The sequence below is a fragment of the Paenibacillus sp. 276b genome (assembly GCF_900107875.1).
GTDB lineage: Bacteria > Bacillota > Bacilli > Paenibacillales > Paenibacillaceae > Paenibacillus > Paenibacillus marchantiae.
Genome location: NZ_FNRR01000011.1, coordinates 1 through 115,343, shown reverse-complemented (window position 1 = coordinate 115,343; position 115,343 = coordinate 1). Strand labels below are relative to the sequence as shown.

The window sequence follows — 115,343 nt, the reverse complement described above, 5'->3', positions numbered from 1 at the left end:
ATCGCCGTCAGCAACCAGGGCCAGCGTGTACCCTTTTTCATGAAGCTTCTGAATCGTAATATCCGCACCCGGAATCAGATCCGCACTCAGAACAATTCCCTCTTCGTCCCGAATCTCGGTCGATTCATCAACAATGGTATCGCCGCTGTCAAAAAAGATAATTAACTTTTTGTCGTCCATGTTCGTTATGACCGTCCTCTTCATTCAATTGGTGAAACGAATTGTCGGTTTCCACTTGACCATGTAATCCAACATTGATGTTCTAATAAAAGGTATAGCGCTTAATCTAATGTTACAATGGAGACGAATAAAAAATCAATCATTATTTCGTTGCACTTATGCAGATGCCAGATTTAAGCTTAATCATCTTGACCGAAAAAGTACTGAGGATCAATTTGCCGGTAGTTGGAGGGGCTGCTGCTGACCAAACTGCTTTGATTTCACTGTCATCTCTTTATCCAGCCTTGCTCTTAATCCACTCATCCACTCCGGCTCATTTGCCCATTGTTCTGCCCCAGATCGAAGCACACGTACATAACCGTACAGATTGGCAAAACGACGACATGCCGGAAACATCGACTCCATATCATAGGCGTCTCCTGCTTCCTTCCAGTACCCTTGCAAGAATATTCGCTTCTTCTGCTCCCATTCATCCGGCTGAATTTCATCCCGTAAACTATCCAGACTCTGCTCCACATCCATTGCGTACCAGTGGTACATGGCGTCATCGAAGTCAATGGCGTAACAGGAATGACTCTCCTCGTCATAGAAGACATTATCCAGTTCAAAATCATAATGAATTAACCCGAAGTTCTGCTGTGTAACGGGCCAATTTGCAAAATAATTCCGGAGAACTTCTACCTCATTGAGCGCCGCATTCTCGCCAGGGAACTCCCCCAGAACGTCCTTCATCCAATCCAGTACATCGGTATACGTCCAGCGTTTTGCCTGTGTGTGTGTATATTCACGAGATAAACGATGCAGCTTACCCAATGCCTCACCCAAGCTGTACACGATCTGGTCATTTATATCGATACTGCCCATCTGGTTACCAGGAACTCGTTTGAATACAGAGGCATAATACATTCCCCAAGGCGTATGAGCCACTACCAGCTCTTTTCCTGCATGGGAAGGTACTGCTTCCATGGCGCCATATTGATTTAGTTTAAGATAGGACAGGAACTCCAACTCCGCTGCAAGATTGGTTTGATTTTTCTCATCTACAGGGGCAAAACGAAGCAAGTAAACCTCTCCCTGATCCCTGAACGGATACACGGCATTGGAGGATATACGATAATACTGGAACATGTCCAGTGACTCCGGATCATAACTCCAGTTTTTCAAAATCATCTCGGCGAGATCGTTATTATGGAATAAATATTTAAGTTTTAACATGGGCATATCTCCTTAGTGGTCGTTTAATATAGAACGCTTTAAGCGTTCCGAATCCTATTTTTGCGCGCAAAAAGCCGCAGGCTATGCCTGCGGCTTTAAAAATTCTGGATACACGGGTTTACTTGCATAAGCAAATAAACCTCGTGCATACCAGGAAAAATGAGCAGTTATATCCCTATATGTCGGCAGACTTCAGATCGTCACATTAGCAGACTCCAAATGCTTCGCCATGTGTTCGTTGCTCTGCCGGATCTATTCAGTTCGTAATCACCTTAATTGTTGTAGTAACGCTTTGCATCATCTTAGCCCGTCGTTTCATGACGCTCACTCCTTCCGAAAATCAAGTTATTTCCATAATACTCCATCAAGTGATCTTAGGCAACGAATATCAAGACTGTGTAACAACCATTCGCTCTACGGTCTCGGTGTTCTCCTTATACCAAACCATAACGACATCTCCCTCCTTCAGGTCAGACACCTGAAGGGATGAATTAGCATTTTGGTTGTTGCCTGGGGCACCCATGCCTTCCGTGATATCCACATCCTCACTGATGTCCAACTTCAGTTCAATGCCCGTATCTTTCATTTCCATGCTTCCGCCTCTGGAGGCGCCTGGTTGTCTTTCATTTCCATTAGTCGAGCCTGTGGATGAGTTATCCTCCACCTCAAGCAACGAGATCGTGACGGTACTCCCTGTGGCAGAGATCACTTTGCCTGTAAGATCGGCATTCATCATCCCCCGCATATCGTCCTGACCGCCTGTTCTGCCATTCATCCCTTGCCCTCCGCCCCTTTGTGCTCCTCCATTCATGCCCGGGCCACCGCCATTCATCATTCCGCCACCGTTCATGCCTTGTGCAGAACCGGTATTCGTAATGTTCTGGGCAGTAATAACATCACAAGCAGAGAGCAAAACGGAGCAGGTCAGCAGCAAGAGCATAGCCGATATGAGATAACCATTTTTTCGCATACGGATCACCCTTTTCTCAGGGAAGGACGTTCCCAGCCAAGTTTTCTATGAAACATGAAATTATACGCATCTTTAAATCCCATGTACGACAATACAATCAGCAGCGGATATACGGGGTAGATATACCTCGATTTAATCTCCCACAGAATATAGAACCCGATAAATCCGAGAATAACTAGAATCAAAGAGACTTCGTCATACCGCTTTCCACGAATTGCACCGACCAAACGAATGAAAATAAAACAGTACATCATGAAATTCATCACATAAACGATCCAAAGCACCCCCGTCCGGTAGACGGAATCTCCCTTGAATAAGTCTGTTACCGCATTGGTATAACTGTAGGAGCCGGCAATTCCGCCACCTCTTCCTCCTCCCATACCCGAGGAGCTTTCGTTGCCGATGCCATATCGATCCATTTGGTAGGTCCCTTCGGTCCAGGTCCAAATGATCTTTTTGTAATACATCTGCGCCAAGTCACTTAAGCTAGCTTCCGACAACTTGCGTTCAATCTCCTGCTTGTACAGTTCTGTACTTTCAGCTTTATTATAGTTGGCTTCTCTTTGATAGATCTGGTAGCTCTCCATGTTGTCCCAGAAGCCGAATCGTTCCAGATTAATACCCATGTTCAACCACATATAGACCGGTGCCGAATTTTCCCCATCAGATTCACTTACAGCACCCGAAGATTTTAATACCGCATTCTGAGTCCACCCTGGGACGTTAAACAACGTAGCCAGCACGAAGACGGAGACAATCACTTTCTTGAATCCAATACTTCGCATATTTAGCAGGATGGTTAACATAGCAGCAATCAGCACAATTACGCCAATGCTTCGGAAGTAGTTGCCAATCGCGAGCAGAATGGCGGCAATGACGATTGTCCGCCAAGACTTTGCACGTATAAACCGAATCAAAAAGTATAAACAAGACGTCAGAAATGCCGTAGCAATAACATCGTTATAGATCAGGTTGTTCAGGAACAGGGATGGCAGATACGTGGCTGCAAAGATCAGAACCCCGTAATCACGTTCCGCGGACTTATGATTTAACTGTTTATAAATGAGATAAATCATTAATGTCGTTACCGTTGCAAACAAAATATTGAACAGCTTGATTACCAGATAATTATCCGGGAACAGGTACAGCAATGTCTTTAGATACAAGACGGTGGAAAAGTTGAACGGGAACATGTGCAGATATCCGCCTGATTCAAACGAAGAATAATCGTGATCGTATAGCATGTTCATCGCGAGTGAAAGCACAGTCTGTGAATCATCCGTAGGCACTCGTGGAAACACGAAGATAATGATGATTTGAATGGCCAGCGAACATAGCAGCACCACCGGAATGACAACCTTTGGGCTGTATTTGTTAAGCTTCAGGCAAAGGCGGTATAACCCCACACCCGATACCAGAAGCAAAGCAATCACCGGGATAAAAATACTCCACTGCTGCGTATCCAGAATCGGATTATCCCCATACAAGGTGTAGTTATACTGCGCCCGGACAAACAGGGACGAAACGATAAACACGCCGACAAAAACAAGCAGAATGAGATAAAGCGACTTATGGATCACCTTAGACATGCCAAAACTCCTTTTCCAGTACAGGATTCGGGAATAGTATAATGCCTTTACCTGAAAAAAGGCTGAATTCAGATTCGTGCTTAAGAATGCTCATTGAAGGATGATTTCAAGCACAAAAAAGGACCATTCCTTGGATAAGGTAACAGTCCCAATAGCTTCTTACAATATATGCTATAATCAACAAAGCAATAGAATAGGCTTAAAGGGTCGGTCGGCTACCTCGCCATGAAGGGAGGGATGCCCTGTGACAGTTTTTGAAGCAATCATGTTGATGCTTACCTTCGGTACGCTCATCGTTGCCATTCTGTCCGATAAACGCAAATAGACCGCCCCCATAGCAAAGGATCGCGGTCTATTTCATCGTGCCCTTATGTTACCGAAGCCCACCGCCCTTAAAAGCGGCTATTGCTCAGAGGAGTCGTGTTACCAGCACGGCTCTCTTTGCATTTTACGTCTAATCTGCTCTAATTATACCATACTCAAATCTTTGAAGTCACATATAAACCGTGTTAATCATCGTACATTCACTTATATTCATGCATATTTTTACGGTACCATTAGCTACTTCTTTCGCTTCTTTTCCTTAGCCTTTTCCACATTGGCCTGCACCCGAAATTCCACGATCCGGCGGATCAATTCTTCTGGCAATGGTTGATCTAATGGAAATTGAACCGATCCTTTGGCTCCTTTATACCGTGAGAGTTCTTCCTTAAACGCTTCGATCCCACTGGAACCCGGGTAAAATCCAATATGCTTGGAGTACGCTGCAAAATGAACCAAGTTCCCGTGCTCTGCATACGTTGGCATCTTGTAACTGATCTTCTCCACGGCATTGGGAGCGGAATCGCGAATAATCTGTCTTAATGATCGTAATTTGACCTGTACATCCGAAGGAAATTGCGCGATATATTCATCTACCAGCACATCAAAAGAGGTACTCTCTGACATCTTGAACTCCTTCCACCACGTCCATTCGTGGTACGCGTATTTTTACAACGTCATGGCTCGGCCATTTCGCATCAGATAATCCTCTTTGGCTTTGTAGTCAGGCATAACACTGCCCACACGGCGCCAGAACGAACGATCATGATTCATATGATGGATGTGGCATAACTCATGGATGATTACGTAATCAATCACCTCTAGTGGAGCCATCGCCAAACGGTAGTTAAACGTCAGCTTTTTATCCCAACTGCAGCTTCCCCACTTGGTCGCCGATTCTACGATATCCACAGACTTCGGCTTCACCTTCAACTCCTGCTGGTAACGGCCGATGCGCTCACCGATCATTCTTTTACACTCGGCAAAATAAAACTTCTTCAGATTCGTACGCAATTCCTCTTCCGAACATCCCTCTACGTCAATTAACTCATGCAGTGCATGTTCTTTGCCAAAGAGCAGAAACTTCCCTTTGCCTTCCTCTTCATATTCTTTCGCTTGAGGACCGTCCAACGCTTGTTGCATCAGAGCAGATTTTGTCAAAATTACTTCCCCATGTTGCGCAACAAGCTGCCGGATCATGTCTTCGCTGGTACCATTGGGAGCCTTGATTGTGACCATATAGGGTAAATCCATCGTAATGGAAGCTTTCTTCCGTTTCCCATATTCGATGTGACAGTTAATGATGTGATTGTTTATTTCAATAGATAGCATAACCTGCTCCACTTCTTTCGATATTTCAATTTCAAAATTCTAATTTATTCATTCAAATTGTAACCCATTCTGTGACTCTATGCATAATGTTCAGCGTTATTACATATTTTATATTGAATTTTTATTCATTAATATGTATTATTATAAAATTATAAGATAGGAGGATAGATATGATCCCTACATCGAATTCGGATTATAAAACCATTGAGGAACTATCACTCAACCATTGGCAGCCCTTATCCACCTTACTTTTTGACGGATGGGTACTGCGTTTTGCACAGGGATATACGAAGCGCGCCAACTCCATTCAACCCCTTCACTACTCTACCCAAGATGTGCATGAAAAGATCGAGCAATGCGAGCGAATCTACGCTTCCAATCAATTAAGTACCATATTCAAGATTACGCCGTTTATCCAGCCGGATCATCTCGACCAGCTTTTACATGAAAAGGGGTATGATGTTGTGGATCTGAGCCGGGTCCAGACTCGGAGCTTGGATACCATTAAGGAGCCTGAGCACTCTGCTGTAAAAATGGACGAACAGTTAACCGGAGAGTGGCTGGATCACTTTTGCAGACTAAATCAGGTAAATGATCTGCATCGGGGAACGATGGAACAAATGTTGACCAACATCCGTACGCGCACAGGTTTCATCTCGCTGTTCATCGACGGACAAGTCGTTGCTTGTGGATTCGGTGTGGTGGAACGAGGCTATATTGGACTGTATGACATTATTACGGACGCTAACTTTCGGAATCGGGGATTAGCCGAGCAGATGATCCTTCATCTATTGCACTGGGGAAAAGAGAATGGCGCTACCTCCAGTTACCTGCAAGTAGTTGCTAATAATGCTCCCGCAATAAAACTATATGCCAAACTTGGATTCTCGGAAATCTATACATACTGGTATAGGATTAAGAAAGCTTAGGCTTTTCTACAATCACTCTACCAGCATGAGCCGATGGCTTTTACAAACTTCTCAATTTATTGAGGTCTGTACCCAAACGCACACTCAATTTGCCGGACATCCCTTGTGCAGAAGACATGCTCACATAAAACCAACCCGTTGACCAAGCTTGGTCACTCCAATAAGTATGCTCTTTACCATCTGCTGGGACAGTATAAGACATTTTTGCGGTTCCATCAGTAGATCCTTGGTTGATCGTGAACGTAAACACTTTCGAACCTGTGTTTTTAAAGCTCACCTTCACATATTCAAATCCCACCGGGATATTAAACTGTTTCGTAGTCGCAGTACCTGCGAGCTCCTCGTTATTAATTACTGATAATGTCGTGGATGTAGTGACACCTGTTTCATTATTCATTGATGCTGTTGTTATTACTGTAGTAATGATCGCGGTGGCGGCTAGAACAGCCATTGCCATTTTTGTGATGTGTTTTATGATGTCACCTCCACCTGCTATATCTCTGTATTATACAGTTTAAGAAATCTCTCCTGTGAAAGAGCTGGTTATCAGCTCTGATTGCGCTCCAATTGTTTTTCGATCCCCAGCCTGTCGATCTGAATCCAGTATTCTGCAATTCTCTCATTCTCCACTCGATATACCGCACTCGCCATTTCAATCACGGGCAGGTTGGTCGGCGCATATCCATCCACTTCTCCAACATGAGTACCCACTTGTCTCCAGCGTACATATACTTTATCCCCCTGTGCAAGCAACTCCTGAATCTGCAGCGAAAAATCTCCGTACGCCTCGATCATTTCCCTCACATGATCCGCATAGACGGAGGGCGTTCTTGTGACTGTCACTTCCTCTTCCGAGATCACCTGGTGAGCCAGTACCTGCTCGGCCATCAGTGTATTGGCATAATCAAGATTGCGACCCGAGCGCACTTCTTCAAAAAAAGTTCTGACAATCTGTTCTGGCGTCATCCGATCCACTCCATTTTTCGTTTTATCATGCATTGTACCAGAAGTCTCGACAATTCTCACTCTCTCGCAAAGATCAATTTAACTTGCTCTTATACAGGATTCTCACTCTATTGTATATAGTCATAATATACCATTACATATCTTGACAATAAGTCTATATGACCATAGACTAGCAAAAGACATTAGGGAATTAATAGGAGGTTTTGCTGATAAGAGGTTCGAAAATGAGTTTTAACCAGAAATGATAATGTTCGATGTTTAGATTTTTTAGAAATTAGCTTTTGCAACAACTTAGAAAAACGAGAAAGTGGTGTACCATGAAACGTTTATTTTTGATTATGTTTACGCTCACCCTGTTATTGGCTGGATGCCAGAGCAATGACAAGGAGAGTAGCCCGTCCGAGAATAACCCCACAGAAATAGTAGAAGGCTCTAGCGTATTAAGTTTGAAGCAGAAGTACGGATCTGAATCGAATAAAGAGATTATGCCGATGTATAACGTAGCTCAAGATGAAGAATTTACGTTCAAGTTTAAAGCAGATTTAGGAAAAAGTAACTGGTCACTGAGTGATATGATTTCAGTACATACCGATATTAAAGCACTTAAGGCAAGTGAAGTAGCTTTGTTGTCAGATATTCATGACAATAGTATTTCTATTAAACCTCTTGGATGGGGCGTTTTAAGTTCCGATTCCATGATGAACAGGGGTCAAAGTTCTTGGGGTGGTGCCCCAATATATTACATTCGTCTGAATTATGATCCTGACGCAGAGAACCTGACACTGCTCGATCAACCAATCATTATTCCGTTTACGGTGAAATCAGAGTTACCTGTACCCAACCTAAGATACGAAATTGATAAAGACAGACGGTTCAAATTGGTCTGGGACAAGGTTCAGGGTGCAACTGAATATAAAATTTATAAACGTTCTGACCTAACCGACTTTGATACAAACAAACCTTTAACTGGCGAAGAGGATGCTTTCAGCAATAGTATACCTTTAGATATTGCGGTAACGACTGAGACTTCCTTTAATGATTTTATGAGCGACGGAAGAGGCGGGCTTGCGACTTATAATGAAATGATAACTACTCATCAAAACCATGGTATACGAGGAGAATATTACGTCACTGCAATGGGTGGAGGCAAAGAGTCCAATTTTAGCAAAGGTGTACCTACAGCTCAGCTTGCTTCCCAGTTACCGACATCTTTGAAAGAACAATTGTACATGGAAAAATTAAAGAATATAGATGTACTTCCCCAGAAAACGACAGTTGAGTACAATGACGGCTCTTTATCCCGTGAAACGATTGTTTATGATACCGCCAAAGTAGAGATTTCGGAGTTCAATGAAACAAATATTCCTTTTCACATTAAAGGAACAGCACTGAAAAGTTACGTACGAGTGGAGAATGTGACCCAAGAAGACCTGGATAGACTTGCCCAGCAAACGGTTGCTCAGTCTAGTAACGGACTAGTGGAACCGAAGAATGACACACCTTACGTCCCTGCACCTGATGTGCCAACGATCATCAACAATCATGATGCACCTGTGAATGAGCCGGCAACGGAAACAGAAGCAGACACAGAACCGACGGTGGAAGAAACTCCATCTACGGAGTCCACAACCAATACTGGAACGTCAGAAGATAAAACTGATTCTGCATCCAACGAGGCTTCCGATGATACTTCCGATAAGTCTTCCGATAAAGCTTCTGATGAAATTACGAGTGAATCACCTGATCCAGCTTCCGAAACTGAAGAAGACAACTTGGTTGATGAGCAGAAATCCAATACACAGCAGAATGTAGAACAAGGCAATCAGGAAACGGTTCCTGAGCCGGCTACAGGCGATGCCATGATCAATGCAGATTCTGCATTGGAAGAAGTTTTGGCTAAAAACATGGTTGCTGTCCAAGACAAGATCTCATTAAAAGCTTTTCCAGAGGCCCAAAATTTCACAACACTCTCGGATGTTGTCCTGAAAGTGATGTACCAGAATCCATTGATTCTGGGTGTGGAAGGTTTTGAATACAACTACGGTACACTTACCCTTTCGATCCATTACAATGAATCGGCAGATGTCATCCAGAAGAAGCAGAGCGAGATTATTGCCAAAGCAAACGAAGTTGTTGCTTCCATCATCAAGGATGGCATGAAGGATGATGAGAAACGGAAAGCCATCTACGATTATCTGAACGATAACGCGAAGTATGATGATGCAGCATTGGAAAATGCGGAACAGAACAACTTTAAAAATGTCGATGCACAGTTCAATGATTCGTTTACCACTTACGGTATCCTTGTCAAAGGCGTTGGCGTATGTGCCAGCTATGCTTCCGTCTACAAACTGCTCTCCGATCTGTCTGGACTGGAAAGCATCGTCGTAACGGGAGCATCTAGCGGTGTTCCTCATGCATGGAATAAGGTCAAGATCGGGAATGAATGGTTCCATGTAGATGCCACCAACAATCTGACCAATTCCGGTATTCCTTACTTCCTGTACAATGCAAATGATGAGACGGCTGCAAGTCAGAAAACGATAGCCGATAAGGATTACTGGCTTGATGCCGAACTCGCCCTGTTTAATGGTGAAAGTGATGCGAACGATTATTATGTACAGAACGATCTCGAAGTCGCTTCGATTAGTGAATACAAAACGAAGGCTGAGAGTGAACTGAAAAATGGAGAAAATCGGGTGATTCTCCGTTTTGCCTCACCTGTGGACTCTGATGAGCTGATGACAGCTGCCGGTGAAGCCCTCGCTGCGGTAGATGAAGCCCTGCTGAATACGGCTCAATTGGCCACGCTTGGCAGCTACGCCATTCTGGAGCCTAACCCGGATCAGAAGTAATTCAATAATTAAGAAAATTCCATAATAACAAAGAACTCCATTCACCTTCATCGGGAATGGAGTTCTTTGCTTCTCTTGCTTATGATCACTGACCTAAGATTCATAGGCCCATTTTATATCCAAAATTACGGACTAACTGTACCGCCATTGGCGTTCAGTGTCTCACCGCTCACATAGCTCGATTCCTGGCTTGCCAGGAACACAAACGCTGGTGCCATTTCAGCAGGCTGCCCTGCACGGCCAAGCGGAGTATTAGATCCAAAATCAGCAAGCTTCTCTACGGGCTGTCCACCGACCACCTGAAGCGGCGTCCATACCGGACCTGGTGCGACAACGTTCACACGGATGCCTTTACTGCCGACTTGCTGGGCCAGCGCTTTGCTGAAGGTGTTGATTGCAGCCTTTGTTGTCGCATAATCCAGCAGGATTGGTGACGGCTTATATGCCTGAATAGAAGACGTGTTAATGATGGAGCTGCCTGGTTTCATGTGTTTCACAGCTGCTTTACAGAGCCAGAACATTGAATAGACATTGGTTTTGAATGTCGCATCAAATTGTTCTGTAGTCAGATCGGCGATCTGCTCAACAAACTGCTGTTTACCTGCTACGTTGGCGAGGATATCGATCCCACCGAGCTCTTTTACAGCAGACTCAATGAGTTCTTCGCAGTATTTCTCATCCTTGAGGTCACCTGGAATCGCAACAGCCTTGCGGCCTGCTTCCTCGATCAGCTTGACCACTTCCTTCGCATCGGCTTCTTCCTCGGGAAGGTAAGCCAGAACGACATCCGCACCTTCACGAGCAAAAGCGATGGCGGCTGCCCGACCAATACCGCTGTCTGCTCCGGTTACAACAGCTTTACGTCCGGTCAGACGGCCGCTGCCTTTGTAGCTTTTTTCACCTGCATCAGGTACAGGAGTCATTTCACGTTGAAGCCCGGGCTCCTTCTGCTGCTGCTTCCAATCTGATGTTGCCTTCGGATATTGTGTCGTCGGATCTTGCATGGTGTGCTGGTCTTGATTAGCCATGTACAATTCCTCCTCGGATTAATTTACACTCTATAAATAGAACGAAATGATTCTACACTGGTCACTACGCGGTCAGAGCAACCTTCCGATCGCTGTTATCCCCAGATTTTTTCTATCCCTAATTAAGGAGAAATCCGGTGATAAAGGCGAACGTTTCACTTCTCCAGGCTTTCTCTGCCCTCTACGTTATTGTGTAGAAAATAAGTTCAATTTAAATAGACTGTGTAAATTTAAATTTATTTATTATGTTGTTTTCATAAAAGTTGCACTCTTTCCTTTGTAACCGAGATGGGTGGAATTTAAACTGGCTCTGGACATTTCCATGGCAAACCTTCCGACTTGGAATCTCCTGTAACTGGAGGTTGTATAATAGATCCTGAGGTGATTTTATTGAATCAAAGCAAAGATACATATTCGATCGGTGAAGCTGCCAAAATGATCGGCTCGACTGTCAAAACGATTCGTTATTACGATGAAATCGAGTTGCTCCGGCCCTCTTTTCATACGGAAGGTGGTCACCGTCTTTATACACCGCAAGACGTGTGGCGGCTGGAACTGATCACAACGCTACGCTATTTGAATTTTGGCATATCGGATATTCGCAAGCTGATGTCCGGTGAACTTAGCGTGTCACAGGCCCTGGATCTACAGATTGAAGCCTTGGAAACTCAGATCGGGACCATGAATTCCATGCTCTCCATTCTGCAACAAGCCAAACAGCAGGAAGTGGAAGATACGCTTCATTCCGGACAGTCTCTTACCTATGTTTCAAGCCTGGTGGATTCACTGACCGTCAATGCCCAAAAAAGAAAACAATTCATCTCCGCCAAAATGGAAGAATCTCACCTGCTGGACGAAATCCCGCACGAATGGAGAGTTTCGTTTCTGCATTTTTTCGATAAATACATGATGAAAGATACAAAGCTGTCTGCCCAGCAAACACTGGCATGGAAGGAAATCCAGGAAATCATCAACGATCCGGCCTACATCGCCGATCTGGCCCGCCTCGAACTTCCCTTCTTCACCATGGCGAATCATCCACAGATTGAAGCAGACGCCTGGGTAAAAAAAATGGAGACCCTCCGCATTCGTGCCACTGAAGCTCTAGACAAACGTTGGCCGTTAGATAGCCCTGCAGTGCAGAGCATGGTGTGGGATTTTGTGATGATGTACGCCAGTATTGAACATGCTGGAGATCCGGAAGCATTTTTTCGCAGACAAGCTCGATATATGCTCGACTCCGTAACAGAGCGCATCCTTCGTTTTAACAAGCTCTGCAAAATCGTGAATCCTGAATGGAGCCAGATCGTAGACGGCATTAATCTGTTGCAAGAAGGAATGCGACTGCGGTTAAAACAAATGGAAGAAGACTGAATTCCAGTCCTCTTCCATTTTTAGATTCAACCTTTTTTCAATGAATAGGATGTGTGTTCTCCCACTTCACTGTCCAACTGGAGCGGTTGCCCTTTCAGATAGTGGTTAAAGAAGTCGATTGTTGTATCATTTACAATTTGGTGTGCTTTCCTTGCATCTACACCCTGTGACCATTTCAGAATGGGAGATACCAGGTAGAGGTCCGAGAAGCTTAAATGTTTGGTATTACTCAGCTCCATCCAGTAGTTCCCTCCCGCGGTCACCGGTTCATAACGTGCATACACTTCTTCGTAATATTTCTCGGCTTCCGGACGAGTCGTACCCATAGCTGCAATCTCGTCGTCACTCATGACACTTGTACCTGCAACGGTTGTATCCGCGCTCATCATGAGAAACGGTTTGCCTACACCTTCAGCAGGAATACGCTTCTCTCCAAACAATACGCCATCCATGTTCATACCTGCTTTGACACGAGGATCATCCATCAGCATCTGTACGGTTGTTGTCCCGCCAAATGAATGTCCAAACATGCCGATGTTGTCCAGATCCAGATGACCGTTAAAACGCCCGTTTGCGTCATTGGCAGCCAGTTTCTCCACTTGATCCAGCACAAATTGCGCATCCTTCACCCATGTCTCGTTGAGCTTGTCCATATAACTGAACTGCAGTTGATCGAAGCCTTCCTTGCCCTCCGATTCAAATTGCGCCACACGCCCGTCCGGGAACACCGAGACTAGACTGCTATACGTATGATTAATACCCACAACAATATAACCTTGGCTGACCAATTGCTCCACCTGGAACGTATTTTGGTTTTCATAACCATGTAGGCCATGAGAGAAAAGAATGACCGGATACTTGGCTTCCGCATCAGACAATGATGCCTCCTGAATGGCATGGGTTTTGACTTCACTCAGGTTTGAAAATAGAAGCTTTGGCAGCGTCAGTACATCATTAAAGGCTGTTGCATACACTTTCGGATCATTCACGTAAGGAGCCGTTGTTCCCTTGGTGTCTTTAACCGTTGGATACCAGATCTGCACCATCAGTTCCCGTTTGTCTCCGGCAGTACTCGTCAGCAATTCCTCCCGGCTCTCATCCGTCCAATCGTAGGATACCGTACCGATTCCGTAAGGTCCTGTTGGTTTATCAAACGAAAATACCGGGAACAGGAGTGGCAGCCCGATTGTCACAGCAGCGTATACCAATACCAACAGCGATGTTCCGATGATTCGAACACGTCCGAATTTCCGCATAACGGTTGATTTTGACCTTTTAGCGATTAACACAATCAGTGGAACCAGTGTGAGCAAATACACCGGAATCATGGGCCAACGCAATCCCTCAAGCACCCCATGTACCAGCAATAATACAACCGATATGACCCATCCTCCCCACACCATTTTCCGAGGTTTGTTTCGGCCCCCAATCAACCACACCAGCATTACTACATTGAAAATAAGATAAATCCATTCCAGTGTTCTCATTATTCCTTGCCCCCTTCTCTACCACAACTGAAATTAAAATATATCGTGCAGCAGCTCTTCTATTTCCAATCATAAAACCTCCAGTTACAGGAGATTCAAGCATGAATTTTGAAAACAAAAAAATGCACTCCCTGTATGACACTGGATCTCCCGAAGGTTCTCCCATGTATTCAAGGAATGCACGTATGATATTACGATATTAACATCAACGATTTGATAATAAGAGGTTAGTGATCTTTGCCTTCATCTACCCGCTGTCTTTTCCCTATGCCAAATACAAAATATCCGATCACAACGATCGCCATAAATGTAGCCCCAACAATGAGGGGTAACCGCGTATCCGGGTTAAATGCCATACCGATAATAACGAGCGTCAGATATACGATGATGATATAGTTGCTGATTGGGAACCATTTGGATTTAAAATTGTGTTCAGCCATCTCATTGCCCCAACGCTTTCTGAATCGGAACTGGCTGAAGGCGAGTGCGAACCACGGAACCATCCCCGGAAGAACACTTGCGCTATAGATATACAGGAACAGTTTGGAGTCCGGCATCAGGTAGTTGAGTACCACACCCACCAGCAGCAAGGAAATCGTGATGATAATACTGTTGCGGGGAACCCCGCCTTTGGACAGCTTTCTGAAAAAGGCCGGTGCCTGTCCATTCTCCGCAAGCGTGTAAAGCATACGTCCTGCACTATAGATCCCACTGTTACATCCCGACATCGCGGCGGTAAGCACAACAAAGTTGATAATTCCCGCTGCAGCGACAATCCCGACTTTGGCAAACGTCAGTACAAACGGACTTCCCGTCTCTCCCACTTCATTCCAAGGGTACAATGTCACGATGACAAAGATGGCCCCAACGTAAAAAATGAGAATACGCCACACGATGTTTTTGATCGCTTTACGCAGCGTGATCTTCGGATTTTCCGCTTCACCTGCCGTAATCCCTACCATTTCAACGCCTTGATAAGCAGCTGTTACGATACACAGGGCAAAGAGGAAACCTTTGATGCCTCCAGGGAAAAATCCGCCATGGCTCACCAGATTCGATAGCCCAATGGGCTGCCCTCCGTTCCCCCAGCCGAAGAAGATCAGTCCGGTTCCGATCACGATCATGAAGACAATAGCCGTCACCTTGATCAGTGCAAACCAGAATTCGAATTCTCCATAGTACTTTACCGCTGCCAGATTCGCTGCCGCAATAATAAGCACGCCAGCCAAGGCAGGCAGCCATTGTGGAATATCCGGGAACCAGTAGCCTACATAAATCCCAATCGCGGTGACTTCTGCCATACCAACCGTGACCCAGAGGAACCAATAACTCCAGGCAGTCAGGAACCCGGCGAGTGGACTGATATACTTATGAGCAAATGTGGCAAATGAACCGGTGACAGGCTCTTGAATCAACATTTCCCCCATAATACGCATGACAAAAAAGATAATGATCCCGGCCAGCAAATAGGCCAGCAGCACTGAAGGACCTGCCCATTTGATCGTACTTGCCGATCCCATGAACAATCCGACCCCGATCGTACCTCCGAGTGCAATCAGCTCTACATGGCGGGGCTTTAGCCCTCTAGATAGTTGCTTTGATTCCAAACGATTCTCCCCTTTTCACATTCACATTAACGCAATGCAGAATTACTTCACCAAATTGTACGAGATGTACCACAGAAATACAACAAGGAATGTAAGGAAGCGGATTCAGTGCACAGTAACATAAATAGAGCTACCAACAAATTAATGTTAGGCAGCCCTCAGCTACTTTTTTTTATTTATCCTATAGGCAGATGAACCAGCACCGTCGTACCCTCACCCTCCTGGCTTTTCATTTCGACGGTTCCGTGATGGAGCATCACGATTTTCTTGACGATCGCAAGGCCCAGACCGTTACCACTGATGCTGCGGTTTCGCGACAGATCTGTTTTATAAAACCGATCAAACACATAATCGAGCTGCTCTGGCGCTATTCCAATGCCCGTATCCGTTATCGTGATGAGAATTTTGTTCTCTAACTGGTGCGTCCGTATATGAATATGCCCACCTGCTGGCGTAAACTTGATGCTGTTCCCCAGCAGATTCATCCAGACCTGATTAAGTTGATCCCGATCTGCTGTAACTTGAATCGGTTCTGCCAACTCCAGATGAACCTGAATATTTTTGGTGGACCACTGCGGCTCGCAGGTAACGATAATTTGCCGAATTTGCTCATCAAGATTATAGGTAGCCGCCTCGAACGGATGATGATCGGAGTCCAGAGATGCAAGCTCCAGCAGATTATCGCTAAGTCTGGATAGCCGTCCACTCTCCGTAATAATGATATCGAGGTAATAGTTACGATCAGCCTCGGCAACCAGGTTACTATTTTTCATCGCCATGGCAAATCCGGAAATAGAGGTCAGCGGGGTTTGAATCTCATGAGATACATTGGAAACAAAATCCTGTCTCATCTGTTCCAACTGTTTGAGCTCACTCGCCATCTCATTAAAACTGTGTGTCAAAGCTCCCATTTCGTCCACACGTTTCGTTTGGATTTCCACGTCAAAATCACCCTTCGCCAGCTGTTTGGTTGCACGAGTCAATACCTGAATCGGTTTCACCAAGTACCTTGCAGCAATAAAAATACATAGGCTTCCGATAAACAGTGCGAGTAATAATATCAGGAGGACCATCCGATTAATGATATTTTCGTTCTGCGGGGAATATTGCATAAACACGGCTTGCGGCTCCCCTTGGAATGGGAAAGGAAGACCGATAAAGGTCTGATCCACCTCAGCCGGAGAACGATAGACCTGACCCTGCAATACCATTTGAACCACCTCTGGTGCAATTTGAACGGTCTGCGTATTGTCCAGATCATAGTATGTTACGTTGCCGGAAACATCATATAGATGAATGGGATAGGTGGATATCTTCACCATACTTTTAATGAATGCCTCCCGGTCCTCCGGGTGTGTTTGTTCATAGAGACGTATCATTTCCTCACCTGTTGCAATCATGTCATTCTGACCGAGATGGTTTACTTCTTTTTTGAACAGAAAGAGCCCTATGAGGAAAGACGACAGCAGGCTGAAAATAATGACAACCAGAAATGTGATAATGATGCGAACGTATAAGGTCTTGATCATGTGATCACTAACCGGTAGCCCAGACTTCGGGCCGTTTCAATCTGAAAATGGTGGGCATCACCAGCGAATTTTTCCCTTAATCGCTTAATGTGAACGTCAACCGTTCGGTCATCCCCTTCATAGTCGCTCCCCCAGATTTTCGTAATTAGCTGTTCCCGGGTAAATATCTGCCCAGGCTGATTCGCCAGCATGAACAGCAATTCGAACTCCTTTAAAGGCAGATTAAGCGTCTCCTCCCCTCGAATCACTTGAAAACTGCGGCGATTCAGTGTAATGCCCCCCAATTGAATCGTTTGGGAAGAGACAATCAGATACCGTTTCAGCAATGCTTTCACTCTCATCACAAGCTCCAGTGGATCGAAGGGCTTCGTCAAATAATCATCTGTTCCAAGCTGGAATCCCTTCACTTTCTGAGCCGATTCCCCTTTTACCGTAACCATCAAGAGCGGCATATTCAGATCCATGCGCCGGATCTCCCGGCATAGTTCCCAACCATCCAATTTTGGCATCATAATATCGAGGATAACCAGATCAATTGGGGATTTCTCAACAATATCCAATGCTTCTGCACCGTCTTTAGCCACCACGATCTCAAATCCCTCATTCCGCAAAAACAAGGTAATCAGCTCACGAATGTGCACATCGTCGTCCACGACAAGGATTTGGGTCATATCAAATGCATGCCTCCAATATATTTCTTCTCCTCTTCCACCTGGGTGGAGGGTTCAACCAAAATGCCAGCCCAACAGATTCCAATGATAGAAAAATAAACATAAGGTTACTGCTGCTAGAGTTACGAACGTATAATACACACGCTTAGGTAACGTCCAATATTTGTTTTTCCATGCCAGAACGTTCATTGTTACGATTGCCACACTCCATCCCACAAGAATCAGAGGCATGAACAGATAAAGACGTAGAGATAGTGGAATATGACTGAGTCGATCGATCAGATCTATGTTCATCACCAGAAGTGTAGCTCCCAAGGTCACCAATGACCACACGGACGTAACTACCGACAGCAGGACTGCCCATTTCTGCGCCCTTGGCATCGCTTTGATTTTGCGTCTACGATAAACAGCTCCCGGTAGTACGGTAATGAACAGAACGGCCGAGATACCGAGCAACGGAAGCCAGAACTTCGATTGATTAATTAACGGGGTTGGTTCCAGTGGCATGGGGTTGAGTATATCCAGAAACAGATACGTGACCTTGCCCTCTGTATCCGTACGGAATCCCATCTGATGCTTGCCGCCGACTTCCTGGAATAGATTCACTCCAATCGGAGTGTATACTTGCTGATCTGCACCACTTCCAATCGACAACCGGTTATCCGAAACTTCAATATTGATCTGAGTCAGAAAACTGAAAAACTTATCGATCTTCGTGTGATTACGACGTGTAAATTGATAGGAACCTGCATATTTCTCCAGAGGCTCCCCCAGTTCAATAGAGGTTGCAGCAGGCTGATTCGTAATATGGGCAGGATAGTAACGATCAAAGAAGGCTTGCGCCAATCCTCCTGCTGCCGTTCCACCGTCCCCTCCACTATAGGAAACAAATATGCCGACTTGTTGGTCTGGTACAAGATAAAGCGCTGTATTAAATAGCTCGTCGGCACCTCCATGAGAGATCACACGCAGTCCATTCATGTTCAACTCATAAAAGCCCAAGTCCATGGCGGGTAAACGTTCGTCAAACTGGAATGCCGGGGAATGCATAAGCCTGGCGGTTTCCGGCTTGAGAATTTGCTTATCCTCATATTGTCCGTCCTGTAAATGGGCAATCATGAAATGAGCCATATCATTCGCCGAGACACTGCCTGATCCTGCAGGTCGGAAGCCACCTTCAAACGTAGGACGCTTGGTTACATACTCGCCATTGGCTCGGGCATATCCAAGTACGGCATAAGGCTTCAACGATGCCGGAACAGGCTCCTCCACCGTAGCATACTTCATGCTCAGCGGATCAAATATATTTTTCTGTATATAGTCATTATAAGCAATGCCACTAACTTCTTCGACGATAAGTCCGGCGAGTGAGGCACCATAGTTGGAATATGCCAGCATCGCGCCTGGAGGCATGACCCGTGCTGGCATATGGTTTGCCATTGTTTCTACAATGGAGACGGGGAGCTTCTCTGGATCAGTGGTAATCTGATATCCAACACCGCCTTCCTCAAAGCCTGCCGTATGGGTCATGAGATGACGTAACGTAATTGGTTCCGCATAGGTTGGTGGTATTTTCACCGTTTTCAGATAGGTGTTAACGTCAGTGTCCAGATCAAGCTTTCCCTCCTCAACCAGCTGCATCACTGCGGTCCATGTGAACAGCTTTGTGGTCGACGCAATCCGAAACAGGCTGGTCTCGGGATCAACGGGTTTATTTTCTTCGATGTTCGAATGTCCGTACCCTTTGGAGAGCAGAATCTTCCCATCCTTCACAATCGAAATGACGGCACCCGGAATCTGTAAAGAATCCATTTGAACATCCATAATCCCATCAATGAATGCTGCTAGCTGTTCTTTGTTATCCAGGTTAACAGCGACTCCCTTCTCTTGTGTACCAGAACTCAATCCGGAAGAGTAAGCCTCTGCTGATACGGGAGCTTTAATCCCTAACCAAGTTGCCCCTAGCGTAGCACCCAACAATACCAGTAACATCATTTTGCAAACCATTTTCCTTATCGACGATGACATAACAAACCTCCACCACTCCGTATATTTTGTGTTGATCACTGTTCCTCGGCTTTCTTTCGAGAGCATATCAAGAACGTATGAACGGAGCGTGAACCTTTTAGTCATTTTTTGCCAAATATAATTAGCTTTAGTAAGATAGGGGAAGGTTTAATATGAAAGGGAGAATTGGGATGCCTGACTTTTTACTAGTCTTATTTTTGTTTAATTTATCTTTATTTCTATTGCACGAAATGGACGCCATTAGACGATCTGAGTGGAAATTGTTTATCGTGCTGAAAGATATGGAAGATGAAAAAGCCTATAAATGCTTCACATTCGTTCACCTACCACTCTACACCGTCATACTCGCACTGCTTTTCAGCTCATATCAAACGATTACGTTCTGGGTGCTGGATATATTTTTCATCATTCATGCGGTACTGCACCTATTTTTCGAAAAACACCCTCGTAATGAATTTAAGAATTCATTTTCCAGATCATTCATTTACCCCATGGGGATTATTGGGGCCATCCATTTGTTAGCGTTATTATTGTAATTTCATTAGATCGTACATTGAGAAATAAGAAACCGTATGACCGCCTAAAGCGGTCATTTTTTGTATACTCTTTTCCGCTATTTACAACTGTATTTTATTGGTATATATTATAGCCGTCAGGAATGTTAACGCTAACATAAACTGAAAAAAGGAGGATGTCTCCATCCATTTTCGAAAAGGTTTTCGTTTTATTGAAATTACCCTTTAAAACATTTCATTTTGAAAGGATGAGGTATCGATGAAAAAACTTAGCAGCACCTTGTTTGTGTTTTTTATGGGCATATCCCTTATGTTTGGCCTGACCGCATCAGCTAATCCCGCCATCGTAAGTTATGGAGGCAGCTATTCCAATACGCTCACTGCTGGTCAAGGATACACCTACATTCTCCCGAATGCCAAAACCACCGGTACAAGCGTAAAAATTACGGCTTCCGCAGCCAATGCACTTCAACTGCACTACTACTGGAGCTACAATAATACGACAATCGATCTGGGGACAGCCATCGTAAACAACAACAATTACACCGGCGGTTCAGCCTACTACAATCCTGGCACTCTGGTCACTGTGGTAGAACGCGTACCCGCGTCCACGACGTTGTACCCTTCCGTATCCTACACGATTTCTTTTAATTAACAAGACAACAAACACAGGGTGTCTATTCTTATATGCATATTCAAATCCACGAATCCTTTCGTTGCAATTAAAATGCACCACTTAGAAGTACAAATTGGAGCCTGCCAAGGATTCCATAAACTTCTGTTGGGGTGCTTTTTTTCTGTGAACGGTGAGGCCCCATTTATAGTAAACTGGAGAAAAGGTCCAATCTCTCGGGAGGTCTGCTTATGCAAGAGCAACATGCTGCACGAGTCGAATTATTCGTTACCAACACTCAGATCATCAAGAAATCATTCAAATGGCAAAATGTGATGATGCACCGTCTGGCGGCCCTACTATATGCAGCGGAAAATAAACAAGCTGATGGCGAAGATATTCGTCAAAGTCATGAATTGATTAAGCAAAACACCAATCTCTTCTCGGCCTTCAGGGGAAATTCGGCGATCAGCATCGCCACCTTGCTCTCGCTTACGACAGATCAGGAAAAGAAACTGGAAGACACTCTCTTTATCTATGATCTGCTGAAAAAAGTGAAATTTCGTACGTCCGATTTTCTGGTTATTGCCGCCTATCAGATTGCAGCTCACGCGGCGCCTGACCAATTCGAGCTTAAGGTCGAACGAGCCAAAGCATTTTATGATCACATGAAAGCCCAACACCGCTTTCTTACCGGACAGGACGACTATATTTTCGCTGCCATGCTGGCCCTTTCCGATCTCGACGTAGAATCCGGTGTGACCCGTATGGAGCAGCTCTATGCAGAATTAAAACCTGAGTTCTCACCGGGCAATAGTGTGCAGGCATTAACGCAGGTGCTGGTCCTAGGCGATGATAATCCGGAGGCGGGGGCTCATGTGATAGCGTTAAATGAGGCATTCCGCAGACGGGGAATACGATTAGACAAAATGTACACCCTGCCGGCTCTGGGAATCCTCTCCTTACTGCCCGCTGACATAGATACGCTAGTAGAACAAGTTGAGGAAACGTATGAATGGTTACGCACACAAAAGGGCTTTGGTGCCTGGTCAATTGACAAACAGGAATTGCTGCTGCTCTCGTCCTCGCTGGTGGCTGTGCAATATGTGGAGGATCTTCGAAACGGCGTCCTGACCACGACGGTCTCCACTAGCATCACCAACATTATCATTGCCCAACAGGCCGCCATGGCCGCTGCTGCAACATCGGCTGCCGTCGTAGCTTCGACTTCATCGAACTAAGTAAAGGTCATGACATGAATCTTACAAAATAAAATAGGCCCTCTGGAACCATCCAGAAGGCCTTCTTCATTTGAATCCAATTGCTGTAAGCCATCACTACTCAACAATTCCCGTATCCCGGAACTCTTCCACGAAACTATTTAACCAATCCGAACCATAATCCAGCGCACCCATATCACTTTCGATAAAAGCAACATCAAGACCCATAACCCAGAATCGGCGAGCAATAATAAAAAGATCAACAGCCTGTTCATCTTCGGCAGAGAAGCTTCTTACCGAACGATATCCTGCCATCAGCGCACTCCATAACACTTCTTTTTGCTCACCAGACTGTCTCTTTCGAGCCTTCACCTGCGCCAGATCGTAGGCACGCCAGCCTTTAGCCGCCCACTCAAAGTCATAATGGATGAACTGATTCCCCTGTTGAAAAGCGTTATTGTTCCCATGCATATCGCCATGGCACAGCCCCTTGTCCAAACCTAGTTTGGATGCGACGCCGATTCTTTCTTTTAACTCTCTAGCAAACGTATGTAGAAATGATGCTGCTTCATTTTTTTCACCGATGTAGTTGATGATTCGTTCAAGAGGCTCGTCAATGAGAAACTTCGTATCCAACTCATATCGCGGCTGCTCCAATACCACTTGGTCCATCGCTTTATGCAGCTCAGCCGCAGACTGACCAAAAGTGTAACACGACTCTTCATCTTCAAGGTTGTTTTCGATACCCTCAATATACCGAAACATCACAGCAACCCGCTTGCCTTCCGCGGCCTCCAACACCGTATATCCAGTATGATCTTTCTTCTCGATGTGTTCTCCAATATCGGTATGTACAGATGAATCTAAAATGCCCTTTAATTGAGATAACAGGGAGAGTTCGTACTGAACATCAACCTCCGTAATTTCAGTACGGTAGACACGAAGAATAAACATACCAGTGGATGTAGTTACCCGGTAGGTATCATTTAACCCTCTCAGCCAAAATAAACATTCTTCCCACGATCCGATGTCATATTGATCACTCAATACAAACTCCAGATATTTAGGGTTGAGCACAGAACGTAAAGCAGTCGCTTGATTGAACATATGTATGCTCCTTCAGTTTGATATGATCATCACTATAGTTACAGATAAATGATCCCTTCATCTATCAACCTATAACATAGTATATTTTTAATTTATTTTCCAGAATATATATTTAATCGGGTGAATCCTTAGCTGAATTCATTTCGCCTCTTTTATGCGCACCAATCACTTTCCCAGCCTTGACCTTGAAGTATACTTCAGGCTTTATACTATAGATATCATACTTTATGGATGAGAGGCGGCGCACAGATGAGTGTGAATATATATAACAAAAAACGCTCTATCAAGAGCTATCTACTAGAAAAATACATCGGAACTTTAGATAGCAAGAAGAATTTATCCACGCGAGAAAACACCCTGAAGCACTTGGAACACTTGGGTGTAGAGAACACTAAGCCTTATGAGCTGGGTAAGGTTAAATTTATCTCTTCAGTAAACGAACGTTTCTTTGAAGACATGCAGGTATTTACTTTGAATGACCAGATGTCTGCTGATCAAAAAGTGATTTTATATATACATGGCGGCGCTCATACACACCAGCCTCTAACCTTTCATTGGAAGTTCATGGACCGCATCGCACAATCGTTGAATGCCAAAGTTATAGCACCCATCTATCCCAAAGTGCCTCATTTCAACTACCAGCATACATATCCAAGACTCTTGAACTTATACCGTGAAATCATTGAATCGATAAAGAGTCCTGCACAACTTACCATTATGGGAGATTCAGCGGGAGGAAATATTTCGCTTAGCTTTGCACATTACATCAAGACGAATCTTCTTCCTCAACCCAAAGATATCATTTTGTTATCTCCATGTGTGGATATGGTTCTGGACAACCCGGTCATATTCGACTATGAGACCCGAGATCCGATGCTGGCTGTGGAAGGCTATGATGTGATTCGGAGAATATGGGCGGCAGATAAAGATCTGGATGATCCACTGATTAGTCCAATCTATGGAGATTTCAAAAGACTCGGAAAGATTACCATTTTCATCGGAACTCATGAAGGTTTATTTCCCGACAACATGAAGCTCGACAAACTGCTTACCGACCAGGGCATTGACCATAATACCTTTGTATATCCCAAAATGAATCATGTCTTTGTGCTTTACCCTATTCCTGAAGCCAAGGATGCAGAGCACAAAATCATTAATATTATTAAGCATGCATCACATGAATTGCATATATGAGACTACTACTGAAAAAAAACCAGAAAAATCATATTCAGCACTTGTAAATTGTATTATTCCGGGTATAATACTCGGTATATAGAAAAGAGTAGCTGACTGGAGTGATAACGCCATGGATTCTTTGACACAAACTTGGGTTAACGATTATTTGGACCTATATAATTATGCCCGTACCATAGAAGACTCGGAATGGGCTGAGGATATTCTCAGGAAGCTTCAAGATCAGAAGGATGCGTTACTGGAGGAAGAACGAAAAGCGATACTGCTCCGTGAGCTGCTTACAAGCTACGACCGAATCAACAAACAACTGGTGGACATTTTCAGCAAGCTGAGAGTCGCTTCAGAAGGTTACCAGACTGAGTCTTTACAGGAGCAATGGTTCAAATTAAAGCTAATGCGAATTGATGTCTCTCGGAAGATTCTTCAACATAAATAAAATAAATAAGAAAAAAAGCCGGTCTGCAGTTCGTCTGCTTAACCCGCCTTGATTAAAGGCTTACTATTCTTTTGATGCGTACAGTCAACTGTTCCACACATATGTAAAGCCCGCCAGCTTTACATGAAATGAATGATCGATAATTACATGGATGCTTTCTTCATGTTGCTCATCATGCCCATCATTGTTGTCATCATTTCGTCGCATTCTTGCATACAGGACATCATTTTATTCATGTCCATGCCTTCCATCATGCTTTTGTCTTCCATGCATTCCATCATCATCTTCATGGATTTCATCTTGCACATCATTTCTTCCATACACATATTCATCATCATGTTCATACACATATTTTCCATTTCAACTTCCTCCTTTCAAATATAGTAAACTTCCTTTTTTTAGCATAAACGATTCCCCACTTAAAAGCAATCTTTTTCCTCTTGCCTTTTCTGTAAAATCGATGTATAATACGCATTTTACTTATCAATCCAGTCGGAAATAAAGGCTTTTGTGGAGAGATGTTCTCTCGCAAAGGCCTTTTTGTATGCCTACCTAAGTCTTAAATAACTGGATTATCTATCAAATTTATCCTTGTTCAGCAAATGTAGGTCCTTTACAATAACTTTAGAAATTCCCGTATATCGATTTCTTTATCAAACGATATCCATATATGGTATATGGCATAGCACTTCCTTAATTACGATATAAGCTCTTACTTGAGTTTATATAAAAAAAATGATACAGGAGGCTATCGAATGTTCAGATTCATTTTACCGTCTTCAAAGCTAGTATTGATTTGCTGTCTGCTGGTGCTTACAACGGTAAGCATGCTGTTCAACAGTCCAAAGGCGTTGTCACATGGTTACGTAGAAGGGCCGGCGAGCCGAGCTGCACTGTGTGCTTCGGGAGTCAATCAAGATTGCGGCAGTATCGTGTATGAACCCCAAAGCCTGGAAGCACCTAAAGGCTTCCCTACTGCAGGACCTACGGACGGCCATATTGCAAGCGCTAACGGCGTCTTCCCTAAGCTCGATGAGCAATCCGCCACACGTTGGTCGAAAGTGAATATGTCTAGTGGCAGTAATACGTTTACTTGGAAGCTGACAGCTAACCATTCAACGGCAAGCTGGAAATATTATATTACGAAAACGAACTGGAATCCGAATGCACCTCTATCCCGTGATTCGTTTGACCTGACACCGTTCTGTTCAGTTCCTTATAATGGCAGCCAACCACCATTTAGCTACACCAACTCATGCAACGTACCCGAACGCAGCGGTTATCATGTCATTCTAGCAGTCTGGGAGGTTGCGGATACTCCCAACGCCTTCTATAATGTCATCGACGTAAACTTCTCCGGGACGAACCCGGTTGATAATGTGGCACCAACACCTCCAACTGCACTTGTGGCAACTGCAACTGCTGCGACCAGTACATCCTTATCGTGGAAGGCTTCATCAGATAATGTAGGCGTAACGGGGTATAAAATTTACAACGGGACTACCTTAATCGGCAATGTGTCCGGCACAACTACAAGCTATACCGTAACAGGGCTGACAGCAAGCACAGCTTATACCTTTACTGTCAAAGCAGTCGACGCAGCAGGCAATGAATCTGCAGCCAGTAATAGTGTAAGCGTTACCACAACTGCACCTCCTGCAAACGACACTACTGCACCTACATCTCCAGGCGGGCTGCATGTGATGGGAGCACCAACCTCCTCCAGCATTCAGCTGATGTGGACGGCATCCACGGATAATGTAGGCGTGACAGGGTACAAAATTTATAACGGCTCTACTTTAGTTACAACGACATCCGGGACGGCAACGTCTTATACGGTAACCAATCTTGAAGCGAACACAACCTACAACTTCTCGGTTTATGCTGTTGATGCAGCAGGTAACCAATCTGCTGCCAGCACAGTCAGCGGTAAAACAGCCGCAGCTGCTACTGCACCTGCATGGGCAGCTAATACTCAATACACAGCGGGTACAATCGTGAGCTACAATAACTTGACGTACAAATGTCTCCTTACACACAAGTCTCAAGTGGATTGGATCCCTTCAGCAACACCAACCCTCTGGCAGCTGCAATAACGGGATTGACTGGAGGATTAGTTAAAAAAAATTCCATTTAGATTCTGATTACAACCATAGCCGGTCCATATTCAGGGGATCGGCTGTGTATTACACCATGCAAAATAAGACGCTTCAGGAATTAGTCCCGAACGTCTTATTGCTTGCTTTTTATGTTTCTATACTGATTTTATTAAGCCAATATGTGTGATCTTGGTGTCATAAGGATCTAATTCCACGGTTTGTTTTCCATACTCGGTATCGATCGTCGTCGTTTGAACCTGACCACTATTGTTAATGACGACCAACATTTTACTCTCCGGATAATAAGCACACTCTGTAAATAAGTTATCCGTAATGTACTTCGTTTCATGAGATTCACGGCCCGTAAAACGAATCAGATTCAGCAGCAACCTTGTGTTCTCCCAACTGAATTCGAATGAAGGCAGGTAGATTCCTTTCCCTTTACCAAAATCATGTGTAGACAATGTAATCATACCATCCGTTTCATCCACCACAGCAGCTGTTCCATCGGTAAGGTATATGTTATTCTTCGGCGCTATTTTTGCCCCTTCCGGCAACAAACCATGCTCATCGCGAGTCTCATATGTCCATTTTCCATGAACCACCCTGGCGCCAGTATCCTCATCCACCCCAAGAACATGTGCCATTCTGAAAAAGCTGTCGTACCCTTCTACCGCCGATGGCTGGTTGATGCCAATAAAAGTACCGCCCTCATACACCCATTGGGTCAGCAGGTCCACACATTGGTGGTCATTCCAATGTTCTCCGCCGCTCCAGGCTGAACCGGCAGAGCCGGCATTGATCACGACATCTATATGTTGCAGCACTCCCTGACGGATATCTTCAAAATCAATGAACTGCACTTCAACCGGTAAGCCTGACAAGGCTTCATTTACATGAATCAAGTCATGCATATACGTTTCATGGAAGTGGCCGGACAACGTCCACGATCTTAGTTTGCCCCAGCTATGCAGAACCGCTACCTTTGTCTTTATTTGATAGGGCTTCCCTTCATGATGCAGCTCTTTTATTTCCCTGAACTCGTCCGCAATCTTCTCGATATAATCGCAAAAGTCCGGGTAAGGCTCAACTAGATGCAGATATCCACCCAACCCAATCCGGTCAATCGGCTCTCTGAGCAAAGCTCGCCTGATATTGATCCAATACTTTTTGGCATCCAGCGTAGGGTCTCCACCCTCCTTAAAGGTCGGAAGCCCCCCTAATCCCACCGGAAACAAGTAGGGATGCAGACGAATCTCATGGGTATCCACGTTGACACCTGAACACATCCTCGCCTCATAACCGGAAAACACACATTTAATCATCCCATCGAATCCAAACTCCTGAAAGCGGTCATTATAAGGCTCCATGCCAACCCAGCTATCATCATAGAAGACATACGCCAGCTTGCCGTGGTTATGCACGATATCAATTAACTTCTTCCCAAATTCGATGACAAAATCATTGATAAACGCCATCCAGTCCAGCTTGCGCTGCTGCGCCGGAATATGACTCACGCGATATTTGCCGCCATTCACAAAATCCTCAGCCGAGAGTGAATACCCATATTTTTGAGCAAACAGATCCAACGCTCTCGAACTTACCGTGAAATCGTATGAACCCCAGTCCGAGAAGAGATAGCGATTACGCTCGTCGCTGCCCCAGATCCAGGCGAAATTATAAAACAATGAGGTGAAACGAACCACCGTTGTTTCCTGATGCTGCTGACACCAATCCTCCATCCATTCCAGCAGATATGTCTGCGTTTCCGAATAGATCGGATCAATTTGCATCAAGTGCTCCTTGTCCCAATGGTTTGTGGTGTGATTGTACATCGAGATCTCTTCCCAGATCCGATAGGCCATGAAGCTTACCGTGTATTTATGCCAAGGAACGATGCCGGTAATGACTACATGGCCGGATTCCCTCTCATAATTCCACTGTCCTCTTGGCACTTCCTCCCCGGTTGTCCGGTCAAAGACCTGCCAATACTTAAAGGCTTCTTTGGAATCATTCACCTTGAATTGTTCAGCAAAAAAATCCTCCATCAGATAGAACGATACATAATCTTGTACAGCTACCTTCGGATTCGTAATTAAAAAACATTGCTGGAGCTTATCTTGATTTTGGGATGCCCACTCGTTATGATCCCGGATGATGCAGATGGTCGAATAAATACCATACCCCGCGTTAATAATCTCATCGGATAATTGTGTGCCGTCACTGTCACGAATGACATCGGCCCCCCACCGTTCGGCAAGTTCCAAAGTCAGTGCCTCATAACCGGATTCGCCGGGTAGTGTAAAGGAGCCTTTGATTAGTTTGGACAACTTGGTTCCCTCCCTATTTCAACATGTCGGACAGGAAAGCGAGCGCCAGGCCCTGACCCCAGCCCTGAATCCAGTCTTTTGGAATATTCCGATATCCATCCCGATCCTTCATCACCGCCGTACCACCCGATACACCAAGCACACGTCCATCTTCACTAATGTTGTTCAGGATGCCTTCCAATGCCTTTTGAACGTATTTGGTATGGAGCGGATTACCATTATTGATCATGGCTGCTGCAATACCAGCGGAAGCCGACACCTCTTCATACGACTGCTCGTCATCCAGAACTGTCCGCCACAAGCCATTCTCCGTCTGCACGAGCTTCAGAGCTGCCAGTTGATCCCGCAGCGAACACTCCACGTCCATACACTGTGGATACAGATACCAGTCCTTCAACTGTGGTTTTACTTGCGACATGGTGTAAGCACCCCAAGCGTTTGCTCTTCCCCAATACAATCCAGACATATGGTCCTTGTTAACGTTATTGTAGCCGTGGTACCAGAAACCACTACTCGGATCTTGCAAGTATTTGATATGCCAGTAATATTGATTAAGGGCATCCTGGATCATATCCTGATCCTTTAATTTGCTTCCTACACGGAGCAGGAAAAATGCCGCCATAAACAAGGTATCCGCCCATGCCTGCTCGGGAAAATCATTGGAAATGGATACGGTATGCTGCAGCACGTTATCTCCGAATCTGAGCGCATGATTTTGTAGATAATCCACCTTGCTCATTACAATATCCCAATATTTTTGGTTCCCTGTTTCTTCATATAAAGTAATCAGCATATGGCCCATGGCACATGTATTTACGGTCCAGTCCGGCAAGCCCAGCTCGATGTATTCATCCGCCCATTGGACAAGCCTGTCCAAATACTCTTGATTCCCGGTCGTTTGGTAAGCTCTGGATACACCATAATATGCCACACCGCAAGGCCAATCCCACGTCAAATCCATCGCCAGTGTTTTTTTCGTAACGTTATCAATAACGTTTAAAATTTCTTCCCTGTCATATTTCACTTGAAGCATCGGTGATTCCCCTCTCGTAGCGCACATGCCCCCAAATGCGCTTGAGAGCTGTCCGTCCTTGGTTTGAAAACGCTTTACTTATTCCATTGTACGCAGTAAAATAGTGTCAATCTAAGCATATTCGCAACAAAACTGCGCAATTTCAATCATTTATGAATGGGAGTTATCGAATGTGCCCAGAAAAAAGCAGCCTATTATTGAATACCGCCACTATAGCTTGCCGATCCATTTTCCTATTCTGCTGTTAAGCGGTGAACGCTGGAAAATATCCGATATCAAAAGTGAACATCTTCATTTTCACAACCATCTGGAGATTGGTATTTGCCATTCAGATAGCGGCATTATGGAGATCAAAGGTGAATCTGTACCTTTTAAAGCCGGCGATGTAACCTTTATCCCCAGATATCTTCCTCATACAACGTATAGTTCACCCAATGAAGCCAGCTTATGGTCTTATCTCTTTTTCTCGCCCGAGGACCTCTTTCAACAATCGTTTAAAAAAAGTGCCTACAGTAACTTTGAGCCCAATTTGAGGGCAATTAAGGGATTGAACTGCATTTTAAATAGAGAGGAACATCCAAGGATCTATACCCTTGCGACATCTGTGGTAGAGGAATTAAAGCAGAAAAATCCTTTTTATCAGGAAAGTGCCTATGGCTTATTGTTATCCCTTTATATCGAACTCCTGCGAATCCATTCCCGGAATGAACCCTTGGCAGATCAAGAAACGCAGCATAATCTAAAAGGTGATCTTGTTATTTCTCCGGTTCTGGAGTATATCACCAAAAACTATATGTCGCCCATTACCATCGATTTTCTCGCTGATCTGTGCCACCTAAGCACCACCCATTTTCGCAGGAAATTTCATGACATTATGGGAACGGCACCTCTGGATTTCCTAAACAGCACACGGATTGAAGAAGCTTGCAAGCAATTAAAAAGCACGAACGCTTCCATTCTTTCAATCTCCGAACAAGTCGGTTTTCAGTCCATTTCCAGCTTCAACCGCTGCTTCTCCAGACTTATGGGGAAATCGCCGAAAGAATGGCGCAAAGACGCACAGTCCGAAGTGCAATCTGCGAAAGCCTCCATTTTGGAGTTTACGGGGTGGATGTAGGGAAGGGATATCTGCGATAGAGTTTATAGGCAAATAAAAGACGCTTCGGGAGCGAGTCTCGAGCGTCTTCTTTGAACTGAAATGTTTAGTTAATTACTATGCTAACTACAGTACCTCTGTCGTAAGCGTGAACCCTTCAATGACGACATCTTCGTCAACTTCAATCATGATACACCGTCTGCCTTGAAAATTCACTTGTTTCACATATCTCAAATCTTGTGGGCTAACCGAAATCGTAGCAACTTTGGTTTCAATCTTAATGGACTTGGACGTAAACTTCGGCATAACACTGGTCGCTTTCATTTCATAATTCTTGTTGTCGACGATGGTTTCAAATGCCCGTTCCACTTTCTCCGACGTCAGGTCCTCTATACCGCTTGCTGTCAGCACACGTTCCAGATCTTTATAATCGAGCTTCGGAGGTTCTTCTTCATGTGACTCTTCGTTAATTTCGATGACCCGGTTGATCTCCTCGTACACATGTGCAATTGTGGCTGAGTCGAGCTGTTCACCGGCCACTTCCTTCACGATATCTTCGAAGATCGCCCGTTCTTCCAGTGCTGTCACAGACCTTTCTCCATTCAATACATTTTCGACAAAATGCGGATCCGGGAAATTGGATTTACCTGTGCAATATAGAACACGATTTACATCGGAGTAGTTGTCCGTTACGCTCGGGTACAGGAAACCCTGCTCCGGTGTGCTTAATTTGACAACCGGATCTACAATGACATTGTATTTAAATTCTCTCTCCACGTAATCAAACAAGAGCGTTTTCCGCTGCTTCTCCGTGGAATTCACACTGCACAGAATGAATGGATGTGCGAACACTTCGTTTTTCTCGCTTTCTTCCGCTTCATCGTTCCGAGCCTTGGTTGGCAAGTAATACTGTCCACGAACAAACGTGATCACCATATCCCGTTCATACTTGGCATCCACCAACATTCTTTCCACCAATAGCAACATCAGGTCCTGCCATTCCTCCGGATCTCCTGTTACCAGTGCTTGGTGAAGCATCACCTGAGCCGGCTCCTCCGCTTGCTCCTGGAACTTCAGCTCAAACAATTTCTGATCCAGCTCACCCGTCAGCAATTTTTTGAAATTGCCCATGTACAGTTCCTGTTTCTCTCTATCCACCAGCTCAAACGGATGGCGTTCCCAATGATAGATCTCGTTCGTTTCTTTCGTAATATACACGTTGAGAATATCGTAAATATTCAGTAAATCATGATCCATCTTAAACTGTTTGCGTATATGCGCGACTTCTTTTTTATTCATGATTCGTTAGACAACTCCTCAAGTAAATTGGCCTTACAAGTATAAACGATATAAAAAACCTTCGCTAGAAGGACCTTTATCGTTATATGTCATCTACAAAATAAACAAGAAAGACGCATCAGGAATGATTCCCGTGCGTCTGTTTTTCGATTCACTGCTTATCTTTTCAATTAACTGCTGCTCGGCAACATATCTGCATTCAAAAGTGGTTCACGGCTGGGAGACACTTTGCTCCCTTCACGCAAAAACAGTAACCCCATGAACAAGGACACAACGCCAATAATAATTAGCAATGCCCCCAACTCCTGACTGTAGGCTGTAAGCGCTCCGTCCCGAAAAGCCATTCCACGAATCAGGCGGTTAAGCCAGTTCATTGGTAGTGCCCATGCGAAAATTTGAAACGGTTCTGGAAACGCCAGCGGCGTTAGTTGAATTCCCGTTGCCAGAAAGGAAGGATACAATACAAAGCTGGTTCGTAGGTTGACTTTGGATATGTCTTTGGCTGTGTATCCAATCAACATACCCAGAAGTGACAAGGCGAAGGCATAAATAACCAATGGGATGATAAAAAGATAAGGCTCCGCTTCAAAACGCATTCCCCCCACCTGCTTTAACAATCCATAGGATAGGAGCAGCGATAGGGAGCTCAACACAGCGTACGGCACACTCCTAACCCATAGCTGGAAAGGTGACCTTCCGTTTGTAAATAACTCCCCTTCCTGACGAAGCCGAGGTGCAATCGAGCCCGCTGCACTTGTTGTAATCATCAATACTACGATATTCACAAATCCTAGTACCATAAAACCGACATAACTGGAGGTTGGATTAAACAGCATCCTTTGCTGAAGCGAGATCGGCGACACGATTCCTTTAGCCGTTTCGGCATCCATCCCTTTCTGGATTAGACGTGTCATGGAAAGGGTCATATTTTCCGTCTGGATGATCTCCTGAATCGCGGTCCGGATTCCGGTTAGCCCCGAGGGCATTGTGTTATCCATCAAGATGCCGATATTCGTCGATTTCCCTTGTTGTTGACGTAATCCCAATTGATTGGGAAGCATAATGACCGCTACAGCCTGCTCATTGGCAAGCAATGTTTCCGGACTCATTCGGCTCGCATATACGCTTTTGACGCTCATATATTGCGAGGCATTTATTTTGGAGATCAACTGCCGTGAATATTCGCTATGATCCTCATCAATGACCACAACTGGCGATTTGCTAATTTGATTCTGCGAGAACATTAAACCAAAGAATAAGGCTGCAATAAGCGGGCCGATAAAAATCAATCGAACATACTTACTTCCCGATACGTACTTCCACTCGTCAATCAGTGATTTCATCAAGTTTCACCTCTGCTGTCATCCCGGGAAGCAAATCAGCATTCGAATCCATCGATATTCGGACCAGAAACATACTTAAATCGGCTTGCCCTTTTTCCCGTGACATGCGCAAGCTCGCAAATTGTGGGGCAGATGAGATGGAAGTAACAACTCCACTCACCTGTGTTGGCTGATCCAAATAGGGAAAATGAACATCAATGGCTTGATTCACTTCAAGCTTTTGAACTTCACTTTCCTGGATGTAGAGGTCCGTATAGTAATTTTTCTTTTGCAGAACCGCCAGCGGCACTCCTGCTTGTACTTGATCTCCCTGCTTTACAGCAACTCGGTCAACCAAACCATCATACGGTGCGAGTACATCCACATCTCTTTCCCCAGCTGACTTCACTTTGAATAGCACCTCTCCCTTCTTCACGGAGCCACCTGCAGACGCACCCGCCTCTACAATGGCCCCAGGACTATTCTGATAAAACAACGTCGTTTGCTCTGCCTCAAGCATGCCTTGTTTCCTGCTCTCGGCCTGACTTACAGCATCCTTCCCTTTAACAGCCAGAAGTGAACCTCCAACAATAAACACCATCGCAATTCCCATATACAGACCTGCTTTTATCTTCATTCTTTCATCTCTCCCATTCCCAATCCTCGTGTATATAAGTTGAACTAAAAATTATTTACACTGGAAACTCCGATGACAGAACAACCTTCCGATCGCTGTTATCCCCAGATTTTTTTGATTCCTTTTATAAATGGTAAATCCAGTGATAAAGGCGAACGCTCCGCTTCTTCAGGTTCTTTCTGTCCTCTCCGTTTCGTGTAAATGTTTAGTTCAATTTATATGGTTAAATTTGCTGCGTATTTTTAGTTCTCATTATCATTTTGGTGACCGCGTTCTCGGCAGCCTCCATAATCACTTCTCCCAAAGTGGGATGAGGGTGAATCGTCATGGCCAGATCTTCTACGGTTGCACCCATCTCAATTGCAAGTGTGAGCTCCGATATCAGTGTGGATGCCTCCACGCCAACGATTTGCGCACCAATGACAATTCCCGAGGTTGGTTCAGCTACAATTTTTACAAATCCTTCGGTTTCCCTTAATGCCAATGCTCTTCCGTTGATCCCAAAAAAAGATTTTCCGATAACCACCGGAATGGCCTGTGCTTTGGCTTGCGTCTCACTTACTCCAACACTGGATAGCTCCGGATCAGAAAAGACGACAAGCGGGATCACCTTATAATCCACTTTGGAGGTAAGACCCGCAATGGCCTCTGCTGCTACTTTTGCTTCATAGGAGGCCTTGTGAGCGAGTGCCGGACCAGCCGTAATATCTCCAATGGCATAAATGTGCGGAATAACCGTCCTGCACTGTTCATCCGTCTCAATCAGTCCCTTGTTCGTTACGGACACACCTATGCGTTCCAGTCCTAACTGGCCGTCTGTATTGGGTTTCCTGCCGATTGTGACCAATACATATTCCGCCGTGACTTGGTGCTGCTCTTGATTTTTCGAATAATGCAGTGTAATGGAATCAGCCTTCTGCTCCACCTTTTCAGCAATCGCTCCGGTTACGATGTGGATGCCATCCGCCTTCAATTGTTTGACTACAGGTGCTGCAAGTTCCGCCTCGAATCCGGGCAATACTTGTGCTCCTCCCTCCAGAATCGTCACCTTTGTTCCGAATTTGGCATACATCTGTCCAAGCTCCACACCAATATACCCTCCGCCGATCACAACCAGACTACTCGGAACCTCCTGCAGAGACAGTGCTTCTGTGGAAGACAAGATACGACCTCCAACTGGAAATGCTGGCAGTTCAATTGGACGAGACCCCGTTGCCAGTATGAGGTTTTTAAAAGAAATGATTTGCTCCTGTCCAGCTTGCTGGATCATCGCTGTGTGCTCATCCATCAGACTGGCCTCGCCCTCAAGAATGGTCACATTCGCAGTCTTTAACAAATAGTGGACGCCACCTGCCTGTTTATTCACAACCCCCTGCTTGAAATGCTGAGCAATCTTAAATGTCGCTGCCGCGTCAGCTTGATTGAACTGTCTGAACAAATCATGGCGATGTGATTCCGCAATTAATGCCTTGGATGGTATGCAACCCACATGCGTGCAGACCCCGCCGAGCTGTTTACGTTCGACGATTGCCGTCTTCATCCCCAGTTGCGAAGAACGAAGCGCCGCCACATATCCTCCCGGACCTGATCCAATAACTAACGTATCTACTGATTCAAGTTTACTCATGTCCTGATACCTCCCGATTTGAAGCCGATTTAAAATATGATGATCGTAATATATTATAACCATCATATTTTAAGGCAGTCAACAACCGTATTTGGCCCTTTTGTAAATCAAAAGACATCCAGTCGACAAATTGACAGGCTTTATTATGATGACTATAATATTTTAAAAAAGCAGAATGATGAAACTATGGAGTGAATGATAATGCCCTATCCCAAAGGCCATAAAATAAAAGTACGAGGTAAAATTGTTGAGAGTGCGGCTCGGGCTTTTCGTACCAATGGTATTCAGGACGTCAGTGTACCGTTCATTATGAAGGGAGCCGGATTAACTCATGGAGGGTTTTATTCACACTTTGACAACAAGGAACAGTTGGTCGCCGAAGCCTGTGAATATGCCATTAGCGATACCATCGCACTTCTTCAGAAAGTCGCGGATCAGGAAGAGCAGAACCCAAAAATCAATACAGTCATCGATTATTATCTCAGTCCCTATCACCGCGACAAAACGGAAATGAGCTGCATTTTCCCTGCCCTTTCCGGCGAAATATCCCGCTCTTCCGAAGAGGTTAGGCAGGTATTCACTCATGAACTGGAGCGGATGGTCACTTTTATCTCCAATCTGGCAGATATGGATGTATCCAAAAGTCGTGCACTGTTTAGTACATTAGTCGGCTCGCTTGTTCTTGCACGCTCTGTTAATGATCCTGAACTAAGCGACAGCTTTCTCGCGGCGGGCAGGCAGCAAGCCAAAGAAATGGTTAGAAGTAATTAAAAAGTAAACGCTCCGGGCCCTTATAAAATGCGTAACTTTGATGCTGTTTAATTTTTGTTATTCAGCAGTAAACACAAAAAACACGCCTATAAATGGCGTGTTTTCTCTTATTTGTTTTCAACTAAATAATGCTTCATACTAGCCACCGTAATGCTCTTTTCGCATTCACTGTACTGGGGAATTATCATGCCAAGACTTTTATGAAAACGAATATTGTTCATCTATTAGCTCCAAGAAAAATATGGTATACTCACAGAGCAATGGAAAGGCTTATATGGGCGGTCGGCTAATCTCCCGGAAGGGAGGTGATGCCTTGTGACAGTATTTGAAGCAATTATGCTAATGCTTACCTTCGGTTTGCTGATTGTAGCGCTGCTGTCCAATAAAGACAAATAGACCGCCCTCTGGCTAAGGGATGCGGTCTATTTGGTCGTTACCCTGCTTGTTAAGCCCACCGCCCTTAAAAGCGGCTATTGCATCAGTGAGTCGTGTTAGCGCACGGCTCTCTTTGCATTATAAGCTGTTTCTGTCCTTATTATAACATGGTGATTGTGGATTTCAATTCACAGATTCGGACGTTCCCTATGCCAAAACTGACGATAAGGCGAAAGCGTCAGCACCTTACATATTTACGTTTGAACCCAGTTCGCCCTTTTTCCACTGCCTTTTGAATATTTTCGGAAGCTTGCAGGAACTTGCTCTTAGGTTTGTCCTTGTCGACTTCAACAGGTCCCACGGCCTTGGCTGTCTCCACGGCCTGGTCGTGCAGCGGTTGATAGGATGTCGCGACGGTGTAAAGGAAGTTGTTCATCGAATATTTCGTTCGTTCCGGAGATTCGTGAATCGTCTTTTTTACCTGTTCGAGCATCTCCATCATTTTATTTTCGGAGAATTCGCTATCCGGTCGGCTACCGAGTAACCAGCAATAACAGCTCCAGCCTGCAGACATTTTCAATTCATCCCCGCTCGCAATCCACTTGTCCGAAACCGCTTGGGCAATATCTGTCTCTGCCAGCGTGACGGATACGATGAAGTCAGAGATCATGTAAAAATAAGCAGCATCAATCCAACGGTCAAAATCAGCTTCCGTCATCGCTTGGGGATCGGCTATCACACCAGCAAAATACATGGCATCATAGTTTCCCGTAGCGTAAAGCAGCTCAGCCAAAGGCTGATCCTTTTTTATTTTCTTGGCGATTGGTTTCATCGCTCCAGTAGCTACTCCAAAAAGCGGTTCGTGTGCACCATTGGACATATATATTTTCTTTGTTCGTTCTTTCCCTAGCGCTTCTAGCTCATGCATAACCTCTTCCAAATTCATTTTGTAAAACTCTCCTTTTTCATAGGATATATACATTTCTAATTTGTCGTTTAGAGGGAATACAACTGCCAAGATGATCCGTACAACAATTTCATTTTCATTGTATCACAGCCTGTTGTCACGCTATACATCCAGATTCCACTAAATTCACTCCCATTCCAACCTCACCAATGATGCTAACAACTCCTTTCTCTCCTACAGTGTCTTAATCACCGATCTGAGAAAGAGCCACTTATCGCGCAATACAATGGCGGAACAGATACATCCTGTGAGGCTCACTTAGTTATGCTATTCGAGTATGGTCCTACAACCTTAAGCAAGAAACTACGTTATTTTGGGGAGAAAAGAGGTATAAAAAAAAGAGATGGCTCGCAGGTCCATTGCTGGTCCTACGAGTCATCTCTTATAGCTGAAAATGCTACTATTCGGAATTAGTTTTCCCAGTATTGCTTGGCAATCTTTTGACCTTGTACGATTTTGGCCCATTGCTCAGCTTCGCTTAGTTCGTTACCGCCATCGCAGGATGCAAAGCCGCATTGGTGCGAAAGCAACAGACGATCCTTATCAATAATTTTAGATGCTTCGTCAAGCAAACGGATTACGCGCTCTTCATCATCAAGTGTACTTGTCTTAGATGACAACAAACCTAATACGATTTCCGTTTCAGGTCTATCTTTGAAAACCTCCAAGGCTTCGATAGAACCCGCACGATCATCGTCCCACTCCAGGAAGAAACGGTCATATTTCAATTGCTTCAGGAACAGGTTAGCGATTTTCGCGTAAGATCCACCGCCCATGTTGCGAGAATCATAATTGCCGCGGCAATTATGTGTCCACATTTTCAAGCCCAGGCTATGACCGAAGTCAATCACTGTATTGTTAATATCAATAAATTCGGTAGCGAGACCCTGTACTTCCTCTTGATTAATGTGCTCCCCTGTAAACGGAGAGTTCGGGTTGTCGTCTGCAAACAGCTCCCACAAGCAGTCATCCATTTGCAGAATTTTACCGCCTACCGCAGCGAATTCTTCCACAAATTCCTTATATGCTTTCACAAGACCCGCTTTGAGCTCCTGAATATTCTGATAAACAGCATCCGTACCGCCGATATTATCGGACCAGGAGAGTTCACCAAAAATATGGGATGGGGACGGAACGCAAAGTTTCGTTTGCTGGTCACCCGCCGTGTCTTGCAGTTGTTTGAACAGTTGAATGAAATGATGATTTTTACCGCTCAATTCGCCCGTTATGCGCAGGCCAATATCTTTACGTGTTTCATATTTTGAAGATCCATCGACATCACGGAAAAAATAGCCATGGTCTGCAATATAACGCTCAACTCCACCAAAGCCCCACACAAAATCCAGATGCCACATCGATTTGGAGAACTCTCCATCTGTAATAATCGACAGCTCATGCTCGATTTCTTTTTTCACCACTTGTTTGATGGCCTCAGTCTCGCATTTTTCATAACCTTCAAAACTTTCATAGAATGGATATTTGATATCATCACGATGTTCAATTTGCGTTTTATATGTCAGCAGCTCTTCAGGACGCAACAAACTACCTACGATCTGGAACTTATCAGTCATGTCAAAAACCCCCTCGTTGTATACCATTATCATATCATGCAGAACGAGGTTGGCTGAGATACTTAAATGCCATAACTAGTTATAGTTAAAAGCTATAACAGAAAAGAAATTGAACAATAAAAAAGTAAACTTTTCAACATGCACAGGTTGAAGTCTACTTGATCATCTCTTCTCTTGTTAAGCTAATGTTCAGTAGGACCACCCTCGATAAAGGGTGCCCCGTCATTGATATTTATTAATTCTCACAACGTACTGCGCCTTAATTCATAAAAATACTGCACAGCTGGATGCTTTAACTTTATCTGCTCAGACATATTTAGAATTCGCTTTTTGCCAACTCGTCTGTCTATCAAAGCCAGAATATTCAATAAGATATCGTTGCTCTCCAGATTATCCTCTATCGAAGTAGATAAAAACGTAGTCGCTACAACAGTAAAATTGGATTTACTTAATGATGACTGTGCTGACAGGAGCTCCTTTGCAAGTCCTGAGCTTTTTCTGCTTCTTGCTATGACTTGAAGGCGATCCTCTGGAACGGTCCCTTTGGTTTCTTTTCTGACGGCTTCAATCTCTTCATGACTTACAGGAATCAGGACATCCGGTTCGTTCTTGATCTCCTGCTCCGTCTGATACCATCTGATCGAGCCAGTGATGTCACTCATATTGAGTACGTTCTTTTTGTCTACGGTAATGTAACAATTTCCTGATTTATCAGGTGAATAGCGGTAGCTGGTTGCCCGGTATTCGACCGTTCCAACTAACGTGGGACTAAGGAAACTCTCCAGTTGCTGCTTCAATTTACTCCAGGACATATGACCTCCTGTATTCTATTCATTTTCCTCTACCCCATCATGCTCCTTATTACCAAATTCATCGAGCAATTCGCGTACTCTAGTCGTTGTTTTGGCGTTCATCAAGCTATTTCTCAGCTCACTTGCCCCGCGGAATCCACGGACGTAGATTTTAAAAAAGCGGGCCAGTGGGCTGAACGAACGCGGTTCAAGATCTGAATACTGATCATGCAGATCTAGGTGCAGTCGCAGAAGATGAAGGTACTCCTCCGTGGTATGCTCCCTTGGGTCCATTTCAAAAGCAAACGGATTCTGGAAAATGCCGCGTCCAATCATAATGCCATCCACACCGTACTGCTCGGCGAGTTTGAGTCCGGTCGCACGGTCAGGAATATCTCCATTAATGGTTAGCAGCGTATTCGGTGCAATCTCGTCCCGAAGTTTCTTGATCTCCGGGATCAGCTCCCAGTGCGCATCGACTTTGCTCATCTCTTCTCTTGTCCGCAGGTGAATGGATAAATTTACAATGTCCTGCTGCAAAATATGAGTTAACCAGTCGCGCCATTCGTCCACCTCGGTGAACCCAAGCCTTGTTTTTACACTTACGGGCAGTCCTCCGGCTTTAGCCGCCTGAATGATTTCCGCTGCAAGGGCAGGACGGCAGATCAGACCGCTCCCCTTCCCATTCTCTGCCACATTGGCTACAGGACAACCCATATTAATGTCGATGCCTTTGAAACCTTCCTTGGCCATGCCGATGCTCATCTCGCGGAAGAACTCCGGCTTGTCTCCCCAAATATGTGCCACAATCGGCTGTTCATCTTCTGTAAACGTCAAACGCCCGCGGACACTTTTGTTCCCCTCCGGGTGACAATAACTCTCTGTATTCGCAAACTCCGTAAAAAACACATCCGGTCTTCCCGCCTCACTAACGACATGCCGAAACACTACGTCCGTCACATCTTCCATGGGTGCCAGTATAAAAAACGGTCGTGGCAAATCACGCCAAAAATTTTCTTTCATATTAGAACTCCTCTATATATACCAGGACAATCTTTGTCCTCATTAATAGTAAAAAATCGTTAGCCATACATTTGCAATCGTATCAATTACATTAGCAGATTCGTTGCAATTTACATTTTAATGTCCTTGCTTCTTCTTCACTTATACCATGCAAGTGTAACTTCGTTCAAACATCAGTATCTGTTAATGACATCAAGATGAATATATCCTACCCCGAAGAGAAGCGTACTCTTCAATAGACTCGCATAAAAAAGAGGGGCGATGCCCCCTTTGCTAATGGCCGTATGGGTCCGTGTTTTCCTTTTCTCCATTTATCACTCCACCAATTTTACCACGTCTTTAGTTGATTTTCAGCACGGGTTTATTAGTGATTATTTGAAGCATAACTTTACCTTCTCGTTTTGGCCCCCCCAGTATAGAAATCAGACAGCCTCCATCGTTCTAATGATTCGCTTTGTTCGCTCTTGCCGAACCAGACAAGCTCCTCTACAATAAAAGTTCGGCAGGCTTTTGTACCTGCAAATCGTGACATGGAGGAGGCCTGAAACAAACATGGAAATTTCACTCGATATTATCAAAGACAAAGTCGAATGCTTGCAGGCTTATGACTTCAATGAACTGGAACGGGCGATCGAGGACCGAATCGGAATGAACAAGGCATTGCTGCTTCGAGTGAAGCAGGTTCAGCATCAAGTGACGTTCGACCCGTTTCGCAACAAGATGTTATATAGTGCAGTTGTTCATTTTTCTGCAGAGTGATAGACGAGTTCTTTTACTTCGATATGAAATAGTAGAACTCCCCCCGTCTGGATTAACGGGGGGAGTCTTTTTTTAGCTGGTTTAATTAAACTTCACATTTCCCAGATCCGGTAGAGAACCATCGCTGCTTCAGCACGGGTCAATGGTTCGGCTGGTGCGATTTTGCCATCTTTGCCGTTGACAATTCCGCTTCCTACGAGGGAAGCTACACTATCCATCGCATAAGTGGAAATGCTTGCAGCATCGGAATATGAAGCTAGATTTCCGTTGCCGGCAGATTGCTTACCCGCTGCTTTCAGGGCTTTCGCCGTAAGAACCATCATGTCTTGACGGGAAATGCTGTTGCCTGGCTTGAATGTGTTGTCTTCGAATCCAGAGGCAATTCCAAGTTCCTTGGCAATGGCCACGGCCTGTGCATAGTGAGCAGTTGGCTTTACATCGCTGAAGGCTACCGTGTTCGTTCCCGTACCCTTCAATTCAAGTGCTCTTACAAGCAAGGTGATAAAGTCGGCTCTCGTGATAGAAGCTGCAGGAGCGAAGCTGTCATCAGAGATTCCTTTAATAATATCGCGTGCAGCCAGCGCTTCGACTGCTTGTTTTGCCCACAGGACATTTTGCACATCGGCAAAAGTCTTGGTTACGTAGGCTACAGCATACGTGCTGAAATGAGTTGTTTTGAACACCATTGAACCGGATTTAGCATCATAGCGTCCGCTTGGCACGGCTGTTGCATGCCCTTGATTGTCAATGTAAATAATCACGATCTGATGTGCATTGAAAAGCTCCTGTGCAGCAGGATTGTACGGAACAGATACCGTTACAGGTGCCGCTGGATTGTTCCAGGCAAGGTGACGGTCACCAGCTTTTACACTTAGATCGATCACCGGACGGCTGCCCACAATAGCGCGAACATCTGCGCTCAGACGATCTGCCGAGACTTTGTTAATCTGAATAGAGACTTGATCTGCTTGCTCCGTAATATTAGAAAGCATATTGGACGGAATTTGAATTGTTGCATTCTCCGTCTTAAGCACAAACTCAACATTATTGTTGCTTTGCAGGATTGAAGTCGGCAATTGCACAACATAGGATTGTACATTTGCTTGCTTCGGCACTTCGATGGTAACCTGCTTCTTGCCATTTGCACCTGGAGAAGCTTTTTCAATCGCTTTATTCAGGCTGTCGCTTGAAATGGTTGCTGTGGCTGTTCCATTTTCGACTTTAATTACCGGCACAATCGCCGAATCGCTGCCTGGAAGCTGTGGTTGAGGTTGTGGCTGCGGAGTAGTCCCGGAATTTGATCCGCCACTGCTACCACCATTGTTCCCCCCGCTGTTGTTGCCTCCACCGTCGTTTCCTCCGCCATTGTTTCCGCCAGAAGAGGGTTTGCCAGTGAGCGTCAATTCACCGAATACGGAAGTATCCTGGTAACCTTGACCGGATGGATCGTTCCATGCATTCACGCTGATTCTGTTGCCGTCTTTGGCATCATTGATCTGCGCATCAAAGCCAATTTTGGCATTGTTCGCAGGCTTAACCTTTTTGAACGGAATCTTCATTTCAACCGTGTAGTTGGTACCGGAAACAGAGACTTTGGATTCGAAACCTGCAGCGATTTCCGCAGGATTAAAGGAAGCTAGATTCTCAAAGTTCACTCTGTATTGTCCATCATCATCCTGGAAGCTGGACGTTTTGCCGTTATTTTCATCGACGAATACCTCGACGGAATCCTGTTCCCATACATTTGGATTGGTCTTGTTCAGTTGATCGTCTCTGACTTGAACGAGCACATAGAGATTGTCGTCATCCCACAGTACTTTTGCCGTTCCTGTCGCACCGGACCACGCCATTTGCTTCGTATCCAGTTTCAATTCTGGAGCTTTGCTCCATATGCTGTCTACAGATCCATCCATCGACGGTGTCCCATAGTGCGCGCTTGATTTCTTGTAATCAAGCTCTTCAGGCGGGTTTTCCGCCAGGTACTTCTCCGGATCAGCGACCGCGTAGAACGACTCTTTTGCTTGAAAATTCTTATCGAACAAGGTTGGATTCTGCTCGGCTCTCCAGCTGGTGCTGTCATTTAATCCCCAGAAGGTGACACGCGGAATATGCTCGCTGTTCTTCTTATACAGATCCATCAATTGGGCATACAGATAGGCCTGCTGCTTTGCTTCTTTTTCAGTAATTGTAGAATTGGTACCTGCCATAATGTCCAACTCGGTGACACTGACTTCTACACCCAAGGAAATAAACCGCTCAAGCGACATCTTGACATTGTCCAATCTCGTGCCCAAATTATAGTGGGCTTGCATGCCGATGCCATCAATCAGTTTCTCGCCAGGGTGATCTGCTGCGTACTTCTCATTGATCTCTTCAACCATGCTATAGATGGCTGTAGCTTTATTCTGGTTGTCATCGTTATAGTCATTGTAATAAAGCTTGATATCCCAGCCGTTTTCATCAATGACTTCTTTGGCTGCAAGGAATGCCTCCTCAAGAAAGTCAGGGCCGATGGCTTGTAACCAGCCAGAATTACGCAATGCATTTTTCCAGTCTTCCGGATTAGCCGGGTTATCGTTCATCGCTTCATTGACAACATCCCAGGAAATAACTTGGTCACCAAAGTGCTTAACGACCGTTTTAACATGTGTTTTTAGATTCGTCAGAGCTTCTTCACGGCTCAATGGTTTACCACTCTCCGCCGTATGAAGCCATGTTGGAGACTGCGCATGCCATACGAGCACGTGACCGTGCAAATCAAGGCCTGCATCCTTTACTTTTTGAACAAGAGCATCTTCTGCAGTGAAATCAAATTGTCTGTTCGCGTCATATGCATAGTCCGGCTTCATGTCATTCTCAAACGTAACGACATTGTGATGTTTCGTCAGAAGCTTGAGTCGAGTCTCGTCAAAGGTAGCCGGATTAACAATGTTCCCGATCAGAAAATCATTCTTGTAAATATCCTTGAGGTTAGGAAGGTTTTCTTGAATCGGAGGTGCGGCAGTTACAGGTCCCAGATATTTTAGAGCAAAGTCATCCAAGTAGAAGGTACGGTTGCCGCCGTCATTGTTTGCTGTTTCAATATAAGCATTAAGTACGCTTGGAGTAGTGGTGAGCGTATACTTACCCGTTAAGTGTACCCATTCTTGATCTGTAACGGTTGCATTTGGAGACACGTTCGCAAAGCCGCTGTCCGCATATTGAACACTTATACGAAGTGTTGTGGGTTCTTGTCCAGGTGCCATTTTCACCCAAGCAGACAGCTCATATTCGTGATTCTTTGCCATTTTGCCATCAGCGTTAACCAAGGCTGCATCATATTGTGTCGTAGTTGTCACAAGCAAGCTTTGTTTGCCGCCAGATGTATGATTATCGTTTTGGGAAAGAGCTACCGTTTCACGGCCGTTCCGTGCTTTGAATCCATTCAGGCCATTCTCAAAATCGGCAGAGATGCCCGTTTTATCTACAATTTCCGGTGCAGTTTGATCAGGAGTTACATCGGTGATAATGACTTCATCAATGTAAATATCCGAGGTTAACGTATTGTCTGATGGTTCAACATAGATGATGACCTCATTCGTTTTGGAAGGTACTTCATAGCCTTTGGTTTCAAATAGCGTCCATTCGGAAGCGGTTACAACATTATTGCCTATAAGCCAAGGATACTTCTGGTCTTCGGCTAATATTTCAGAATCTATCTTGGAAGCCAGATGGAACTGGCCTTCACCTGAACTGAGTTTAACCTTGAGGGAAATATCATACTTATGGTCGGATTTCATCTTGCCTGTAAGTACGAGAGCAGGGACGGCTTTCTCATCGGCCCGGTTGAAGAATTTCAGAGATTTCGTGCCTTCGGAGGCTACGTCGTTAACGACCGTAGTGTCCCCATTCGATCCCCAACCCAGTTTGCCCCATCCACCGGTATTCCCGTCTTCAAAGCTTTGGTTAAGGACTACCGTGGGTTCGACGGGTGTTACTGTCTGGGTGATCGTGATATTCCCGATATAGAAAGAGACACCCTTACCTGCTTCATCAGACTTGATTCGCAGAGCTGTATTCTCCACACTGTTAACGGAGAGATCGGCGGATAGTGTAATGCCTTGTCCTGCTTTAAAGTCAGCAGCGCTAATTCCAGTGTATGCCTCAGATCCAGCAACACCCTTATTGCTTGCAATTTCCAGAACGGCTTTCCCATCTGTAGGAGGGTTAGCATCAGATTCTACATATACGGAAGCGGTTACAGAATACTCTTTGCCAACTGACAAACCAAGGTCATCAAAAGCAAGGTCCACGCCATCCCAGTTATTAGATCGGTTACTAACATGTAGAGCCGCTCCATCATCATTGCCTTCAAACGGCTTGCCTGTTACTGCGTCCAGCTGGGCACCGCCTGATTGAGTTGCCTTGCCTTGACCATTCTGGAATGTTTCCTGATACACAATTTGTGAATTAGTTGCCACTAGATCCGCTGCGTTAACTGCCGGAGCTATCAAGCCGCCCGGAAGAAGCAGAGCCGCTGCGAGTAACCCGGAAACGACCTGCTTAAATGATTTCCTCATTCGAAGCATTCCCCCCACACCAAATTTTTCATCAAACATATAAAGCGCTTACATAATTTGTTGTGACCAGCCTCCTTTCACCCCAGATAATACCACTTCATGAAAGAGAATTCTTACTCCAAATTAAAGGGGAATCTTAGTTTTTTACAGAACTCTACCAAGTCTGATACGGGTATGGTCATGCTCTTCGTTCCGATGATCAGGCCGCGGCAGATAAATTCGTCGCAGCACCACAACAGATCCCCTCTTAATAATGCTTACCACCAGCCATACTTAAAAAGATCAAAAAGGAGCAGGATTTCCCTGCTCCTTCGCTATGTGAAACTTCTTTCTCTCATCAAACGTAAATTCACAAGGTATAATGAAGTCAGATGACCGTTCAGCATGATCTTATGACCATCATAATGAAGGAGGGGACATTCGTGGCGTTTATCCCGTTAAACTGTCCCAATTGCAACGGAAGAATTGAATACAAAGAAGGTGAGATTTTAAAGTGTCCCTATTGCGAAACAGAGCTTTTATTGAAGCAAAATCATGTCCATTACGTAGACCAGACCATTAATCATTACCACGGAACGCCCCCTAAAGCACCGCTGAAGCAGGCTGCCTCCGTAAAGCTACTGCTGATGCTGATGTTAGTCCTAACTGGCGCCATCGGTACTTATTTTTATTATAGCAACAGCTCCACCTATCCAAAAACAGAAGCCAATCTGCCTGTGCGAAAGATGCCCGAAAGCGAGGTTCTGCTCTCATTTTTGCGAGATATCTTCGATAAGGGGTCTGCCTTGCCGACAGAGGAGGAACTGGCTCGTCTTCGCTATTTAACCGTAGAGCATTCGGAGAATGATCAGTGGACGTTTACATATAGCCTCTCCGATCCCTTCAGCGATGAACAGGCCGAGAAGATCACTTATATTACTCAGGACAAGAAACTGAATAGCCAGCGGATTGATCAGCGAGATTTTGAAGCTTTTAAGGGACTGACGGCATTGGACCTGACAAATACCTATGAAATCTCCCAGACGGACCAAACCACTTTGGCCCATATGCCCGGATTAAAAAGTTATGGAGGCGCTTTTAACGAATCCTTCAGCAAATTTTCGGGCTACTTTGGTGACAAGTCTAAAATTACGGAGCTCTCCACTCAGCTTCGCAGCAATCAGGAATTGGCCCTACTGCTGGAATTTCCTAATCTGAGCTCTTTATCCATTACCTATGTGGATGAGTCTGTAACGGATTTCTTTCTGTTGAATAAACTGCCGCTCAAGTCCCTGTCGCTCACCTTTGTCGATGAACTGGGATGGTTGTCCTCCATGACCGGGCTGTCATCCTTATCCATACAGTACAGTGAAACCACAGACCTGCAGCCGCTGTACGCCTTGACTCAGCTTCAGGAGCTTCATTTGTCCTTTTTAACGAATGTGAAATCCATCGACTTTGTGCAAAACATGCCTGCTCTACAAACGCTAGATATTGAAAATGTAAACTTTTCCAGCCTAGAGCGCTTGGCCGATAAGGCCTCCATTACTAAACTACGCCTGGCTTCTCTAAGTCAGCTTGGCTCGGTAAAGACCATAAACAGTCTGTCTTCACTACGGGAATTAACGTTGTCCGGTTACTACGAGAAAACAGAAGCGCTGACATTGCCAAATGTAGTGCGGGTGGAAGTCCCAGGCTCCTTTCTCCCGGGGCTAAAGGCGCCCGCCGCAACCAGCCTGACGCTCCGTGGCGGAAGCGGGGATTTAAACTTGGCTACGCTGGGGAAATTCCCGAAACTGGAGCAACTCTCCCTCTGGGAGATCAGTGAAATCACACGTCTAGGCGCCATGGACGGCTTGTCCCGCCTAGAGACCCTAAGCATTTACGACTCGTCACTGTTCAAGGAAAGCGATGCCTTATTTCGTTTGAAGCAGGTGAAGTCTCTGATGTGCTCCGAGTGCAGGCTGAACTTTGAACAAAAAGCGGCCGCGGAGAACAGCGTGCTTGAACAGTTGACCTTAGAGCAGCCATACTTCAGCATAAACAACACCTCTGTTAATGACATTGACCAAATGATGCCTTACTTTGCCAAAATGTCCGCTCTGCGTTCCTTCACTCTGCAAGACAGCAATTTGGCTTCTCTCGAATTTATGAGTAATTGGCAGGCCATAGAAGAGCTTCATCTCGAGAACAATGCCATTTCCAATATAGAGACCCTAAGCCAGCTGCCTAATCTGCAAAAGGTATATCTATCCGGTAATACCGTACAAAACAAATCCGTGCTTGGTACGGGTGTGCATGTATATTAATAACCGCCTGGGATGTTAGGGAGTTTTAGACTAGTTAATGGATGGTATTGGAACAAAGACAAGAAGGGGTTCGAGAATTAATGTATACATTCTCGAACCCCTTCTGTTTATGTTTAGTTTCTAACCATCATCGCTACACTCCAGAGCGTTGCGGATTGACCGTGCCAAAGATATGATACGGTGTTATCCCCTTTGAAAATAGACTATCGATCAGCTTGATCAATTCCTCCGACGATAGATCTTTGTCTCTGTGTATCCAAAGACGAAACATAGATATTAATGTTGATATGTAAAACTCAATGATGTATGGTGCCAAGACATCATCTGTTGAAAAATCCATAATCAATCGCTCAAAGGGAATTTCTCTTTTCAAGCGTTCCACAAAATGGACAGAACCATAATCGCCCAATACAGCTTTAAGAACTGTAATTTCCTCTGCATTTTCCAAGCATTGAAGTGCATCTTGGATAGTATGTGTAGAAAACTCTCTTCCTGCCATTTCCTCCTTAATCGATTTCAACATACGCTCTTCAACGCAGTCCAACAACTCATAGATATCTGTAAAGTATTGATAAAATGTACTCCGATTATATCCTGATTGGTTAGCAATCTCTTGAATGGATATCTTTTCGATTGGTTTTCGGCAATATAAATCACAGAATACATTTATAAATGTCTGCCTTGTTTTTTCCGTAATTTCAGGTTGCTTATTCATTGTTAACCTCCATTTTCTGTTGAATTGATTATACGACAGATATTAAAAATCTGATGGTTGATGACCAAATAGTGAATCTATACAATAACATTATACAACACGTTGTTGGATCATCAACAAGGATGAATATGGATATTAGGAGGCTAAGATGAGAATTTTATTTTTCGGTAGAGGTGTAATATCGACCCAATACGCTTGGGCTTTAGAGAAGGCAGGGCATACCGTTGAGTTCTACGTTAGAAAAGGGAGGAAAGAAACGTTCGGAAGTCATATAGCGCTTGAAATGTGGGACGCACGAAGAGGAAAACAGTTCATCCAAGAAAGCTGGAAAATCAAGCTGCATGAGGAGATAAGCCCAAATTACGATCTCATTATTGCGAGTGTCAACACGGAGCAACTTCCCAAAGCAGCAAGAATACTTTCGACTACTGCTGGTAACACCCCGATCCTAATATTCAATAATATTTGGCAGGATTTAAAATCATCAATCTTGCCCCTGTCTATGAACAATGTTGTCTTTGGGTTCCCAGGAGCAGGAGGCGGCATTGAGGACAATAAGCTCAGGGGCGGCTTTTTAAAAATGATATTTCTAGAAAAACCACGGGTAGGCACGGAACAGATAAACAACAAGGTCAAAGAACTATTTGAAAGCGCCAATTTTAAAATCAATTGGATCAAGGATATGCAAAGCTGGTTATGGAATCACTATGCCATGAATGCGGCGATGGAGACCGAGGTGTTAAAACGGGGAAGTTTCCCAGCACTCTTGAATCATGGTGACTCATTCGCAAATGTCGGCAAGAGTATGCGAGAAATGAAGCCTGTTCTTAAAGCAAGAGGTGCAAAGATGGACGTGATTACTCTATTGTTGACCAATATCCCACCGGCACTTATCGGCACGCTGTTTAACAAGGTTATTTTTGCAAAGGGCAGCTTACCACGACTTTTCATTGAATACAATAATAGTACATCCAATTTTGCAGTACTTGAAGTTGTGAGAGAAGCCAAAAAGTTAGGTATACCTTTGCCACGTCTTACCTCGGCATTAGAAAACACTGAACAACACACAAGTATCGAAAACGGATAAACTGGAAAACTTCATATTGTTCAGACCAAGATCAACTCTACTAATGATTATATAAAACTATCATCCGTCGAACGGAAGCCTCATCAAATACCCTTCGCTGAATGAATGACCGGTTAAAACAATTATAGCCCGAGCTTTAGAAGCCTCGGGCAAATTAGCTATATTAAAACAGCTAAATGTAGCTTCAAAACACTACACCCTAACCAACATCGCTACACTCTCCACATGTACTGTATGCGGGAACATATCCACTGGCGTCACCTCAACCGTGCGATATCCACCATCCTCCAGCACACGCAGATCACGTGCCAAAGTGCTCGGATTACAGCTCACATACACCACGCGCTCCGGCTTCATCTCCAAGATCGTATCGAGTAAGCGTGGGTCACAGCCTTTACGCGGTGGATCGACGACAATGACGTCGGCTTCGATACCTTGTTCTTTCCAGCGTGGAATAACATCCTCGGATGCACCGACTTCGAACTTCACGTTCTTCATCTCATTCAAAAGCGCATTGCTGCGTGCATCTTCGATCGCTTCAGGCACAATCTCCACCCCGTACACCTGATCCGCATGTTGCGCCAGGAAAAGAGAAATCGTCCCGATGCCGCAATAGGCATCGATGACCGTCTCTTTGCCACTCAGTCCTGCGTACTCAACCGTCTTCCCGTACAGCACTTCTGTCTGCACCGGATTCACCTGATAGAACGAACGCGCCGAGATCGCAAACTGTACATCTCCGATATAATCGTAAATCACATCACGGCCCCAGAGGACGCGGGTCTCATCGCCAAAAATGACGTTGGTCTGTTTCTTGTTCACGTTCTGGCAGATACTCGCTACATGCGGAATCGCTTCACGGATACTACCAATCCATTCGTCTTTGTACGGAATGTCTCGGCCATTCGTGACGAGAACGAGCATCATCTCACCAGTACGGAAAGCCTTCTTCACAACCACATGACGTAGAAGTCCGCGACCTGTCTCTTCGTTGTAAGCACTTATCCCGAAATGGCTACCGATCTCCTTGACCTTGGCGACCACTTCATCGTTATGCTCATGCTGAATCAGGCAGGTGTCCATGTCGATGATCCGATGACTTCCTTTGGCGTAAAAACCACCCACCAAGCCGCCCTCGGCTGCTCCAATCGGCACCTGTGCCTTATTGCGATAGCGCCATGGTTCGTCCATACCCATCGTTGGCAGCACACGGATACCTTGCGTTGTGTCATCTTCGATCATGACACCTTCCATGCGAAGGCGAATACGATTGCTGCCGTTCATTTGTTCTTCAGTAGAAGTTTGTTCAGTTTGGATTGCCTGCTCATCATCCTCCACCAACACATTCAGCTTGCCGATCCGCTGCAAATTGTCCACCACCAGCTGGCGTTTCCACGCAAGCTGTCCAGCGTAGCTCATATGCTGGATCTGGCATCCGCCGCATTGATCGTAGATCGGGCAAGGCGCGGATACACGATCCGGGCTGGCCTTCACAATCTCCAGCAGTTTGGCATAGCCGTACTGCTTCTTGGTTTTCATCACTCTTACGCGTACGGTTTCGCCCGGAAGCGCACCTTGCACGAACAGCGTGTATCCATTGGCACGGCCGACACCTTCACCGTCATGGTTCATACCGATGATGTCGATGACGGTCTCTTCATTTTTACTTACAGGAATTCCTTCGATTGGTGCAGATTCACGTTCCCGTCCCTTCGGACGAACGGCAGAAAGAGATGCGCCTTGTGGCCGCACCTCTTTCCCTTGCTGACGTGTGGATGGACGAGATGATTTGCTCGGCTGGCGGGATGCTGAAGCATTCCCTTGCCCCTGTGAGGCAGCCGAATTCCGGCGGTTTTTTCCACGACCGCTGCGGTTCGTATTAGACAACGTACATTCACTTCTTTCTTCATATATGTTCATCCCTTGTTCAAGGGAGATTCCATTCATTTTCAGGCACCATGAGATTATACGTGATCCCACTGCCCACGGCAACAGGAAATCACATTTTCTCCCCGATCCATACTACGCTTAACGATACAACATCAGGTGATGACGCAGGTTCTTGAATGTCGCAGGCAATGTGCCGCCCAACTCGCCATCCAGGTTCAACTGCACATAGCCCGGAGATGTTACTTCCATATAATCCGTTTGGAAATGAACGACCTTCTTGTCATTCAGATGTTCACCACGCAGCGCAAGGGTTACGAGGCGAATCATGTCAGCCAGATTACATTTGCGGACACCGATCACATCGAACAGACCATCATCAATGGTCGCACCCGGAGCCAGCTTCTCGAAGCCTCCAACGGAGTTCGTATTGGCAATGAGGAACAGCATGAATTCATCATGAATTTCTTCCTGACCCGCGGCACGGATAACCAATTCCTGCGGAGACAGGCTCGCCATTTTCTCAATACCCTTCATATAGTAGGCCAGTTGCCCAATCATCGTTTTCAGACGGCTTGGCACCTCATAGGTCAGTTCGGTTAACGAACCCCCGCCCGCAATATTAATAAAATATTTATCATTCGCCTTGCCCAGATCGAGCGGACGAAGCTGCTGGTTAATGACCAGATCGACGTAATCTTCCCACTGCCTCGGAATACCGAGCGCACGCGCAAAATCATTGGTCGTTCCCAAAGGAAATACACCCAGCGGAGGACGATTCTCCCGCTCGGCCATGCCGTTAATGACTTCATACAACGTACCGTCGCCGCCAGCGGCAATAATCATGTCATATCCGCGTTCAATCGCCAGCTCCGCTTCCCGGGTTGCATCTCCCTCACCCGTTGTTGCGTGACACGAGGCCTCGATACCACCTTGATCCAAACGCTGCAAAATATCTGCCAGACGTTTCTTCATTTCTTCCCGGCCTGAGGTCGGATTATATATCAAGCGAGCTTTTTTCATCTCATACGCCACCTATTCCACATTATCCATGAGTCTGAACGACCTCATATTCTTACTATCTGAGAGTGACCGTAGTCGGGCATCATTTTACACAATGACTCACGTCCGTTAATCCTGCCCCAACACTTTTCTCTACTTATATATATGCATAAGGAATTCCGTCTCATTCCAAAGCCTTTATGTACTATCATATCATCAAATGTGAAGATGTCCTAGCCTGTGATACATAAGTAATTATTTTCATATCTATTATAACGAAATTTTACATCTGGATAACAATAAAGATAAAACCTTAAGAATTATCCCACTCCAGCAATGACGAGCATGCTCTCTGTTCACTTCCGAACTTGTCTATCCTTTACAAAATAAACCTCTAGCACTCCTCTTGAATCTAATCCTATGGATTTCCTGTCATTTATAACCATCCATCACCATTCTGCCCGCTTGGGCCGGAAATAGTCTTATACCCTCTCAAATCATGAGAACAACCATATCCTGCAAAAAATTTACAAAAACCTGAATGAGATGACAAATAAAATGAAACCTTCTCCAATATAGTCTTAGTGCATCCTCAACACATTCCAATATCATACCCATGAAGGAGATCACCGAATGAAAAAACTCGTATTATTGCTTATGGTTTCGCTCTTGGCCTGTATTCCCTTTGTCACAGACGTTGAAGCGGCAGTCATTAACCATGATCAGGTTGTCGGATTCCAGGAAGTAACTCCCGTCACAGTCACGCAAATAACAGCCAAGCGTTTCCAACCCTACTTAAAAGTCTACCATGGATGTGTTCCATTCCCCGCCGTGGATCAACAGGGTAATACCAATGCAGGCTTGCAAACCTCCGGTTCACCTAATGGAAACTGCAGCTCAAGCAGAGGGCAAGTGTACTCCCGTTCGGCATGGCATAATGGCGTATGGGCTATTATGTACGCATGGTATTTCCCGAAAGACTCCCCTTCCTCCGGTCTCGGCCATCGTCATGACTGGGAAGGTATCGTTGTATGGGTAGATAATCCCGCAGCACAAAATCCTCAAATCCTCTCCATCGCCTATTCAGGGCATGGGCAGTTCACGAATGTTGCACCAAGTAACACAAACCTGAACGGTACGAATCCTTTGATTAGTTACAATAGTACTTGGCCTCTAAACCATGAGCTTGGTGTTACGGGAACCGTCGGTGGAATGCAGCCTTTGATCGGCTGGGATGATCTGACGTCTGCGGCACGCGATGCGCTGAATACGACCGATTTTGGCAGTGCTAATGTTCCGTTGAACGACAGCAATTTTACAAACAATTTAAACAAGGCCTGGTTTAGATAAAAAAAGTAAAATCCCCTTCAAGTAGACACAGAACTTGGAGGGGATTGTTTTGCAATCACATATAGTTTAAAAACCAATCTTTCTGCCAGCTCGGAGCTGTTTATACCAAAAATATACGGTGCAGCCTACACAGTAACCGAGCAATGCAGCACTTGCAGCGAGGAGAAGCATCGACGAGAAAATATAACCTGCTACCTGCCAACCAAGGCCGAATGAGACAAGTGCTAGCGTAAGAAACAATACGGCCAGAACATTGTTGAAGCGTTGCAGTTCCACTGCCTGTGTCTCTGTCCCTTTTCCCGTTAACACGGCCTTCCCAATCTGCACAAACAGATTAAGCTTGCCTCCGGATGCCAAACCAATGACTTGGATGATCCATAAGGCTCCCAGAATTAACGGTTGATTGAACAGAAATGACAGGATGACAAATAGGACAATCCCGATCTGGTTCGCTTTGACATAGCGCATAGGTACTTCCCGCATCTGCATATCTCCTTATCCCCATTTTATTAGTTGGTTTAATTGTAGTCTGTAAATGAAGTAAGAGCAATAGGAAGTTGCTTTGATTATGCTTATAAGAGGGAATAGTCCCTTTTCAAGATCTCCCAATGCGGTGTTGGTATACCAGTAGCCTTTTTCCATTCCGTAAATGCATTATTTAACGCCTCGATCTCTCCAAAGGAACCCGCAACCAGTTTATAGATCGGAAGCATACTATACATCTTTAATAGAAGGTAAAACATCCGCTGATGTTTGCGAATCAGTTTCGCCTGAATCTCCGGTATAATCGTTATGCCCATAGCCTCAAGCACGCTAAAGCCCTCATCCATCGCCCCAATCATATGTTGGATTTGCTTTCTGCTTCCGTCCAGCTTGATCATCTCACGCTTTTCATTAAAGCTCACCGCATTAAGCATCAGAATGGGCACAATATGGCTTTTCAGCCAGGCATCGATATCGTCCAGGTAATTCAACTTGTATTTCGTCTTCTCAAAAGCTTGACCCAGTATCGATTTAAAGGCAATCTCACCGTCCAGTCCACCAATCACCATTTGCCCGCTTGCTCCACCAATGGATAACATCCGGTCTTCTTGCCGCCGCCCACCGCTGACCTGGAAACCAAACGCTATCCTTTTTTCCACCTTGCTGTTTTCCGCCAAAAAGATTTGCATGCTTCGTGCATCTGCATTGTTACCGACGATCACCAAGTTCCTGCTCTGATTGGCTGCCAAAATAGGCAGTACTGATGGAAAATCGTTGTACTTCATAACCACGAAAATAAGATCATATTCATCTTTCTCTTCCAGCGTTCTTGTTACCCGAACCGGATCAACGGTCGTTTTAAGCTGGAACACATGACGAATGACAATACCATCTCTCTCCAGTTCGTCTGCCCGCTTCCCTCTAGCCAGAAGGGTAACGTCATTTCCTCCGCGTACCAGAACCTGCGCCAACTGACTGCCCAGAACGCCTGCGCCATACACTAATATATTCATTAGTTATCCCTCTATTTCAATTTTTTATGGATATTCGTTGTTTTATCAACATTTGTTGATAAAATAAGAGTAACAAAGCATCTGCAACGCTTCAATCGCTAAAATATCCGTTATTGTTGAATAATCAACGAATGGATCCATATTGTTGAAAACATCAAAGGGGGAGCCATGGACAGACGAGTGGTCAAAACAAGAAAAGCCATAACCGATGCCTTTATCGGGTTGTTAGAAGAGCAGGATTTCGAGCAAATTACGATTAATGAGATTGCTGATCGGGCCAATGTGAACCGTGGTACAGTCTATTTGCACTACACGGACAAGTTCGATCTGCTGGATCAAAGCATTGAGACGTATTTGCAGCAGCTGGTGGAGAGCTGTATCGTAGAGAGTCCTACAACGCCCATGACCGTCAAGGAGGCGATGCTCCGAACCTTCTGTTATCTGGAGCAGCACGCCCCTGTTTATACCACGCTATTAACCCAAAAAGGCATTCCTGCTTTTCGAAACCGGCTGATGAAAATCCTGATTCAGGGAGTGGAAGAGCAGGTTGATGCGTGCGGCATTCACAAAGGTACCAATCGGGAGATCACTGTACAATTTCTGGCTTCTGCCGCCGCTGGGCTGCTGGAATGGTGGATCATGAATTCCATGCCTTATCCGGCACAGGAGATTGTCGAAGAACTGATGTCTTTGCTGGAGCTTCATCTGATTCTTCCTTCTCAGGTAAAGGGTTAATAAGGAGCTACGGATTGAATAAACAGGAGATCATATGTTGCCGAGACTCCTCCCTGCGTGCTGAACTTATCCTCGTACTGCTTATACATGTTGGTGAATAAACGTCGTAAACTGTACCCAGGAATCGTTGCTGCTTCTGAAGTGCTGGCTCCCATTCCTTTAACCGAATACAGAAAATCTCTTGCCGAAGCATACTTTTCCATATGAATCGAACGCTCACAATGGAAACTAGAATATCCGGATTCCTGAAGCATGATTTCCCATTGAACAGGTGAATGAAACGAAAGTCCATGTCGCTGTGGTTCCATCCCGTTGGCACGATAAACTTCATCAAATGCCTCATGCATCTCACGAAATGTATCAGGCCCGAAGGTCGTAAATATGAGCAAACCTCCGGGGCGTAGCATTCGCCTCAGATGACTCAGTGTTTCTTGCGGCGAACTTAGCCATTGAAAACAGGCGTTGGAGACGATGATATCCACGGAGCACTCCGATGCATTTACGGCCCATGTCTCAATATCCGCTTGAAGAAAACGCAAACGATCCGTTGTACAATCCCCTTCACCTGGATGCTGTGCTGATCGGAACCGTTTTGAAGCCACTTCGATCATCTCGGGTGCAATATCAAGTGCAATAATATTCGCATTAGGCCATTCATTTACTAGGATTTGAGTCAAAGCCCCTGTGCCACAACCGATTTCGAGAATGCTCGGATCACTTAAGAACCCTTTGTTCTTCCATTCAGCGAGGGATCTTGCTAGCTGATCAGCCATAGAACGCTGAATATGAGCATGTGCATCATAAGAAGTGGCACTACGATTAAATTGGCGTTGAACAACACTACTTCTTCCAATGGTCATGCCACCATCTCCTCCATTCATCAGCGATGTGTACTTCTTTTCCTAAAAAGGGTGCATGCCCGCAGCCTGTTAATGTAATTAACTTGGCTTGAGGTAAATGAGCTGTAAGCTCCAATCCAGCACCGTAAGGACATATCCTATCCTCAGTCCCATGAATAAGAAGAACCGGACAATCGATATTGGGCAATTGAGACAAACATTCTTCGCTTCTCAAAAGCTGAAGGCCTGCCAGTAGCGCTTGCGTTGTCCAGCTACCCGTATGAGGTAGACATTCAGCAAGACCTACTTTCCGTTCTTGCTCCGTAAACATAATCTTTCGAAAATTGGCTTCAACTGCGTGTCGATCCTTTAAAATCCCTTTGATCATCTGCCTAACGTATGCATCTGCTAAGCCGCGGTCAAACTCTTCTTTTGAGCGGGTAAAACGAGCCGTTGCACCGAACAGCACAAGGCCATCCACGTAACCTTTAGCCGCTAGTCTGAGCGCCAGTAAACCTCCGAGCGACCAACCTGATATCAGAAGCGGACCGTGTGCTACTCTCTCCCTGCAAACTGACCCTTCAATACCTAACATGTCTCTAACTGCTGTTTCAGTTAAACACAGGATTTCCTCTGGAGAATCCGCAACACTATAATCTACAGACATATGACGAAATTCAGGCAATAACAGGCGAAGACGGTCAAACACCGCATCAGGCATGCTCCATCCCGTTAGCCATAGTATGGTTCCACTTGTCTCCTGCTCAATTTGCAGTGGACTAATATCCAAGGCATTCATAAGCTCAGCACCCCTAACTGCAGCCCGATTTTACAGATTCGTGCACTGGCATCATTCAGTTCCTTAGGGGTATGGTCGGCAGATAAGGAGAAGCGGATTCGCGCTGTGCCATCAGGAACGGTAGGCGGTCGGATGGCAATCCCAGCAATACCGCCTGCTTCAAGTGCCTCACTGAAACGAAGAGCCCTTTCGTTATCACCGACAATGATCGGCACAATAGGGGAGTCCCCGGTCCCAACGTTAAATCCGGCATCCCTAAGCGAAGAACGAAATAATGGACTTGCCGAGTAGAGGCGTTCCCGGCGCCAATGATCCGCTTGTACCAAAGTTAACGCTGTTGATATACCAGCTACCAGAGAAGGCGGCAATGCCGTTGAATAGATGAGCGGCCTTGCTTTGTTAACGAGAAAGCGGATTAATGTTCTGCTGCCGCAGACATAAGCTCCATATAAACCGAATGATTTGCTAAACGTCCCCATATGCACATCCACATCATGATGCAGACCAAGCTTAAAGCAAAGTCCTTCACCCCGTTTCCCGTAGATGCCCCCGCTGTGCGCCTCATCCACCATCAGCATTGCCCCGTATTCTTGTTTGAGCGCAACGAGCTCTTCCAAGTGTGCTTGATCACCATCCATTGAAAAGACGGCATCCGTGACAATCAGCTTACGTCGTTTATCCCGATATTTGTTCAATAATAGCTTCAGATGTTCCATATCATTATGCCGATACCGGGCATGTTCCGCGCGGCTCAGCACAATACCGTCCACGATGCTGGCATGGTTTAATTGATCGCTAAAAACGACATCACCCCGGCCCACGAGCGCACGAATGACACCAGAATTAGCCATATATCCATTGGCAAAAACAAGCGCAGCTTCACTATGTTGCCAAGTGGCCAGCGCTTCTTCCAGACGGCCATAAGGTGGTCGATTCCCAGTAACAAGACGAGATGCGCCCGAGCCTCCTCCTTCGGTAAGAAGCGCCTCGCGAATTGTATCGATGATAGCGGGATGTCGAGCAAGTCCCAGGTAGTCATTGGAGGCCAGGTTGAGGAGCACTCGGTCTCCTCTCCACGTATACCCAGGAGAATCTGGAACAGCGGCACTATCACTCAAGTAACGTTCATTGGAGGCATCAGCCAATAACGCAAGTTCTTTTTCCATCCAGTTCATATTCCGTACGGCCTTATAGTGCATTTAACTCAATCTCAAAACCCAAATCTTCAATCATTTGATGATCATTTGATATTTCCTGACCTGCTGTCGTTAAATAATCACCTACAAAGAGTGAATTAGCAGCATACAGTGACAAAGGTTGCAATGTACGGAGGTTGATCTCGCGTCCACCCGCAACACGAATCTCTTTAGATGGACAGATGAGCCGAAATAGTGCCAGTACCTTAAGCGCCTTCATAGCCGGAGTGCGTCCCGCTCCTTCCAGAGGGGTCCCCGGTATTGCATTCAGGAAATTAATCGGAATTGAATCCGCATCAAGCTTACGGAGCGCGAAAGCCATCTCAACAATTTCCTGATTACTCTCACCCATACCGATAATGACACCAGAACAGGGAGACATGCCGTATGCTTTAACCTTTTCCACAGTTTCAATTCGCTGGTCATAGGTATGCGTTGTGGTGATCGATGGATAATTGGCCTTGCTTGTGTTCAAGTTGTGATTGTATCGGTGCACGCCTGCTTCAGCCAGACGTTCTGCTTGACCGTCCTTCAAGATTCCTAGACATGCACAGATTTTAAGAGGCATCTTTTCACGGTTTTCTTTTACCGCCTCTACCACTTGATCCAGCTCCTTATTCGTGGGACCTTTCCCTGAAGCTACAATGCAATAGGTTCCTGCTTTACGCGCCATAGCTTCATGTGCTCCTGCAAGCAACGTTTCTTTGTCGAGCAAGCTGTATTTTTGGATGGGAGCGGTGGATACAATGGATTGTGAGCAATAACCGCAGTCTTCGGGACAAAAGCCGCTTTTGGCGTTGATGATCATATTCAGCTTCACTTTTTTGCCGTAAAAATATTGCCTCACTTGAAAAGCCGCTTGCATTAGCGACAGTACCTCATCATCGCTTGCTTCAAGCACGGCAAGTCCTTCTTCCATTGTCAAACATTCGCCATTCAACGATCGTTTCGCAAGCGACGACCATTCTAGATTAGTTACCGTTGTTTTCATCTTCATTCCTCCTCCATGGATTGAACTGTTAATGCCTGTCTGATTGGTGTTAACTGGATCTTTTCTCGAATGACCTGGATCAACATTTCCGTATTCATTTCGTCCATCAAGCGGGGAAAACGTCCAAGAAAGGGGATGCCGCAATAACGTTCAATCAGCTCCGCGTTTGTTGTGATGCTGGAATCGTTATAAATCTCGTCAGATTCACCATCGTTAAGAATAAAACCTACGATCGGTACCCCATGCTGCTGCAGGTATGACACTGTAAGAAGTGTATGATTAATCGTACCTAAACCTGTCCGCGCAACGATCAGGGCCGGTGTTCGAAGCTCCGAGATCAAATCTACTACAAGAGAGTCTTCGGTCAGTGGAACAGCGACGCCGCCTGCCCCTTCAATGAGTATCGACTCGTATCGATTTGCCAGTGGCTGACCCGCACTGATAATCTCCTGTAACGTAATATCCACCCCATCCTGCTTGGCAGCGAGCATCGGGGTCAGTGGAGCTTGGAATGTAAATGGCGCCACATCCTCGGCACGCTCATGAATTCCGGTGTATTGCAACAGGCGTTCTGCATCGGTTTCTCCGCTGCCAAGAAGTGCACCGGATTGCACGGGCTTCCAGACGCCTATATTCCGTTTTTCAGCTCGAAGCGCAGCCACAAGAGCCCCTGTAACGATTGTTTTCCCAACCCCTGTGTCCGTACCTGTTACGAATAATCCGCGAATTACATTCATGATTCCAAACCACCTTCGGTGACGTCAAAAATGGATTGCATCAAGATATCAATCATTGCTTCAAGCTCAGCCTCTGTGCTAGCAAGAGGAGGAATGAACACAATAACATTACCAAGGGGTCTCGTAAGCATGCCAAGCTCTCTGGCCCGCTCCGTTACACGAACGCCGATACGTTCGGCCCAATCGTACGGTTCCCGAGTTGCTTTATCCCGTACAAGCTCAATTCCTAACATCAATCCCTTCTGCCTGATATCCCCGACGTGCGGAGAATCTTTAAGTACTGAGAGCTTCTGCTCTACAAAAGCCGCCTTTGCTCTTACACCTTCCACTAGGTTGCGCTCTTCAAATAGTTTCAAGTTAGCCAAAGCAACTGCGCAACCGAGCGGGTTACCTGTGAAGGAATGACCGTGGAAAAATGTTTTTTGCTCCTCATAATCGGCATAAAATGCGCTGTACACCTCATCTGTTGCCAGTGTCGCTGCCACAGGTAAGTAGCCGCCTGTAAGACCTTTGCCTATCACCATCAAATCAGGTGAAACTTCTTCGAGATCACAAGCAAACATAGCACCTGTCCTACCGAAGCCTGTCGCCACCTCATCGGCTATGAACAGTACACCGTATGTACGGCAAAGTGCTGCCATCTCGCGTAGACAGCCCTCTGGCATAATAAGGATACCACTAGCTCCTTGCACAATCGGCTCCACAATAATAGCCGCGATTTCATCTGCACTGGTTTCAAGTACATTACGCAATGCGGTTAAAGTAGCTTCCATGGCTTCCCGCTCGCCGTCCTCATGTCGATAAATGTAAGGATATGGAATGACATGAGTAGGAAATAGCATGGGACGGAACACATCATGGTACAACGGAATTGCACCGACACTCACCGCACCAATCGTATCTCCGTGATAGGCTTGATTCATCGTGATAAACTTCGTTTTACCGGTTTCTCCTCGGTTCTTCCAGTATTGAAACGCCATTTTCACTGCGATCTCAACACCCGTTGCGCCCGAATCGGAATAAAATACTTTATTTAATCCCTCTGGGGAAATCTCTACTAGTTTCTCAGCAAGTTCAATAGCTGGCACATTAGCCATTCCGAGTAACGTAGAATGTGCAACACGTTCCAACTGATCCGTTATGGCTTGGTTCAGCTCGGGTATGTTATGTCCGTGAACATTAAGCCAAACCGAGGAGAAGCCATCATAATAAGCACGTCCCTGGACGTCATAGAGCATGACGCCTTCGCCTCGTTCAATGATGAGAGGATCAGAGTTATTGTAATCTTTCATCTGCGTAAAAGGGTTCCATAAATGGGCCTTATTTATAGCTGCAAGCCGTTCATAATGTGTCACAAGATATCACCTTCCTTTAGAGTATTTCAATTGTTAACCAAAATTATTTTCAAGGTTAACAATTGAATGTTGACATCTTATCAGACAAAAACTTTCCTGTAAAGATAATCATTTCTGAGTTAAAACCCTCACCTCCACTCTGTATGAACGGATTGAACCCGGAACTTCGGCTCGTAAAGGGTTTGGCCTAATACAAAAAAACACGCCTGATTCGGCGTGTTTTGTCTAAAATACATATAAAAACAAAAAAACGGCATCTCTGCCGTTTGTGTTTAAGCTATTGTTAGAGATAACGGGAATAATCGCCAGCAGCGACTTGTTTTCCCTGAATTAAAACCTAACCTTATTACATCTTTCCAGTAAAAGTTGAATTTGGCGCTCCAGCCACTTTCCTAATAAAGGATGTGGAAGCAGTGTCTCACCACTATACGCGTAATCCAGTTCCTTCAGCCGGCCCGGGATCGCCTTCATGGTGAAATAACCGGCACTCAAAAACAGCGGCGCCACAATAACCCGGCTCCCCCGCTCTTCACTCCAGTATTTCGCCTTGTCGTACACACTATCCGGATTTAGCAGCGCATAATCGGTATGAGCAACACCGCTTACTTCCTGCACCCGCTGTGCGAGTGAAGAAATGCCCGCTTCCCAGCGCTGACGGAATCCATCGTGAATACTCCCATGTCCGACTAACAGAATCGTCTCCTGTTCTGGTTGCTGCGACAGGGCCTTTACCTTGTCCCAGACCATAACCGCAATATCCGGGTCGTTATCCACAGGATAACCGAAGTGAATTTGTGCATTCACCTCGAAGGGTTCCAGATCAGTCTCACGCTCCGGAGCGTCTTTGGCACCGATGGCATACTCAATCTCATCCACATGTGTACTACCGGACGAAACAAACAGAGGTACGACCAATATATCAGTTACGCCCTGTGCTTCCAGTCGGTTGATACCGTCCTGGATCAGGCGTCCCTCCACAAGCTCAAGAAACCCGGCTTCAACGGGCAAGGGTACAGGCAGATTCAACCGGGAGACCGCGTCATCGACGGATTCTACCCAGGTCTTCTCCTGAGAACCGTGACTAATGATGAGTACACCCGGTTTCTTCATCCTTAACGTCCCAGGCGTTCCAGCGTCATTTTATAACCGTCATTACCGTAGTTCAAGCAGCGTTTTACACGAGAGATCGTGGCTGTACTTGCACCTGTCTCAGCTTCAATCTGGTTATAGGTATTTCCTTTGCCAAGCATACGCGCTACTTCCAGCCGCTGGGACATGGATTGAATCTCGTTTACCGTGCAGAGGTCATCAAAAAACACATAACACTCTTCAATATCTTTCAGAGTCAAAATAGCCTCAAATAATTGTTCAATGCTTTTATCATTTAGCTTTTTCAGCTGCATTTCATCATCATCCCCTAGCGGTTACTGTGTACCTTCATTGTACCCAGCCTGAGTTGGTATTTCAAGCGTTAACGATTTCACGCACTACAGAATAAAAATACATGTTACCGCTTTCATATAGCATTAATGTCCTTCCTGCGCGCACAATCCCCCTCTATCTCACGATTTATCCCCTTTTTCCGCGTATATTTCCGATTAATTATGTAGGAATTGTTATGTTTAAAATGTGACAAATTTATGTCCAAACCATATAATTCCACTGCGAACCTATCATACTCTCCTGCGCCCAAATCCGCAAATATCCCGTTTTACGGGATACTCGCCTACGCCGTCTCTCCGCTAATGACATACAGTATAGCAAAAGGGAGTTCCAACTCGGTCTGTTATGCACGTCCAGCAGCTGAAGGAACGCAATTCCGAAATCCAACATAGAAGGAACGTGATAGTTCATGCCACAGCATTATTATCACCGCCAGCCCGCTCCACGGCAGCGTCCGGCTTCCCATACGCAACGGCAGGCCCATACTACTGCCTATATGCCGCCACGGGCATTGAATGAAGCTCAGGTTCCACCCATGTATCCTGGAGTAGAGCCTTACTACCCTCAATTCCAAGAGGTTGAAGCATCCGGACTTGTGCCTTATAGTCCAGGTGGTCCCGGGGGACCCGGTGGAAACTTTTTCGGCGGGGGAGCTCCTGTTGCTCCCCCTGTTCCGGTGGAAGCGCCTGCGTCTTCCTCAGGCTTTTCCCTGGCCAACATCGGAGAACTGAAAGGAATGATCGACCGCTTCGGTGGAATTGATGGCATCATGAGTGGAATCGGCAAAATGCAAAAGGTCGTTGGCGGCTTCCAGCAGATGGCACCCATGATGAAACTAGTGATGGGGATTCTGCCTTTTGGAAAAGGAAAAAAGGGAAGCAGTGTTGCGGATAAAGATTATGAAGAGTATTCGCCACCTCGCTCACGCAAACGCCGTAAAAAAACGACCTCTGCTCCGCGCAAACGGAACACGAATAGTAAAACTGGCCGGAATAAATCCAATTCTACCAAACATCGTCCTAAAAAAAGCAAAAAGCTCTAACTCTTTTCCCAGGCGCCCTCTTACATAAGGGGGGGCCTTAATCCACTTCCATCTTATTCTCCCCTTCAATCCACTCATTCTTTCATATAAGAGAATATTCATAACCTTTTCTTAAGAACCTATGTTCTTATTCCCGTGAATTGAGGTATACTGTGTTATAGATAAAGGAGGCGGATTATGGAACTGTTTAAAGACAAATATACTCCCGCATTAATCGACCGGACAGGAGAAAGGTTACACCAATTCTACCCCAAGTTGGACAAGCAGCAATTTCGTGAACTTGTATTTGCCGAAGGCTGGGGAGAGCTGGAATTCAAAGCTCGTATCCGCCGCATTACGTCGGTATTGACCGAAGTGCTCCCTGACAACTATGAAGAGGCATTACACGTGATTGAACAGGCAGCACCACAGATGCGAGGGGTCGAGTATTTGTTCGTTCCTGATTTTATTGAAGTCAACGGACTTGCGCCGGAAAACTACGAACTATCCATGAAGTACTTGACCCTCTTCACACCTTATTCCAGTTCCGAGTTCGCGGTACGCCCGTTTATTGAACGCTACCCGATCGAAACGATGAAACGCATGATGGAATGGACGGGAAGTTCCAATGAACATATACGCAGGCTTGCCAGTGAGGGCAGCCGTCCACGTCTTCCATGGGGTTCCAAACTTCGGGAATTCATCACTGATCCCACCCCAGTACTTCCCATTCTGCATGAATTGAAGCAGGACGAGTCCCTGTATGTCCGAAAAAGTGTAGCCAATCACCTGAACGACATCTCGAAAGACCATCCAGAACTGGTCCTGGATTTGGCCTCAAGCTGGTACGGACAACATGAACATACGGACTGGATCGTTCGTCATGCAAGCCGCTCATTACTGAAAAAGGGACATCCGAAGGCGCTGAGTCTCTTTGGTTATGTCGAGCAGGATGCGACACATATCGAGCATCTTCAGCTTGCAAGAGATACCGTGGCCATCGGGGAAGATCTTCATTTTTCCTTTGATGTCGTTAATGAAAGTGGTCAGTCACAGATGCTGCGAATCGAATATGAAATCGGATATATGAAAGCAAATGGCAAGCAGGCACCCAAGCGGTTCAAATGCTCTGACAAAACCTTCCCTACCGGAAGAACCACGGTTGCAACGAAGCAATCGTTCAAAGTCATTACGACGAGAAAGCATTACGCTGGTTTGCATACGCTAACGATTGTCGTTAATGGACAACCTACAGCTACAGCCACATTTGTATTGGAGCAAACAGAGTAACCTGCGAAGGGCCAGTAGCCATCCAACTTATCATAAAAAGGTAGCAAGGTTCTTTTATGATATAAATCCCATGTTAAAATTCAGCTCATAGAATCCATTCCTTGAGAAATTCCCCAAGGCGTCTTCAGTACTGAAGATGCCTATTACTTTTTCCACCCTGTTCGTAACAGCCAAATTCCCCCTCAAATAAAGTTATGCACATGATGCTTCTTCATTTATTTTATCCACATGTGGACATCTATTCCGAAAATGAATCTATATGTACTCTTATTTGCCCTCTTATGCACATCATACACAGGCTAAAGAAGCGATCTGTGGAGATCGCTAACTCTTCACTTGCTATTCAGTTTCTATTCTTCCTTACTTAAACCAGCCCCGCTTCACGAACCAGGCCACCATGCTTCCGCCCAGAATAAACATCAACAGCAGGACAGCCCCATAGCCAAACTTCCATTGCAGCTCAGGCATATAAGCAAAGTTCATGCCATAGATCCCTGCGATCAGCGTCAGTGGCATAAAGACTGTTGTTATCACGGTGAGGGTCTTCATAATCTGGTTCATACGGTTGGAATTCAGCGAAATGTAACTGTCGCGCAGGTCAGCCGTCATCTCCCGATCAGCTTCAATCATATCCGTCAGCTTCAACAAATGGTCATAGATATCGGTAAAATATACGGTATGCTCTCCTGTTCTCTGCACATGCTGAGAATTGACTACACGATAGAGCAGATCCCTCATAGGCACTACCGTCCGTCTAAGCTTCAGCAGTCGACTGCGCAAGTCGAACACCTGATTCATCAGGTCTTCCACCGACTCCTTGCCGCCCCGGTTCTCCAGTTCAGCCAGCTCATCCTCTATGGCAAACAGAGACGGGAAATAATGATCGACCAACTTGTCCATCACCGTATATGCCGCTGCCACCGGGCCTCGGGCCCAGATGGTTCGTTCGTGCGCATGATGCAGCAACCTCTCCCAAGCTTCATCAACTTCCTCCAGTGCCCCGTGATGAAAGGATACCAGGAAGTTCGCACCCAGAAACAGGTCCACCTCTTCCGCTTCCAATGTGGTCGGATTCAGTGCATGCAGCACGAGGAACTGCAAATTGTCATAATAATCGAGCTTAGGTCGCTGCAATACATGCATACAATCCTCAATAGCTAATGGATGAAAATGAAAATATGTATCGAGCAACTGGCTTTCCTCTTCGGAAGGCTGATTGAAATCTGCCCATACCCAAGCGTAATCCTGCAGATCCAGCTGTGTAAGCGGTACATTTACAGATACCTGATGATCCCGTGAGATGGCGAGTGTACGAATCATAAAATAGACCACGTCCTTGTCTTGTATCCTTTACGTTATTGTACAACTTTAACCACTGAACCGTCTCCTGCAACAGCCCATTATACACACGTTATCCTGCAAACGCGACAACAAAAAAAGCCAACCCTGTTGGCTTCTCTCATTTCCCTATCCACAGTTTCCTGTATCCACAGGAATATCTTCTTTTGGTTTATCATTCCACGGATGGCTATCCACATATCCAGCCTGTCCACACGTTCATGCACAGGCGTCTCTTCTTTTTGGTTGTATAATTGTCCACATATCCCGATATTCACATAGTTATGAACAGTTTGTCTGAAACCCAGAATTTGTCCCGGAACAGATTTTCGAATTAGAAAATGATCCAGTACAACAATCCTGCCAGCGCCCCAGTAATCGGAATCGTAATAAACCACGTAATAATGATACGTCCGGCAAGTCCCCATTTCACGGCTGAGAAACGTTTCGCGGAACCAACACCCAGAATGGCAGATGTGATTGCGTGAGTTGTACTCACCGGCAGGTGGAGCAAGGTTGCCGAGAAAATAACAGATGCGGCTGATAGATCAGCTGCAAACCCGTTAATCGGTTCAATTTTGAAAATTTTGGTTCCCATCGTTTTAATGATTTTCCAACCACCGATGGAAGTACCGAGTGCCATCGCTGTTGCCGCGGAGATTTTAACCCACAACGGAACATCCAGATGATCCTGTACGCCTGCTGCGACCAGTGCAAAAGTAATAATCCCCATTGCCTTCTGCGCATCATTGGTACCATGCGTAAACGCCTGGAGCGCTGCTGTGAAAATCTGTACCGTACGGAAACCTTTGTTCACATTATGCGGACTGCGTTTGGCAAAAATATATTTGAGAATGGTCATGACCACATAACCGATGGCAAATGCGATCAGAGGTGATAATAACAATCCTCCGACGATGTCAATGAATCCACTCCATTTGACTTTATCAGCGCCTGCGCCAACGAGTACAGCTCCTGCAAGGGCTCCAATCAATGCATGTGAGGAAGAGGACGGAATACCAAACCACCATGTAACCAGGTTCCAGATAATCGCCGCGATCAAGGTGACTATGACGACCTCAATCCCGTTATCTAGCGTGGTGGGGTCGGTTACACTCCCCCCAATCGTCTTCGCAACTCCCGTAAACATCATGGCACCGACAAAGTTCATCACCGCAGCCATAAGAATAGCTCGGCGTGGCGTCAGTGCTCGGGTCGAGACCGAAGTTGCAATGGCATTCGCCGTGTCGTGGAATCCGTTGATGAAGTCAAACGCCAGTGCAAGGAAGACGACTATACCCAATACCCAAATCGTTGTTTCCATTATTCTCTGGCTCCTTAAGAATTACGCATGATGATGGATTCAAGCACATTGGCAACATGTTCACAAGCATCCGTTGTCGTCTCAAGACGTTCATAGATTTCTTTGCGCTTGATCAATTCAATCGGATCAGGCACGGTAGCAAAAAGGTTCTTGATACAGTTGCGCAGCACTTCGTCGCCCTGGTTTTCCAGATCGTTCAGACGAATCGTGTACTCGCGAATCGCCAGCAATTTTTTCTGAGACAGCAAGTGAATGGCCTTCTGAATTTCGTAAGCCGATTGGCGCAAAATTTCAGCGAATTGAACAATATATTCGTCCGGGTCAGTCAGTTGGTACATATAGAAACGGGAAGCCGTTGCTTCAAGCCCGTCCAATACGTCATCAAGTGTTGTTGTCAGTTCCATAATATCATCGCGTTCGATCGGCGTGATAAATGTCTTGTTGAGCTCTGTAATGACGGTATGCACATAATCATCACACTGGGACTCGTACTTCTTCATTTCATTGGCAAAAAGAGTCACATCCTGAAGGTTGGAAACATGTTGGGAGAAATAATCAGCCGCTTGCACGACCGTATCTGCCATGTTCTCTAGTGTCTCAAAAAATATATCCTTCTTCTTCTTAAGCTTCATAGCTCTATCCCCTTTACGAGAAATTGCCGATAACCGATGAAACATGAAATGACAACCTTTGATATCTTATCATAAATGTTTCACGGTTTGTACATAAGGCATGATCCTTTTTTATATTCTTATCACATAAATCTGAAATGAATCTTAATTATTTGGAATGGCTGGAAAAATGATGATGAAATTTTACACTGCGTTTACATTTCTCTTCAAATTGGATTAATTTTCAATTTCGACATGCCCTGCAAAATCAGGCTGATTCGGAACGATACTAATAAAAGTCTTGCCAGGAATAAGAGCAACTTCGGACCCATTTTGCACAAATCGAATAATGTCACCTGGTTTTTTGACCCACTGTCCTCGAATCATTTTGCCTTTTTGAAACAGCATGGCTTCACCGCCCTGCTCCAAATTAACGGAAATTCTGCCCACATTGTCGAGCACCTTGTGATCCGCACCCGCTACAATAATATTGGCCGCTCCAATGGGATTGCCGTTATCCAGATCCTGATCTGCCTTTCCGTTCACCAATCTCATATATCGTCCGCTAACTTCATCATAATCATACGTGACCCGGTAACTCTCCAATAAATAATGAATATCGAATTGCTTGGCCACCTCTCCCGCGGACGTGGCACCTTCCTCGTTATACGTATATACAGGGGACTTAAAGTCGTGACTAAAGCCTTTGGTATCCGCCCCTTCTCTAAGCTTGTCCGCCGACGTATATAGATTGTGCGGTGCTTTACGATCGGAGGAACGCCAGAAATAAGGGCCGCTATTCGATATCTCATCCATATGCTGTTTCTGCTGCTTTTGCAAAATGGAATAGGCATCCGGGCTGCCACCCGCATGAACCAATACCCCATCGTAACTCTCACCAAGCTCGATCAGATACGGACGGATACTGCGCACGGGTCCAACCGTGTCTGCCCCACCTTCACTTTGGAAGATGGCAATAAAACGGGTAATACCTCCCTCAGCGAGCACTTCAATAATAATATCTGCCGCACTCAGACCTGACTGGGGCTGCGCTGCAGGTGCATTGTTAATCATAACTGCCAGCGGACGGCGCGTAATTGCTTCATCAACAGGCAGACCCGTCAGTGGTGCTGTGTAGAGCGATGTGGCAGGTTCTTCTGTCTCTTGTTCTTCCTGTATGGGTGTAGGAACGGACTCCGGCTTCGGAATCTGGACCATCTCCTTATTCTGGCAAGCGACCAGACTCAGGGCCAGAATAAGCAGCGACGCCGCTGACGTCGTTTTGTTCCATTTCAGTTGCTTCAATATATGTACCTCCTGGACGATATGGCTGAAATCTAGGCTGTAGTTGCTCTTATGTAAGTGACCATTTCACGTATTTCTTTCCATTTAATCACACACAGCACCATTTGTCTTCGATAAGGAGAGCATTTTCTACCCTGCATTTCACGTTTGAAACTTGAGACAGGATGAAAAATATGTCCTAAATGTGAACTTCTCAAACCTTACTTAAAATTTGAACTAGATTGTGATAATAATCACAAACAGAATGACTTTTGAACTATACAATAAAGACATCAAAGGTGATCACTTAGAAAAACAAAAAAAAAAACAACACACACTAAATTCCATGAAGGAGTGGTTTATATGTTCAGCTTCAACCAATGGCTTAGAGAAAACAAAGTGGCAATGTGGATTTTGACAGTACTTCGGGTGTATATCGGTTACGACTGGATGACACACGGATGGGGCAAATTAACAGGTGGATTCCAAGCTGGCGGATTCCTTGCAGGCGCTGTAGGAAAAGCAACGGGTGAAAACCCAACCGTTCAAGCTTGGTGGGGAACATTCCTTGAGAACTTCGCAGTACCAAATGCAGGACTGTTCGACTTCGTTATCCCTCTGGGTGAATTCCTTGTAGGTCTGGGTCTCATTCTTGGATGCTTTACAACACTTGCAGCACTGATGGCGATGGTCATGAACTTCGCGTTCCTCTTCTCGGGAACAGTAAGCACGAATGCTCAATTAGTTCTGATGGAAATCTTCCTTGTAGTCGCTGGTGCAAATGCTGGTAAAATCGGTTTGGATCATTGGGTAATGCCTTACCTTCGCGGATTGTTCACTCGCAATAAAGGCAGTCAGCCTAAAGATACACCAACGATAAATCATACGCACAAAACAGCCTAAATATTAAATAGACATTTTACGGTCCTGCTCCCCTCCCCCTGGAGAGCAGGACTTTTTTGTTTTTTATATATGCTTGTAGGTCAACTGACTTGCCCATCGACAGAAACACGTATTATGATGAACATATCGATCGATTACAATCAAAGGAGTACATGACATGCCAACCCAGCGCCGCCTTGAAACCGATGCCGACTTCCAGGAAGCCATGGAAATGAAGCATAAAGTTCGTGTTTTTAAAGATAATCACCAGATTGATTCCGGTGGCGTCATTATCCGTTTTGACAGCAATACCGTTGTTATTCAGTCCAGTGTAAGTGAACTGGCATATCACTCGCGTATAGCATGTGAGCTTTTTGAGATTCGCAAGTGATTATACTAAATTGCAGTATGCTCAGTCATAGAAAAAGGTTCCTGAGGCCCATTACGCTGGCCGCAGAAACCTTTTTTTGGTTCGGCTAATTCATAACCTAAGTCTATCTGGTCGATGAACTAGGTGTATTTGCAAAATAAAACTTAAAGACTTGTTCACATACTCTTGTCTGTTCCAAGTTATACGCCGTCACCAAACTGCCAGCAGTTTAAACTGAGCGTACCGTAAGGATACGACTGGAATAGACGTTTTGCAGATCGTGACATATCGGCCGTACCCATAGCATAGAACAAAGGCGCAATGTGCTCCGTTCCATAAGATGGAACTGCTGTGCGGGCATGGGGCGCTTTTTTGTCATACTGAAACAGCTCTCTCGTATTCCACTGCTCAAGCCGCTCGCCAATCCAGTTATCGAATTCCACTGCCCAGTCTTGCGGCGGTTCATCATTACTGCCAAGCATACGCAAGTTATGAACCGTTCCACCGCTGCCAATGATCAGCACATTATCATGACGCAGCTGCTCCAGCATCCGGCCTATATCATACTGTTCCTGCGGGGAACGCAACGAGTCGACAGATACCGCAATAACAGGAATATTGGCCTCTGGATACATGTGTAACAGCGGTACCCATACCCCGTGATCCAATCCCCGGCCTCGAACCGGTTGATGTGGAAGATTACTACGAGTGAACAGAGCGCAGATCTCATTCGCAAGGTCTGGCTGACCAGGAGCCGAGTAATTCATTGTATACATATTAGAGGGAAATCCGTAAAAATCATGCAAGGTCTGATGTGTATCATCCATTGTCACGGACGGTTCGGGACGATCCCAATGCGCCGTAAATACAACAATGGCTTTCGGAGCCGGCAGCCTGTCTCCAAGCTGGTTCAAAAAGTGAGTGTAGTCATTGCTCTCCACCGCCAGAGCGGGAGAACCATGCGCAATGAATAGTGCGGGTAATGTCATTGCTGCCAACCTCCAGACACGGATAGGATGCTTACCCTTCTATTTTACCCCGAAGAAGGCGCTTTTCCAAGCTAACATCCCAATCAGATGCAATATGGACGCGCATGTTACCTTATGGACCGATCCATGTTGGCTATAGAATGCTCCAGCCTAATCATAGAGATTGATATTTAGCCCTCTTAGATCATCCAGTGCTGCCAATCCTGTTCAATCTTCTGACGCTCTCCTAGCCATTCTCTCGTACGCGTAATCAGCTGTTCACGCTCTTTACCGGAAGAGAAGGTATGATCGCCCTGGAAAATAATCTCCTTGTCGCAGCGGCCTTCCTGGCGCATCCAGAATACCTTTTGATACAGGAATGCGTAATCGACAGGAATGATCTCATCCGACGTGCCGTGCACCACCAGAACATCTCCGTTAAATTTAACGGCTTCCTGGTAAGGCTGATGTTCAGCCAGTGATTCAAAGAATGCTGGTGTAAACTTGTAGCCAAGATAATCAGCAGACCCCAGTTTCACCCCTTCATCGTACACATCACGTCCGGTAATCTTCACAATATCGTTGAACGGATATCCCACTGATGACCACATGACGAGATTCTTAACTCGTTTGTCGCGGACAGCAGTCAGCAGAGCAACAGCTCCACCCAGACTATGACCAATCAGCGTTACACGGGTTGGATCTACATCACTGCAATTTACCGCATAGTCCAGCACAGAACGTGTTTGGGTAATCATGGATTCAAGTCCTTCAGCTCCATACTCACCGCTGCTCTCCCCACAGCCGATGTAATCGAAGCGCAGCACCAAATACCCATCTTCGGCCAGCTCACGGGCGGTCTTCACAAAGAGACGATCTACACCGATCCGACTTCCTACGAATCCATGGCAGATGACAGCAAGAGGCACGCGCTGTTGGTGATTTCCCTCCTTGATGTCTTTAACGACCGGATAATGAATCGTGGCTGTTAATTCTTCCTGCCCATGACGAATACTGATCTGACGCTCCATGCCTATTTCCCCTTTCCATTCTTCCCTGCTCATGTTCACTTTGTTAATTATATATAAATCCGATAAGTTTAATGTGTATTAAGATGATATTAGTATATTATCATCCTGTGAACCTCAAGTCAACGTGAGGAAATGTCCATTTCCAGACGTACCTTGTCTACATTTTATCGGTAATTCCGCAAAAAAAATGAGCCAAGCTGACAACAGCTGACTCGAGTCATTCCTAATATTTGAGGCCACTACTCATAACTGCGACGGAACATCTCATGGGTCTCTACTCGACCCTGCCATTCATGTTCATGAACCGAATTTGAGCTCCCCCAGAAGCTCCCTGATTGAAAGGTTCCTTCTGAATACTCTTCCGCATACTCCGCATCCTCCAACGTCTCCTCCATTGGCACAACCTCATCCGTTACTCCTCGGGAGTTGCTGTTTAGCAGCAGCTTCCTTGTTAATTGTTCTGTTTGTTGATCCATCCCTGCCACACTCCAATCCCTGGTTTCTGTTGGAAATGCTACTATTGTGGTGGAATCGGCTGTACTTTATTCATTCTTCACACAATCGTTAGAACTGGATGAGCACTTACGCATATTAACGTCGAACCACGGAGAACCTAAGCCATATATCATAGCCAACATTTGCCTCCAATTCCTTCTGGCGAAAGGGTTGAATTCATGGAACACATCTTGGAATGGATTCGTAGTCACGGAAAACTGGTGCTGTTATGCACCTGTGTCATTCTGGCCTGCGCAGGGCTATGGTCGAATCGTAAACAGTTGTTTTATAAGGAATGACTTTGCGAAACGAGAGCCCTTCCCGTATACTAAAATACCGTCAGGGTCTCCAGATTCACCGGGGATCAGAACGTGTGTAGACAGGGGGAGCAATCATTGGGGATTTCCTATAAGAAGTTGAAAGAAATACAGAATCGGCAAATGACCGAAATGAGTAAGATGACACCGGAACATGTAAAACTGTTTGATCAGATCAGCACCATTGCGCGTCAAGCACCTGCCGATGAGAGAACGCAGGAAGAATGGATTCTCTCGGCTGGAAGAGCCATCGTACAAGCTCAGTGTGACGGCAAGCCTGCTCGTGAGTTATATGGACCTGATATGCAAAAGGATATCTATTCACAACTAGGAGTAGCAGACAATAATCCGTCCGCAACTGCTGGTGAATCAAATATGGACTCATCCAGAGCTTCAAGTACGGCCGTACGGGGCGGAAGCAAATCCAATAAAACCAGTACGTCAGCCAAGAAGGCAGCAGCAGTTGAAGCCGAGCCTGCGGAGACTAAGGATCAAGTTAAACGGACGCCCAAATGGTACTTCATGATCTCCTGGGCAGCTTTGTCTTTTGTCATGCTGATTCAAGGTGCAGTTGGGCTATTTATTGGTTGGACGGGTGGAGATACGGAACCATTTAGCCATATCAGCCTGTTCTCCCTAATCGTTGCGGCGGTTGGAGGTATTGCATTGGTTGAAATGCTTCGCCGCCTTGCTGAGCGTCCAGATGATCAGGGAGCAGACAAGACGGCCAGACCACAGGTCAATCTTCGCGGAATCGTCATCTATATCGTTATCGTTGTGCTTGTCTTATTTGTAGGATATCCTCTGCGTGACAGCCTTCCCGTATTTACGCTGGCTCCGTGGATTAGTCTCGTAATCGGGATTGTGGGATTGGCTACGTTGAGACCACTATTCGGACAAAAGAAAGCGTAAGGATCCCCTTTGTGGGGTAGGATCATTTGGGTATCTCGTACAGTTATGTGGTGTGCGAAGATGATGAAGTATGAGTGAAGTACGACATTCGGTGATGAGATAGAATATCGAGTTTCAAAAAAGGGGCCATTATGGCCCCTTGCCAGCTGTTGAGAAATTCTCGACAGCTATTTTTATTTTCAGACCATTCAGGTAAACTTTTATAATATTTTTAAATAGCAGAGGAAAAGTGATCACGTACCACATCTTATTTGTAACCTTAGATACGGCCAGCAACTCGTTTGAAACTAATCCCGCCTTCGAAAGGAATGTTCATGTAAAGCTTCAGATAGATGATCCACAGGGCCCGTAGAGTCTTTCTCCATTTTGAGCTGAATGCGATGCTTGATCTCCTTGCCTGGAGTCTCTCCGAATTCTCGCTTATACATGCGGATAAAGTAGTTAACTTCCATACCAACCGTCTCCGCAGCCTCTCTTACACTTGCTCGTGGATGCTTGTCCAGCCATTCCGAAGCCTTCTGCAAACGCAATCGCTGCATGTACTGATGTCCCGTCACCCCATGTCTCTGGTGAAATAATCGGTTCAGGTGCTGCACCGAATAACCAACGGCTTCAGCTACATGCTTCAGCAGCAAATCGTCCTGGTAGTGTGTGTGCATCAGCGACACTGCTCGGGTGAATGCTACATTTGCCGATTCAGACTCACGCTCAGAACGTGTTAATAGCCCACTCCTTGCTTCTCGCTCTTCTGTCTCATCATGCAGCGGGAGGATGGACCGGGACATGTCCAGAATAAGCTGGTAGATGATCGTTGAACTGTTCCACATTTCAGTCATCCCATCGTCCAGTGAGTGCCAGATAGCCGTCACTCGTGACCAAAACTTTTCAAATTCGGACAAACGCAGTGGCCCCAACAGCAGCAGTCCTGCCGACCGAAGCACCGCCCCCGCCGCCTCTCCACCAATGCCGATATATCCAAGCTCTCCGTGTGTTTTGGAATGCGGAATATACTCATGAGCCACCCCAGGTTCCATCACGAACAGTTCACCCGCCGATATTGTCCACGCTCCTTCACCTGGAACCTTAAATTCCCCTTTGCCGCTGCGTAATAAAAAAAGCTGATACACCGGAAATCCATCCGGTCTAAACTGAACTTTTTCTTCTTGTGTCCCCACACAATACAGATACAGAGGCAACCGGGAATCCGGCAGGCCGGTCAAGCGAAATGCAAGCATCCCATCAGTCCTTTCGGATCATGCTCTTCTTTCTCCTATTATCCATCGGTTGCCCCGTTGCAGCAACGGCCAAAGGAACCTTTTTGGTGACAGGATTTTATAGTGCAGTATATTTGATTCAGAGAATTCACTACATTAGCAGAACAACCTTTGAGATTAAGAAAAACTCCCCTTCACTTTTGGAAAGGGAGCCTGAGTTGTTAACATAACTGAAAGATAAAATTGTTGGTTCTCGGAGTGACCGTTCCGGTTACGGATCGTTCTTTCGATCGCTCTTGTCTCCAAATTTATTTGATTCAACCTTTATAAGGTTTAAATTCGGAGACAAAGGCGAGCGCTACCGCTTCTTCAGAATCGATTCCGTCCCCTTCACTACTTCTGGCGCTTAACAAAACAAACTACTCATCAAAGCATCAAACTCTTTACAATTATTGAGGTGGAGTTTCTCCAGTAGGAGTTTGACTACCATTATCCGGATTGGACGTAGGAACTGCCGGAATAGTAAATGTAGCTATATCTGACCTTGTGGTTGTATATTTCGCAGAGTCACTAGACACGGAAACCACTCTGATTTTATATTTTCCTGGTTTGAAAACAGCTCCATCCGAATCCATTGAATTACTGGTAATGTTAACGTTCGCTGTTGATGGATTGCCAGCCCCACTATTCACAGTGGCTACTCGACTACCAAGGCCGTTATCGAATGTGGTGCTATCATTTTGGACAATGTAAACATCATAGCCTGCAATTCCAGTTTCATTGCTAGGCTTGGTGAAACTTACACTAATCGAAGTATCGGTTGCCGTTGCCTTCACATCTGCAACCTTCTCTACAAATGTTGGTGACTGTTTTTTAGCATTAATTATGAAAGTAGCTTTAGCTATGCTTGAATCACGTTTGCTGTCGGAGGACTCTGATAAAATATATGCAGTATACGATTTACCTGCTTCAATATTTTTACCGTTAATGTCAAGCAGAGCATTTGAAAGTAAAACCGGACTTCCATTTAACTCTACAGATCTACTATCATTAGCTAATGCAATATTCTTTGCCATACTTAGATTAAATGTGCTTCCAGTCGGGGCAATCATTACAACATAACGACTGATCCCTACCTTTGAAGCTGGTTCCGTATATTTCAAAGTTACATCCGTTGCATCGCCAGCAGCCTGCTCTTCATTTTTAACTTCTACATCAGTGATTTTAACTGCTCCAACAGCACTTGTTACAGACAATTTAATATCAGCATAAGCTGTGGACAGCACATTGGAAGAGTTGCTGTTATTGCTTACTGCGAGCACAAATATACGATAGTTTTCATCATTTCGAATATCTGTACCATCTGTTGCTTTTACATCCTTTAAAGTCAAAGTATAATTTCCGCTTCCGCTAGCTTTATTCACAACTTTATAGTTTGGATTCCGATTTGCTTCTGCCAAATCGAACCCACCCAAATTCGCCGTTTTGACTGCGAAAACACGGTAATGATAAACATTAGTCTCATTAGACGATCTATTAAATGTCACCTGCAAATCACTACCGTCTCCATTATCTCCGATGTCCGCTGCATTCACGTAGGTCGGAGCGGCCACAGTCGAGTTCTGTACTAGCGTAATTTGTGAAGAATAAGATGACAATGCATTCTGGCTGGAATTGCCGCTATTGCTTACCGACAGGACGAACACACGATAAGAAACACCATTAGAGATTCGAGATCCATTAGTATCTACCGCGCTGCTCGGAAGAGTAAATGACTGATTTCCACCAGTCTTATTCACCTGATAATAATTGTTCGATGCATTAGCCGCGCTCAGTGTGAAGCTGCCTGCATAGGCGGAACGTACCACATATATCCGATATGCGGAAACGTTGGATTCATCCGTAGCTCTATTAAACGAAACCCGGAGATCGCGTCCATCGTTGTAGTCACTCACATCAGCCACTCCGATGTTGCTTGCGACTCCAGCATTACTATTCGTTGTCAGTCTCAATAGCGTCGAGGAGGAAGAGAGCGCATTCGTATAGCCGTTCTGCTGGTTGCCTACAGCCATAACGTAGATCCGGTAGTCTTGCAGATTTGTTACGTTATAACCACTTGTGTCCTTCATGGATGATGGCAGAGTGGTTGTAATATTGTTGCCTGTTTTGTTCACGTTATAGTACAAGCTGGAAGACAGATTGCTTGCCGTAGTCAGATTGAAGCTGCTGGATACTGAGTTCCGTACTACGAAAATTCGATAATTAGCAACTTTAGATTCATCGGATGAACGGTTGAAGCTCACTTGAATGTCACGACCGTCTCCATAATCCGAATTGTCTTTCACTTGCGTGATGACTGGCGCTGTTGCTGTGTTTACGCCCAGCGTAAGTGAAGATGATACTGTGGACAGTTTATTGTCTGCTGTTGCCGCATTGGAGCTCACAGATACAATATACACGACATAGGATGTGCCGTTTTTGATCAATTCCCCGGATGTATCACGTGTCGAGGAACTGAGCTGGGTTTTGACCGCTGTGCTGTTACCTTTGTAGATAATGGTCGAATTCGAACTGGACACATTATTGGCCGTGGTCAGATTGAATGAAGAAGCATCTTTCGCCTTAACTACAAAAGCACGGTAATACGTAATATTGGATGTTGTACTCGGCTGTGTGAAGTTAATTTCCAGGTCACGTCCATCGCCATAGTCACTGATATCTGCGATCCGCAGGCCTGTGACAGGTTGAACCGTCGTTTTCACATTGTTTAGTTTCAAGGACTGGGAAGACCACGCCAGCAGATTTTTGTAGCTGTTGTTGCTGTTCCCCATTGTAAGTACATACAGACGATAGGTTTCACTTGTGTTTAACAAATCCCCGTTCACGTCGCGTGTCTGGGCATTCAACGTCAATCTCGGATCAGTGCCATTTGGAGTAATGGATGTGTAATTACCTGATGGCACGACCGATGCCGCAGACTCATTAAAGCTGTTTACATCACGGGTTTTCACCAGCATCACACGATACTCGGACACAGCTTTCTCGGACGTCGGGCGTGTAAAGCTTACAGTCAGGTCACGGCCATCTCCATTACTTCCAGATACTGAACCGTAAATGTTCCATGCTGCATATTTCGTCTCATCCACAGGAGGTGTGGACGTTGTTTTGATATCTACTCGCTGATTGCGGGAATTCCAGAATACTTTCTCCCCAAATGCTTCACTGACAAAACGAATCGGAACCATCGTATTTCCTTTGATCGTGTTTGCAGGCACATCCAGTGCGATCGCTTCGCCGTTGATGTAAGCCGTTTTGGAACCCAGCGTAAGCGATACTTCTTGGTCACCCCGGCTAGCCTTAATGGTTTTAGTTCTGTTGGTGTACTCTACTGTTGCATCCAATCCTTCAAAGATGGACCGCAAAGGAACCAGTACGCGTCCACCTTTCATGACTGGTGCCTGTGCGGACGAAAGCTCCGCATCATTGATATATATACTAATTCTCGCAGCTGCATCCATAACTGACGTTGGTAGTGCAGACATCAACATAGCCGATACGGCCAGTGCTGACATCACCTTTTTCACTTGACGTCCTCCCGCTTTCTTCATATCCAATATCCCCATTCTCTTCAATATTTAAGTTAGATTGTGATCGTTGGTGAATTTCATTTTATTCCTGTAATTTCCTGTGCACATCTAAGACGTATGAACATGAGTAAAAGTTTCCAATCCCACAAAAAATATTTTCGCAGAAATGTCCTTACACCATCTACCCTCCAAAGGTTAAAAATAACAGAAGAATTTGTCATTATTCCGCAACAACATCCTTCCCAAATTCGTTTAATGTATAGTGAATAACAACCTTTTATTTTTAAAATTACGGGAGGTTCACACAGATGACATCATCGTATTTATCTGGCCAACGCAAAGGGATGCGATTCTTCATCACAGTCGTTGCCATTGCTGCAATTTTCACAGGAACCGCAGCTACATCCGGAGTTGCTACTGCCGCTCCTTCAAGCCCGGATACCAAAGTAACCACCAGCAGTTCAACCGCCATATATAAAACATTTCAGTCCATGCTCAAAAAAAAGAACGGCTTACCCGCCGCTGACACCTTTCTGGAATCCAATATCAAAAAAGTAACAAAGCATCACGCCACCCTGATGGTGCTTCAATTGGAGAATGCACGCCTGAAGACTCTAACCTCCATGACGGACCACTTGCTCGTTCCTAACGTTCAGGACAAGATGCTCAAGGTATACCAAACGAACGACAGCTTCACCAAACTCATGGAGCGTACCCAGGACTCCGATCTGCGTGCACTATTAAAAGAAGCCCGAGACAGCGGCTATCGCCTCGTCATGCTAGAAGGCTCTCTCTATCCCATCATGAATTATGCGGCACTCGTGAAATATACCTCTGATATTACAGAGGATATTTCAAGCTACATCATCATCATGATGAAGGAAACGAAAAACTTACCAGCGGATGACGGAGCACTGGTCATTGGCTATCAGGAAATTCTCCTTCGAGCACTCAGCCAGGAAAGATTCCTGGAGCTTTATCCGAAATCGAATCGGGCCAAGCAGGTGCAGGATTTGTTGAACAGTTATACCCTGTATACCTTTTATGGGCTGAACAATACACCGCTGTTTGATTATGACACGAACAAAATGGTTGCGAACGCTCAAAGAGGCTACAACGGCGTCTTACAACGTCTTGCATCCGTCGATAGTGAATTCCTCACCAAGCTGGATGCCTTTATGGATGTCGTTAAGGAAGCGAAATATGAGAAAACAGCTGCGGTGGAGAAATGGCTGGAACAGAACGTTCCGAACGGGGCCGATGCCGGCTATTAATAATGCATGGTATTAATCACCTAAAGGCACATAAAGCACACAAAGAAAACCGACATAGGATTTGCTCCCATGTCGGTTTCCTTTGTGGATATCGATGAATTGAATTTGAATTGAATCTCCTATACCAGGCTAACTCAGATTCAAGAACTACAGAATTGGCTTGACCATATGGTTATACTCATGTCCAGCAATGACAATTACTTCATCCTTGATATAGCCCTGGCGTTCGTACAACATCAAGGCACGGCCATTGTCACGTTCAACAATGAGGGACACCTGGGAGTGTCCAAGTTCCCTTCCCTGCTGCTCAAAAGCAGCCATCAATGCCTTGCCGATGCCCTGCCCCTGATACGCTTCACTTACGGATAGAGTATCCAGATAATACTCCCCGGGACGGGTTTCTTTGACCAACGTATATTTCTCATCTGTACTCCGACCAGGCCGATCCAGAATCGGCTGATCCAGAAGATCTGCTTCTCCGCCATCATACGCTACCAGTATTCCAGCGACCTGTTCGTTCTGCTCCATTACCGTTATATTGCGATAACTGATCCGATTGTCTTCCTGCGCGTAAAATTGCTGCAAAATCTGCATCGCTTTCTCATGCTCACCTTCACCCGCCAGAGCATAGGCAATATCACCAATCGCCTGATAAAGCAGAGGAATGACTTGTGCCACATCTTCTTTGCGAGCAGGTCTCAACAGAGGCTGCGCCTCACTACGGTCCGACTTCACATTGGAATGATTCATCAGATTAACATGTTGAACAGATTGAGATTTTTGTTCAGCTCGGTATACGCGAGACCTTTACGATTCATACGTTCAATCAGCGGCTGGTAATCTTCCTTGTACATCAACTCGATGCCCACCAAGGCAGGTCCATTTTCCTTATCATGCTTCTTCGTATATTCAAAACGGGCAATGTCGTCATTGGGTCCCAATACTTCCACAAGGAATTCACGCAAAGCTCCCGCACGTTGTGGGAAATTGACCATGAAATAATATTTCAAACCTTCGTAGATCAACGAACGTTCTTTGATTTCCTGCATCCGATCGATATCATTGTTGCCGCCGCTGATCACACAGACAACCGTCTTACCCGCAATTTGTTCGCGATACTGCTCCAGTGCAGCAACCGCTAGAGAACCGGCAGGCTCCACAACGATAGCATTTTCATTATATAGCTCCAAAATGGTGGTGCAGGCTTTGCCCTCAGGCACCTTCACAATGTCATCCAACGTTTCACTACAGATGTCGAAGGTCAGGTCACCAACACGTTTCACCGCAGCACCATCCACGAATTTATCAATATCATCCAACGTGACAACCTGCTTACGGAACATGGCCTCACTCATGGAAGCCGCGCCAAGTGGTTCTACGCCAATGATACGTGTTTCCGGGCTAACCGTCTTCATGTAGGTTCCAACGCCAGCAGCCAGACCGCCGCCACCAATTGTGACGAATACATAATCCGCTTTTTCATCCAGACTCTCCATGATTTCCATCGCCACCGTACCATTACCTGCAATGATCTTCGGCTGGTCGAACGGATGGATAAACGTCATACCCTGTTCATTACACGCACGCATAGCTTCTTCATAAGCATCGTCATACGTATCACCTGTCAGCACAACTTCAACATTATCTCCACCAAATCGACGTACCTGTTTCACCTTCTGGTTAGGAGTTGTGCTTGGCATGAAGATTTTCCCGTGAATGCTAAGCGCGTTACAGGAAAAAGCAACTCCCTGCGCATGGTTACCTGCGCTCGCGCAGACAATGCCTTTCTCCAGTTGAGCCGGAGTCAGACTACGAATCATGTTGTATGCTCCACGAATTTTAAACGAACGGACCACCTGCAGGTCTTCCCGTTTAAGATACACATTACAGTTATATTTGGCCGACAATACAGCATCCCGCTGCAACGGTGTTCTTACAATGACTTCACGCAGCACATGATGTGCGCGCACGATATCTTCCATGCCAACACCGGTACGGCCGGGATTGGCAGTTCCCGTTGGTTCTTGTTCCACTGGTTTCATCTCTTATCCACACTCCGCTTATCTTGGTTGGCAATGCAAGCATTGCTTTTTCTTTTTATTGTATCACTTTTGTTCTGTTCTTGCGCCTGAGCTCGCATCATTTACCATTCGCAAACAAACCGCATCTAATTGAAAATCATTATCAATTACTTGATTATAGATTATTCCATACTTTAGGACAAGGCATAGTGTCGCTCTGATTCATTAAAAAGTGGATCGTTGGAAATTGGAACTAGTAGCATGCTGCTCGGTTCGTTAAACCTTAAAAACGGCAAAAAAGGGGTGTCCCCGTCATTTTCATGACCTATGGGACATCCCTTTTAAAATGCCAGTCAAATTTTTTAAGCCTGAGTCTTAAACCAAGCCGTAGCAGCCTCCGCCTCGGTACGGGTCAACTGATGCCCCTGACGCTCCCAGTGCATGTGCACAGCTGCACCTGCACCGCTAAGTAGTGAGGCCAATTCATCCGTTTCTCGTTTCGGTATAATTGGATCGTTCTCTCCTGCGCCGATGAATACAGGCAGCCCCTTCAGGTCCGGCAATTCCAAACCACGAAGCGGTACCATCGGATGGTGCAGAATCGCTCCTTTGAATACGTCAGCCTGATGGAAGATCAGACTTGCTGCAATGTTTGCTCCATTAGAATAGCCCAGTGCGAAGACATTGGCACGATCAAAGCCATACTCCACAGCAGCTGCATCCACAAATGAACCCAATTCCGCTGTCCGTGCAATGAGATCTTCTTCGTCAAACACCCCTTCCGCCAAACGGCGGAAGAAACGGGGCATTCCATTCTCGGATACGTTACCACGCACCCCCAGAATACCAGCTCCTGGGGCAATCATCTCGGCCAGACCTACCAGATCGTTCTCCGTTCCACCTGTCCCGTGCAGCAACAAAAGTATGGGTGCATTTGGCTGAGAACCTGCTTTATAAATATGTTTCATTGTATTAGTAGTACTCATGATTTGGACTCTCCTTTCCATTCACGTACTTGAATAGGTGGCAGCAACTGTTCAATCTGCTCACGCTGTGGTTCGTACCATTCAGGCAGCATCAGCTTTTGGCCCATGCTCTCCTGTGGTTCATCCCGTGCAAATCCTGGAGGATCAGTAGCCAGTTCAAACAGTATACCTCCCGGTTCCCGGAAATACACAGCGTTGAAGTACTGACGGTCAATGACCTGAGTTGGATGATATCCGGCTTTTTGAAGCTCCTGCTGCATTTGTTCGTGCTCGACATAATCTTTTGCACGCCATGCGATATGGTGAACCGTCCCTGCTCCGCCAATTCCCCGCTGGATTCCAGTCGATTGAATGTCGATCAGTTGACCGACGTCACCACTCGCCTGCAGACGAATGATTCCATCCTCTTCTCCTACCTTCTCCAGACCGAGCATCGTTGTCAGCACATCCGTTGTTTTGTCAGGTACATGGCTGAATAACACAGCTCCACCAAAACCTTTGATGGCATGTTCAGACTGCACACCGTTGAATGCCCACTGACTTGGCTGGCCTCCATCACGCTCGACCAATTCGAGCAAGAGACCCCCTTTATCGAAGAAGCGAATGTACTGCTCGCCAAATCTTGTTTTATTTTCAAATGGAATATCGAAGGATGTCAGACGTTCTTTCCAGAATGGCAGACTGCCCACCGGAATCGCATATACAGTTACGCCAGTCTGTCCTGCACCGATAACTCCTCTTCTGGCATTCTGCTGAGGGAAGAAGGTGATGATGGTGCCCGGTGCCCCATCCTCATTGCCATAATACAGATGGTACACATCCGGTGCATCAAAGTTAATCGTTTTTTTCACCATTCTCAGTGCCAATACACCTGCATAAAAATCAACATTTTTCTGTGCATCATCTACAAAAGCCGTAACGTGATGGATTCCTGAAGTTCTGAACATAATCTCCACTCCCTTGGTTTTATTTGTATCGTTGTTTTATTTGTATCGTTGTTATACTTAGCAGTTTGTTATGCATCACTTTTTTGTTATTTATCTTTAAATTAAGATTCTTTAAATTTATATTAATCCATTAACCCTAAATAAGCAAGCTTTTGTTTTAAAGTTAAGATATATGCTTTTTAACCTGCTGAATTACGCCTGAGTATACTGACATGGACAAAAAAACAGGCCCCGATCACTCGGAAACCTGTTTTCCTTAAATCTTATTCAATTGTTTGCCACCACACAACATCAATCCTTGAAACTTCGTATTACGCTTTAGTTAATTTTAATCGCTTAGGCGGTTGAACCAGATCTTTGCCATCATACTCATCCTTAATATCTCCAACAATTTCTTCAAGAATGTCCTCCATCGTAACCAGACCAACCGTTTCCCCTTCTGCATTATGAACTGTTGCGATATGGGAACGACTTTGCTGCATCTGGACCAAGACATCCTTAATTGGCGATAACTCCGAAAATTTCAACATGTCGTGTACAAACGTATCCATATTGAACTCCCGGCCTGCGGCAACACTCGTAAGCATTTCCTTTGTATGGATAAATCCAACGAAGTGATCCTGATTTCCTTTTTCGATCACCGGGAAACGTGTATATTCATGCTGCTTTAGAACCTCAATCATACGTTCCAGCGGCATTTCTTTGTCCAGCGTGACGATTTTTTCTTTGCGGATCATAATCTCCTGAAGCAAACGTTCATCAAAAGCAAAAATGTTTTTGAGGTAGTCCAGCTCTGTTTGATTAATTTCTCCACTCTCATAACTCTGCGCCATAATCAGCTTAAGTTCCTCTTCGGAGTGAACCGTATCGTGACCGGCTGGTTTTATACCGAAGATGCCAAGCAATAGACGGGCAGCCCCATTCAGCGCGTAGATGAACGGATTCATGATCTTACCAAACCAATACAGCGGTGGTGCAAGCAATAGTGTCATCTTCTCTGCAAACTGGATCGCCAGTGTTTTCGGTGCCAATTCACCGATAACCACATGCAGGAACGTGATGATTGCCAAGGCAATCCCGTACGAAAGTACCGTAGACAACGCCGCTGGGACTTCCAATCGCTCAAACAGCGGATGCAGCATTTTCTCAACAGTGGGTTCACCCAACGCACCCAATACCAGTGCTGTGATCGTGATACCCAATTGACACGCAGATAGATAATAATCCAGATTGTGAGCCACTTTTTTGGCCAACACCGCTTTTTTGTTCCCTTCCAAGATCAGCTGATCTATTCGGGACATCCGTACTTTCAAAATTGCAAATTCCGCTCCAACGAAAAAGGCGGTCAGGCCGATAAATACGGCTACTAAAAATAAGTTTAAGGCTATTATTCCGTCCAATGATTTCCCTCAAAATGAGGGATTCACCTCCAAGTAAATTTATATTAAGGTTGCACGAGTGACGGCTCGTTCTTCCGATCGCCATTGCCTCCAAATTTCCCTGATTGTTGTTTTCAAAGGTTTAAAATTGGTTTGCAAACGCGAACGCTACGCTTCTTCAGAATCGATTCCGTCCCCTACACTGCTACGTTGCCAAAACATTAAAATTCTGAGCGCAGTAGCCAAATGGGCAGTCATACCCTAGATTACAGTCATGATCGAACCAACATCACGCCAGGTCACTGGAAGATTCCTCGACCTGAGCACCGTTTACACGTTCAAGCAGCACCTGCTTAATGTGAAAATTTTCTGCGTCCACAACGGTCCAGACATAATCACCGTGTTCTACCGTATCGCCTTGTTCCACACCGACACCCTTCTGGAATTGAATCCATCCGGCCACGGTATCCATTTCTTCGTTGCCTTCAAAGACAATCCCAAACTGCCGCTCCAACTCATCCAGCAGCACCCGGCCGTTAATGAGATATTGGTTCTCTCCGGTTACCTGAATGTCAGCAACTTCATCAGCATCGAACTCATCACGAATCTCGCCGACAAGCTCCTCCAGAATATCCTCCATTGTAATGATTCCCGAAGTACCTCCGTATTCATCCACGACCACAGCCATGTGCACGCGTTCCTGCTGCATCTTGATCATCGCATCCTGGATACTTGTAACTTCAGAAACGAAGGGAATCTCCCGAACAAAATCGATAAGTTGGTGCTCCCTAAGGGCAACCATGTCAGGCAAAATCTTTTTCACATTCACAACACCGACAATTCGGTCCTTGTCCCCATCCTCGATGACGGGATAACGTGAATAATTATGCTCATCCAATATCGGAATGATATCGTCATAAATCATATTCTGATTAAGTGTCACAAGCTCTGTCCTCGGAACCATGATGTCTTTGGCATCACGCTCATCGAACACGAATACGTTTTCCAGATACGAAAGCTTGGTCTTGTTGTTCTCGTCTCCTTCATAACTCTGGTTCATGATGATTTTGATCTCATCCTCCGAGTAGGCCTGTTCATGTCCGGCAGGCTTCACGCCAAATGCCCTAAGAAGCACGCGGGATGCACCATTGAGCGCCCAAATGAAGGGATACATAATTTTTCCGAACCAATATAGCGGCGGCGAGAGCAACAGTGTCAATTTTTCCGAAAATTGAATCGCCATCGTTTTGGGAGCCATCTCCCCAACCACAACGTGCAGGAACGTGACAAGGATAAAGGCAATCGCATAGGAAGCAACCGCCGATATGGAAGCTGATACGTCCAGATAATTAAATACCGGGTATAACAACCTTTCAACGGTTGGCTTACCGAGCGCTCCCAATCCAAGGGCAGTTACGGTAATACCGAGCTGACAGGCTGACAGATAATAATCGAGGTCCGAGACTACTTTTTTGGCCAATATGGCTTTTTTATTCCCCTCGGCAACCAGTTGATCCACTCTTGATGTACGAATCTTAACCACAGCGAACTCAGATGCAACGAAAAATGCGGTCAATGCAATCAAGATAATGAGTAATACAATATTTAATATGGTGATTATGTCCAATGATTTCCCCGCTTCTCAGGGATTCACCTCCAGAGATAGTTACAGCGTCATTGGTTAACTTCGTTAACCATTCAACAGCTGATTGACGTTCAATATGGCGTATGCCTTATATGAAATCGAAAAGATAAAGTGTGTATAGGTTGTACTTTGACCTTGTAAAATTGCAAAACAGGAATTCAGGATGAAGTCAATCACTTATAGAAACTACTTCACTAAAAACAGGGTTCCCCCCTCATGCTGTCATTGTTTCTCGATTTACTCCACCAAAATTCTCCATTTGGACAGTTTACAATATCGCCTTCCCAATAGATATCCACCTCCCCTCTTATTCATTCCTGTTTCAGAAAAGTATAACATGTTCTACGCCAAACCATCCAGTTGCACGTTATGGTTTGGAATATAGATTATAAAATGAGTTCACAAAATAAACTTTTATGTATGTGGTCTTTCTCGCATCTACAGTTCATTTTATGTGATATGGTTCACATAATTAGTATAGACCAGTTTATAGAAATGGTACCCTTTACTTTAGTCGATTAAACCTGCTACAGGCCTTTATTTACAGCCATTCTTCTTTGCCGTATCCGGACTGCGACACGTCCAGCAATTACACCATAATCATGTATACGTTGAAAAGGACCCGCGGGATGCAAACACCTTTTTCGGTGTACATCTTTACGGGCCCTTAGGTTTCACTTTATCAAGTTACAATTAATTAGAATTAGTTATACCAACGCTTTGGCAGCAATATCAGAACGTTGATGTTTACCGTCAAAATGGATACGTTCCGCTTGAGCGTAGGCTTTGTTTCTAGCTTCGGCAATATCAGAACCAAGACCCACAACGCCTAGAATTCGTCCACCATTGGTGACCCATTCTCCAGATTCATTGCGTGCTGTTCCAGCATGGAATACCACTGCTTCGTCGACTTGATCCAGTCCTTCAATGACAACACCTTTTGCATATGGACCAGGATAGCCTCCAGATGCAAGCACCACACATACAGCGGCTTCGTCGCTCCATTCAATCTCGATATCCGCCAATTTCCCGTGCACAGTTGCCCAGAAAATATCGAACAGATCACTCTTCAGACGCGGCAATACGACCTGTGTCTCGGGATCACCGAAACGAGCGTTGAACTCAATCGTTTTGGGTTTACCATCTGGTGAAATCATCAGCCCGGCAAACAATACACCTTGGAACGGACGCCCTTCGGATACCATCGCTTTGGCTGTTGGTTTGATAATCGTCTCTACCGCTTCTTCAATAATCGAAGCCGGGATATGTGGCAATGGCGAGTATGTACCCATTCCGCCCGTGTTTGGCCCCTGATCATTGTCGAATACCGGTTTGTGATCCTGTGCAGCAGCCATCGGACGAACGGTCTCCCCATCGACAAACGCCAAAATCGACATTTCCTGACCTGCCAGGAATTCTTCGATAATGACTTTGGCTCCTGCTTCACCAAATACTTTGTCCACCATAATGCTGCGGAGTGCCTGGTCAGCCTCATCACGCGAATAAGCTACCGTCACACCTTTGCCCGCTGCCAGCCCATCGGCCTTGATTACCACAGGGATCGCCTGCTCATTCAGATAAACCTGCGCTTGCTCGTAATTGTCGAACTTCTCATAGGCTGCAGTCGGAATATTGTATTTATGCAGCAGGTCTTTCATGAACGTTTTGCTGCCTTCAATCTCTGCTGCATTGCGGCGTGGTCCAAATACCGGAATGCCTGTTTTATCAAAAGCATCTACAATGCCGTCTGCGAGCGGATCGTCTGGCCCGATAACAACCAATCCCACGTTAAGCTCCGTGGCAAGCGCCGTCAGTTTATCGAATTCATTTACCGCAATCGGATGACACTCGGCAATCTGTGCAATGCCTGCATTTCCCGGAGCACAATGAATCTTGCCTGCCTTCGGACTTTTCGCCAGTGCCCATATGATTGCGTGTTCCCGGCCACCGCCGCCCACTACCAGAATATCCATTAGCGTTGTTCCCCCTTCGTGCATAACTGGTTTTGTAATACTATTACGTGTTGAAATATCCTAAAAAAGAAGGGGTGTACCATAAGTCATAAGCATGACAGGCGACACCCCTTATTAAACCTTTTTCGCTCTAGTGTTTGAAGTGACGAACGCCAGTGAAGACCATGGCAATGCCGTATTCATTCGCTACTTTGATGGACTCTTCGTCCTTGATCGAACCACCTGGTTGAATAACGGCTGTAACTCCAGCTTTGGCTGCAAGTTCCAGTGTATCGCCCATTGGGAAGAACGCATCGGATGCCAGAATGGCACCTTTGGCTAGTTCTCCAGCTTGTTCAATAGCAATCTTGGCTGCGCCGACACGGTTCATTTGCCCTGCGCCAACACCTACAGTCATGTCGTTTGCTGCAAGCACGATCGCATTGGATTTCACATGCTTAACCACTTTCCAGCCAAACAACAGCTGTTTCAGTTCTTCTTCGGATGGTGCACGATCTGTAACTACCTTGAGCTCGCTTGCTTCAATTGAATGCACATCACTTTGTTGCACAATCATACCGCCGTCGATGGAGGTAACTACGAACTTACTCTCCCGATTACGGGCAGCGTTCAGTTCACCCGTTTTGAGCAAACGAATATTTTTCTTTTTGGTCAGGATGTCGAGTGCCTCTTGTGTAAAGTCAGGAGCCAGTACGATTTCCAGGAAAATTTCACTCAGTTTAGCCGCTGTATCGCTATCGATAATGCGGTTGGCTGCCACAATTCCACCAAAGATAGAAGTTGGATCAGCCGCATAAGCTTTGCCGTAAGCTTCGTAGATGCTTTCGCCAATACCCACGCCGCAAGGATTCATATGTTTAACCGCCACAACTGCCGGTTCTTCAAATTCTTTGACAATCTGCAAAGCTGCGTTCGCATCGTTGATATTATTGTAGGACAACTCTTTGCCATGCAATTGCTCGGCTGTTGTCAACGTATCTTGGGCTGCCAGCGGTTTGCGGTAGAATGCCGCCTGCTGATGTGGATTTTCGCCATAGCGCAAATCCTGGAGTTTTTCGTAAGTAACCGTCAGACGCTCTGGCAGTGGATCACCGTTCAGGTTGGAGAGATAATCAGAAATAACTGCATCGTATGCCGCTGTATGGCGGAACACTTTTGCCGCAAGCCGTTTGCGTGTCTCGAGTGTGGTGTCCCCATTGCTGCGGACCTCTTCAAGCACCTTGCCATAATCTGCTGTGTCTACAACAACACTAACATAAGCATGGTTTTTGGCAGCAGAACGAAGCATGGTTGGACCACCAATATCGATGTTCTCGATTGCGTCCTCATACGTTACGTCCGGTTTGGCGATGGTGTCCTGGAACGGATACAGGTTTACAACAACGAGGTCGATATAGTCCAGTCCATTCTCCTCCATCTGGCGCTTGTGCTCTTCGCTGTCACGAACAGCCAATAAACCACCATGCACTGCTGGATGCAATGTTTTAACACGTCCGTCCATAATCTCCGGGAATCCGGTCACATCCGAAATTCCGATGACAGGTACGCCTTCCTTCGACAACAGACTGCTTGTACCTCCTGTCGAAATAATCTCCACACCCATTTGCGACAGCTCGCGGCAAAAATCCACGATGCCTGTTTTATCCCATACGCTGACCAGCGCTCTTTTGATACTCACAATATGCTCCTCCTTTAATGTCCCATGGCTTCGCGTTTCATGGCGAAACACAACCGATTTATTTCCCGAGAAATATCACAAAATGCGTACCAATTTTCGACTTCTGTTATACAAGTTGAACCAAGATGTTTACACGAGACACTCCGATGACAGAACAACCTTCTAATCGCTGTTATCCCCAGATTTTTGATTCCCTTTTCTTAAAGGGAAAATCCGGTGATAAAGCGTATGCTTCCGATGCAGCTTTCTTTCAGAAAGCTTTTAGGCGAACGCTTCGCTTCTTCAGGTTTTTTCTATCCTCTCCGTTAATGTGTAAAAAAATTTTCAACTTATATCAAACCGGTTTGTTAACAGTGACGTGACGTCCGTCTAACTGAACCAGTCCCTGAGCAAACCAGGAAACAACCTCGGGGTATAACTGCTGTTCGGCCGCATGAATAGAACGGCTGATTGACTCAGGCGTATCCTCTGGCAAAATAGGAACAGGATGCTGGGCAATAATCGGCCCTGTATCCATTCCCCCATCCACAAAGTGGACGGTGACCCCGGTGATTTTAACGCCATATTCCAGTGCCTGCCCTATGGCATCTTTGCCTGCAAACGCTGGCAACAAGGACGGATGAATGTTAATCAGTCGTCCTGCATAACGATCCACAACTACTGAAGTCAACAATCTCATGTATCCGGCAAGAACAACCAGGTCAATGTCTTTGGATTCAAGCACTTCCACGATCTCAGCCTCGTAGGCTTCGCGGGAATCATAATTTTTAGGAGTAAACAGATGGCATTCCACGCCTGCCTCCTGCGCCCGCTGCACCACACGTGCAGCCGGTTTGTCACTTACCAGCAGATCTATGGATGCCCCCAGCCCTCCGTTCCGTGCTGCATCCACCAATGCTTGAAAGTTCGACCCTTCACCAGAGGCAAATACAGCAATACGGTAGTTCGCCATTAAACATCCGCTCCCGTGAAGGTTACTCGCGCATCTCCTTCGGTCACACGTCCAATGATGTACGCTTCTTCACCGGATGCTTTCAGTTGTTCCAATGCTTCAACTGCGTCAGCTTCATTCACGACCAGCACAAGTCCGATCCCCATATTAAACGTGGTGAACATGTCGCGGTTCGAAACGGAGCCCTTTTCTTGCAACAGATTGAAGATTGGCAGAATCGGCCAAGAACCATAGTCAATATCTACATTCACGCTGCTTGGCAGCATACGCGGGATGTTCTCGATGAAGCCACCACCCGTAATGTGGGCCATGCCTTTTACTTTTACCTTTTCAAGCAGGGACAGGAGTGGTTTCACATAGATTTTCGTTGGTTCCAGTAGTGCGTCACCCAGCTTACCACCCAGTTCAGCAACTTCATCCTGCAAGCCCAATCCGGCTTGTTCCAACAATAGTTTGCGTACCAAGGAGAATCCGTTACTATGCACTCCGCTGGATGCAAGTCCGATCACTGTGTCGCCAGGAGAGATCGTTGTACCGCTAATGATTTTCGCTTTGTCCACGATACCTACGGTAAATCCGGCAATATCGTATTCACCCTCACTGTACATGCCCGGCATTTCAGCCGTTTCCCCACCGATTAATGCACAACCGGATTGATGACAGCCTTCTGCGATTCCCGCAACAATGGCTTCGATTTTCTCCGGTATGACTTTGTCACAAGCCAGATAGTCGAGGAAGAACAGCGGCTCTGCACCCTGTACCACAATGTCGTTCACACACATGGCTACCGCGTCGATTCCGATGGTATCATGACGGTCCATGGCAAATGCGATTTTCAGCTTAGTTCCTACACCGTCTGTACCGGATACAAGCACCGGCTCATCATATTTATCTTTGTTCAAACCGAACAGGGCGCCAAAGCCTCCCAGATCTGTCATCACTTCCGGACGGAAGGTACGCTTTACATGTTTTTTCATCCGTTCAACCGCTTCGTTGCCTGCCGCGATATCGACGCCGGCGTTTTTGTATGCTTCGGACAAGTGGAATCAGCTCCTTATTTTTCGCCCCTCCTAAATCCTCCCGCCCGGGAGGACCCCATAGGACCTTGGCAGGCCCTCTGGACACCCGCCAAACAAGCGGTGCAGGGGTGGCTGGTATGATCTTGCTATGGTTGGTTCGTTCGTGTGCTCGCGTGGTTGTTCGCCGATTCCGCTGGCCGCAGGCCATCGGTCGGCGAACCCCGCTCGGCTGCGCTGCGGGGCAAGCCCGCGGGGGCAGCTGCTTCGCTTGGCTGCCCTGGCCCCTCTTGCTCCGCAAGGCGGGGCTAAGGGCTCGGGCTACGAGTTACGTTTGTCTCGCAGGATAACAGCTAGCAGCTGCAGCCAAATTTCTCTTCGCCGCCGAAGTCGAGGCGGGTTGGGTAATCGTTATCAAAACATGCAAGGCAAAGCCCGCCTTTATAGTCATCCTGATTATCTCCCTGAATCGACGTAATCAGTCCATCCGGGCTGAGGAACGACAGGGAGTCCGCGTTAATTTCACGGCAAATTTCTTCCACCGACAGCTGGGAGGCAATCAATTCGCGACTGTCAGGCGTATCAATGCCGTAGAAGCACGGGTTTTTGAACGGTGGTGATGTAATGCGTACATGCACCTCTGTTGCTCCGGCATCACGCAGCATGTTCACGATCCGGCGGGAAGTGGTTCCCCGTACGATGGAGTCGTCAATCATGACCACGCGTTTGCCTTCTACCACACGGCGCACAGCACTCAGTTTCATCTTCACGCCTTGTTCCCGCAGTTCCTGGCTTGGCTGGATAAACGTACGTCCGGTGTATTTGTTTTTGATCATACCCATCTCATACGGAATCCCTGTCTGCTCGGCGTAGCCGATTGCCGCGGAAATACTGGAGTCTGGTACACCTGTTACCAGATCTGCATCGACAAACGACTCAATCGCCATCCGGCTACCCATCCGTTTACGCGCAGCGTGCTGATTCGCACCATTCATGTCACTGTCCGGACGGGCAAAGTAGATATACTCCATCGCACACAGTGCCTTGCGGTGTTTGTGATGATCGAAGCGGTCTTCATGAAGACCATCCGCATCTAGCACCAACAGTTCGCCCGGTTCAATGTCACGAATCAACTCTGCACCAATCGTCTCCAATGCACATGTTTCCGATGCAAACAGATACGCATCTCCCAATTTACCCATTGTGAGCGGACGCAGACCATGGGGATCGGAAGCAACCAACAATTTGTCGTTGGTCATGATCAGAAATGCATAACCACCCACAATCCGTTGGAACGCATCCTTCGCGGCTTCTACCAATCCTTTGGGAGATCTCGCGATTAGATGGGCAATAACTTCGGTATCACTGGTCGTTTGAAAAATGGACCCGCCCTGCTCCAATTCACGCCGAATTGTTGGCGCATTTACGATATTTCCGTTGGTTGCTACAGCCAGATCACCATCGCGGTATTTAAATACCAATGGTTGTGCGTTCGTCAGCTTACTGTCACCACTGGTTGAATAACGAACGTGTCCGATGGAGATATCCCCGGTCAACGTCTGCATCAGGTCTTTGGTGAAAACTTCCTTCACCAGACCCATACCACGATGGTAGTGAAACTCGTTACCGTCACTTACACACATCCCTGCACTTTCTTCACCCCGGTGTTGAAGGGCATGCAGGCCATAATAGGATAATGATGCGGCGTCAGGGTGTTTGAACACCCCGAATACTCCGCATTCTTCCTTTAATTTGTCGAGTCCTTCCTTGCCGGACCCTTCGTTATAATAATCACCTGTCCACAATGGTCCTGTCGTCAGTTCATGAGACATGGAATCGCATCCTCCCAGACCTGAGCTAAACCTCCTACAGGTTCGTTCACGGCTGATGTTCCGTTCAATTCAATTGTCAGGTTACTTCCTTCTACACGTCCAATAACAGCTACAGGCACACCACGTTCACGTACAAAAGCTTCCAGCTTACCTGCTTGCTCCGGCGAAGCCGACAGCAGAATACGAGATTGACTTTCACTGAACAACGCATGATCTGCACGCAATGCCGTCTCCACATTCACCTGTGCTCCTACGTTACCGCTGATACAAGACTCTGCGAGTGCAACAGCTAAGCCGCCTTCAGACAAGTCATGTGCAGAGCGAACGAGACCGGATTGAATAGCTTCCAGCACGGTTCCCAGCAATGCTTTTTCCGTTTGCAAGTTCAGTTCTGGTGGACGGCCTTCCGTTTTGCCATGAACCGCATATTGCAGCTCACTTCCACCCAGTTCAGCTTTCGTTTCACCGAGGAGGATGATAACATCACCTTCGGATTTGAATGCTTGTGTCGTGATATGATCCGTATCATGAACGAGACCTACCATACCGACAACTGGTGTTGGATAGATGGAGCCTTTGGCGTTTTCGTTATACAGACTTACGTTACCACCAATAACTGGTGTATCCAGCACGCGGCAAGCTTCCGCCATACCGTCTACTGCTTTTTCCATTTGCCAGAAAATATCCGGCTTCTCCGGGTTACCAAAGTTCAGGTTGTCCGTAATCGCGAGTGGCTCTGCACCGGAACATACAATGTTACGGGCAGCTTCACTAACTGCAATTCGTCCGCCTACTTCTGGATCCAGATATACATAACGTCCGTTACAGTCTGTTGTCATTGCCAATCCTTTGCGCGTTCCACGAATCGTTACAACCGCTGCATCCGAACCTGGACGAACCGCAGTACTTGTACGCACCATGTAATCATATTGATCATAAACCCACTTCTTGCTCGCTACTGTTGGGGATGCCAACACTTGTTTCAATGCACCGCCGAGATCCGACACTTCATCGTAACGAAGGGTGTCGATAGAGGCACTTTGCTCGTAGTAAGCAGGTACAGAAGAAGGTTTGTCATACACCGGACACTCGTCAACCAGTGCTGTTACCGGCATGTCTCCAACCACTTCGCCATGGTGAATTAATTTCAGACGTCCATCATCCGTTACTTTACCGACTTTTGCACAGATTACGCCCCAACGTTCAAAGATTTCCATCGCCTGCGCCTCATCCTTCGGCTCAACGACGAACAACATCCGTTCCTGGGACTCGGACAACATCATCTCGTAAGGTGTCATGCCTTCTTCACGCTGTGGCACCTGATCCAGATACAGTTCCAGACCATTGCCCGCCTTACTTGCCATTTCCGCACTGGAGCACGTCAGACCTGCTGCGCCCATATCCTGAATACCAAGCACGATTCCGGTATCGATCAATTCGAGGCAAGACTCCATTACGAGTTTTTCCATGAAAGGGTCACCTACCTGAACCGCTGTCCGTTGGGACTCGGATTCTTCCGTCAGTTCAACTGATGCAAAGGTCGCTCCATGAATACCATCCCGGCCTGTTGGCGGCCCTACATAATACACAGGGTTCCCCACACCTTTAGCTACGCCGCGCTGGATTTTGTCATGATCAATCAGACCCACACACATCGCGTTAACCAGCGGATTGCCTTCATAGCTCTCATCAAACATGACTTCACCAGCAACAGTAGGAATACCAATACAGTTTCCGTATCCAGCAATACCTGCTACCACGTGCTCGAACAGATATTTAACGCGATCACTTTCCAGCTTGCCAAAACGCAAGGAATTCAACAAAGCTACCGGTCTTGCTCCCATAGAGAAAATATCACGGATAATGCCGCCAACACCTGTTGCCGCACCTTGGTAAGGCTCAACCGCGGAAGGATGGTTATGGCTTTCAATTTTGAATACAACGGCCTGATTGTCACCGATATCTACGATCCCGGCACCTTCACCCGGACCCATCAGGACACGCGGTCCACTTGTAGGGAATCGACGCAGTAACGGCTTGGAGTTTTTGTATGCGCAGTGCTCCGACCACATAACACTGAAAACACCAATCTCCGTGTAGTTCGGCTTACGCCCCATGAACTCACAGATCAGCTCATACTCGCTGTCAGACACGCCCATTTGTGCGTAAAGTTTATGTTCTGCGACCTGTTCTGCTGTCGGTTCCTTAGCGGATAGCTGCTGCGTCATGCCGATCCCTCCATGCTTTCAAAATAGATGTAAACATACGTTTGCCGTCTTCCGAACCCAGCAGTGAGTCCACCGCGCGCTCTGGATGTGGCATCATACCAACCACGTTTCCACCCTCATTACAGATTCCCGCGATATCACCCAGGGAACCGTTCGGGTTGCTGCCATACGTAAAGACGATCTGGTTGTTTGCCTGCAAACTCGCGAGTGTTTCCTCGTCACAGTAATAGTTTCCTTCACCGTGAGCAATTGGAATAACAATCTCTTCCCCCGGTGCATAGTCACGTGTAAATGGAGTATCTGCATTCGCTACTTTCAACACCGTATCGTGACAACGGAATTTCAGCGACATATTGCGGATCAATGCACCTGGAAGCAATCCCGCCTCAGTGAGGATCTGGAATCCGTTACAAATGCCGAGAATATATTTACCTTGTTCAGCAGCCTTAGCTACCTCATTCATTACGGGTGCAAAACGGGAGATCGCTCCGCAACGCAGATAGTCACCATAAGAGAAACCACCTGGAACTAGGATACAATCATAAGCCGATAGATCTGTAGCCGTGTGCCATACATAATCAACCTCTTGTCCAATCGCATCTTCTACTGCTTTGTAACAGTCGATGTCGCAGTTGGAGCCAGGAAACACAAGAACTGCAAATTTCATGGGGTTAACCCTCCAATTCGTAGCGGTAATCTTCAACAACGGTGTTAGCCAGCAGCTTCTCACACATTACTGTCAATCGTTTCTCCGCTTCCGCACGGTCTGTTGTATCCAGAGTCAGTTCCATGACTTTACCAATCCGTACACTTTCCACTTCATTGAATCCCATCGAATGCAGTGCACCTTGAACAGCTACTCCTTGCGGGTCGAGAACGCTTTGCTTAATAGTGACATAGACGGTTGCTTTGATCATGATCCTTATGTTCCTCCTCAGTAATGAACGGGATAAATGCTTTACGCTGTTAAAAAAAGTGACTTGGGAGCTTGCTCCGGGGCGGATTGTTCTTTCCGGTCGCTGTTGTCCCCAGGTTTTTTGGATTGTTTTGGCCCGCTATGCGGTCAAAACCCGGGGACAAAGGCGAACGCTATCGCTCCTTTAAGAACAATTCCGCCCCTCCGCTAGTCCATACGGACGTTTTTAAGGCCTAAACCTTTTACGTTGCACGGTGGTAATGGTCTAGTCTGACCATTACGTGAAAACAGTGAATGGTCTATAAAATAGTTTAGTAATCAATGAATTTAATTCTCGTAATTTTTTCAGGCTTCCCTACCTGTGGGAAGCCTCCGCACTTAATTGCCTCATCCCCAGTTTGACACTGGCGGAGGGAAAGATTTGAGCTGGAGAAACGAAGTGCTCGCCTTTGCAACCGGAATGTTTCCTTTTGAAAAAAGGAAACATTCCGGGGGCAACAGCGATCGAAAGCCAAACTTTCCCGTAGCCTACACTCAAACGTCCCTTACTCAAACTTACTTTTCCGTTAAACGGTTATAAATATCGACGTACCTTGCGGTTGTGGCCTCCACTACCTCTTGTGGCAGCGGATCAGGTTTGCTGTTCTTGTCCCAATCGCTGCCTAACAGATATGTGCGCACTGGCTCTTTATCCATGCTATCGATCTCGATGTCGAGTTCGTAATTCTCTTTGGCCCAGAAGCGAGAAGCGTCTGGCGTGAAGATTTCATCGATCAGAATGACTTTACCATCGACCATACCGAACTCAAATTTGCAGTCTGCGAGAATGATTCCCCGCTGATCGCAATAGTCGCGAGCAAATTCGTAGAGATGCAGGCTCTTTTCCTGAAGCTCAATCGCGAGAGCATCTCCGACAAGTTCTTTCATTCGATCCATCGGGATGTCTTCGTCATGACCGACATCGTTTTTAGCTGCTGGGGTGAATATGGGAACGTCGAGCTTGGCGTTTTTGCGAAGTCCATCCGGCAGCTTGATGCCGTTGACCTCTCCGCTTTTCTCATATTGTCTCCATCCGCCACCGGTAATGTATCCACGCACCACACATTCAATATCAATGCGCTCGGCTTTGCGGGTCACCATGATGCGGTCTTTGAGCAGTTCAGGATCAGTGATGATATCGCCCAATTGGTTTACATCCGTATGCACCACGTGGTTATCCATCATGTCGCCCGTCAGTTCAAACCAGAAGCTGCTCAGTTTATTAAGCACATTGCCCTTCTCGGGAACGGCTGGGTCCAGCACATAGTCAAATGCTGAAATCCGGTCCGTAACCACGATGAGAAAATGTTCACCCAGATCGTACAACTCACGTACTTTTCCCTTATATAACAAAGGAGCTTTAACGAGATCTGCCGCAGTGGACAGCGCCATGGAGGCTCACCTTCTTTCAGGAGATGTAAAGTATACGTCCAATTCCCCTTATCACGCAGGGCCACTCCGAATGCAGAACAACCTTCCGATCGCTGTTATCCCCGGATTTTTCTGATCCCCTTTCTCAAGGGGAAAATCCGGGGATAAAGGCGAGCGCTTTGCTTCTTCAGGTTTTTTCTGCCTTCTCCGTTCCAGCGTGAACACATAATTAACCTATACTTTTAGGGAGTGGAATAATTCAAAACCTTAATATATTAGTCGTTCAAACCAAGCTTTTTGAAGATGGTGTCTACGTGCTTCAGGTGCCACGATGGGTTGAACGCATCTGCGATTTCATCTTCGCTTAGCACTTCAGTAATTTCCGGTGTGGATTTCACGATATCCTGGAACTGGCGTTGTTCTTCCCATGCCTGCATGGCACGTGGTTGAACGGTATCGTACGCTTGCTCGCGGCTGAAACCTTTGTCGATCAACTTGGTCATCACTCGACCGGAGAATGGCACGCCGAAGGTGCGCTCCATATTACGTTTCATATTTTCAGGGAATACCGTCAGATTCTTCACGATGTTACCGAAACGGTTCAGCATGTAGTTAAGCAGCATCGTTGCATCCGGCAGAATGATACGCTCTACGGAAGAGTGTGAGATATCACGCTCGTGCCACAGTGTCACGTTCTCGTATGCCGATACCATATGTCCGCGAATGACGCGGGACAGACCGGAGATATTTTCACTACCGATTGGGTTACGTTTGTGCGGCATTGCCGAAGATCCTTTTTGACCCTTTGCAAATGCTTCTTCCACTTCACGGAATTCACTCTTTTGAAGCGCACGCACTTCTGTAGCGAACTTGTCCAAAGATGTTGCGATCAATGCCAGTGTAGCCATGTATTCTGCATGACGGTCACGTTGCAGCGTTTGAGTTGAGATCGGTGCAGGTTTCGTGCCCAGCTTCTCGCAGACAAACTCTTCAACAAATGGATCGATGTTTGCGTATGTGCCAACTGCTCCTGAGATTTTACCGTACTGTACGTTGTCTGCCGCGTGGCGGAAACGCTCCAGATTCCGTTTCATTTCTTCATGCCAGAGTGCCATTTTCAGACCAAACGTCGTTGGCTCCGCATGTACCCCATGTGTACGTCCCATCATTGGCGTGTGCTGATAAGTCTTCGCTTTGTCACGTAAAATTTCGATAAAGTTCACGATGTCACGTTCCAAGATTTCGTTTGCCTGACGCAGTACATATCCGAGAGCCGTATCAACGACATCCGTGGAAGTCAGTCCGTAGTGCACCCATTTCCGCTCTGCACCCAGACTTTCAGATACCGTACGTGTGAAGGCAATAACGTCATGACGTGTTTCCTGTTCAATCTCGTAAATGCGGTCGATGTCAAAAGAAGCGTTCTGACGAAGCAAGGCTGCTTCTTCCTTAGGAATGACTCCAAGCTCTGCCCAAGCTTCACATGCACAAATTTCAACTTCCAGCCATGACTTGAATTTGTTCTCCTCCGTCCAGATGGCTCTCATTTCGGGTCTGCTATAACGTTCGATCATAAATTTGTATTCCTCCAAAGATTAGTTTGTTCAATCCATTGTAATCCTTCTTCGACATCCTGACAGAGCAGATTGACATGCCCCATTTTTCGTCCTGTCTTCGCTTCGGTCTTACCATATATATGAAGCTTAGGAATTACACCGAGTTCCAACGCTTCCGCGTCAGCCTGACCCGTTCTGGCAATAATACCTTCCAGATGTTCTCCAAGCACATTGACCATAACAACCGGGCTTAATAATGAAGTATCTCCAAGCGGCAATCCGCAAATCGCACGAATATGCTGTTCAAATTGTGATGTGGCACAGGCCTCCATCGTATAGTGGCCGGAATTATGCGGCCTAGGGGCCAGCTCATTCACATACAGTCTTCCATCTGCCGCAACAAACAACTCCACTGCCAGCAATCCAACGGCTTGGATGGATTGAGCCACTGCTGCCGCCAACTTCTGCGCCTCAATCTGTATTTCGGTCGCCACTCTTGCTGGTACGATCGAAGCATGCAAAATGTTGTTCACATGAATGTTCTCCGCAGGCGGGAACGTCTTAATTTCCCCATTCGTGCTGCGTGCAACAACGACTGAAATCTCGCAATCAAACTTGATAAATTGCTCCAATACCAGTTCAGCACCGGTAGCTGCGAGTTCTTCATAGGCAGCTATCGCCTGATTTGTTTCTCGTATAACCCGCTGACCCTTGCCGTCATATCCGCCTGTCACTGTCTTCAGTACACAAGGAACACCAAGTTCACTCACGGCTGCCTTCATTGTGTCCTTGCTTGTAATTTCCCGGTAAGGGGCTACACGTACACCAGCCGCCTCAATGGCTCGTTTTTCACGCAAACGATGCTGGGTTGTGTACAATAACGCACTTCCTTGCGGTACATAGGATTCCCCTTCTAGGAGAGAAGCAACATCTGCGTCTACATTCTCAAACTCATAGGTGATTACATCACACTGCCGAGCCAGTTCGAGTGCAGCCTTTTCATCGTCATATCCCGCTTCAATCTGATCGGTAATTTGTCCACAAGGAGCATCTGCTGCCGGATCAAGTGTAACGAACCGATAACCCATCGCTGTTCCGGCAAGTGTCAGCATCCGTCCAAGCTGCCCGCCTCCTAAAACACCAATGGTTGTTTTTCCTGGGAGCAAGACACGTTCTGCTTTGCCTGCTGATCCGGGTTGTATTCTTGTACTATTCATATTTCGTCACTGCTTTCGAGCACTTCTTGTTTGATTCGCTCTCTGCGGGCTTCGCTGCGACGTTGGACATCCTGGTCAAAAGCACCGATGATCTGAGCCGCAAGCAATCCGGCATTCGTTGCACCTGCTTTGCCAATCGCTACCGTTGCGACGGGAATGCCACCAGGCATCTGAACAATGGACAGCAAGGAATCGAGACCATTTAGCGCCTTGGATTGCACGGGAACTCCAATGACCGGAAGCATCGTTTTGGAAGCGACCATACCGGGCAGATGAGCTGCCCCACCCGCACCCGCAATGATAACCTTGAATCCACGGTCAATCGCTTGCTCCGCATATTCAAACATCAAATCTGGTGTGCGATGCGCGGATACGACTTTTTTTTCATACCCAATCTCCAGCTCGTCCAGCACCTCACAAGCATACTTCATCGTTTCCCAATCCGACTTACTGCCCATAATTACAGCCACCTGTACTGACATGAATACATCCAACTCCCGTCTGAGCGTTTTGGTTTCATCCTGTTGCTTCTCGTTTATTGTGAAATGAAAAAATCCGCTACCCGCGAAAACATCACATTTTCTCCGGACACCGGACTCCAAGAAATACGTATCCCGCATTTGGGCATGCCAAAGGCAGGCTTGCTGTCCGCATCTGATTTCATGCGTCTCTCAGCCGTATCTCCTCGTAGTCCGGAAATTTACGGTTCCCGGGTAGATACTTCCGGGCCCTATTCCCGGCGTTATACGAGCAAATATCTATTTCAACAAATTAATTCAATAAAATTGAAAATTCCACATCTTTCGAACCTACTCGACCTTATATATAACTGATCGACACATCTAACATTCTAACAATCCCCTACAGCTAATGTCAACTTAAAGACGAACATTTAACATATTGACAAATTTAATGTTCGGAAATAACCGATCATTCGGAGATACTGCATCCCTTTTATTCCAAAAAAGAAAGCCGACCCCTCTTCAACCTATCGAAGACAGCCGGCTTTTCTCTATTATGTGTATACACACATTCTATAATTATTTCACGATAAGTACTGGAACCTGAGCATGCTGCACTACGTTGTGACTAACGCTGCCCAAGACAAATTCCCGAATTCCACCAAGACCACGACTACCAATAATGATGATATCCGATCCGTTCTCTTTGGCATAATCGAGAAGGACCTCGGCAGCAGCTCCTTGAATCAGATCCACGTTTGCTGTAACGCCAGCAGCCTGAATCCGCTCTTTCGCTTCATCCGTCGTTTGCACCGCCAGATTATAGTAGTCATTATTCAAAGAAGGTGGCAAAGGTGCCAATCCTTCCCCGATGAATACACGTGGAAAGTCAAAGGCATGAATAACATCCAAGACTGCACCCGGAGAAACTTTGGCTAACTCAATCGCACGATCAAGTGCTTTATTTGAAGCTTTCGAACCATCATAAGCAACTAGTATTTTGGAGAATAACATGTAAATCCCGTCCCTTCCTTTATATGTAGAACATTCGAAGCCAGCTTCGGTCTGACATAAAATCCAAGAACCATGTAACTCCTTAAACGTCCCCAGGTCAAAATGAACCATTTATAAGAAACATTTTACATAATCATTCTAGCCACTCACCTGGAGTACAGCAGATCCTAACCATTAAATTCTACCTTATTGCAGGAAATAACCATAAATTACCGCATTCAGGAATAACAACAACGGAATGCCGATCGTAAAACTGGGATGTTTGGTCTTGTGACGTTTACGATACATTGCAATCCATACCCCCAATGCCCCACCAATAAAGGCCAGCAGAAACAGCGTTCGTTCGGGTGTACGGTCTCGACGGCGCTGCGCACGTTTCTTGTCGTCCGACATGACCAGGTAACCTACGACATTGATAAATAAAAACCACAGTATCAATCCGGTTTGCATATAATTCTAGCGGTCCCCCTGTCCCGGGACATCTCCCTGTACCTCCATTATAGTCCTCTGAAGGAACATGATCAACGCGAGAAGGGAACCGCAAAGATATTTAGAAGCAATGAATCCCGAATACCTAACCTATGACTCCTGTTTAGGAATACCATTCAGGTTTGGTGCTCTTTTTGCTGCCTTTTCGGGACGTACAGAGATACTCTCTTCCTGAATGCTGTCTTTGTTCTGCTGATTATGAATCTTCTCTGGTTTGTTATGTGGCATCTGCGTATCACCTCCTAGGCTTACGTTGCCTGAAAAAGGAGAATCTTATACGACAGTCTTACTCTCCCTTTTTCTCCATGGCTGCCTTCAACAGTTCTCCCAAATTGGAACCGATCGACTCCTGTTTCGCATATTGTTTGACCAGCTTTTGCTGATCACGTTTGTTCACATGCTGTTTGTCTTTATCCAACGTTTCCGTTATGCCGCAAGGCAGACATTGCACGTACAAACCTGCCTTACCCTCTTTAATTTCCATCTTTTTGTGACACTGTGCACAGCGACGGTTGGATAATCGTTTCTCTGCCGAACGACGATATCCGCAATCCTCCGTTGGACACACGAGGAACTTGCCACGTTTGCCTTTCTTCTCCAGTAAGCGGGCATTACAATCCGGGCAGTGACTATTGGATACATTATGCGGCTTATACTCCGCTTTGCTTCCTTTTACTGTAGATACAAGCTCTTTCGCCATCGAACGGATGCTCTCCAGGAAAGGCTCAGGCTTCCCTTGTCCACGGGCGATTCGTTCCAGCTCAGCTTCCCAGCGAGCTGTTAACTCCGGTGAACGCAGCTGGGGAGCAGCCAGTTCAATCAGCTGTTTTCCTTTTCCCGTTGGATGCATGCTGTTCCCTTGACGATCAATGGTGTCGGAACTGACCAGCTTCTCGATAATATCCGCTCGTGTAGCCGGAGTGCCCAGTCCATGCTTCTCCATTTGGGAAAGCAGCGCTGCCTCTGTATACCGTTTGGGCGGCATCGTCCGTCCACTTTTGATATGACAACGTTGAACCGTCACGGACTGACCTTGCTGCACGTCTGGCAAAAGCGCACGATCATGGTCTGAGGAATCGTCAGCACGATCATCATCCTCATCGCTATAATCTCCGCCGTACACTTCCCGCCAGCCGCTTTCTTTCACCGTTGTGCCTTTCACATGAAAAGAATCGTTGCCCACCTGAACAGTGATCGCAACAGAATCGTACTTCGCAGCCGGATAGAACAAGCTGATAAAACGGCGTACGATCAGATCGTATAACTTACGTTCCTCTGGATTCAGCTGATTGAGGAGAACCGTCTGTTCTGTTGGAATGATCGCATGGTGATCCGTTACCCTGCTGTCATCCACGATACGTTTGGTGATATTCAGATTTTTGCGCAACAACGGACGAGCCAGAGACGCATAGGGGCCAATCGCTACACTATCCAGTCGTTCTTTCAGCGTTCCCGTCATATCCGATGTCAGGTAACGGCTGTCTGTACGTGGGTAGGTTACCAGCTTGTGCTGTTCATAAAGACGCTGCAGCACATTCGATGTTTGCTTGGCGGAAAAACCATATTTCCGGTTGGCATCCCGTTGTAATTCCGTCAGGTCATAAGCCAGCGGATGCGGCTCAACCTTTTCACTTTTTTTCACTTGGGCAATCGAACCCTTACGACCATCAATTCGTTTCTTCAATTCTTGTGTCTCTTGCGGATCAAAGATGCGTGAATCCCCACCTGCAGCGCGCCATACCGCCTGAAAACCTCCCAGATCGGCCGTTAACGTCTCATACTCTTGGGAACGGAATCCGTTGATCTCATTTTCCCTGTCCATAATCATGCCAAGTGTAGGGGTCTGTACCCGTCCAGCTGACAATTGTGCATTAAATCGAACCGTCAATGCACGCGTCACGTTAAGACCAATCATCCAATCTGCTTCTGCCCGGCAACGTGCCGATTCATAGAGACGATCAAACTGGCTGCCTGGCTTCAGTGATGCAAATCCATCCTTGATGGCCTTGTCCGTCTGGGATGATATCCACAGCCGTTTAAACGGCTTTTTCCACTGGGCCATTTGCATAATCCAGCGAGCCAGCAATTCACCCTCACGTGCTGCATCCGTTGCAATGACCAATTCACCAACATCCTGACGTTTCATCAGCTGCTGTACCGCTTTGTATTGATGGTTGGTCTCTTTGAGTACCTTCAGCTTGGTGCGATCAGGCAGAATCGGCAGATCCTCCAGATTCCAGGTTGCATACTTTTTGTCATAGTCCTCTGGTTCAGCCAATCCAACAAGATGCCCAAGCGCCCAGGTCACGATATATTTCGGGCCTTCCATATAGCTTTTATGTTTATCACGCGCTCCCATCACTCTGGCTATTTCTCGTGCCACAGATGGTTTTTCTGCGAGTACTAATGTTTTCAATCCATATCTTCCTTTCTTTGATAAACCTATGACTCTCTTGCTTCTATCGTAATTAAAAGAGTTCTTCTACTTCTATCTTTTCATTATATCATTTCATGGTATTGGTTTGCTTTGGCTTCACAAATAACGATTTATCCCATAAGATGCCTATCTTCCGGCTCTTATGTCATATTAGTTAACACAATATTCTTCGACATTTTTCTTCCGCGCATGGAATTAGGAGCATTTGGTAGGTTCTATAGCGGAAAAATAGTATGTATACGTTTTTTTGGATAAATATGAGTGTTGTAAGAATACCTTACATGTACTTAGAATGTGAAAAAAGCAACTATATCAGATTCGCCAACACACATCATTGATACACAGGAAGGGAGCGTGGATGCATGACTTATCATGGATCTGTATTGAAAAAAAGTGGGGCCTTGTTACTGGCCGGAGCGGTTGTTGTCACAACATGGGGAGGAACGGTTCCCTCAGCGTCAGCTGCAACGGCAACGCCTTCTAGCAAAACTACGGTTGCAGCCGTAACAGCTGGTAAGGTACCTGTCACAGCAGTAGCATTTGTTCAAGCCATGGAAGAAGCGGCTACACTTGCAGGTGTTCCTTTTTCCATGGACAAACTTTCCGGCACAACAGTACAGCGTAAAGATGCTGCTTTAGCTTTGCAAACCTGGCTGAAGCTGGAGTCCACTCCAGAATCGTTCAAGGATGTTCCGGATCAGGCGAGCTTTGCCGGTGCCGTTGGTGCGCTGAACACCGCGGGGTTGATGAAAGGATATACCGACGCCCTCTTCCTTCCTAATGCAGTACTTACCCAAAATGATGTCGCTATATTGAAAGACCGCATTTATAACTACATAAAACCATTTGTTCTGGAGGAAGCAACCATTACGGATCTCCAGGCTGCCATGACGCAAGGAAAGCTGACATCCAAAGAACTCGTGCAGAAGTACTTGGATCGCATTGAAAAATATGATGATCAGGGTGTGAGCATTAACGCAGTCCTGACGTTGAACCCGAATGCCCTCAAAATCGCTGAAACGTTGGACGAAGAACGTGCAGCTCAGGGTGCCCGCGGACCTTTACATGGTATTCCGGTTTTAGTTAAAGATAACTTCGATACCAACGATATGCCTACAACCGCAGGTTGTATCTGTCTGAAAGATTCCGTACCTGCTCACGATGCTGAACAAGTGAAGAAACTCAAAGCAGCCGGGGCCATTATTTTGGGCAAAACCAATCTGCATGAATTCGCATTCGGCATTACCACGTCCAGCTCACTGGGTGGACAAACACTGAATCCTTATGCGCTGGATCACTATCCAGGCGGGTCAAGTGGTGGTACGGGTGCCGCCATTGCCTCAAACTTTGCAGCTGCGGGCATGGGTACTGACACCGGCGGATCAATCCGTATCCCTTCCAGCTTCAACAGCCTTGTCGGTATTCGTCCAACAATCGGACTGTCCAGCCGTGAAGGAATCATCCCTCTTGCATTGACACAGGATGTCGGTGGTCCTATGGCTCGTACCGTAAGTGATGCCGCAATTATGCTGGATGCTACAGCCGGCTATGACAAAAATGATGTCGCTACAGCTTATGCTGTAGGCAAAATCCCTTCCAGCTACACAGACTTCCTGGATGTAAACGGTCTGAAAGGTGCACGGATCGGTGTGGCCACCGAACTCATTCCAAGCACCAAAGCTGAAGAAAAAGCCGTCGCTGACGTGATTAACAACGCAGTAGAAGAACTCAAAACGCTGGGAGCTACGGCAGTCCCGATCAGCATTCCAAACCTGGCGGAAATCAACAAATACCCAAGCTTGAGTGGATACGAGTTCAAATTCCAACTTAATGACTATCTGGAGTCTCTTGGTGACGAAGCCCCTTATCACAGCTTGTCCGAGATTATTGCTTCCGGACAGTTCGACAAGTCACAAGAACAGTCGATGAAGACTCGCGATGCACGGGAAACGTTGGAGACTGCCGAATATAAGGATATCGTCCTGAAACGTACCCAAATCACACGTGAGTCCTTGCTGAAAGTTATGGCCGACAACAACCTGGATGCCATCATCTATCCGACGTCCACGCAAGCCGCTGGTGTTATTGGCGAAGGACAAAACTCCGGTGGTAACAACCGATTGAGTCCATTCTCTGGCTTCCCGGCAATTACCGTACCTGCTGGATTTACAACTGAAGGTCTGCCGGTAGGTATGGAATTCCTGGGCCGCGCCTTTGATGAAGGAACTTTGATCAAGCTGGCTTACAGCTATGAGCAAGGGACTCATCACCGCCAAGCACCAAAGCTCACGCCATAAATCGTTCATGGGATTAAGAAAATTTTTAAACATAAACGTACACCTCATGGATTACATGAGTTGTACGTTTATTAAGTTTACTCAGTTATACAATTTAAAATTGATCTTACCATCATTTGTCGACTACAATAAATAGGATGTAATTCTAATTTTAAAAATCATAGGAGGTTCGAATGAGATATCCAAAGTGTAGTATTTTCATTATTATTCTGACACTCAGTTTATCACTGTTCACTACGTCACTAGCAAACGCAGCTTCAAGCTCAAGCAAATATGAATGGGCCAAACCATCTGTTGAATTTATGGCATCTCATAAGGTCATGCAGAACTTTAAGCAAGAAGAGAAGAATTTAAGCAAGAACGTATCAAAAGCAGAACTTACTCGTATGATTTACCTCTTATTCCAAGAGTTCCGGGTAGATAGCAGTAAAGATGTAGAAATCCCTGGTGTTCCTGCAACCAGTACATATTATCAAACTTTTAGAGACGTATACGGTAGTATCCCTAGCAATCCCTCAGGATTAATTGCAGCAGCAGATAAAATCAATTACAACAATGGGACATTTACATATCAACCTAGTAAGATCTTATCTCGCTGGGACTTATTAATTACACTAAATACTCTTTTTCCGGATATCGGTTACTCCGTCGATGAAATGTCAGAGAAAGAATCACTCACCAAACTGCAAACATTCAAGGATATTCACAAAAGATATTTTAATTCCTACGATACTTATGAAAAATGGAAATATGCTTACCAACCATTAGCACCCGAATTTGGCATTATTAAATCCAAAAATGAAAATCATTTAGGTTCCGACCTTGATTATGTAAAACGTGATGCTCTGCTCGGATTTTCCCAGCAGGGCGTGATGAAGCCCAATTCCAAAGGATACTTTTATCCAAATCAAAAGGTAACTTTAGCCGAAACGACAGTGATTCTACATCGGATTTATAAGTATTATGGCGGAACAGGTTATGTGCCAAAGCCATCCAAAGATGAAGATGTCACCAATGGAACAAGCTTGTTTTTGTACAAGGATGATGTATCAACAATGAGTACTTCAGATGATTTTGCTCTAGTTAATGCAGATCACGTTCCAACACTTTATCTCGCTTTGAGCGCTAAAGCACCTGTGGATCTGAAAGTAATAGTAAACGGAGAAGCTATGTTCTACACTTATGAGCGACTAAGTATTTTGGATGCGCCTATTATCATCCCGTTTGATGGAGCTTACTTCGCTGAGATCTTTCCAATACTGCGAAGTACTGGTGAATTGGTTCATGATGTTGAAAGCATACAGTTAACATACTATGTATCTGATAAACTTGTCGATTTCAATTCAATTGAACCTTTATCTTGGCAGTAACAATATGGGGTACAGCTCTTCTAGAGAGCTGTACCCCTTTTGTCTAGTAACTATAGCGATATTTAAAGCAAAGGACTCATACATTTTCGAGGACGGCACTGTATATATATTTTATCCCTCATTTGCTGAAGGACTGTCCGGTACACTCCATCTAAGCACAAGACCTGCGTAGGTCAGGCCGCCTCCAAAACCAAAAAGGGCTATTTGATGCCCGTTCTTTAATCTCCCTTCGTCTACTGCAAGCTGTAAAGCGAGCGGAATGGAAGCTGCCGAGGTATTTCCTCGGTACTCCACACTTGTTAAAGTACGTTCCAATGGAATAGGACCGCGTTCACACACCGCTTCAATCATTCTTAGATTCGCACTATGGGGTACAAACCAATCAATCTGCTCCGGTTTCATCTCTGCTTTGGCTATAAGCCCACTCAATTGTTCTGGAATCGTGCGTACTGCCCACTTATAGATCTCTCTGCCATTCTGGACAAGGCATCCCTCACCCTGCAGAGGTACACCATTCATCTCAGAAGAAAGACCACTCTTATAGAGATGAATACCGCCTTCTCCACTCGTACCTGAGATGGCTGCCATAAAGTCACCTTTTCCAGCAGCTCTTTCTACCAAAAAGGCTCCTGCCCCGTCGCCGAACAATACACATGTCGTACGGTCTGTATAATCGGTAATCTTGGACAACGTCTCTGCTCCAATAACCAACACTTTATGGTACATGCCACTGGTTACGAGACTATCAGCCAACTGCAATCCATACGTAAATCCTGCACATGCCGCATTCAAATCAAGTACTCCCGTATGTGGAATCTTGAGATTCGCCTGTACTCTAGATGCTGTGCTGGGAAATGAATATTCAGGTGTGCTGGTAGCAACCAAAATCATATCCACATCTTCTACGCTAACATTATAACGGCGCATCATATCTTCTACAGCCTTGGTGGCCAGGTCAGATACAAATTGATCATCAGCTGCGATGCGCCGTTCTCTCATCCCTGTACGCTGTACAATCCATTCATCACTCGTCTCGACGAGCTTCTCCAAATCAGCATTACTTAATATTCGATCCGGTACATACGTACCCATTGCGGTAATGGTTGACATTGATTGATTCATACCGGTAGTCACCTCGTTTGTTTTTTATCATTATAGCACTAAGTATTAGTACTTGGTACTAATTTTAAAAATATTTATTATGATTCATTCGTCAGTTGTTTATTTTAAGCGCTCTCTTCATCCTATTACCCAGAGTCATGCAAACTATCGCATGCATTTTTGATGAAGAATTGTGGATATCCTCTGAGTAACATGAAGAATGCCTTAATTAAATGCGTTTTCTATAGACAGTCCATTCCAACAGGAGGAAAATAAACAGATTGCCCTACATTACTAAGGAATAGAGATGATGTATACCCATGAAAAAAGAATTTAATATCCTTGCGATTTCCGGAAGCCTGCGTAATCAGTCCTCCAATACGTTACTAATGCATGCCATGATTAAGCTAGCTCCTCCTAACCTTAAGTTTGGAGTATATGGTGGATTAAATGATCTACCGCATTTTAACCCTAACCTCGATGTCGAGGAAGGTCCTGAGTCCGTGCAGAATTTTAGAGCCCAACTGAAGCATTCGGATGGAGTCCTTATCTGCACGCCCGAGTATGGAAACGGAGTTCCTGGGGTCTTAAAAAACGCATTAGATTGGATTGTATCTTCAGGAGAATGGCTCAATAAACCCACCGTTGCCATCGCTGCTTCTCCCAGCCCCATGGGCGGTGACAAAGCCCATGCTTCACTATTGCTGACGTTAAACATGATTAATGCTCAAGTCTTACATGAGGCCTCTCTAACCATTCCTCATATTACATTGAAGATGAATAAACAAGGAGTCATCCTTGATTCAGAAACACAGCATGCATTGGAGAACTCACTTTTAAGCCTAGGGGAGGCATGCAACCAAATGGTTAAATAGAAAGAACCTACTTAAATTAATCTGACTATAAAAGATTTAGCACATTCACATAAATTGAAATAAAAAAACAGCCCTGGATTTTCTCCGGGCTGTTACGGTTTATATTAGATACTTATTAAATACTTCGTATAAAACAAATAAAAACCACCACCGAATAACATCGGCAGTGGTTCTTTGCTTGGCGGCGTCCTACTCTCCCAGGACCCTGCGGTCCAAGTACCATCGGCGCTAGAGGGCTTAACGGTCGTGTTCGGGATGGGTACGTGTGGAACCCCTCCGC

Annotated in this window: 99 protein-coding genes, 1 rRNA gene and 1 riboswitch (1 of these 101 running past the window's edge); of the genes, 27 read left to right on the top strand and 73 right to left on the bottom strand. The window is 45.8% G+C overall.

Annotated elements, in window-relative coordinates; translation table 11 throughout:
* The 4 genes from BLV50_RS30655 to BLV50_RS30640 all read right to left on the bottom strand — a co-directional run.
* Positions 1-180, bottom strand: the start of a protein-coding gene (locus BLV50_RS30655; protein ID WP_090811843.1) for an HAD family hydrolase. The gene continues 351 nt to the left of window position 1, outside the view; only the first 180 of its 531 coding nucleotides appear in the window; it begins with the start codon at positions 178-180; its stop codon lies off the left edge, out of view.
* Between the two features lie 210 nt (positions 181-390).
* Complete coding sequence (locus BLV50_RS30650) at positions 391-1,395, bottom strand: phosphotransferase enzyme family protein (RefSeq protein WP_090811840.1); 1,005 nt, start codon at positions 1,393-1,395, stop codon at positions 391-393.
* Positions 1,396-1,783: 388 nt separating this feature from the next.
* Positions 1,784-2,365: a hypothetical protein gene (locus BLV50_RS30645; protein ID WP_090811838.1), complete on the bottom strand. Its 582-nt coding sequence runs from the start codon at positions 2,363-2,365 to the stop codon at positions 1,784-1,786.
* Positions 2,366-2,370: 5 nt separating this feature from the next.
* Entirely contained in the window at positions 2,371-3,954 is a 1,584-nt protein-coding gene (locus tag BLV50_RS30640) for a glycosyltransferase family 39 protein (protein WP_090811836.1), read from the bottom strand.
* Positions 3,955-4,198: 244 nt separating this feature from the next.
* Here BLV50_RS30640 and BLV50_RS33870 point away from each other — a divergent pair, with 244 nt between their 5' ends.
* Positions 4,199-4,279: a putative holin-like toxin gene (locus BLV50_RS33870; protein WP_350338901.1), complete on the top strand. Its 81-nt coding sequence runs from the start codon at positions 4,199-4,201 to the stop codon at positions 4,277-4,279.
* Positions 4,280-4,515: 236 nt separating this feature from the next.
* On the opposite strand, the gene BLV50_RS30635 is transcribed toward BLV50_RS33870, so the two are convergent.
* Together BLV50_RS30635 and BLV50_RS30630 are read right to left on the bottom strand one after the other, a co-directional pair.
* Entirely contained in the window at positions 4,516-4,902 is a 387-nt protein-coding gene (locus BLV50_RS30635) for an iron chaperone (RefSeq protein WP_090811835.1), read from the bottom strand.
* 42 nt (positions 4,903-4,944) lie between these two features.
* Positions 4,945-5,607: a M48 family metallopeptidase gene (locus BLV50_RS30630; protein WP_090811833.1), complete on the bottom strand. Its 663-nt coding sequence runs from the start codon at positions 5,605-5,607 to the stop codon at positions 4,945-4,947.
* 170 nt (positions 5,608-5,777) lie between these two features.
* Between BLV50_RS30630 and BLV50_RS30625 the strand changes: the two genes are divergently transcribed.
* Positions 5,778-6,536 carry a GNAT family N-acetyltransferase gene (locus BLV50_RS30625; protein ID WP_063567146.1) on the top strand — a complete coding sequence of 253 codons (759 nt, stop codon included), beginning with the start codon at positions 5,778-5,780 and terminating at the stop codon, positions 6,534-6,536.
* 40 nt (positions 6,537-6,576) lie between these two features.
* Here BLV50_RS30625 and BLV50_RS30620 read toward each other — a convergent pair whose 3' ends face one another.
* Together BLV50_RS30620 and BLV50_RS30615 are read right to left on the bottom strand one after the other, a co-directional pair.
* Positions 6,577-6,993, bottom strand: coding sequence for a phospholipase domain-containing protein (locus BLV50_RS30620; protein ID WP_090811831.1), 417 nt, complete (start codon positions 6,991-6,993; stop codon positions 6,577-6,579).
* A gap of 89 nt (positions 6,994-7,082) precedes the next feature.
* On the bottom strand, positions 7,083-7,502 hold the full coding sequence (locus BLV50_RS30615; RefSeq protein ID WP_063567144.1) for an ester cyclase: 420 nt from the start codon (positions 7,500-7,502) through the stop codon (positions 7,083-7,085).
* A gap of 317 nt (positions 7,503-7,819) precedes the next feature.
* Here BLV50_RS30615 and BLV50_RS30610 point away from each other — a divergent pair, with 317 nt between their 5' ends.
* Positions 7,820-10,357 carry a transglutaminase domain-containing protein gene (locus tag BLV50_RS30610; RefSeq protein ID WP_090811829.1) on the top strand — a complete coding sequence of 846 codons (2,538 nt, stop codon included), beginning with the start codon at positions 7,820-7,822 and terminating at the stop codon, positions 10,355-10,357.
* Positions 10,358-10,482: 125 nt separating this feature from the next.
* On the opposite strand, the gene BLV50_RS30605 is transcribed toward BLV50_RS30610, so the two are convergent.
* The gene (locus tag BLV50_RS30605) at positions 10,483-11,385 is read right to left on the bottom strand and encodes an SDR family oxidoreductase (protein ID WP_090811827.1); all 903 of its coding nucleotides are present in this window, start codon (positions 11,383-11,385) and stop codon (positions 10,483-10,485) included.
* 390 nt (positions 11,386-11,775) lie between these two features.
* Between BLV50_RS30605 and BLV50_RS30600 the strand changes: the two genes are divergently transcribed.
* Entirely contained in the window at positions 11,776-12,759 is a 984-nt protein-coding gene (locus BLV50_RS30600; protein WP_143038171.1) for a MerR family transcriptional regulator, read from the top strand.
* Positions 12,760-12,785: 26 nt separating this feature from the next.
* On the opposite strand, the gene BLV50_RS30595 is transcribed toward BLV50_RS30600, so the two are convergent.
* The 5 genes from BLV50_RS30595 to BLV50_RS30575 all read right to left on the bottom strand — a co-directional run bounded on the left by BLV50_RS30595 (position 12,786) and on the right by BLV50_RS30575 (position 20,045).
* Complete coding sequence (locus BLV50_RS30595; protein WP_090811823.1) at positions 12,786-14,246, bottom strand: alpha/beta hydrolase family protein; 1,461 nt, start codon at positions 14,244-14,246, stop codon at positions 12,786-12,788.
* 227 nt (positions 14,247-14,473) lie between these two features.
* Complete coding sequence (locus BLV50_RS30590) at positions 14,474-15,853, bottom strand: amino acid permease (protein ID WP_090811821.1); 1,380 nt, start codon at positions 15,851-15,853, stop codon at positions 14,474-14,476.
* A gap of 176 nt (positions 15,854-16,029) precedes the next feature.
* Positions 16,030-17,382, bottom strand: a complete 1,353-nt coding sequence (locus tag BLV50_RS30585) for a sensor histidine kinase (protein WP_090811819.1) — start codon at positions 17,380-17,382, stop codon at positions 16,030-16,032.
* Entirely contained in the window at positions 17,379-18,053 is a 675-nt protein-coding gene (locus BLV50_RS30580; RefSeq protein ID WP_063567131.1) for a response regulator transcription factor, read from the bottom strand. Before BLV50_RS30580 ends, BLV50_RS30585 begins: the two co-directional genes overlap by 4 nt.
* A gap of 54 nt (positions 18,054-18,107) precedes the next feature.
* Positions 18,108-20,045, bottom strand: a complete 1,938-nt coding sequence (locus tag BLV50_RS30575) for a serine hydrolase domain-containing protein (RefSeq protein ID WP_256338086.1) — start codon at positions 20,043-20,045, stop codon at positions 18,108-18,110.
* A 188-nt stretch (positions 20,046-20,233) separates the two neighbouring features.
* Between BLV50_RS30575 and BLV50_RS30570 the strand changes: the two genes are divergently transcribed.
* From BLV50_RS30570 to BLV50_RS30560, 3 genes are all read left to right on the top strand, one after another.
* Positions 20,234-20,617: a DUF6713 family protein gene (locus BLV50_RS30570; protein ID WP_240321529.1), complete on the top strand. Its 384-nt coding sequence runs from the start codon at positions 20,234-20,236 to the stop codon at positions 20,615-20,617.
* 238 nt (positions 20,618-20,855) lie between these two features.
* Positions 20,856-21,251: a hypothetical protein gene (locus BLV50_RS30565; RefSeq protein ID WP_090811815.1), complete on the top strand. Its 396-nt coding sequence runs from the start codon at positions 20,856-20,858 to the stop codon at positions 21,249-21,251.
* Positions 21,252-21,460: 209 nt separating this feature from the next.
* On the top strand, positions 21,461-22,450 hold the full coding sequence (locus BLV50_RS30560) for a DUF4003 family protein (protein ID WP_090811813.1): 990 nt from the start codon (positions 21,461-21,463) through the stop codon (positions 22,448-22,450).
* 96 nt (positions 22,451-22,546) lie between these two features.
* Here BLV50_RS30560 and BLV50_RS30555 read toward each other — a convergent pair whose 3' ends face one another.
* Complete coding sequence (locus BLV50_RS30555; RefSeq protein ID WP_090811811.1) at positions 22,547-23,536, bottom strand: phosphotransferase; 990 nt, start codon at positions 23,534-23,536, stop codon at positions 22,547-22,549.
* Positions 23,537-23,785: 249 nt separating this feature from the next.
* Between BLV50_RS30555 and BLV50_RS30550 the strand changes: the two genes are divergently transcribed.
* Together BLV50_RS30550 and BLV50_RS30545 are read left to right on the top strand one after the other, a co-directional pair.
* Positions 23,786-24,730, top strand: coding sequence for an alpha/beta hydrolase fold domain-containing protein (locus BLV50_RS30550; protein ID WP_090811808.1), 945 nt, complete (start codon positions 23,786-23,788; stop codon positions 24,728-24,730).
* A 112-nt stretch (positions 24,731-24,842) separates the two neighbouring features.
* Positions 24,843-25,166 carry a hypothetical protein gene (locus BLV50_RS30545; protein ID WP_063567125.1) on the top strand — a complete coding sequence of 108 codons (324 nt, stop codon included), beginning with the start codon at positions 24,843-24,845 and terminating at the stop codon, positions 25,164-25,166.
* A gap of 143 nt (positions 25,167-25,309) precedes the next feature.
* Here BLV50_RS30545 and BLV50_RS30540 read toward each other — a convergent pair whose 3' ends face one another.
* Entirely contained in the window at positions 25,310-25,525 is a 216-nt protein-coding gene (locus tag BLV50_RS30540) for a hypothetical protein (protein ID WP_063567124.1), read from the bottom strand.
* A gap of 396 nt (positions 25,526-25,921) precedes the next feature.
* Here BLV50_RS30540 and BLV50_RS30535 point away from each other — a divergent pair, with 396 nt between their 5' ends.
* Positions 25,922-27,262 carry a lytic polysaccharide monooxygenase gene (locus BLV50_RS30535; protein WP_090811806.1) on the top strand — a complete coding sequence of 447 codons (1,341 nt, stop codon included), beginning with the start codon at positions 25,922-25,924 and terminating at the stop codon, positions 27,260-27,262.
* Positions 27,263-27,420: 158 nt separating this feature from the next.
* Here BLV50_RS30535 and gnpA read toward each other — a convergent pair whose 3' ends face one another.
* Entirely contained in the window at positions 27,421-29,595 is a 2,175-nt protein-coding gene (gene gnpA, locus BLV50_RS30530; RefSeq protein WP_090811804.1) for a 1,3-beta-galactosyl-N-acetylhexosamine phosphorylase, read from the bottom strand.
* A 13-nt stretch (positions 29,596-29,608) separates the two neighbouring features.
* Positions 29,609-30,628, bottom strand: coding sequence for a glycoside hydrolase family 88/105 protein (locus tag BLV50_RS30525; RefSeq protein WP_063567121.1), 1,020 nt, complete (start codon positions 30,626-30,628; stop codon positions 29,609-29,611).
* 172 nt (positions 30,629-30,800) lie between these two features.
* On the opposite strand from BLV50_RS30525, the gene BLV50_RS30520 reads away from it, so the two are divergent.
* Positions 30,801-31,745 (top strand): AraC family transcriptional regulator, encoded by a 945-nt coding sequence (locus BLV50_RS30520; protein ID WP_090811802.1) that lies wholly within the window; start codon positions 30,801-30,803, stop codon positions 31,743-31,745.
* A gap of 105 nt (positions 31,746-31,850) precedes the next feature.
* On the opposite strand, the gene BLV50_RS30515 is transcribed toward BLV50_RS30520, so the two are convergent.
* From BLV50_RS30515 to lpdA, 4 genes are all read right to left on the bottom strand, one after another.
* Positions 31,851-33,023 (bottom strand): DUF4317 domain-containing protein, encoded by a 1,173-nt coding sequence (locus tag BLV50_RS30515; RefSeq protein WP_090811800.1) that lies wholly within the window; start codon positions 33,021-33,023, stop codon positions 31,851-31,853.
* 170 nt (positions 33,024-33,193) lie between these two features.
* A complete protein-coding gene (locus BLV50_RS30510) occupies positions 33,194-34,366 on the bottom strand; it encodes an ABC transporter permease (RefSeq protein ID WP_090811798.1) in 1,173 nt (390 codons plus the stop codon).
* A complete protein-coding gene (locus BLV50_RS30505; RefSeq protein WP_090811796.1) occupies positions 34,350-34,982 on the bottom strand; it encodes a biotin/lipoyl-containing protein in 633 nt (210 codons plus the stop codon). Before BLV50_RS30505 ends, BLV50_RS30510 begins: the two co-directional genes overlap by 17 nt.
* Before the next feature lie 223 nt (positions 34,983-35,205).
* Entirely contained in the window at positions 35,206-36,609 is a 1,404-nt protein-coding gene (gene lpdA / locus BLV50_RS30500; RefSeq protein ID WP_090811794.1) for a dihydrolipoyl dehydrogenase, read from the bottom strand.
* Between the two features lie 201 nt (positions 36,610-36,810).
* Between lpdA and BLV50_RS30495 the strand changes: the two genes are divergently transcribed.
* Complete coding sequence (locus BLV50_RS30495; RefSeq protein ID WP_090811792.1) at positions 36,811-37,380, top strand: TetR/AcrR family transcriptional regulator; 570 nt, start codon at positions 36,811-36,813, stop codon at positions 37,378-37,380.
* 315 nt (positions 37,381-37,695) lie between these two features.
* Positions 37,696-37,776 carry a putative holin-like toxin gene (locus BLV50_RS33865; RefSeq protein ID WP_370739116.1) on the top strand — a complete coding sequence of 27 codons (81 nt, stop codon included), beginning with the start codon at positions 37,696-37,698 and terminating at the stop codon, positions 37,774-37,776.
* A 217-nt stretch (positions 37,777-37,993) separates the two neighbouring features.
* On the opposite strand, the gene BLV50_RS30490 is transcribed toward BLV50_RS33865, so the two are convergent.
* The 4 genes from BLV50_RS30490 to BLV50_RS30475 form a co-directional block, all read right to left on the bottom strand.
* A complete protein-coding gene (locus BLV50_RS30490) occupies positions 37,994-38,701 on the bottom strand; it encodes a DNA alkylation repair protein (protein ID WP_063568180.1) in 708 nt (235 codons plus the stop codon).
* A 431-nt stretch (positions 38,702-39,132) separates the two neighbouring features.
* Positions 39,133-40,293: a uroporphyrinogen decarboxylase/cobalamine-independent methonine synthase family protein gene (locus BLV50_RS30485; RefSeq protein WP_090811790.1), complete on the bottom strand. Its 1,161-nt coding sequence runs from the start codon at positions 40,291-40,293 to the stop codon at positions 39,133-39,135.
* A 242-nt stretch (positions 40,294-40,535) separates the two neighbouring features.
* Positions 40,536-41,105: an SF0329 family protein gene (locus tag BLV50_RS30480; protein WP_090811788.1), complete on the bottom strand. Its 570-nt coding sequence runs from the start codon at positions 41,103-41,105 to the stop codon at positions 40,536-40,538.
* Between the two features lie 15 nt (positions 41,106-41,120).
* A complete protein-coding gene (locus tag BLV50_RS30475) occupies positions 41,121-42,107 on the bottom strand; it encodes a tRNA dihydrouridine synthase (protein WP_090811786.1) in 987 nt (328 codons plus the stop codon).
* Between the two features lie 552 nt (positions 42,108-42,659).
* Between BLV50_RS30475 and BLV50_RS30470 the strand changes: the two genes are divergently transcribed.
* Entirely contained in the window at positions 42,660-42,866 is a 207-nt protein-coding gene (locus BLV50_RS30470; RefSeq protein ID WP_090811784.1) for a DUF2536 family protein, read from the top strand.
* A gap of 92 nt (positions 42,867-42,958) precedes the next feature.
* Here the strand turns inward: BLV50_RS30470 and BLV50_RS30465 are convergent, their stop codons facing one another.
* A complete protein-coding gene (locus BLV50_RS30465; protein WP_090811877.1) occupies positions 42,959-47,425 on the bottom strand; it encodes an endo-1,4-beta-xylanase in 4,467 nt (1,488 codons plus the stop codon).
* 422 nt (positions 47,426-47,847) lie between these two features.
* Here BLV50_RS30465 and BLV50_RS30460 point away from each other — a divergent pair, with 422 nt between their 5' ends.
* The gene (locus tag BLV50_RS30460) at positions 47,848-49,713 is read left to right on the top strand and encodes a leucine-rich repeat domain-containing protein (RefSeq protein ID WP_090811782.1); all 1,866 of its coding nucleotides are present in this window, start codon (positions 47,848-47,850) and stop codon (positions 49,711-49,713) included.
* Between the two features lie 133 nt (positions 49,714-49,846).
* On the opposite strand, the gene BLV50_RS30455 is transcribed toward BLV50_RS30460, so the two are convergent.
* Entirely contained in the window at positions 49,847-50,428 is a 582-nt protein-coding gene (locus BLV50_RS30455; protein ID WP_090811780.1) for a TetR/AcrR family transcriptional regulator, read from the bottom strand.
* A gap of 148 nt (positions 50,429-50,576) precedes the next feature.
* Here BLV50_RS30455 and BLV50_RS30450 point away from each other — a divergent pair, with 148 nt between their 5' ends.
* The gene (locus BLV50_RS30450) at positions 50,577-51,515 is read left to right on the top strand and encodes a ketopantoate reductase family protein (protein WP_090811778.1); all 939 of its coding nucleotides are present in this window, start codon (positions 50,577-50,579) and stop codon (positions 51,513-51,515) included.
* 192 nt (positions 51,516-51,707) lie between these two features.
* On the opposite strand, the gene rlmD is transcribed toward BLV50_RS30450, so the two are convergent.
* Entirely contained in the window at positions 51,708-53,435 is a 1,728-nt protein-coding gene (rlmD, locus tag BLV50_RS30445; protein WP_090811875.1) for a 23S rRNA (uracil(1939)-C(5))-methyltransferase RlmD, read from the bottom strand.
* A gap of 108 nt (positions 53,436-53,543) precedes the next feature.
* Complete coding sequence (locus BLV50_RS30440) at positions 53,544-54,425, bottom strand: diacylglycerol kinase (RefSeq protein ID WP_063568189.1); 882 nt, start codon at positions 54,423-54,425, stop codon at positions 53,544-53,546.
* 612 nt (positions 54,426-55,037) lie between these two features.
* Between BLV50_RS30440 and BLV50_RS30435 the strand changes: the two genes are divergently transcribed.
* Positions 55,038-55,754, top strand: coding sequence for an NPP1 family protein (locus BLV50_RS30435; RefSeq protein ID WP_090811776.1), 717 nt, complete (start codon positions 55,038-55,040; stop codon positions 55,752-55,754).
* A 66-nt stretch (positions 55,755-55,820) separates the two neighbouring features.
* Here the strand turns inward: BLV50_RS30435 and BLV50_RS30430 are convergent, their stop codons facing one another.
* Together BLV50_RS30430 and BLV50_RS30425 are read right to left on the bottom strand one after the other, a co-directional pair.
* Complete coding sequence (locus tag BLV50_RS30430) at positions 55,821-56,237, bottom strand: DUF4395 domain-containing protein (RefSeq protein ID WP_090811773.1); 417 nt, start codon at positions 56,235-56,237, stop codon at positions 55,821-55,823.
* Positions 56,238-56,326: 89 nt separating this feature from the next.
* Positions 56,327-57,250, bottom strand: a complete 924-nt coding sequence (locus tag BLV50_RS30425; RefSeq protein WP_090811771.1) for a ketopantoate reductase family protein — start codon at positions 57,248-57,250, stop codon at positions 56,327-56,329.
* A gap of 168 nt (positions 57,251-57,418) precedes the next feature.
* Here BLV50_RS30425 and BLV50_RS30420 point away from each other — a divergent pair, with 168 nt between their 5' ends.
* Positions 57,419-57,985 (top strand): TetR/AcrR family transcriptional regulator, encoded by a 567-nt coding sequence (locus BLV50_RS30420; protein WP_090811769.1) that lies wholly within the window; start codon positions 57,419-57,421, stop codon positions 57,983-57,985.
* Here BLV50_RS30420 and bioC read toward each other — a convergent pair.
* The 8 genes from bioC to BLV50_RS30380 all read right to left on the bottom strand — a co-directional run bounded on the left by bioC (position 57,982) and on the right by BLV50_RS30380 (position 65,305).
* Positions 57,982-58,845, bottom strand: coding sequence for a malonyl-ACP O-methyltransferase BioC (bioC, locus tag BLV50_RS30415; protein ID WP_090811767.1), 864 nt, complete (start codon positions 58,843-58,845; stop codon positions 57,982-57,984). The genes BLV50_RS30420 and bioC overlap by 4 nt on opposite strands.
* A complete protein-coding gene (locus BLV50_RS30410) occupies positions 58,826-59,614 on the bottom strand; it encodes an alpha/beta hydrolase (protein WP_256338084.1) in 789 nt (262 codons plus the stop codon). The genes bioC and BLV50_RS30410 overlap by 20 nt, the downstream gene beginning before the upstream one ends.
* A 5-nt stretch (positions 59,615-59,619) precedes the next feature.
* On the bottom strand, positions 59,620-60,798 hold the full coding sequence (bioF, locus tag BLV50_RS30405; protein ID WP_090811871.1) for an 8-amino-7-oxononanoate synthase: 1,179 nt from the start codon (positions 60,796-60,798) through the stop codon (positions 59,620-59,622).
* Between the two features lie 13 nt (positions 60,799-60,811).
* Positions 60,812-61,810 (bottom strand): biotin synthase BioB, encoded by a 999-nt coding sequence (bioB, locus tag BLV50_RS30400; protein ID WP_090811765.1) that lies wholly within the window; start codon positions 61,808-61,810, stop codon positions 60,812-60,814.
* Between the two features lie 2 nt (positions 61,811-61,812).
* On the bottom strand, positions 61,813-62,547 hold the full coding sequence (bioD, locus tag BLV50_RS30395; protein WP_090811763.1) for a dethiobiotin synthase: 735 nt from the start codon (positions 62,545-62,547) through the stop codon (positions 61,813-61,815).
* Entirely contained in the window at positions 62,544-63,902 is a 1,359-nt protein-coding gene (gene bioA / locus BLV50_RS30390; protein ID WP_072735710.1) for an adenosylmethionine--8-amino-7-oxononanoate transaminase, read from the bottom strand. The genes bioD and bioA overlap by 4 nt, the downstream gene beginning before the upstream one ends.
* 330 nt (positions 63,903-64,232) lie before the next feature.
* Positions 64,233-65,012: a sirohydrochlorin chelatase gene (locus BLV50_RS30385; protein ID WP_090811761.1), complete on the bottom strand. Its 780-nt coding sequence runs from the start codon at positions 65,010-65,012 to the stop codon at positions 64,233-64,235.
* 2 nt (positions 65,013-65,014) lie between these two features.
* A complete protein-coding gene (locus tag BLV50_RS30380) occupies positions 65,015-65,305 on the bottom strand; it encodes a YerC/YecD family TrpR-related protein (protein WP_017690665.1) in 291 nt (96 codons plus the stop codon).
* A gap of 449 nt (positions 65,306-65,754) precedes the next feature.
* Here BLV50_RS30380 and BLV50_RS30375 point away from each other — a divergent pair, with 449 nt between their 5' ends.
* Together BLV50_RS30375 and BLV50_RS30370 are read left to right on the top strand one after the other, a co-directional pair.
* The gene (locus BLV50_RS30375; RefSeq protein WP_079697190.1) at positions 65,755-66,387 is read left to right on the top strand and encodes a hypothetical protein; all 633 of its coding nucleotides are present in this window, start codon (positions 65,755-65,757) and stop codon (positions 66,385-66,387) included.
* A 177-nt stretch (positions 66,388-66,564) separates the two neighbouring features.
* Entirely contained in the window at positions 66,565-67,656 is a 1,092-nt protein-coding gene (locus tag BLV50_RS30370; protein WP_090811759.1) for a DNA alkylation repair protein, read from the top strand.
* A 360-nt stretch (positions 67,657-68,016) separates the two neighbouring features.
* Here BLV50_RS30370 and corA read toward each other — a convergent pair whose 3' ends face one another.
* From corA to BLV50_RS30350, 4 genes are all read right to left on the bottom strand, one after another.
* A complete protein-coding gene (gene corA / locus BLV50_RS30365) occupies positions 68,017-68,976 on the bottom strand; it encodes a magnesium/cobalt transporter CorA (RefSeq protein WP_063568080.1) in 960 nt (319 codons plus the stop codon).
* 352 nt (positions 68,977-69,328) lie between these two features.
* Entirely contained in the window at positions 69,329-70,318 is a 990-nt protein-coding gene (locus BLV50_RS30360) for an inorganic phosphate transporter (protein WP_063568079.1), read from the bottom strand.
* A 14-nt stretch (positions 70,319-70,332) separates the two neighbouring features.
* The gene (locus BLV50_RS30355) at positions 70,333-70,950 is read right to left on the bottom strand and encodes a DUF47 domain-containing protein (RefSeq protein ID WP_063568078.1); all 618 of its coding nucleotides are present in this window, start codon (positions 70,948-70,950) and stop codon (positions 70,333-70,335) included.
* A gap of 216 nt (positions 70,951-71,166) precedes the next feature.
* Positions 71,167-72,234: a DUF3048 domain-containing protein gene (locus BLV50_RS30350; RefSeq protein WP_090811757.1), complete on the bottom strand. Its 1,068-nt coding sequence runs from the start codon at positions 72,232-72,234 to the stop codon at positions 71,167-71,169.
* A gap of 342 nt (positions 72,235-72,576) precedes the next feature.
* On the opposite strand from BLV50_RS30350, the gene BLV50_RS30345 reads away from it, so the two are divergent.
* Positions 72,577-73,116 carry a DoxX family protein gene (locus BLV50_RS30345; RefSeq protein WP_090811755.1) on the top strand — a complete coding sequence of 180 codons (540 nt, stop codon included), beginning with the start codon at positions 72,577-72,579 and terminating at the stop codon, positions 73,114-73,116.
* Positions 73,117-73,273: 157 nt separating this feature from the next.
* Positions 73,274-73,486, top strand: a complete 213-nt coding sequence (locus BLV50_RS30340; protein WP_090811753.1) for a hypothetical protein — start codon at positions 73,274-73,276, stop codon at positions 73,484-73,486.
* Positions 73,487-73,665: 179 nt separating this feature from the next.
* Here the strand turns inward: BLV50_RS30340 and BLV50_RS30335 are convergent, their stop codons facing one another.
* The 3 genes from BLV50_RS30335 to BLV50_RS30325 form a co-directional block, all read right to left on the bottom strand.
* Positions 73,666-74,454: a DODA-type extradiol aromatic ring-opening family dioxygenase gene (locus BLV50_RS30335; RefSeq protein WP_064642278.1), complete on the bottom strand. Its 789-nt coding sequence runs from the start codon at positions 74,452-74,454 to the stop codon at positions 73,666-73,668.
* Positions 74,455-74,633: 179 nt separating this feature from the next.
* Positions 74,634-75,464, bottom strand: coding sequence for an alpha/beta hydrolase (locus BLV50_RS30330; protein ID WP_063568073.1), 831 nt, complete (start codon positions 75,462-75,464; stop codon positions 74,634-74,636).
* Between the two features lie 239 nt (positions 75,465-75,703).
* Complete coding sequence (locus BLV50_RS30325) at positions 75,704-75,940, bottom strand: hypothetical protein (RefSeq protein ID WP_063568072.1); 237 nt, start codon at positions 75,938-75,940, stop codon at positions 75,704-75,706.
* Positions 75,941-76,354: 414 nt separating this feature from the next.
* On the opposite strand from BLV50_RS30325, the gene BLV50_RS30320 reads away from it, so the two are divergent.
* On the top strand, positions 76,355-77,188 hold the full coding sequence (locus BLV50_RS30320; RefSeq protein ID WP_090811751.1) for a DUF1129 family protein: 834 nt from the start codon (positions 76,355-76,357) through the stop codon (positions 77,186-77,188).
* A gap of 287 nt (positions 77,189-77,475) precedes the next feature.
* On the opposite strand, the gene BLV50_RS30315 is transcribed toward BLV50_RS30320, so the two are convergent.
* Together BLV50_RS30315 and BLV50_RS30310 are read right to left on the bottom strand one after the other, a co-directional pair.
* Positions 77,476-78,423, bottom strand: a complete 948-nt coding sequence (locus tag BLV50_RS30315) for an AraC family transcriptional regulator (protein ID WP_090811748.1) — start codon at positions 78,421-78,423, stop codon at positions 77,476-77,478.
* Positions 78,424-78,851: 428 nt separating this feature from the next.
* Positions 78,852-82,010 (bottom strand): copper amine oxidase N-terminal domain-containing protein, encoded by a 3,159-nt coding sequence (locus BLV50_RS30310; RefSeq protein WP_177031306.1) that lies wholly within the window; start codon positions 82,008-82,010, stop codon positions 78,852-78,854.
* Positions 82,011-82,297: 287 nt separating this feature from the next.
* Between BLV50_RS30310 and BLV50_RS30305 the strand changes: the two genes are divergently transcribed.
* Positions 82,298-83,263, top strand: a complete 966-nt coding sequence (locus tag BLV50_RS30305) for a hypothetical protein (protein WP_090811744.1) — start codon at positions 82,298-82,300, stop codon at positions 83,261-83,263.
* Between the two features lie 147 nt (positions 83,264-83,410).
* Here BLV50_RS30305 and BLV50_RS30300 read toward each other — a convergent pair whose 3' ends face one another.
* From BLV50_RS30300 to BLV50_RS30200, 22 genes are all read right to left on the bottom strand, one after another.
* Positions 83,411-84,013, bottom strand: a complete 603-nt coding sequence (locus BLV50_RS30300; protein WP_090811742.1) for a GNAT family N-acetyltransferase — start codon at positions 84,011-84,013, stop codon at positions 83,411-83,413.
* Positions 84,013-85,305, bottom strand: coding sequence for a threonine ammonia-lyase IlvA (gene ilvA, locus BLV50_RS30295; RefSeq protein ID WP_064642284.1), 1,293 nt, complete (start codon positions 85,303-85,305; stop codon positions 84,013-84,015). Before ilvA ends, BLV50_RS30300 begins: the two co-directional genes overlap by 1 nt.
* A 341-nt stretch (positions 85,306-85,646) precedes the next feature.
* Positions 85,647-86,252, bottom strand: a complete 606-nt coding sequence (locus tag BLV50_RS30290) for an alpha/beta hydrolase (RefSeq protein ID WP_090811869.1) — start codon at positions 86,250-86,252, stop codon at positions 85,647-85,649.
* Between the two features lie 14 nt (positions 86,253-86,266).
* Complete coding sequence (locus BLV50_RS30285) at positions 86,267-87,217, bottom strand: ring-cleaving dioxygenase (RefSeq protein WP_371129286.1); 951 nt, start codon at positions 87,215-87,217, stop codon at positions 86,267-86,269.
* 311 nt (positions 87,218-87,528) lie between these two features.
* The gene (locus BLV50_RS30280) at positions 87,529-88,617 is read right to left on the bottom strand and encodes a hemolysin family protein (RefSeq protein WP_090811740.1); all 1,089 of its coding nucleotides are present in this window, start codon (positions 88,615-88,617) and stop codon (positions 87,529-87,531) included.
* 268 nt (positions 88,618-88,885) lie between these two features.
* On the bottom strand, positions 88,886-90,223 hold the full coding sequence (locus tag BLV50_RS30275; RefSeq protein ID WP_072735723.1) for a hemolysin family protein: 1,338 nt from the start codon (positions 90,221-90,223) through the stop codon (positions 88,886-88,888).
* 725 nt (positions 90,224-90,948) lie between these two features.
* Positions 90,949-92,214: a phosphoribosylamine--glycine ligase gene (purD, locus tag BLV50_RS30270; RefSeq protein ID WP_090811738.1), complete on the bottom strand. Its 1,266-nt coding sequence runs from the start codon at positions 92,212-92,214 to the stop codon at positions 90,949-90,951.
* 130 nt (positions 92,215-92,344) lie between these two features.
* The gene (gene purH, locus BLV50_RS30265) at positions 92,345-93,892 is read right to left on the bottom strand and encodes a bifunctional phosphoribosylaminoimidazolecarboxamide formyltransferase/IMP cyclohydrolase (RefSeq protein ID WP_090811736.1); all 1,548 of its coding nucleotides are present in this window, start codon (positions 93,890-93,892) and stop codon (positions 92,345-92,347) included.
* Between the two features lie 334 nt (positions 93,893-94,226).
* Complete coding sequence (purN, locus tag BLV50_RS30260; protein ID WP_072735726.1) at positions 94,227-94,844, bottom strand: phosphoribosylglycinamide formyltransferase; 618 nt, start codon at positions 94,842-94,844, stop codon at positions 94,227-94,229.
* Entirely contained in the window at positions 94,844-95,884 is a 1,041-nt protein-coding gene (gene purM / locus BLV50_RS30255) for a phosphoribosylformylglycinamidine cyclo-ligase (protein WP_090811734.1), read from the bottom strand. The genes purN and purM overlap by 1 nt, the downstream gene beginning before the upstream one ends.
* A gap of 329 nt (positions 95,885-96,213) precedes the next feature.
* Positions 96,214-97,692: an amidophosphoribosyltransferase gene (gene purF / locus BLV50_RS30250; protein ID WP_079344050.1), complete on the bottom strand. Its 1,479-nt coding sequence runs from the start codon at positions 97,690-97,692 to the stop codon at positions 96,214-96,216.
* Positions 97,677-99,920, bottom strand: coding sequence for a phosphoribosylformylglycinamidine synthase subunit PurL (purL, locus tag BLV50_RS30245; protein ID WP_090811732.1), 2,244 nt, complete (start codon positions 99,918-99,920; stop codon positions 97,677-97,679). Before purL ends, purF begins: the two co-directional genes overlap by 16 nt.
* Positions 99,898-100,587: a phosphoribosylformylglycinamidine synthase subunit PurQ gene (purQ, locus tag BLV50_RS30240; protein WP_024633543.1), complete on the bottom strand. Its 690-nt coding sequence runs from the start codon at positions 100,585-100,587 to the stop codon at positions 99,898-99,900. The genes purL and purQ overlap by 23 nt, the downstream gene beginning before the upstream one ends.
* A gap of 4 nt (positions 100,588-100,591) precedes the next feature.
* A complete protein-coding gene (gene purS / locus BLV50_RS30235; protein WP_024633544.1) occupies positions 100,592-100,837 on the bottom strand; it encodes a phosphoribosylformylglycinamidine synthase subunit PurS in 246 nt (81 codons plus the stop codon).
* Between the two features lie 554 nt (positions 100,838-101,391).
* Entirely contained in the window at positions 101,392-102,267 is an 876-nt protein-coding gene (locus tag BLV50_RS30230; protein ID WP_090811730.1) for a phosphoribosylaminoimidazolesuccinocarboxamide synthase, read from the bottom strand.
* 254 nt (positions 102,268-102,521) lie between these two features.
* Positions 102,522-103,820 (bottom strand): adenylosuccinate lyase, encoded by a 1,299-nt coding sequence (gene purB / locus BLV50_RS30225; RefSeq protein WP_090811727.1) that lies wholly within the window; start codon positions 103,818-103,820, stop codon positions 102,522-102,524.
* Complete coding sequence (purK, locus tag BLV50_RS30220; protein ID WP_090811725.1) at positions 103,817-105,019, bottom strand: 5-(carboxyamino)imidazole ribonucleotide synthase; 1,203 nt, start codon at positions 105,017-105,019, stop codon at positions 103,817-103,819. Before purK ends, purB begins: the two co-directional genes overlap by 4 nt.
* Positions 105,016-105,501 (bottom strand): 5-(carboxyamino)imidazole ribonucleotide mutase, encoded by a 486-nt coding sequence (gene purE / locus BLV50_RS30215; protein WP_063568218.1) that lies wholly within the window; start codon positions 105,499-105,501, stop codon positions 105,016-105,018. The genes purK and purE overlap by 4 nt, the downstream gene beginning before the upstream one ends.
* A gap of 186 nt (positions 105,502-105,687) precedes the next feature.
* A riboswitch (purine riboswitch) is annotated at positions 105,688-105,789 on the bottom strand.
* 270 nt (positions 105,790-106,059) lie between these two features.
* Positions 106,060-106,494 carry a universal stress protein gene (locus tag BLV50_RS30210; RefSeq protein WP_024633549.1) on the bottom strand — a complete coding sequence of 145 codons (435 nt, stop codon included), beginning with the start codon at positions 106,492-106,494 and terminating at the stop codon, positions 106,060-106,062.
* Between the two features lie 186 nt (positions 106,495-106,680).
* Positions 106,681-106,944 (bottom strand): DUF1294 domain-containing protein, encoded by a 264-nt coding sequence (locus BLV50_RS30205; RefSeq protein WP_063568208.1) that lies wholly within the window; start codon positions 106,942-106,944, stop codon positions 106,681-106,683.
* A gap of 129 nt (positions 106,945-107,073) precedes the next feature.
* Positions 107,074-107,211: a hypothetical protein gene (locus tag BLV50_RS33020; protein WP_162842470.1), complete on the bottom strand. Its 138-nt coding sequence runs from the start codon at positions 107,209-107,211 to the stop codon at positions 107,074-107,076.
* Positions 107,212-107,269: 58 nt separating this feature from the next.
* The gene (locus tag BLV50_RS30200; protein ID WP_090811723.1) at positions 107,270-109,399 is read right to left on the bottom strand and encodes a DNA topoisomerase III; all 2,130 of its coding nucleotides are present in this window, start codon (positions 109,397-109,399) and stop codon (positions 107,270-107,272) included.
* A 383-nt stretch (positions 109,400-109,782) separates the two neighbouring features.
* Between BLV50_RS30200 and BLV50_RS30195 the strand changes: the two genes are divergently transcribed.
* Both BLV50_RS30195 and BLV50_RS30190 read left to right on the top strand, forming a co-directional pair.
* Positions 109,783-111,717, top strand: a complete 1,935-nt coding sequence (locus tag BLV50_RS30195) for an amidase family protein (RefSeq protein ID WP_090811721.1) — start codon at positions 109,783-109,785, stop codon at positions 111,715-111,717.
* A gap of 173 nt (positions 111,718-111,890) precedes the next feature.
* Positions 111,891-113,087 carry an S-layer homology domain-containing protein gene (locus tag BLV50_RS30190; protein WP_090811719.1) on the top strand — a complete coding sequence of 399 codons (1,197 nt, stop codon included), beginning with the start codon at positions 111,891-111,893 and terminating at the stop codon, positions 113,085-113,087.
* A gap of 111 nt (positions 113,088-113,198) precedes the next feature.
* On the opposite strand, the gene BLV50_RS30185 is transcribed toward BLV50_RS30190, so the two are convergent.
* Positions 113,199-114,209: a ketoacyl-ACP synthase III gene (locus BLV50_RS30185; protein ID WP_090811717.1), complete on the bottom strand. Its 1,011-nt coding sequence runs from the start codon at positions 114,207-114,209 to the stop codon at positions 113,199-113,201.
* Positions 114,210-114,508: 299 nt separating this feature from the next.
* On the opposite strand from BLV50_RS30185, the gene BLV50_RS30180 reads away from it, so the two are divergent.
* Entirely contained in the window at positions 114,509-115,063 is a 555-nt protein-coding gene (locus BLV50_RS30180; protein WP_090811715.1) for an NADPH-dependent FMN reductase, read from the top strand.
* Between the two features lie 176 nt (positions 115,064-115,239).
* On the opposite strand, the gene rrf is transcribed toward BLV50_RS30180, so the two are convergent.
* Positions 115,240-115,343 (bottom strand): 5S ribosomal RNA (rrf, locus tag BLV50_RS30175); the annotation flags it as partial.

Coding starts and splice junctions, on each gene's coding strand:
- BLV50_RS30335 (WP_064642278.1), bottom strand. CDS start 74,454: ATGACATTACCCGCACTATTCATTGCGCATGGTTCTCCCGCTCTGGCG.
- BLV50_RS30550 (WP_090811808.1), top strand. CDS start 23,786: ATGAGTGTGAATATATATAACAAAAAACGCTCTATCAAGAGCTATCTA.
- BLV50_RS30380 (WP_017690665.1), bottom strand. CDS start 65,305: ATGCAGCTGAAAAAGCTAAATGATAAAAGCATTGAACAATTATTTGAG.
- BLV50_RS30305 (WP_090811744.1), top strand. CDS start 82,298: ATGACATCATCGTATTTATCTGGCCAACGCAAAGGGATGCGATTCTTC.
- BLV50_RS30450 (WP_090811778.1), top strand. CDS start 50,577: ATGAGAATTTTATTTTTCGGTAGAGGTGTAATATCGACCCAATACGCT.
- BLV50_RS33020 (WP_162842470.1), bottom strand. CDS start 107,211: ATGCCACATAACAAACCAGAGAAGATTCATAATCAGCAGAACAAAGAC.
- BLV50_RS30355 (WP_063568078.1), bottom strand. CDS start 70,950: ATGAAGCTTAAGAAGAAGAAGGATATATTTTTTGAGACACTAGAGAAC.
- BLV50_RS30370 (WP_090811759.1), top strand. CDS start 66,565: ATGGAACTGTTTAAAGACAAATATACTCCCGCATTAATCGACCGGACA.
- BLV50_RS30565 (WP_090811815.1), top strand. CDS start 20,856: ATGAAAAAACTTAGCAGCACCTTGTTTGTGTTTTTTATGGGCATATCC.
- BLV50_RS30490 (WP_063568180.1), bottom strand. CDS start 38,701: ATGAATTTGGAAGAGGTTATGCATGAGCTAGAAGCGCTAGGGAAAGAA.
- purD (WP_090811738.1), bottom strand. CDS start 92,214: ATGGATATTCTGGTAGTGGGCGGCGGTGGCCGGGAACACGCAATCATA.
- BLV50_RS30495 (WP_090811792.1), top strand. CDS start 36,811: ATGCCCTATCCCAAAGGCCATAAAATAAAAGTACGAGGTAAAATTGTT.
- BLV50_RS30545 (WP_063567125.1), top strand. CDS start 24,843: ATGGATTCTTTGACACAAACTTGGGTTAACGATTATTTGGACCTATAT.
- BLV50_RS30630 (WP_090811833.1), bottom strand. CDS start 5,607: ATGCTATCTATTGAAATAAACAATCACATCATTAACTGTCACATCGAA.
- BLV50_RS30585 (WP_090811819.1), bottom strand. CDS start 17,382: ATGATCAAGACCTTATACGTTCGCATCATTATCACATTTCTGGTTGTC.
- purF (WP_079344050.1), bottom strand. CDS start 97,692: ATGTCTCATGAACTGACGACAGGACCATTGTGGACAGGTGATTATTAT.
- BLV50_RS30580 (WP_063567131.1), bottom strand. CDS start 18,053: ATGACCCAAATCCTTGTCGTGGACGACGATGTGCACATTCGTGAGCTG.
- bioC (WP_090811767.1), bottom strand. CDS start 58,845: ATGACCATTGGAAGAAGTAGTGTTGTTCAACGCCAATTTAATCGTAGT.
- BLV50_RS30420 (WP_090811769.1), top strand. CDS start 57,419: ATGGACAGACGAGTGGTCAAAACAAGAAAAGCCATAACCGATGCCTTT.
- BLV50_RS30575 (WP_256338086.1), bottom strand. CDS start 20,045: ATGTTACTGGTATTGTTGGGTGCTACGCTAGGGGCAACTTGGTTAGGG.
- BLV50_RS30610 (WP_090811829.1), top strand. CDS start 7,820: ATGAAACGTTTATTTTTGATTATGTTTACGCTCACCCTGTTATTGGCT.
- purS (WP_024633544.1), bottom strand. CDS start 100,837: ATGATCAAAGCAACCGTCTATGTCACTATTAAGCAAAGCGTTCTCGAC.
- BLV50_RS30560 (WP_090811813.1), top strand. CDS start 21,461: ATGCAAGAGCAACATGCTGCACGAGTCGAATTATTCGTTACCAACACT.
- BLV50_RS30555 (WP_090811811.1), bottom strand. CDS start 23,536: ATGTTCAATCAAGCGACTGCTTTACGTTCTGTGCTCAACCCTAAATAT.
- corA (WP_063568080.1), bottom strand. CDS start 68,976: ATGATTCGTACACTCGCCATCTCACGGGATCATCAGGTATCTGTAAAT.
- BLV50_RS30330 (WP_063568073.1), bottom strand. CDS start 75,464: ATGGAGCGTCAGATCAGTATTCGTCATGGGCAGGAAGAATTAACAGCC.
- BLV50_RS30645 (WP_090811838.1), bottom strand. CDS start 2,365: ATGCGAAAAAATGGTTATCTCATATCGGCTATGCTCTTGCTGCTGACC.
- BLV50_RS30425 (WP_090811771.1), bottom strand. CDS start 57,250: ATGAATATATTAGTGTATGGCGCAGGCGTTCTGGGCAGTCAGTTGGCG.
- BLV50_RS30540 (WP_063567124.1), bottom strand. CDS start 25,525: ATGGAAAATATGTGTATGAACATGATGATGAATATGTGTATGGAAGAA.
- BLV50_RS30195 (WP_090811721.1), top strand. CDS start 109,783: ATGACTTATCATGGATCTGTATTGAAAAAAAGTGGGGCCTTGTTACTG.
- BLV50_RS30510 (WP_090811798.1), bottom strand. CDS start 34,366: ATGAAATCACTGATTGACGAGTGGAAGTACGTATCGGGAAGTAAGTAT.
- purK (WP_090811725.1), bottom strand. CDS start 105,019: ATGAATAGTACAAGAATACAACCCGGATCAGCAGGCAAAGCAGAACGT.
- BLV50_RS30515 (WP_090811800.1), bottom strand. CDS start 33,023: ATGAATAAAAAAGAAGTCGCGCATATACGCAAACAGTTTAAGATGGAT.
- BLV50_RS30615 (WP_063567144.1), bottom strand. CDS start 7,502: ATGACGCCAGAACAGATTGTCAGAACTTTTTTTGAAGAAGTGCGCTCG.
- BLV50_RS30650 (WP_090811840.1), bottom strand. CDS start 1,395: ATGTTAAAACTTAAATATTTATTCCATAATAACGATCTCGCCGAGATG.
- BLV50_RS30470 (WP_090811784.1), top strand. CDS start 42,660: ATGGAAATTTCACTCGATATTATCAAAGACAAAGTCGAATGCTTGCAG.
- BLV50_RS30440 (WP_063568189.1), bottom strand. CDS start 54,425: ATGAAAAAAGCTCGCTTGATATATAATCCGACCTCAGGCCGGGAAGAA.
- BLV50_RS30345 (WP_090811755.1), top strand. CDS start 72,577: ATGTTCAGCTTCAACCAATGGCTTAGAGAAAACAAAGTGGCAATGTGG.
- BLV50_RS30290 (WP_090811869.1), bottom strand. CDS start 86,252: ATGAAACATATTTATAAAGCAGGTTCTCAGCCAAATGCACCCATACTT.
- BLV50_RS30190 (WP_090811719.1), top strand. CDS start 111,891: ATGAGATATCCAAAGTGTAGTATTTTCATTATTATTCTGACACTCAGT.
- BLV50_RS30625 (WP_063567146.1), top strand. CDS start 5,778: ATGATCCCTACATCGAATTCGGATTATAAAACCATTGAGGAACTATCA.
- BLV50_RS30180 (WP_090811715.1), top strand. CDS start 114,509: ATGAAAAAAGAATTTAATATCCTTGCGATTTCCGGAAGCCTGCGTAAT.
- purB (WP_090811727.1), bottom strand. CDS start 103,820: ATGATCGAACGTTATAGCAGACCCGAAATGAGAGCCATCTGGACGGAG.
- purL (WP_090811732.1), bottom strand. CDS start 99,920: ATGACGCAGCAGCTATCCGCTAAGGAACCGACAGCAGAACAGGTCGCA.
- BLV50_RS30325 (WP_063568072.1), bottom strand. CDS start 75,940: ATGGATCAACAAACAGAACAATTAACAAGGAAGCTGCTGCTAAACAGC.
- BLV50_RS30205 (WP_063568208.1), bottom strand. CDS start 106,944: ATGCAAACCGGATTGATACTGTGGTTTTTATTTATCAATGTCGTAGGT.
- BLV50_RS30310 (WP_177031306.1), bottom strand. CDS start 82,010: ATGAAGAAAGCGGGAGGACGTCAAGTGAAAAAGGTGATGTCAGCACTG.
- BLV50_RS30455 (WP_090811780.1), bottom strand. CDS start 50,428: ATGAATAAGCAACCTGAAATTACGGAAAAAACAAGGCAGACATTTATA.
- BLV50_RS30620 (WP_090811831.1), bottom strand. CDS start 6,993: ATGGCAATGGCTGTTCTAGCCGCCACCGCGATCATTACTACAGTAATA.
- BLV50_RS30315 (WP_090811748.1), bottom strand. CDS start 78,423: ATGCTTGCATTTCGCTTGACCGGCCTGCCGGATTCCCGGTTGCCTCTG.
- purQ (WP_024633543.1), bottom strand. CDS start 100,587: ATGAAATTTGCAGTTCTTGTGTTTCCTGGCTCCAACTGCGACATCGAC.
- BLV50_RS30570 (WP_240321529.1), top strand. CDS start 20,234: ATGAAAGGGAGAATTGGGATGCCTGACTTTTTACTAGTCTTATTTTTG.
- BLV50_RS30465 (WP_090811877.1), bottom strand. CDS start 47,425: ATGAGGAAATCATTTAAGCAGGTCGTTTCCGGGTTACTCGCAGCGGCT.
- BLV50_RS30360 (WP_063568079.1), bottom strand. CDS start 70,318: ATGGAAACAACGATTTGGGTATTGGGTATAGTCGTCTTCCTTGCACTG.
- BLV50_RS30635 (WP_090811835.1), bottom strand. CDS start 4,902: ATGTCAGAGAGTACCTCTTTTGATGTGCTGGTAGATGAATATATCGCG.
- BLV50_RS30595 (WP_090811823.1), bottom strand. CDS start 14,246: ATGAGAACACTGGAATGGATTTATCTTATTTTCAATGTAGTAATGCTG.
- BLV50_RS30640 (WP_090811836.1), bottom strand. CDS start 3,954: ATGTCTAAGGTGATCCATAAGTCGCTTTATCTCATTCTGCTTGTTTTT.
- BLV50_RS30230 (WP_090811730.1), bottom strand. CDS start 102,267: ATGGCGCTGTCCACTGCGGCAGATCTCGTTAAAGCTCCTTTGTTATAT.
- BLV50_RS30535 (WP_090811806.1), top strand. CDS start 25,922: ATGTTCAGATTCATTTTACCGTCTTCAAAGCTAGTATTGATTTGCTGT.
- BLV50_RS30525 (WP_063567121.1), bottom strand. CDS start 30,628: ATGCTTCAAGTGAAATATGACAGGGAAGAAATTTTAAACGTTATTGAT.
- BLV50_RS30435 (WP_090811776.1), top strand. CDS start 55,038: ATGAAAAAACTCGTATTATTGCTTATGGTTTCGCTCTTGGCCTGTATT.
- BLV50_RS30185 (WP_090811717.1), bottom strand. CDS start 114,209: ATGAATCAATCAATGTCAACCATTACCGCAATGGGTACGTATGTACCG.
- bioF (WP_090811871.1), bottom strand. CDS start 60,798: ATGAACTGGATGGAAAAAGAACTTGCGTTATTGGCTGATGCCTCCAAT.
- bioD (WP_090811763.1), bottom strand. CDS start 62,547: ATGAATGTAATTCGCGGATTATTCGTAACAGGTACGGACACAGGGGTT.
- BLV50_RS30385 (WP_090811761.1), bottom strand. CDS start 65,012: ATGAAGAAACCGGGTGTACTCATCATTAGTCACGGTTCTCAGGAGAAG.
- BLV50_RS30475 (WP_090811786.1), bottom strand. CDS start 42,107: ATGAAAGAAAATTTTTGGCGTGATTTGCCACGACCGTTTTTTATACTG.
- purN (WP_072735726.1), bottom strand. CDS start 94,844: ATGGCGAACTACCGTATTGCTGTATTTGCCTCTGGTGAAGGGTCGAAC.
- BLV50_RS30485 (WP_090811790.1), bottom strand. CDS start 40,293: ATGACTGATAAGTTCCAGATCGTAGGTAGTTTGTTGCGTCCTGAAGAG.
- BLV50_RS30300 (WP_090811742.1), bottom strand. CDS start 84,013: ATGAATCATTCCAATGTGAAGTCGGACCGTAGTGAGGCGCAGCCTCTG.
- bioB (WP_090811765.1), bottom strand. CDS start 61,810: ATGAAAACAACGGTAACTAATCTAGAATGGTCGTCGCTTGCGAAACGA.
- BLV50_RS30605 (WP_090811827.1), bottom strand. CDS start 11,385: ATGGCTAATCAAGACCAGCACACCATGCAAGATCCGACGACACAATAT.
- ilvA (WP_064642284.1), bottom strand. CDS start 85,305: ATGAAACCAGTGGAACAAGAACCAACGGGAACTGCCAATCCCGGCCGT.
- lpdA (WP_090811794.1), bottom strand. CDS start 36,609: ATGAGTAAACTTGAATCAGTAGATACGTTAGTTATTGGATCAGGTCCG.
- BLV50_RS30340 (WP_090811753.1), top strand. CDS start 73,274: ATGCCAACCCAGCGCCGCCTTGAAACCGATGCCGACTTCCAGGAAGCC.
- BLV50_RS30480 (WP_090811788.1), bottom strand. CDS start 41,105: ATGTCCTGGAGTAAATTGAAGCAGCAACTGGAGAGTTTCCTTAGTCCC.
- purE (WP_063568218.1), bottom strand. CDS start 105,501: ATGTCAGTACAGGTGGCTGTAATTATGGGCAGTAAGTCGGATTGGGAA.
- rlmD (WP_090811875.1), bottom strand. CDS start 53,435: ATGAACATATATGAAGAAAGAAGTGAATGTACGTTGTCTAATACGAAC.
- BLV50_RS30210 (WP_024633549.1), bottom strand. CDS start 106,494: ATGTTATTCTCCAAAATACTAGTTGCTTATGATGGTTCGAAAGCTTCA.
- BLV50_RS30430 (WP_090811773.1), bottom strand. CDS start 56,237: ATGCGGGAAGTACCTATGCGCTATGTCAAAGCGAACCAGATCGGGATT.
- BLV50_RS30285 (WP_371129286.1), bottom strand. CDS start 87,217: ATGTTCAGAACTTCAGGAATCCATCACGTTACGGCTTTTGTAGATGAT.
- BLV50_RS30505 (WP_090811796.1), bottom strand. CDS start 34,982: ATGAAGATAAAAGCAGGTCTGTATATGGGAATTGCGATGGTGTTTATT.
- BLV50_RS30375 (WP_079697190.1), top strand. CDS start 65,755: ATGCCACAGCATTATTATCACCGCCAGCCCGCTCCACGGCAGCGTCCG.